Here is a 110232-nt window from a genome sequence, read left to right as displayed (position 1 = left end):
ACGCCCTGGCCGGAGCTGATGGAAACAGCCCTGGTCTGCCTCTCTCCCCTCCAGCGCCAGCAGGCACTCGCCGAGGCCGTAAAGCGCACGGGCGTCCCTGCTCGTGAGGCACTTCTGGGGCTCGCGCAGGAGGTGGCGGGCCGCATCGACGACCCCGGTCTGCTCCTGGCCGTTGGCGGGCATCGCGGGCGTGTGCTGGACGCCCTGCACGCCATCACCCGGAGGATGTTGTCGAAGGGGGACGTCCAATCCCTCCATACACGGTTGGAGCCCGTGCTCTCACAGGTGGATGACGCCACGCGCCTGGAATGGGCCCTCGCGAGCGGGGAGCCCTCTCATCTCGCCTGGTTCGCGGCGGAGATTGGCGCACAAGCGGTACGCGCGCTGGAAACCGGCCTGGACGCGCTGGTGCGCAAGTGCAGCGGCCCCCCCAATGGAGCGCGCCTGTTGCTCCTCTATGCAGAAAAGCTGCAACGCGTGGAGCCACTCACCCAGGAGCTTCGCCAAAGGCCCGTCCTGGCACGAGCGCTCGTCGTTCTCGCACTCCAGGAGGAAGGACCTCGAATCGAGCACCTCACGCGTGTGGCCTCTGAGTCCATTCCCCCGGAGCAACTGCTCGCACCGGAGCTTCGTCAGGCCCTGCTCGACACACGCGACCAGTGGCGTGTCCGGAACCTGATGGGACGACTGGGCCCGCAGTGGCTCCGCGCCCTCTGCGAAGGCTCCCACCCTCCCGCCGAGCTGGCCTCCTGGCTCGACATCCCCATGTTGCGCCAATGGTTGCGCCAGAGCATGCGCAGCCAGCTCCTCTCCTCCACGAGCACCTCTGAGGAACATCACCTCATCCCGAGACTGGCGGCCACCCTGCGCGCCTGGCTGGACTCACCCGAGGCGTACGACCGGGACTGGATTCCCGGACTGCTGGAGTACCTGGTGTGGAACGCCTCGGCCCGGGAGTTGGACCCGGCCTGTGAGAATCTGGCACACGTCCTGCGCCAGCTCCCCCCACGGTGCCTGGACGACCACCTGGCCAGCAAACTCCTGGCCCTCGTGGAGCGCACCCGCCCCTCCTCGGGCTGGCACATCGTCGAGCTCGTCTTCTCCCGCATTCACGCCCGGCTGCTCGAAGACGAGAAGTCCCTGCTTGGCGCATTGGCCTCCCTCCTCACCGGCAAGGACTGGGACAGGGCCAAGCAGTTGCGGCAATGGCTCGTCGATACCTACGTCTCCCTCCACTGGCCTCCCGAGAGCTTCCTGCGCAGCCTGAGGGGCGACCCCCCCCTCTTCTTCAGACTGGCGCATCGGGCCGCACGCACGCCCGCGGGCATGGACTTCCTGCGCCGCCTCCCCTCCGCGCTCGACGCCGCGCCCGAGCTGGCCTCGCGCTGGCGCCGCCCCATCGAGGAAGTACTCGCCAACCCGCACCGCCCGATCGACTTCGAGTGAGCCGTCCTACTCCCGGGGCAGCTCCACGGTGAACGTGGACCCCTCCCCGGGAGCGCTGCGCACCAGGATGTGACCCCCGTGGGATTCAACAATCTCCCGTGAAATCCACAACCCGAGCCCCAGCCCGTTGAACTGCTGGCCATTCACGGCGCGCTCGAAGCGCTCGAAGATGCGGGCCTGGTCCTCGGGAGCGATGCCAATCCCGTTGTCCTTCACCACCAGCCGGGCCCGTCCATCCATCCCCGGCTCCACGCGCACCTCCACGGGCTGGCCGCGCCCGTACTTGGCCGCGTTGGACAGCAGGTTGCCCACCACCTGCTCCAGGCGCACCCGGTCCCAGCGGCCGGGCACGGCGGCATCGGCCTGCAGCTTCACCTCGCTGCCGGTGCGGGCGAGCGCCTCGGACATACGCCCCACCGTGTCGCGCGTGAGCGCCGCCAGGTCCACCTCCTCGCGCTCCAGCTTCAGCCGGCCCGCGGTGATGCGGCCCGCGTCCAGCAGCTCGTCGATGAGGGCGCCCAGCCGCTCGCTGGTGCGCTCGGCCTTCTCCACGCGCTGGGCGAGTCCCGGCGTGGTGGCCACCTCGCGCGCGGTGCGCGCCAGCATTTGAATCTGCAGCCGCAGCGCGCTCAGGGGCGTCTTCAGCTCGTGCCCCGCCACCGAGAGGAAGTCATCGCGCAGGCGCACCGCCTCGGTGGCCGCGCCGTAGAGCCGGGCGTCCTCGATGGCCAGGGCCGCGCGCTCGCCGAGGCTCTGCAGCAGCATCTGGTCCTCCTCGCCATACGGACGGCCGCCGGCCACGTCCCGCACCACGCCGAGGCTGCCGAACACGCGCCCCTTCACCGTGAGCGGCACCACCAGCAGGCTCTGCGGGCCGTAGCGGTCCAGGTAGGGCAGGTACTCGGGCAGTCCACCCGAGGCGCGCGCCTCCTCCACGTCGATGTCCGGCAGCAGCACCGCGCGCCCGTTGGACACGGCGCCACCGTGAAGGCCCTCGCCCAGCTTCTGCCGCCGCGCGTGCACGGTGCCCGCCAGCAGCCAGCGCGCCTCCGGGTCCGGGTGGTGGATGGTGACGGGCTCCAGGAAGGCCCCGTCCTCGGCCATGAGCTGCAGCACGCAGCCATCCCCCAGCACCTCGGACACCTTGCGGGCAATCACATCCAACACCGCGGGCAGGTCCAGGCCGGCTTCCGCCAACAACTTGTCCACCTCCACGAGGCTGCGCAGGCGCGCGGCGTTGCGGCGGGACTCGGCCTCGGCGGAGCGGGCCTTGCGCAACAGCCGTGCGTTGTCGATGGCCATGCCCGTGCGCGCCGCGAGGTCCTCGGCCAGCGAGCGGTCCGCGTCGGTGAAGGGCGAGTGCTCGGGCCCGCGCACGAAGGACATGGCGCCCAGGGTGCGCTGGCGCGCCACCAGCGGAACGATGAGGCACGAGCCGCCCCCGGCGGGCCCCTCTCCGGGACGCGCCTCCGCCCTGCGCGTGAAGGGAGGCACCAGCCCGGTGAAGAGCTGCGAGCGCCCGGTGCGCACCACCTCGGTGATGGCCGAGGGCCGGGACCGCTCCGGAGAGTAGCTCTCAATCTTGTCATGCATCAACGAGCGCTCCGGGCGCACGTGCTGCACGGTGAGCCGCCGCAGGGCGCCGTGGTCGTCGAGGAAGTCCACCGCGCACCAGTCGGAGAAGCCGCCCACGGCGAGCCGTGCCACGCTGGCCACCGTCGACTCCCACTCCAGGGAGCCGGACAGCAGCACGCCCGCGTCGGCGAGCAACTGCAGCCGTTGCCCGGCGGCCTCGGCCTGGAGACGGGCCGCGCGCTCGTTCTCGTAGAGGCGGGCGCGCTCCATGGCCTGGGCGCACTGGCGGGCCAGTCCCAGCATGAGGGTGCGCTGCAGCTCGGTGAAGCGGCGCGCCTGGGCGAAGCCGAAGGCCAGCAGCCCCAGGTTGCGCTGCTCCACGAGCAGCGGCAGGAAGGCGAAGGCCTGGCAGGGCTGGTGCGCCATGTACACCGAGAAGACGGGGTAGCGGGCCCGCGCCTCCTCCGGGGACTCCAGCCACACCGGCACGCCCCGCGCCGCCGCGTCGTAGCCGGGCATCCCGGACATCTCCCGGGGCAGCGTGCGCACCAGGGCGAGCTCCTTCTCCGCCGTGCCCACCGCGGCCACCAGCTCCACCGAGCACCCATCCGCCGAGGCCTGGTGCACCGTGCCGCCCAGCGCGCCCACGGCGGGCACGCCCAGCTCCAGCACGGCCCGGCCCACGTCCTCGCGGGTGAGGGCGCGGCCGAAGGCCTCCGTCACCGCCTGGAAGCTGGTGAGGCGCAGCAGCTCGGCCTGCTCGGCCTCGGCGCGGGCCTGCAGCGCGGAGGTGCGCGCGGACTCCACCCACCGCCCGCGCTCGATGGCCAGCCCCGCCAGCTGCGCGTAGAGGGTGAAGCGCCGCATCTCCTCCGGGGAGAAGCCCCGCGGCTCCGGCGAGGGCCCCAGCAGCACGCCCACGCCGCCGCCGCCCGCGGCCCGCACCGGCAGGGCCAGCAGCGACGCCGCGCCCAGCCCGTCCATCACCCCGGCGAGCCCCGGCGCCAGTCCCCGCTCCGTCTGGTGGAACAACCAGGGCACGGGCTCCGGAGGCGGCGTGTCCAGCAGGCGGCGTCCGCACGCGGCCAGCGCCTCGGGGCACACGCCGGGGGTGGCCTGCGTCAGCAGCCGTCCGTCCACGTCCTGCCAGACGATGGCGGCCCGCTCCAGCCCCACTGAGGACGCGGCGCAGCGCACCACCTCCTGCAGCACGGCCAGGGCCGACGGCGCCGAGGCGAGCTGCTCCAGCGCGCGTGACATGCGCTCCACCGCCGCGACGAAATTGCTTCCGGGCACCTGCATGCCCCACCCCCCACAGGCCCGGGCGACCCCCGCACCGGGCGTGAGGTAGGAGTTTTCCACGGGTACCAGACCGCTGCCCACCACCCCCCCGCCCCGAGCGTCCGATTCAGGATAGTCAGAACTTCCAGTTTTACCCGGATGTCCGACGGCTCACGGGGCGCGCCGTCACTCGAAGACGCGGAGGACGGCGAAGAGGATCTCCAGGACGATGAGCAGGACGATGGTGAGCTCCAGGGTGAGGGAGCGGTCCGTGTCCACCTCGCCCTTGAGCAGGCTGTACGTCTGGGCCAGCAGTTGCTGCTTGCGCGTCACCGAGGCCTGCCACGCCGGAATACGCATGCGCTTGACGGAGGCCTCGTACACCTTGGCCAGGTAGAAATCGCCGATGATTTTCAGGCTGTTCTCCACGCGCTCGATGAACTCGTTGAGGTCCACCAGGGTGGCGAGCGTCTCGCGGGCCAGGGCGCGGTAGGGGCTGCGCAACAGGCCGAGGAAGCCATGGCGCCTGGCCTGCACCTCGTCGTGGATGCGGCCGATGTGCGCGTCCAGCAGGTAGTCGTAGTAGCGGAACTCGAGCAGCTGGGCGTTGGCCACTTCCAGCAGGTCCGGGATGTCGCTGGAGCCGGAGGGCTCGTAGACGAAGGCGCTGTTCCAGTCGATGACGGCCAGGTCCTCCACGGTGTAGCTGAAGCGCGACTGGGTGACGGCCTCGCGCTCGCGCGAGGACAGGGGCTTGTCGTTCACCTCGCCGAGCAGCACCCGGGCCAGGTCCGCGCGCGCCATCAGCTCCTCGGCGGAGGGGTTGCCCTGAATCCGCTCGACGAAGAGGACGGTGTAGCTCTCGTTCTGGTCCCACAGGTGCGGCCCCTGCACGGCGGGGGAGATCATCCTGCGCACGGACTCGATGAGCTCCACGGCGAGCTCCTCGAGGGCCACGCTGTCATAGAGCTCGTCGGCGAGCGAGATGAGGGGCTCGAGCGTGGTGTCCGGGGCGACGGGGACGCGCAGGATGATGGAGGCGGCGCCATGGTCGAAGAGGCGCGCCGTGACGTCCACGGTGACGGGCCCCTGGCGCAGGGCGAGCGCGCGCCGGCCCAGCTCGAAGGCCAGGGGCGGGTTGGGCAGCTGGAGGTACTGGCTGTTCTCCCGGCCGAGCTTCAGGCGGCGGGCATCCGAGGAGATGACCCGGCGGGCCTGCTCGAGGTTGATCTCCTCGGCGATATCAAAGGTGCGGTAGCAGAGGACGTGGGCCTTCTCGAAGACGAGGGGAGCGGAGGCGGCCATGGGGGGCCGTACCTTAGCCGCTCATTCGGCCCAGAGGAGGCGCAACGGAAGCTCCAGGGCGTTGAAAGGTTCGGCACGGACGGTGCTGAGGCCCGAGTGCAGGGCGGTGAGCGCGTAGCGGCGGCCGTCGAGTTGGAGCACCTCCAGGGTGCGCACCTCGGGATCCACCAGCCACACGTGGCGGATGCCCTCGCGGGCGTAGAGGGGCAGCAGGTGGGCGCGCTCCTCGGGGTGGGAGAGCACCTCGCAGACCCAGTCCGGGGCGAGCGCGATGCCGGAGGTGCCGCGGGCCATGCGCGGCAGGCGCTCGCGCCGCCAGCCGATGAGGTCCGGCGAGAGGACGCTCTGGCCGAGGTGGATTTCGAGCCCGGAGAGCAGCAGCCAGCCGCCGGAGGTGCCGCGGCCGGCGCCGTAGGTGGCGATGAGCTCGGCGCCGAGCTGCGAGGCGGCATACGCATGCAGCGCGGCCGAGCGGGAGCTGACGGGGCGCGTGGCCAGCGACAGCCCCTTGCGGCGCAGGGGAAGGGGCTCGGCCTGGGACAGGAAGGCGGTGCTCAACATGGCGGTCATGAGGAATGTCATGTTGCAGAGAGGTCTGACATCCGCCGGGCGTCGTACCGCTCTTTCCGATTTTTCCCTAATCCCCAGTTTCTTGGTTATTGAGAGCGTCGGAGAAGTCGAGCTGGGAGAGGAGGCTGTCGGTGAGGCGCTGGGCGCAGTCGGGGGCGGGGCTGGGGTGGAGGGCGCACTGGCGGCGGGCGAGGGCCTCGGGGGCGGAGGCGGCGCGCTCGAGGCGCTCGAGGTAGGGCTTCCAGTCGTCGCGGGCGAGCTGGCGCACGGGGAGGTCGGACTCCTCGACGTGGGCGGGGGCGCGGGCGGCGGCGGCCTGGGCCTTGGAGCGGTAGGACTGGAGCGTCTCGCGGGCCTTGCGAGCGGACTCGGAGAAGCCCTGGAGGGCCTGTTGAATGGCAGTCCAGTCCTTGCGCGCCCACGCATCGGCGTAGAAGCCACGCCAGGCGAACTGCCGCTGCTGACACTGGCTCTCGGTGAAGCCGTAGCCGGTGCCCATGGAGCGCTCACCGGAGGCGAGGTCCACCCAGTTGGCCTCCTCGACGGCGGCACAGGCATCGGCCATCCAGCGGTTGTAGTCGGCCTGCAAGGACATCCATTCCTTGAAGGCGGGAGGCTTGGACTTCTTGAGGGGGACGATGACCTTGTCGAGTGCCTTGTTCATGGCCTTCTTGAGGCACTCGGCGCGCTGCTGCTCCATGAACTTCATCTCGACGTTGGAGTCAGGCGTCTGCTTTGGAGGAGGACAGGCCTTGCGGGCCCAGGCGTCGACGGGACTGGGATTGGCCGCGAGAACGAGAGCGAGGGTCGGTGCGAGGAGCATGGGGCTGCTCTACCACGGCCAGGAGGGGGCCCGATGCACCCGCCTCCCGCGGTGGACACTCAGTCCTCTGGTGTATGCGGCGGGAAGACGACCGGCTTGCCCGGGCCGGGCGCATCATCGGGAAGATTGCCGATATGCCCCGGGGTGGGAATGGGCCGGTCTCCGGCCTGCCGCGTGGAATGGCCCTCGTCGTCCTCTGGAAGCGCGGGCTCGTGCTTCGGCCTGTCGTGCTCGCCCATGGTGTCTCCTCCTTTTCCTGCTCAAGCTAGGAATGGGAGCCGCCCGGGGCAGCCACGCGAGACGCCCTACCTGGGCGCCGGGGGAGCGAGCACGGTGCGCACGTCCCAGAGCTCCGGGAAGAAGCGCAGATCCAACGCCTTGCGCAGGAATCCCACGCCCGAGGAGCCGCCGGTGCCCTGCTTGAAACCGATGACTCGCATCACCGTCATCATGTGCCGGTAACGCCAGAGCTGGAAACGCTCCTCCACGTCCACCAGCTTCTCGCACATCTCGTACGCATCCCAGTGCTTCTCGGGGCTCTCGTAGATGTGGCGGAACACCTCCATCACCGCCGCGCTCTTCTCATACGGCTCGCGCCAGTCGCGCTCCACCCGGTCCGCCGGCACCGCGTGGCCCTGGCGCGACAGGTGACGCAGGAACTCGTCATACACGCTGGGCGAGTGCAGGATGCGCTCGAGCTGCGCGTGCACCCCCGGCATGTGCTTGAAGGGCCCCAGCGAGTGCTCGTCCTTGTGGCCGAGCAGGAACTCCAGCGCCCGGTACTGGTGGCTCTGGAAGCCCGAGGCCTGTCCCAGCGCGCCGCGGAACTCGAGGTACTCATTGGGCGTGAGCGTCTCCAGCACGCTCCACTGCTCGAAGAGCATCCGCTGGATGTGGCCCACCCGGGAGAAGATCTTGAACGAGGGCTCCAGGTTGTCGGCCTGGATGTAATGGATGACGGCCGTCAGCTCATGGACGAGCAGCTTCATCCACAGCTCGCTCGTCTGATGCTGGATGATGAAGAGCAGCTCATCATGGTGCGGCGGCTGCGAGCGGGGCACCTGCGCGGACAACAGACGGTCCAGCTGCAGGTAATCGCCGTACGTGGTCCGTCCGGCCAGGTCGGTGAAGATTCCGGGTTCCAGCTCGCGCTTGTTCATGATGCCCAACAATGGCGGGCCCGCCACGGGCCCGCAAGAACCGGACCCTCTCCAAGGAGCAGGGAGAGGGTCCGATTCGACTCCGGCTCGGCCGGGGTACGGCTCAGCCCGCGTTCTTGGCCTCGGCGAGCGCCTTGGCGGCGGCGCGGCCACGCGGCAGCTTGATGTCCTCGACGCTGTTGGGCTCGGCGTAGTCCACCCAGTTGTTCGGGCGGCGGTTGGTCTTCTCCAGCATGCGCAGCTTCTGGTAGTGCGCGGCGCAGTAGCCCTTGGTGCGGCTGGGCTTGCCGCAGCCCTTGATGGCGCACTCGCGGGCACCACCCTCGGCGGCCGGCTTGCGGCCGCGCTTCTTGCCACCGGACGCCGCCGGAGCGGGAACCGACGCCGCGCGAGCCGGACGGCCCGGACCCCGGCGGGCCGGAGCCGCGCCACCGCGGCTACCACCGCTCACGCCAAACAGGGGGCCCACCGCGCCCGCCAGCGGCGCCAGCTGCTCCGCCACCGTGCGGAGACGGTCGAGATCCGCCGTGCCCGCCTCCAGACGCGACACCAGGTCACGCAGCGGCTTGATCTGCGCCTCGATCTCGTTGCGAACCATCTCCCGGAATGCCTTGTCGACCGACATGCTCGTGTTTCCTCTCTGGATGAACCGTCTCGGGGGGCGAGCCGGTCATCTGGGGGTTGTGTTCAAGGGCCTGTTCTATTCAACAGCTGCCCAGACATGACGCCACCAATACACGAGTTGTCGCTTAAAAATAAATAAAGATTGCGTCTGACGTGAAGATTGTCGCCAGCAACCAGACACACCTGAACTTCCGTTCACGCCTGAAACAGACAGACATCGGCGTGATCCGCCGGGAATACGGACCGGGCGCGGCGCATCTCCAGCCACAATTCCTCGCGTGTGGCCGCTATCTCCCGGACGAGGTCCGCTTGTTCTCGCGCATCGAGAGCCGCGGCGAGCCGGGGAAAGAGTTGGAGCTCCAGGGAGCGGACGTGGGCCACCGCCGCGTCCTCGAGGGCCATCAACCGCACCTGCCACTCGAGGCTGTCCTGGGGAAACCACTCCAGCTCGGCCATCAGCTCGTGCATGGCCAGGAGGACCTCGGCCTCCTGGAGGGCCCGCGCCTGGCCTTCCACCCGCACCACCAGGGGCTGCAGGTGACGCTCCGTGAGGCGCACGTGCAGCCAGAGCGCCTCGAGCAGCTCCTCCACCCGCTCCGGCGCTGGCGGCCCCTCCGCCCCCGGTGCCAGCGCCTCGAAGCACGCCAGCAACTCCCTCTGCTTCCCTGACAGCATCTCGAAAGGGCCCATGGCCCCACAACCATCGCCACCCCACCCGGGGCGGACAACCACCGGGCCATTTGTCCAATGTCCGAACCAATGCGTGGCAGGCAGGCGGGCGAAGGCCCTCTGTCATCCGGGCCGGGCATCTCCATCTTCCCTCCCCGTGGAAGCCACCCTGAACCCCGTGCGCCGAGCGGTCTTCCGTTTCGCCGAGACCGGCGCGGCGCTCTCCGCCCTCTACCACCGCGCCCGCCTGCTCGGCGCCGAGCACCTGCCTGCCCGGGGCCCCGTCCTGCTCGTGGGCAATCACGGGCTGTGGGGTTATGAAACGCCTGCCTTCTTTCATTTGATACATCGCGCTACAGGCCGCTACCCATTGGGCCTGGCCGAGCGAGGCTTCTTCAAAATCCCCCTGGTGAGAACCGTTCTGCCCTGGTTGGGAGGCGTCGAGGGCACCCGGGAGAATGCCCTCGCCTCCCTGGGACAGGGACACCTCGTCGTCTGTTATCCGGGCGGCGCGTGGGAGACGTTCAAGAAGCCTCGTCACCATTACACGCTGCGGTGGGAAGGCACGCTCGGCTTCGTCCGGCTGGCCGCCCAGGCGGGGGTGCCCATCGTCCCCTTCGCCGGCTTCGGCGTGGATGGCACCTTCCTCTGCCCCGAGGACGAGCGCTGGTGTGTCCCGCTCGCACCCGGTGAAAAATACCGGGTGCCCCTGGGCATGGGCCTGGGTCCCCTTCCTCTGCCCGTGAAGATGACCTTCGCCGTGGGCCCGTCCCTGGAGCCCCCTCCGGCGGATGCACCCGAGTCCCGGTTGAAACACTTCCGTGACCGGATCGCCACCCGGGTGCACCACCTCCTCATCCGAGCCTGCCATGCGTGAAGCCACCCTTCCCGCCCTGCCCCGGCTCGTCCCCGAGCCCGAGGAGATTCAGCAGGGTTATGAGCTGGCCCTCGAGCAGCGCCTGGTGCGCGGCCATCCGGTGCGGCTCTTCACCTTCCCCGGGGGCAGCCTCGACGAGTCGCGCACCGTGCTGTGCCTGCCCGGACTGGGAGCCTCGGGCCGCTCGTTCGCGCCCATGCGGCCCCTGGCGGCCGAGCGGCGGCTCCTCCTGTGGACGCCCACGCCGCAGACGCCGCTGACGCATACGCCGCTGCAGTGGAACCTCGCCGCCCTGAATCACCCGGACGCGCGGCTCCCCGAGCGCTTCGCCCTGGTGGGCTCGTCCTTCGGCAGCCTCATCTCCATCGCCTATGCGCTGGCCCACCCCGAGCGCCTCAAGGCGCTGGTGCTGGTGTCACCGGTGGCCAGCGTGCAACGCGTGCGGCGCTGGGCGCTCGCCCTGTCCACGCTGGTGCGCATGCCCAAACCCTTCGCCTACCTCTTCGCCCCCACCGTGGCGCGGGTGCTCGGCGGCCGTCACCTGCCCCCCGAGGGCCGGTCCGAAATCGTCCGCGAGGCGCGCCGCCTCTCGCCCCTGGAGCTGCTGCGGCGCCTGGAGGACATCCTCGCCGCGGACTACCTGGAGGACCTCGAGCACCTGCGCGTGCCCACCCTCATCCTCCACGGCGCCAGGGATTTGCTGGTGCCCCTCTCCTACGCCCGCGACGTGGCCGCGCGCATCCCCGGCTCGCGCCTGGAGGTCATCCGCGAGGCCAGCCACCTGCCGTACATGAGCCACACCGACGCCTTCAACGCCTTCGTCGGCGACTTCCTCGCCCCACACGGCTCGTAGGACTCCGGACAGGACTCCGAACAGGACACCCTGGACCAGGCCACCCGGCTCTCCCGCGCCGCACGGATGTTCCTCTCGCGCCGCGAGGGATTGAAGGACGTCGCCACCGAAGTCCCCGCCCTGCGCCGCATCGCCCACCGCTTCATCGCCGGAGACACCCTGGAAGAGGCCGTCTCCGCCGTGAAGGAGCGTCTGGTTCGTGATGAAGAACCTGGTGAAGGGTTAGCGCTCCACCCGCTGCCGTCCGGTGAGCCGCAGCGCGGCATCCTGCGCCGTGTGCACCAGCGCCCAGAAGGCGGACACGCCCGCCTGCGCATAGAGCATCCACGCCGGCACGCCGGCCCTGGCCAACTTGTGGATGAGCTCCAGCGCGTCTCCCAGCTCCTCGTTGGCCACGCGGGCACTCGCCCACCGGCCCCACAGCCCGAGGAAGCCCTCCACCCGCCGCACCACCGGGTTCACCGGCGCCGCGGGCTCCACCCACACGAGGCCGTCCTCCTGCCCGGGCTCCTGGGGCTCGAGCGAGGGCTCGTGGGCCTTCCGGGAGAGCTCGGCGGCCAGGACGGGACGGTGCGAGTCCGTGAGCCCATCCTCCACGTCCCCTTCCATCCCAAAGGCGCTCAGCAGGGGGAACGCCTGCCGGGGATCATACGGGTATTGGACGTTCATGACGCTCATTCAGAATGCCTCCGCCGTCTGCAGCAGGCTCAGCAGGGCCGAGCGCTGCTCCCTCGCCACCTTCCGCCCCTCCCCCGTCAACTCGTAATACCGCCTCGGACGTCCGCCTCTTTCGGGCATGGGGTCTCCCTCGAAGCTGCGCAACAACCCCTCCCGCTCCAGCGCCTTGAGCGCCGGGTACACGGACCCTTCGTTCAGGTGGATCTTCCCGTTCGTCCTCTCCCGGACCCGCTCGATGATCTCCAGCCCGAAGCCCTTCCCGCCGATCAGCGACATCAGGATGGCGGTCCGGGCGGAAATCGGAGTGTCCATGGAGCTGGAGACTAACCGGGAATTCCTGGCCTGCAACCTGAAGGTTTGAGGTTGCCCCCTCGTGACGGAAACCGGTCAGACGGGCAGGGACGCGAAGGCCGAGTCCTGGGCGAGCCCCCGCCGGGCCCGCTTGCGGCGCACCGGCGTCCAACGGGCCGGGAGGAGCTTCTCGGTGAGCACCGAGCGGCGCGAGAGCGACAGCCCGTCCTCGCAGCCCTCGTCCAGCCGCGAGCCCTCCACCTGGAAGTAGCACAGCGTGAGCTCCATCATCTCACCCCCGTCCTGCTTCCAGGACTCCATGGCTGGCACGGTATCCTCAATCCCTGAGGATTGCAACATTCCACTCCTGCTGTCCTTCATGAGGCTCCCCCCCTTTCTGGCGTGGCCCCCGACACGGGGGGTCCGACAGACGGACGCATTCAACACGCCCCCTCTGTCACAGAGACGGAGACCCACCGATTGCCTGGCGAAGACGCGGCCAGGGACGCTCGAAGAGCGGACAACCTGACCCGATGGGATGTTCCCGGCGCGGGGCTTGCCGCCCCCCGCGGATGACGATACGTGTGGACGCCTGCCATGCGCCGCGCCCTGTCCACCCTGCTCGCGCTCGCCCTCGCCCTGCTGCTGGGCGCGACGGCCGCGCGCGCGGCGGAGGACACGTCCTGCGACGACTGCCGCGAGAGCACCACTCCGTGCCCCGCCTCGTGCCTGGCTTGTCCCTGTGGCCGCATGGTGTCCCCCCTGCCCGTGGAAGCTCCCTCGCTCCCACCGGCCTGGCTGCAAGACGTGCCGGATGGATGGACGGAACCCCTTCCTCCGCCCCTCCGGTTGCACGCGCGTGACGTATTCCAGCCTCCCCGTGCCTGAAATTCAACTTCCCCTTTGTTCTTTTATTTCTGGGTTCGGGTTTCCGGGGGTTTAGCGCCTCGGAGTCCGTCCGTCCCATTCCTTTCCGCCCGGGCCCCAAGCCCTCGCGGAGGAGCAGACCATGCGTTTCTTGAAGACCCTGTGCGTCCTGGGTGGCCTCGCGGCCGCCGGATGCGCCACCACCTCCACGCCCCACGGCAACCTCAGCTCGCTGAGCGTCGCCTCCTCCCAGGACGCCGCCTTCTGCGAGCACCGCGTCCCCCAGGAGAACTGCACCCGCTGCCACCCCGAGCTCGCCCCGCGCTTCCAGGCCGCCAAGGACTGGTGCGGCGAGCACGGCGTCCCCGAGTCCCAGTGCTTCACCTGCCACCCGGACCTGTCCTTCGAGCCGCTGCCCGTGCTCGCCCCCGGCGCGGACCTGGTGAAGCTGTCCCACGAGGGCGAGGACGTGCCCGAGCTCGCCCCCCACGCCGTGCCCGGCAAGGTCACCGTCTTCGACTTCTATGCCGACTGGTGCCCCCCCTGCCGCAAGGTGGATGCCCACATGTTCCCCCTGCTCAACACGCGCGGGGACATCGCCTACCGCAAGCTCAATGTCGTCTCGTGGGACTCGCCCGTCGCGAAGCGCCACCTCGCGCAGGTGGAGAACCTTCCGTACCTCCTCGTGTATGGGAAGGACGGGAAGCTCGTGCGCGCCGTGAAGGGGTTCGACCCCGCCGCGCTGGATGCCGCCCTGGCCGAGGCGGGTGCGCGATGAGATGGGTGCCCGTCGCCGTGGGCCTGCTGGGGCTCGCCATTCCCAACCGCGCCGCCGCCTGCGCGGGTTGAAGCAATCCCAACCTCCCGGTCGGGAGGGATTCCCTGTCCACCCTTCGCGCCGGAGAAACCGGCGTCTCCCTGTCCACGCTCGCCACGTCCGTCCATGTGGTGCATCCCTCCGAGTGCCCGGACATCGGCCCCATCTGCCAGGTGCGGGACGAGCCTCCGCAGCTCCATGACCAGCACTTCACCATCGCCGAGCTGCGCGCCACGCTGGAGCACGGCATCACCGATGCCCTCGGCGTGGAGGTGCAGCTGCCCCTGCGCCTGAGCGCCACCACCGTGCGCTTCACCACGCTCGAGGGCACGCCCCTGACGCTCGACTACGAGAACATCCACCACCGCGATGAGACGCTGTTCGGTCTCGGAGATCCGTGGGTGCTGGGGCGCCATGCGTGGCGGCTCGGGGACGTGGGCCTGGCCGCGCGGCTCGGGGTGACGGTTCCGCTGGGAAATACGGTGGAGAATCCGTTCGCCCTGGGTGCCCGGGGGCTGCCGCATCAGCATGTGCAGTTCGGTACGGGCACCGTGCAGCCGTTGCTCGGCCTGGAGGCCTCGCGCTCCTGGGGGAACTGGGGCGCTCGCGTCTATGGCCAGGCACAGCTGTCCCTCGCGGAGAACCGGTTCGGATATCAGAGCGGCAGCCGCTTCGCCGCCGGGGTCTCCGCCGAGGGGCCTGTCATCGGTGCGCTGCGCTTCTCGGTCAGCGCCGATGTCGTCAACGAGCAGCCCGAACGCTGGGATGGGCTCGTCCAACAGGATGGCAACCTCGGCCGCACCGATGTCCTCGCTGGCGCGGGACTGGCGTATCCCGTGGGCGCCGTGCGGCTCGGGTTGAACCTCCGGGTGCCCGTGTACCAGCACATCATCGGACACCATGGACAGCTCACGTATCCGGGCATCCTCCAGGTGACCGCGGGCTCCACCTTCGGCGGGAATTGAGCACGGTGGTGCAGACCCTCACCCTTTCCCTCTCCCAGAGGGAGAGGGTGGGGGGCACGGTGTCTCCCGGGGTTCTGTGTGGCTGGCTTTTCAGCCTTGATGGGCTTCGTGGCCCAGGTCCTTCGCCGCCGACTCCACCGGGTCCGGACGCTTGTCCCTCATCGTCACGAACTCCTCCGCCGCCGTCGGGTGGATTCCCACCGTCGAGTCCAACTGCTTCTTCGTCACCCCACACTTCAACGCCACCGCCATCCCCTGGATGATCTCCGGCGCGTCCGCTCCCACCATGTGGAAGCCCAACACCCGCCCACCCTCGCGCTCGACGATGACCTTCATCATCGTCCGCTCGTCCCGCCCGCTCAGCGTGTGCTTCATCGGCCGGAAGTTGGACACGTATACGTCCACCTTGCCGTAACGCTCCCGCGCCTCGAGCTCCGTACACCCCACCGTCCCCACCGGCGGCTGGCTGAACACCGCCGACGCCACCCCCGTGTGGTCCATCTTCGTCGGGTTGTCGTGGAAGACAGTCTCCGCCAACGCCCGGCCCTCGGCGATCGCCACCGGCGTGAGGTTGATGCGGTCCGTCACGTCCCCCACCGCGTAGATGCTCTCCACGCTCGTGCGCGACCACTCGTCCACCTCCACCGCCCCCCGCTCGTCCAGCCGCACTCCCACCTCGCCCAACCCCAGCCCCTTCGTGTTCGGCACCCGCCCCGTCGCGTACAACACCGCGTCCACCTCGAGCGTGTCCCCCATCCGCGTCAGCAGGCTCAACGTCCCGTCCGCCCGCTTCTCGATGTCCCGGATGAACGTCTCGGGCCGGATGTCGATGCCCTTCTTGCGCATCTCCTGCGTGAGCATCGCCCGGATGTCGTCGTCGAAGCCGCGCAGCACCGTGTCGCCCCGGATGAGCATCATCACCTTCGCCCCCAGTGCGTTGAAGATGCCCGCGAACTCCACCCCGATGTAGCCCCCTCCCACGATCGCCAGCCGCTTCGGCAGCTCCGTCAGTCCCAGCGCGCCGTCCGAGGAGAGGGCGTGCTCGATGCCCGGCACCTCGGGAAGGAAGGGATGCGAGCCCGTCGCCACCAGGATGCGCTCCGCCGTGTAGCGCTGGCCATCCACCTCCACCGTGTGCCCGTCCACCACCCGGCCCCGGCCCTCGATGAGTTGGACTCCCGAGTCCTTCAACAGCCGCCGGTAGACGCCGTCGAGCCGCTCCAATTCCTTGTCCTTCGCCGCCTGGAGCTTCTTCCAGTCGAAACCGGGCTCCGAGACCGACCAGCCATAGCCGGCCGCGTCCTCGAACTCCGCGTGGAAGTGGGCACCGTAGACGAGCAGCTTCTTGGGCACGCAGCCCCGGTGCACACACGTGCCACCGATGCGGTTGTCCTCGCAGATGGCCACGCGCGCGCCATACGAGCCCGCCCTGCGGCTCGCCGCCACCCCGCCCGAGCCCGCGCCAATCGTGAACAAGTCGAAGTCGTACTGGGGCATCGCGTGTCCTCCGTGTATGCCCCCTCTCCTCCTGGGAGAGGGTTGGGGTGAGGGATAACCCGAGATGCGCCCGCGTGAATCGGCTCGCCCATTTTACCTTCAGCTTTCCGGCGAAAAACCAACGTTCCGCAAGATTCGAACTGAGCAGGATGATTCCTTCCTCTGGGGTGCTTGACAGCAACCCACGAGTTACATAACTTGATATAAGGTCAAGGCTTGACCCGGACAGGAGAGCAACCTACCGTTCTCCTCATGAAGGAGCCGTTCAACCGCAACGAAGCCAGGAAGCGCATCCAGGAGATCTGTGCCACGGGGGTCATCGAGTCCTCCCGGCACGCCAAGGAAGAGCTGGCCAAGGACGACCTGGACATGTTCGACGTCAGGAACGTGCTGCGTGCCGGAAAGATCCTGGAGGAGGCGGAGTTGGAGAACGGCACGTGGCGGTACAGAGTCCACACCGAGCGGATGGCCGTGGTGGTTGCCTTCGTGTCCGAGTCCAAGCTGAAGATCGTCACGGCTTGGAGAAAGAAGAAATGAGGTGTGAGCGCTGCGGTGCCCAGATGAAGAGTGGCCGGGAAAACTACCTCTACGACGAGTGTGGCCTGGACACCGTGACACTCATGAACGTGGAGGTCCGCCGCTGCCGCGAGTGCGGTGAGTACGAAGTCGATATTCCGCGCCTCGATGAGTTGCACCGGCTCATCGCCCAGGAGGTGGCGTCCAAGAAGACCCGCCTCACCCCGAAAGAAGTCAGGGCCCTACGCAAATATCTGGGCTTCTCCGGTGCCGACTTCGCCGAGGTCCTGGATGTCACGCCCGAGACCGTCTCGCGGTGGGAGACCGGCAAGAAGCAGATGAGCCCCGTCGCGGAGCGGGCACTCCGGCTGATGGTCTTCGTTCGCGCTCCCATCGCCGAGTATCCGCTCGAGATGCTGGCGGAGATTGCCCAGGGAGAAGCCGTTCCCCTGCGCATGAAGCTCCGCGATTCGCGGGCCCACTGGAAGGCCGAAGAAGCCGCGGCAGCGTAGAGCAGCAGGGCACTGACCGAGGCCCGCTTGTCCACCATCCGGTGCATGCCCACCTCCAGCGTACGGGCGGTGCACCGCCGGGGGTCGGTAGATGGAAGTGCTCTCGAGGCAGGCAGCCAGGCTGGCAGTGGATGGGCATGAGCACGGGCAGCACACCTGGAAGCGAGGGCTCGGCGCGGGCGTGCTTGGCACCCTGGCCCTCACTGTTTCCGAGCCCCTCCGCGACTCGCGGCTCGGGCATCCGCCTCCCTACTCGGTGAGCCACATCGCCAGACGAGCCGCTCGCGCGTGGCTCGGCGTCCGGCTGCGTCCCCGTGAAGCCCAACGGTGGGGACTCGCCATGCGCTGGCTCTACGGGCCCACGCTCGGGGTGCTCGGTGTCTGGCTCCGGCCCCTGGCCCCCGTGCCCCTCCATGGCCTCCTGCTCGGCGGCGGCGTGTGGCTCTTCGAGCGGCTCTCCTTTCCGCTCCTGCGCGTCACTCCGCCCCCGCGCACCTGGTCTCCCGCCGAGCGCCGGTGGCTCGCCCTTCAAGCCCTGCTCTTCGGCCTCGTCACCGCGTCCGCGCTCCCGCACAGGCAGGCGGACGTGCTCGCGCGTGCACGCCCGCCTTCCGAGGGATGGCTCCCCGTTGCACCCGGCGCCCCCCTCTCCCCAACTTGAACCCGTCAACGTTTCAAGTGTCCGGAGGAGCGGCGAATGTGGGCTCGCTGGTTGAACGTCATCCTGGGCTTCTGGCTGGTGTCCGCGCCTTTCGTACTCGATTACCGGCTCCAGGAAGCCCAGCTGAATGACCTGTGCGTGGGGCTGGGTGTCATGCTGCTGGCCCTCGCGGCCATCGCCATTCCCAGGCTGCGCTACGCCAACACCCTGCTCGGCGTGTGGCTCATCGTCTCGCCCTTCCTGCTGGGCTTCGGCGGCTACCGCGCCGCCACCCTCAACGACGTCATCGTGGGCCTGCTCGTCACCGCCCTGTCGCTCGTCTGGGACCACCGCGACTGGACGCCTCATCGCAGGCCCGTCACCCCCTGACGCATCGTCCATTGCCAGACGGCCGCACGACACGCTCCCCCGGCACGGCCCGGCACGGGTGTACTGCATGGACTCCCCGCCACCGGAGGAGCACCCCATGCACCCCTTCCTGAAGCCCTGCCTCATCGCGGCGAGCACCCTCGCCCTCACCGCGTGTGTCACGCTCGGCCAGCAGAAGACGGCCGCGCCCCCGCTCACCTGCGCCCCCGGCACCGTGGAGCTCATGAAGAAGCTGCGCCTGGAGCCCGGCCAGCAGGGCGCCCTGCAGCTCGAGGCCTCCCAGCCCGGAGGCCCCAACGACTACGGCGTCTACCGCCAGGGCCAGGTGACGAGCCGCCTGGAGAGCGCCGTGGGAGACCTGCCCGCGGGCACGCTCGTCTCGGGCACGCTGTGGATGGACACCGGCAAGGTCCAGGTGCGCTACACCCAGGCGAGCCTGCCCGATGGAGAGAGCCACCCCGTGTGCCTCGTGCTCGGCGCCTCGGCGCCCGGCGGCGTCTACGCCGAGGCCGGCACCACCCCCACCGCCATCACCCTGCCCAAGAGCCTCCCCTTCACCGTCGTCTCCCAGTTCGAGTGAGCGGAGCCGGGTGTTTTCCGGGGGGCATCCCTACCTTGGAAGGCAATGCCCCTGCGCATCGAAGACTACGCCCTCATCGGTGACACCCAGAGCGCCGCCCTCGTCGGGAAGGATGGCTCCATCGACTGGCTGTGCCTGCCACGCTTCGACGCCGATGCCTGCTTCGCCGCCCTCCTGGGCTCCGAGCAGCATGGGCGCTGGCTGCTCGCCCCCTCGGGAGGCATCCGCCGCGTCCAACGCCGCTACCGCCCCGGCACCCTCATCCTCGAGACGGACTTCGAGACGGACACCGGCACCCTGCGCGTCGTCGACTGCATGCCCCCGCGCGGCCGCGAGCCGGACCTGGTGCGCGAGGTGCTGTGCCTGAAGGGCCACGTCTCCGTCCACATGGTGCTCGCCATCCGCTTCGGCTACGGCAGCCGCACGCCCTGGGTCCACTCCCTCGACGGCCGCTTCTGCGCCATGGCCGGGCCCGATGCCCTCATCCTCTGCTCCGACGTGCCCCCGCGCCTGGAGGGCTCCACCCTCCGCGCCGGCTTCTCCCTCTCCGCCGGCCAGTGCGCCCGCTTCCTCCTCACCTGGTACCCCTCGCACGAGCCCGTCCCCACCTGCATCGACCCGGCCACCGCCGTGGAGAACACGGAGGCGTGGTGGCGCGAGTGGTCCTCGCACTGCACCCATGACGGCCCCTGGCGCGAGCAGGTGCTGCGCTCGCTCATCGTCCTCAAGGCCCTCACCTACTCGCCCACGGGCGGCATCGTCGCCGCGCCCACCACCTCGCTGCCCGAGGCCCTCGGCGGCGTGCGCAACTGGGACTACCGCTACTGCTGGCTGCGCGATGCCACCTTCACGCTGCTCGCCCTGCTGGACGCCGGCTACCGCGAGGAGGCCAGCGCCTGGCGCGACTGGCTCCTGCGCGCCGTGGCCGGCGAGCCCGATGAGCTTCAAATCATGTATGGCGTCGCCGGCGAGCGCCGCCTCATGGAGCAGGAGCTGCCCTGGCTCTCCGGCTACCAGGGCGCGAGCCCCGTGCGCCTGGGCAACGCGGCCGTGTGCCAGTTCCAGCTCGACGTCTTCGGCGAGGTGCTCGACTGCCTGCACATGGCCCGGCGCTCGGGGGTGCCCGCGCGCGAGGAGTCGTGGAACCTCAAGCGCCACCTGCTCGACTTCCTCGAGTCCAACTGGGAGCGCCCCGACGAGGGCATCTGGGAGGTGCGCGGCCCGCCCCAGCACTTCACCTACTCGAAGGTGATGGCGTGGGTGGCGGTGGACCGGGCCATCAAGACCGTCGAGCAGTACGGCCTGCCCGGGCCGGTGGAGCGCTGGAGGGCCCTGCGCGCGCGCATCCACGCCCAGGTGTGCGAGCGCGGCTATGACGCGGGGCGGGGCAGCTTCGTCCAGGCCTATGGCAGCCGGGAGTTGGACGCGGCGCTGCTGCTCATTCCGCAGCTCGGCTTCCTGCCGCCGTCGGACCCGCGCGTGGTGGGCACGGTGGACACCATCCAGCGCGAGCTGAGCGAGGGCGGGCTGGTGCGCCGCTATGACACGCGCCGCTCGGAGGACGGACTGCCGCCGGGCGAGGGGACATTCCTGGCGTGCTCCTTCTGGCTGGCGGACGCGCTCACGCTGCTGTGCCGGCTGGACGAGGCGCAAGCCCTCTTCGAGCGGCTGCTGTCGCTGTGCAACGACGTGGGGCTGCTCGCCGAGGAGTACGACCCGCGCACGAAGCGGCAGCTGGGCAACTTCCCCCAGGCCTTCAGCCACGTGGCCCTCATCAACACCGCGCAGAACCTCACCTCCCCGAGCTGCCCCATCACCGAGCGCCCGCGGGCATAGGGCTGGGAAGAGGTCTGCCTGGCAGGAGTATAGGAGCGCACTCGGGAGCCTGCTTCAGGTGGTGCCCCGGTGAGGGTCGGCGCTACATTGGGACCATGGCGCGTATGACCGTCTCCGATCTCCTGCACTTGAGCGTGGCCGAGCGCATCCAGCTGGCCGAAGACCTGTGGGACAGTGTCGCCGCGCACCCCGAGCAGGTGACGACCTCCGAGGAACAACTGGCGGAGCTCGAGCAGCGGCTGGCCGAGTTGGATGCGAACACCGAGGCAGGTGAGTCCTGGGATGTGGTCAAGGCACGCATTCTCGACTCCCTGTGAAACGCTCGCTGGAGATCCGGAAGCCCGCCCAGGCCGACATCACGGACGCGGCCCGATGGTGTGAACCGCACGGCCAGGCGCTCACGGGTATAGCCCTTGCCCCTCGTGCGGCGGGCCGAGCCCTGACAGGACTCCGGGGAGTGCCCATCCTCCGCGTGAACCGGCTTCACCCACGCTTCACCCACAAGGAGTCACACCATGGCCCCCTCCATTCCCGAGAAGATGAAGGCCGCGGCGCTGGATCGCTTCGGCGGCCCGGAGGTGCTCGGCATCAAGACGGTGCCCGTGCCCGACTGCGGAGACGATGAAATCCTCATCCGCGTCGAGGCGGCGGGGGTGGGCATCTGGGATCCCCTGGAGCGGGAAGGGGAGATGGTGGGGATGATGCAAGGCAAGCCCCACTTCCCCTACGTGCCCGGCACCGACGGCGCGGGCGAGGTGGTGGCCGTGGGGAAGAACGTGCGGCGCTTCCAGGTGGGGGAGCGCGTCTACGCCGCCGCCTTCCTGAGCCCCAAGGGAGGCTTCTACGCGGAATTCGCCGTGGCGAAGGAGAAGCACGCGGCGCGGATTCCCCGGGGAATGAAGGTGGAGCAGGCGGCGGCACTGGCGGCGGATGGCATCACCGCCCTGCAAGGGCTCGAGGACACCTTGCGGCTCCAGACGGGACAACGCCTGCTCGTCTTCGGCGCCAGCGGGGGAGTGGGACACATCGCGCTGCAGCTCGCCCGGCGGCTGGGAGCGCGGGTGCTGGCGGTGGCCTCGGGCGAGGACGGCGTGGAGCTGGCCCGCCGGCTCGGCGCGGAGGCGGTCGTCGAGGGGCACCACGGGGACGTGGAGAAGGCCTGCCGCGACTTCGCCCCGGACGGGCTCGACGCGGCGCTGGTGCTGGCGTGCAATGACAAATGCCTGAGCGCGCTGAAACACGTGCGCCAGGGCGGCCGCATCGCCCACCCGAACGGCGTGGAGCCACCGCCGCGGGGCTCCGGGGGCGTCGAGGTCATCGCCTATGACGGCATCCCGGGTCAGAAGGCGCTCGAGCGGCTCAACGAGCTCATCGAAGCGGGGCCGTTCCACCTGGAGATCGGCCACGTGTACGCGATGGAGGAGGCCGCCCGGGCCCAGAAGGAGGTGCTCCAGCACCACCTGGGCAAACTGACCCTGCGGATCCACTGAGCTGGGAACAGACGGCCCTGGCGCTATGGCATCTTCGCCCGGCCAGGGCCGGGCTTTTTCCGTGCGGCTCGGCCCCGCGCCTGTTCGCGCTGCCGCCGCTTGCGCTCCGCTTCGCTCTTGCGCGTATGGGCGGCGATCTCCCGGTCGATCATCCGCTCCAGCTTCCGCAGGAGCGCCTGGGGAAGAAACTCCGGGTACGTCCTGGGAAACCCCAGGTAGCCCTCATCGCTTCCCTCCCACCGGAGTGCCTCCTCCCCCCCGTTCACCAGGTCTCCAGCGGCTCGGAGGGCGAGTTGCAGCGCCTGCATCGAGTCGATCCCCCAGAGTTCGAACAGCTCCTTCTCGCCTGAGTGGACCCACTCCACGGTGCACTTGTAGTTACCGGTCTGAGAATCCCTGGCGGGTGCACGGACGCGAATGGAGGCACGCTGGCCAGAGCCATCCGCGCTCTCGAACCGGCGCTCCGCCATGATGGGCCCAGAAGGCCGGGTCCCCCGCATCAGTCGAGTCACCGTGGGCATGGCGTCAACCTCTCAGCTCCCGAAGTAGTTGGAACAAAAGCCCCGACACTGTTGCTCGCTCTCATTGGCCTTCGAGAAGCAAACGGCACGTATCGCGGGTTTCTCGATGTCATTGCAGAAGCTGATGAAGACCACGCCACCTGCGGCACAAGAATCGAGGCACCGGCTCAGATTCACCGGCCGTTTCGGCTTCTCCTCCTTCTTTCCTGGTGGCTTGCGAGGCCCTCTTTTCCCTGGGCCTGAGGCGAGGAGTGAAACCAGGGGCCATGCGGACTCTGCTGGCAGTTCGAATCCTGGCAGAGTGCAGGCCGTAATGAGCACGAGAGTGCGTGTCCAGGTCATGGCGCGTCCTTGATGGCCCAAGCTAACCCGAGAGAGTGGGTCCATGCCGAAGAACTCGCGTTACCCCATACCGGCACGCCTCCACCGGGTGGAGCAGGAGCTCGAGCGCAGCCGCTTCATCACCACGGTGGCCCCCGCGCCCACGGTGGAGGAGGCCAAGGCGTTCATCGCCCGCGTCCGCGAGGAGTTCCCCGACGCCAACCACAACTGCTGGGCGTACGTGGTAGGCCCGCCCGGCTCCACGGGCATGGCGGGGATGAGCGATGACGGCGAGCCGCACGGGACCGCGGGCCGGCCGATGCTGACGGCACTGCTCCACGGCAACGTGGGAGACGTGGCCGTCGTCGTCACCCGCTCTTCGGCGGAACGCTCCTGGGCAAGGGCGGGCTGGTGCGGGCCTATACCGGCTGCGTCCAGCAGGGGCTCGAGCACCTGCCCACCACCGAGCGCGTGAGCAAGGCCCGCCTCTTCGTCGAAATCGAGTACGCGAGCGTCGACGGCTTCCGCCGGATGCTCCCGGCCCACGAGGCGGAAGCCGTCTCCGAGGAGTACGCCGCCACCGTGGGCTACCAGCTCCTGCTCCCCGTCACCCGCGTGCAGTCCTTCCAGACCGCACTGCTCGACCTGACCAACGGGCAGGCCCTGATGGAAGTGCTCGACCCCGGGGAGTGACTGGGGAGGGGAGCACCGATGAGCGTCCGCTGGAAGAATTACCTGTGGCAGGAGCCCCTTCCGGCAACCCCGCGGGACATCGCACGGCTCGAGCAGCGCTGGGGCGTCGTGCTGCCAGAGGCCTACAAGCAGGTCATCGCGACCCACCAGGGCAGGGTTCCCATCCCGTCCACCTTCCAGGTGGGCCGAGGCAGCGATTCGATGGGCCCACTGCTCACACCCGGCACCGTCCCCCGGTGGGGCAGCACGTACTGCGCCCTCAGCATCCACGAGCAGCTCGAGCCCCTCCTGCCCGAGGGGGTGTACCCCTTCGCCACCACGCCCGGGGGGGGAGTACCTCTGCTTCGATTACCGGGACGCACCGGGCGAGCCGGGAATCGTCCTCATGACGGTGGAGGCCGACCTCCTCCCGATTGCAGCCCACTTCACGCTCTTCCTGCGGAGCCTCTACAGCAGCGAGGCTTGAGCCGCGGCCTCACTTCTTCAACGAATCACGCACATCCGGCGGCAACTCGTCGACGTCCCCATAGATGAACAACCGGCCCTTCGGCCGGGAAGGGTCAATCTCGCCGTAACGCGCGACCACCTTCGCGTTGGCGACATTGTCCTGGATGATGGCCACGCCTCGGGGAGATGACGGATCCTTCACCTGCCCACCGCTGTCGTCGACCTCGGCACAGAAGGGCATCCGGCTCCCCCCGGGAACCTCGGCCTCGTAATACCACACGGTGACCATCTCTCCCGCCGTCCAGACCTGCCCGAACAGCCGGGTCCTCTCGGGAAGCTGCTCATGGGACGAGTCCAGGTAGCCGACGACAGGACCCTCCTCCAGCCGCGTCACGCCGCGCTCGCCCCACCGCTCATCCACGAGCACCGTGAGGGAGTCCTTGGGATGGATTCCCAGCCGGGCCATGGCGTCGAGGGCCTCCCGTGGGCAGTCCTGGGGCTCGGGGGTTCCATCGGGCCGCAAGCGGACACCGGAGCAGGCGGTGAAGAGAACCGCCAGGGCGCCCAGTGCGGGCAGGTGGAGACTTCTCCTCGGGGACATGTCCATGGACCTCTGTTGGGGAATGAAATGCGAGCGCGGAGCTCAGAGCTGCGCCCCATAGTAGCAAAGCTGCCATCTGGGATCACCCGGCCCCTGGAGTTGGACTTCATAGCGTGCCTTGCTCGCGGAAGGCGGTGTCCGGGTGACGAGCACGACACGCCCACTTCCGCCGGGTGGGATGACGGATGGACGGGCACGGACGATGACGGGGAGCGACTCCCGGGTCCTGTCGTTGAGAATCGCTCCCTGCCCCAGAGTCCAGCTCTCCGTGCGGTGGCGGTTCATCACGAAGAAGACGTAGGCCGAGCGACCGGCGAGACGCACGAACCAGGCGAGTGCCCGCACATCCGCGTTCTTCACCTCGAGGGCTTTGTCCTTCACCAGATGGGAGGAAGCTTCGTCGTCGAGCAGCAGCACCGCGATGGCGACATCGACATTGAACTCGTCGTCGCGATAACGCGCGAGCTCGTCCTGGGACGAAGCGTACTGGAGCTTCAGCGCCTCATGCTCGGCGCTCACCTTCTCCAGAGCAACCCGCAGCGCCCCGGGTGAGAACGGGTGGAGGAAGACGTCCACCTGCACATCCGCCAGGGCGGGAGGGCTGGGGACGAGCACGAGGGTCAGGCCCGTGCCGTCCATCCGCCGGACCTGGAGGTGCATACGAGGCCAGAGCCATGCGCTGGCCGAGGGGTGGAGCAGCAACAGCCGGCCGGAGACGTCCAGCGACTCGAAGGGAGAGGGGCCTTTCTCCCGGAGCCGCGTCCCCGCCGGGTCGAGCTCGGACTCGAAGCGCACCACGATGGGGACGCCAGCGGAGATCCGCAGCTCGGCCATGTGACCCGGAGGAAGCTCGGAGAGGACGATGGGGCGCCACGGCGAGGGCTCCGCCAGCGTGACACGCGGCAGCAGGAGGGCCAGAAGCACGACAGCAGCGTTGGACAGGGCGAGAGCGCGGGGATGCATGCCCGGTGCGTTCTATTCCATGCACCACTTCGAAGGTAGCCCCATGGACCCGACTCACGAAATAGCCCCCCCCCTGAGCCCATGGGGTCAGGTCGAGGCGAGACAGGCCTCTTCGTAACCCCATCGCTCCTGGGCCTCACCTTCGTCCAGGGCCGTCCTCAACACCGCCAGGGAGACGGTCGGGGGAACGTCCACGGAGATCAGCCCCGGGATGTGGCTCTGCTCGATGGAGCAACCCATCTCCTGGAGCAGCGCCCTGACGGAAGGAATGTCCTTCTCGTCGTAGATGATGAGGCGAAGGGTGCTATGGCCCGAGGGGCGCACGACCTCCCGGAAACGAAGCTCCCGCTGCTCGGGTGCAGCGGAAACGATGTCGCCATGGGCAATGCCCCTGGCGAAGAAGGGGACATTGTCGATCTGGAACAGCCCCTCTCCGACGGGGAGAGCCCACAAGCCCTCGTAGTCCAAGGGAGGGTAGTCGTCTTCATCCTTCTCCAGCTTGAAGACGATCTTGACCCGCCCATCCGCGCTGGATGAGGTCACGGCGTTTCCTCCTTCTGTGGCTCCTTGCTCCCCTTCTTGAGGTTGCAGTTCCGACAGAGAACCTGGGCATTGTCCACGTCGCCAGCGCCGCCCTTGACCTTGGGCGTCTTGTGGTCGACCTGGGTCTCATTCCGCGGCGGGGTCACTCCCTTCTCGTGTTTCTTGCCCGCTACTGTCTCGACCTCACAATTCTCACAGTGGTTCGAGCCCCCGTGCGCCTCGGCATTCTTCTGCTTGACGGTCTGCTTCTGCTTCTTGGTGAAAGCCTTCCCCGCTCTGCTACTGCCTGCGAGCACCCCCTCCCCACTGACAAGACCCGAGGGTTCGGTGGAATGGTCCGCATCCACGGAGAGTGCGGTGACCGCAATGCCCGATTCCATGGGAGATGGAATCACGAACGCAGCGAGAAGAAGGCAGAGCGGGAACATGGTTGTGGACCTTGTGTGTGAAGTGGGGAGAAAGCCCGGATTTCAGAGGTCCGCCCCAACGTAGCAGAGCTGTCATGGAGAACCAGCTCGCACAAGCAAGTGCTCGACCCCGGAGAGTGACGGCGTCAGGTCGTGCCATCACTGGCGGTTGAGGAAGGCCAGCGGCCCACGGATGATGCGGGCATGACTGGATGGATCATCTCGGGACTCGTGGCCTTCGGGCTCGGTTGGCTCTTGAGGCAGAGAGATCGACAGGGCCCGACTCGCGGAGAGATCGACAACAGGAAGCTGACCCCCTTGCAGGTCTTGTACAGCTGCCTGTTGGCCTATCCCTTCTGTCTCCTCGCCGTTCTCCTCCACCGCGCACTGTCCTGAGCACCCATCAGACCCGGCTCAGGGCTGACCGGCGGTGCCGCGCTGGAGTTCCTCCAGGATGGCCGGGAGCTGCGCGTGGTCGTTGTAGGGAATGACCCGGATGTTGTACTCGCGCTCGTAGCGGTCGCGGTCGGTGTCGCTCGGGTCCTTCAGGAGCGCGTAGTGGCGGCGGGCCGCGGACTTGAATGCCTCCGCGTTCCACTTCAGCACGAGGTCCAGGTCGAGCGGGTCGTTCATCCCGTAGCCGATGAACAGGAACGTGTATCCCTGGAGCAGATGGCCCAGGACCGCCCGGTAGGACGGATTGGAGCGGACATCCCTGTACTCGCTCTCGGTCATCACCACGGTGTCGAAACGCTCCGCCGTCCCATGGACCTTGAGCAGGACATGGCGTCCGGACTCCAGGTCATTGAGCGCCAGGTCCGATTCCTTCCACGTATACGGCTGCCTGTGCCGCGCCTCCTGGAGCCGTTCGAGGAGCGGGTCGTAGTTCGTGGTCAGGATCGCGCGGACCCCCAGCCGGGCCACGGCCTGATGCGCCGCCCCGGGTGCCGCGTCCGCGGGGCGGAAGATGTCGTTGAGCGCCTTCTGGTAGTCGCGGTCGAGGGCAGCGCGCAGGGAGCCCAGGTCCGCGAGCATGAGCTCGAGACGCATGCGTCCCGTGAACAGACCGCGCCGGGTCTGGATGACCTGCGCGTCGAGCGAGTCCAGACGCGCACAGACATCGAGCAACCGGTGGGGGAGTTGCGCCCACGTGGGGAAGTTGCCCTTGACGTCGCGGCCGAGCGAGAGGCCGGAGCCGATGAAGAAGGCGAGCGATTGAGAGCGGTAGGCCTCGAGAACGGGCTTCGGGAAGGGGACACTCATGGTGGATCCAGACGCTGGCGTGTTCATGAGGGTCGGGATCCCCCTGGCAACAGCCGACTCCATTTCGAGAATCCAGACGTTCCCAAGAACGTCGCCCGCACAAACGACATCGGACGTGGCCGCGACAGAGAGGAAGGCACCCGCACCGAAGAGCGTGGAGAGGCACCGACCCGAGTCGATGTCCCACACCTTCAAGGTCTTGTCGTAGGACGCCGACACCACCCGCCGTCCGTCTGGCGTGACTGCGCAGCCGCTCACCCACCCTTCGTGCCCCCTCAGGGTTGCCAGCTCTCGCCATGTCTCCACGTGCCAGATCTTCAGCGTCCCATCCTCGGACGCCGACACCACGCGCCGCCCATCCGGCGTCACCGCGCAGCCCATCACCCAGCCCCCATGCCCCCTCAAGATAGCGACTTCCCGTCCCGTCTCCACGTCCCAGATCTTCAGCGTCTTGTCATTGGACGCCGACACCACATGCCGCCCACCCGGCGTTACCGCACAACTCCGAACCCCACCCTGATGGCCCTTCAGGGTCGCCAGCTTCCGACCTGTTTCCACCTCCCAGATCCGCAGCGTCCGATTGGCGGATGCGGCGACAACACGCCCACGAGAAATCCCCGCGCAGCCCATCTGCCAATCCCCATCGCCCTCGAGGGTGAGCAGTTCGCGACCTGTTTCCACCTCCCAGATCTTCAACGTCCCATCATCGGACGCGGACACCACACGCCGCCCATCCGGCATCATCGCGCAGCAACTCACCACCCCGCGGTGACCTTCCAGGGTGCGCACCTCTTGCCCCGTTGTGAGGTCCCACACCTTCAGCGTCTTGTCCTCGGACGCGGACACCACGTGCCGCCCGTCCGGCGTCATCGCGCAGCCATTCACCCATCCCGAATGACCCCTGGGAGTGGATGGCTCCCGTCCTGCCTCCACGTCCCAGATCTTCAGCGTCCCATCCTCGGATGCGGACACCACGCGCCGCCCCTCCGGCGTCACCGTGCAGGCCCCGACGCAACCCCCGTGACCTTTCAGGGCGAAAAGCTCTCGGCGTGTCTCCACATCCCAGATTTTCAGCGTCCCATCCTCGGACGCCGACACCACACGTGGCCCGTCTGGCAACACCGCGCAGCACCTCACCCACCCCTCATGGCCCGTCAACGTCGCCAGTTCCCGGCGCGTCTCCACGTCCCAGATTTTCAGCGTTCCGTCGTTGGACGCCGACACCACGCACCGCCCGTCCGGCAGCACTGCGCACCCACGCACCCCGCCCGTGTGCCCTTCCAGGGAGAGCAACTCCTTCCCCGTGACCCAATCCCACACCTTCAACGTCTTATCGTAGGAGGCCGAGACCACACGTCGTCCATCCGGCATCACCGCGCAGCCCATCACCCCACCGACATGGCCTCTCAGGGTTGCCAGTTCCTTCCCTGTATCCACCTCCCAGACTTTCAGTGACTCGTCATCGGATGCCGACACCATGTGCCGCCCATCCGGCATCACCACGCAGCCGTTGACCGCGGCCTCGTGGCCCCTCGAGGTGACCAGCTCCTGCCCGGTCTCCACGTCCCACACCTTCAGCGTCTTGTCCTCGGACGCGGACACCACGCGCCGCCCATCCGGCGTCACCACGCACCCCATCACCCACCCCTCGTGGCCCCTCAGGGTTGCCAGTTCCTGTCCCGTCTCCACGTCCCACACCTTCAGCGTCTTGTCGTCCGATGCCGACACCACGCGCCGCCCATCCGGCGTCACCGCGCACCCTCTCACCCAACCTCGATGTCCCTCCAGGGTGCGTTCACTGCTCCCGGCCCGAACAGGATGCCGCAAACGGAGTGCAGGGAGCCCCTCGGGGAAGTGCAGCGTCTCTTCCAACCTCGCGGCCGTCCACCCGAAGGAGCGCAGCCGATTGTAGACGACCAGGGCCAGTGCCTCCGGAACCTTCCTCAATCCATGGGACTCGGCCTGGATGGCGCGATGGAGCGCCAACGGACACTCCCTCTCCTGGGGAGTCCCCCACTCCGCGCCACTGCGCAGGTCTTCCTCGACCGCGAATACACCCGCGAGCCGGCACTTCGCCTCGAGGTAGCCCAGATCCGTGTAGAGACTGCGTGCCCTCGCCCCCGCCCCGGCCTTCAGCCAGTGCGTCACACCATGGCGCAAGGCATAGCTCCAACGGAAGTCCCGGTCCGCGGTCTCCACCGGCCAACGGCACAACTGCTCCGCCACACGCCGGTGCTCCTCCCGCTCCCGCTCGTCGCCGAGTTTCGACAGGATGAAGTTCCGGAAGGATTCATGGAAGGGCCGCCAGACCTTCTCGCGCCCCGAATGTCCCGGCTCCTCGAGGAGGAACGAGCGTGCCGCGCGCAGGAATCGCTCACCGTCCTCCAACTCCTTCCAGGAGGCCACTGCCGCCACGACCGACAAGGGCAGCGCCTCGCGGGCCACGGCCACCACCCCCAACCCCTCGAGAGCAACCTTGCGAAGCTCACCGGGCAACCTCTGAATTCGCGCCCAGCTTTCCTCGAGCAGCGCTTCCAATCCTCGTGGCAGCAGCTCGGCCCGCCGTTTCTCCACGGGTTGATCCAGCAACCACTCCGCCAGCTTCACGGCGTAGAGCACGTTGCCTTCGGCCCGCTGCACGACCTCGCTGACGAAGGCCGGCTTCACCGGCGGCACGAAGCGGGATGCCGCGTGCGCCCAGAACTGGCGCACCACGTTCTTGTTCGAGCCCGCCCATCGCTCGCCATCCAGGTCGAGGGTGCGAACTCCCTCCAATCCCTCCAGCCAGCTCAGGTATGGGTACGTGGGCCGCGAAGCACACAGCACCTTCACGCCAGGCGGCAACACGTGCGGCAGGAAACGCGGCAGCGGGTTGGAGCCGTCTGACTCGCCCTCGACCTCGTCGAGGCCATCCACCACCAGGACCAACCGCTCATAGCGTGGCTTCAGTATCTTGTCCGAAACCCGCTGCAACAACTCCAGCAGGCGCGACTCGGGCCGTGCGTCTGGCTCAGCCCACTCGGGGTAGAGCCGCTCCACCTGTGCGGCCAGGTTGCGCTTGACCACCTCGGGCCGGTCCCAGTCCTCCACGCCGCGCCGCAGGAAATGGTGCGGCGGCACCGGCCGCCCCGCGCCCTCGCGCCGCTTCAACCACTCGGTCAGCAGCGCGCTCTTGCCCATCCCCGGCCCGCCCTTGACCAGCACCCACCCGCGCGAGGGACCGCCCAGCAGGAGCGCCTCCAGCTCGGTCATCACGTCCTCTCGCCCGAGCAACTCCTCGTGGCGCCCCCGCTCCGACTGGAAGTCGATGATGTCGCTTGCCATGCCCGACCGGCATGCTACCAGAGCGCCCCCCTCAGCTTCGTGAGATCCCCTCGATGATGCCCCGCCGCATCCGGGCAGGTGCCTGCGTGCTCCTGCCCCTCATCCTCCTGGCGTGCAGTACTCCGCGCCCTGTCCCCTCCGAGCGTGTCGTACCTACCCAGGACCGGCTCCTGATCATTCGAGATGCCTCGGATGAGGCGCAGGCAGTGACCTGGCAGGAAGCATCGGAGCTCGACCGGGCCCTGCTCGCTCAAGCGCTCGTCCGGGCAAGGGAGTCAGGCCCGATAGCACTCACCGCGCGTCGCGCCAGGGACTGCGACAAAGAGCAGATCGAGTGCTTCCGACGATGCTGGAAGAGGAAGCCTCCCGATCTCATCGAGCGTGGGGGCCCAGGCCATTATTCGTACTGCCAGAACACGTGCCGTGAAGCGTATGAGGACTGCCTCAAGCTGAAAGAGCTTCACGCATTGGAGTTCACGGCCATGGATGAAGCCATTGACTGGCTGAAGCGCCATCGCCAGGAGCTACTGGTAGGAACCATCGTCACCGCGGCTGGAGTTACATTCATCGTCGTCTCCGCCGGTGCGGGCGTCCTGGTCCTCGCCCCGCTGGTGCTGATGACTCAATCGGGAAGTGTGCTGGAAGGCATCGTCTGTAGGGAATGAATATGAGTTCCAAGCTGGAAGACCTCCTGAGCTCCCTCGAAGCGCTAGCAAGGCAGCACTCCAGCGAGCCGGAAGCCGTAACCACCATCGAAACCTCGGCCAAGGCGCTCCTTTTCCTTCAACACGTTGGCCGGCTGAAGGACTTCTGGGAGTACGCCCGGGTCTTCAACACCGAGGAGGCCTGGCCGAAGCCTCTGCGCTCCTTTGGCACCCGGGATGAGGCTCTCGCCTGGCTGCGGGCTCAGGCGACTGTGCCCTACGAGGCGGTCATTGAGGTGGCAGGCGCTCGCCATAACGTCACACGCATGCGCGACGGGGAGTGGATCCTCATCCGATTCCCCACCATCGAGGAACTGGAGGCGATGGACGAGGAGTCCGAGGAGTAGGCATCCCTCCGAAGCATCAGGGCCCGGGCGCGGGCGTGGACCCGGGCGCCCAGAGCCGCCCCAGGTCCAGGGGTTCGGCGTCGAATGGCTCGGCGTGGATCACGTCCTCTCCTCCGTACCGGGCCAGCCGCCAGCCTCGCGCCCCTCGCCGGTAGACCTCCAGCGTGTGCGCCCGCGGGTCCACCAGCCACGCGTGGTTCACGCCCTCTTGATGGTAGAGCCACAGCTTTCGTCCCCGATCCAACGCAGCAGTGGATGGGGAGAGCACCTCGCAGACCCAATCGGGCGCCAGGTGGAAGAAGGGCGCATCCCTCTCGAGCAGCCCGGGTACTCGTTCGTAGCGCCAGCCCGCGAGGTCCGGCACCAACACCTGCCGGCCGAAGTGCAACTCCGGCTCGTCGAGAATCCACCAACCGCCCGGCTCCCTCTGCCCGACGCCGAAGCCTCCCAGCATCACACCGAGCCGCGAGGCCACCCACGTGTGCCACTTCGCCGGCCGTGGAAGCGCCCACAGCTCGTCGTCGATGATCTCCCCCACCCAGCCCGGTGGTAACGCCTCGATGTCCTCGTAGGTGGCTGGACGCTTTCCCCTGCCCATCCGCATTCCTCCCGCAGGCCTTCCCGCCTGACTGCTCGCATTCTACAGGAAGGTCTGACGGGAGAGGTAGGGTCCCGTGTCCCCTCAGCGTGCCGCGCGGGCCAGTCCCGCCACGCCCAGCATCACGCCGCCCACCAGCGCGGCGAGGCCCGCCGTCGCCGAGAAGCGGATCCACTTCGGCGTCGGTGGCACCGGGCCATGGGGCCCCACGCCCGCCTCCACCGGATGGAAGAGATTGCCCTCGGGCCGATGGATGGGCTCGTCCCTCATCTGCATCCGCGCGCCGAACCGACCCATGATCGCCTTGCCCACCCAGGGGGCGAGCTGGTTGAGCCACAACAGCAACCGCCCTCCGAGGAACACCGGCACCACCGTCCTCCCCGGCCGCCGCGCGCACTGCACCACCGCTCGCGCCGCCACGTCCGGGTCATACGTCGGCGGCACCGGCTTGGGCGCCAGGCCGAACATCGTCGGCGCGTGCGCGAACATGTTCGTCGCCACCGAGGGCACCAGCACGTTGGACACCTGAATCCCCGTGCCCATCAACTCCATCTCCAGACACTTCGCCCACCCCAGGGTCGCGTGCTTGCTCGCGCTGTACGCAGACAGCAGCGGCGCCGAGCCCTTCGACAACATCGACTGCACGTTGAGGATGTGGCCGCTGCCCTGTGCCTTGAAGTGCGGCAGCACCGCCCGCGCGAAGCGCATGAAGCCGAACACGTTGATGTCGAACGTCCGCGTGAGGTGCTCCCACGGCAGCTCGTCGAAGAAGCCGTACGACTGCACCCCCGCGTCGTTCACCAGGATGTCCACCCGGCCGTAGTGCGTCAGGCACTCGCGCACCACCTGCTCCACGTCCGCCTGCACCGTCACGTCCCCAGGCACGGAGATGCACTCCACGCCCTTCGCCTCCAATTCATGGCGCAGCTGCTCCAGTGCCTCCGCCCGGCGCGCGGTGATGCACAGCTTCCCCCCCGCCTCGCCCAGGCGCACCGCCGCCTGCCAGCCCACTCCACTCGAGGCCCCCGTCACGATGGCGACCTTGCCCTTCAGACCCTGGCAAGCCATGTCCTCTCCCCTGTCTTCCGGGCCCCGCGCGGGGCCTCGCTCGAGCCGCACACTCCCACCCGGGAGGATGGGAATTCCCGCCGCCTCCGCGCACCCTGTCCCCTCGTCCCTCGCCTGCCCGCCCGGGTGCCGTGGTGCCGGACAACCTCGGACGTCCACTGGTGAACGCAATCCGGTGGCATCCCGCCCCTGTCCCCATCAGGCCGGGTGAAGCTTCACAACCCATGAGCACCCTGCTCGATGCCGTCGTGGTGGGCGCCGGTCCCAACGGGCTCGCCGCCGCCATCTCCCTGGCGCGCGCGGGCCGCTCGGTGCGTGTCTTCGAGGCCGGCCCCACTCCCGGCGGGGGTGCCCGCTCGGCCGAGCTCACCCTGCCCGGCTTCGTCCACGACGTCTGCTCCGCCATCCACCCGCTCGCCGCCGCCTCGCCCTTCTTCCGCCAGTTGCCCCTCGGCGCCCATGGCCTCGAGTGGATCCACCCCGACGCGCCCCTCGCCCACCCGCTCGAGCAGGGCACCGCCGCCGTCCTCGAGCGCTCCCTCGAGGCCACCGCCCAGGGGCTCGGCCCCGACGCCGAGCGCTATGTGAAGTGGATGCGCCCCATGGTGCGCGCCTTCGACGACGTCATGGCCCAGCTCGGCGACCCGCTGCGCCTCCCCCGCCGTCCCTTCCGCCTCGCCCGCTTCGGCCTGCGCGCCCTGCGTCCCGCGCACTCGCTCGCTTCCCACGCCTTCCGCGGGCCCCTCGCGCGCGCCCTCTTCGCCGGCTCCGCCGCGCACTCCTTCTCCGCCCTGGAGAAGCCCTTCACCTCCGCCTTCGGGATTCTGTTGCTCGCCTCCGGCCACGCCGTGGGCTGGCCCTTTCCTCGCGGTGGCACGCAGAAGCTCGTGGACGCGCTCGTCAGCTACCTGCGCGCGCTCGGCGGCGAGGTGGAGACGGGCCACCGCGTGCTCAACGTGGACGAGCTGCCCCGCTCGCGCGCCGTGCTGCTCGACGTGACGCCCCGGCAGCTCGTGCAGCTCGCCGGCCACCGGTTGCCGCCGTCCTACGTGGAGAAGCTCCAGCGCTTCCGCTACGGGCCCGGTGTCTTCAAGGTGGACTGGGCCCTCTCCGGCCCCATTCCGTGGCGCGCTCCCGCGTGTGCCCGCGCCGGCACCGTGCACCTCGGCGGCACCCTGGAGGAGATCTCCGCCAGCGAGGCCGCCGTCTCTCGCGGGGAGATTCCCGAGCGCCCCTACGTGCTGCTCGCCCAGCACACGCTCTTCGATGCCAGCCGCGCGCCCGCGGGCCAGCACACCGGCTGGGCGTACTGCCACGTGCCCCACGGCTCCACCGAGGACATGACGGAGCGGATTGAAGCCCAGGTGGAGCGCGCCGCTCCCGGCTTCCGCACGCGCATCCTCGCCCGGCACACGCGCTCGCCCGCGCAGTACGAGGCCTACAACCCCAACTTCATCGGCGGAGACATCTCCGGCGGCGCCATGGAGGGCGCGCAGCTCTTCGCCCGCCCCGTGGCCCGGCTCGTCCCCTACGCCACGCCGGATCCGCGTCTGTATTTGTGCTCGGCCTCCACGCCTCCGGGGCCCGGGGTGCACGGGCTGTGCGGCTTCCTCGCCGCCCGCGCGCTGCTCGCCAGCCAGGTGTGGCGCAAGGGCTGAGAGCCAACCGAATTGAAGAACGCCAGAACCAACCTCAAGCCGTAAACCACCTCCGGCGCATTGCATGAATCACGAGGTTGGTTCCCCGCCCCGTCTCGGCCAGAAAGCCGCGTGACCGGAAAATTGACGGTCCTGCACACCTTGGTACATCGCACCGGGCACCATCAGGCAACGAGCCTGTAGCACCAGAAGCGACGAGACAAAAAATCTTGTGATTTCGGGCACTTGGAAGAAAGCCGAGCACGAGCCCCACTAGATTGACAATGTCGACTTGAAATCCGGGACCCAGATCGTTAGATCTGACTTTGTCGGAAGGGCGCGGTGGACCTATATCCTTCAGGAGGGAGCCATGCCGGACCGGGACATCTTCACTACCCTGTCACCGCCCCTGCGCGGAGCAGCACAAAGCCTCGTGCGTGCAGCATGCGGCAAGGAGCCTGAACTCCTCCCCATTGCTGAAGGGGTCAACCACCTTCTTGATGGAGGTGTTGCATCCCTTCACATGACGCTGAGGTGTCTTGCATCCCAAGCTGATGACGAGCGACAAGCGTGGTTCGAGGGATTCACCCACATCCACCGGTCCGCTTTGAACCGCGTGCACGAGCAATACGGCAAGGACTGGAAGGACGAACTCCTCTGCCAGGAAGCCATCCGTGCCTGTGGATTGGGGATCCGTGACGAGCAGTACGTCCTCCGCTGCTTCGTCATGAGCGCCATCAACTCCGCGATCATTGAAGCCAAGGGAGGAGTGGCTGACCGGCTCAACAAGAGAGGTATCCAGCTCGATGTTCAGGAGCTTGAGAGTCACCTAGCGCAACTGGTCGATACCACTGCGGCCTTGATTGCGCGGAATCCAAATTTCAAGCGACTGGGCCTCGCCTCGAAGTTCCGGAGCGAAGTGGACCTGTACGGCGAAAACCTCCTGTGAGACCCAACATGAGCACCTTCCGATATACGGTAGGAAGCTTCGGCGAAGTCCTCATGCATCCATCGGAAGGGAAGCCTCTCCGGTTGGGAAGGATACGGCTGGAGCATGAGCCACTCACTTGGTTGGGACAACTCCGCCCCGTAGCGCGCGACCTTCTCCATGTGGCAACCGCCGTCCACCATATCGATCGGCTCGCTCCACGTAACGCTCATGGAGATCAAGCGCCGCATCACCACAGCCGGCATCGGCGAATCGAGCTGGAGGTGGGCGTTGCAGAACCAGGGCATTTGAACGGGGTACGTTCCGCCTTGGAGAAGTTCCTCCATTGGTTAACTGATGACCAGTGGGCTCTGACGTTTACTCGCTCCAAAGTATGGGCTCCGCAGCAAATCGACTGGAGCATTGAGCGTCTGGTCGGAGCAGAAGAGGTCGCGCTGTTCAGCGGTGGATTGGACTCTGTCGCAGGCGCCTATACTCGCATCCAGGAACGAGGCCGCCCACTTTACCTGCTATCTTCCCTCGGCACCTCTGTGCGAGAGCATTTCCTGAAGAAGGCTCTTTGGGTTCTGCAGCTACGGAATTTGCAGCATCGGTGGATCGGCTTCCGTCACCAAATGCGCGCCGAGCAAGGCCCGCTGAAGCTTGAAACTCCCAACCGAACCAAGCAGGCCAACCATGATCTCTTCCGAGCAACTTGGTGAGCGAATCGCCCAGGCGCGCAAGCGACTGAACCAGACGCAAGAGCACTTGGCCAAGCGCATCGGCGTCGCACGCACGACGTTGGTGGCCATGGAGAAAGGGGAGAGACGTCCAACCAATGCAGAACTGCTCAGGCTCGCGCAGGAACTCTCCACTTCCCTGAACGAACTGCTCCGTGAACACACGGTCGTTGCAGACGCATCCCCCAGGTTCCGGATGGCCCCGCGGCAAGCACGGGGCGACGTGGTGGAAGAAGCCGTCGAGCGCCTCAAAGCGCTTGGACGGAAGTACGTTGAGTTGGAGCAGGTACTCTCCGTCACCCGAGCTCCGGCACCCCTTGAGGCCATCACCGCATATCGCGCCTCCAATTCACCCGTTGGGTTGGAGCCTCGTCTTGCGGCACAGGATGCTGCTGCATTCCTGCGCAGGCACCTTGATCTCGGCGATGGACCCGTGCTCGCACTTGAGTCCCTCTTGGAATTGGAAGCAGGTTTGCGCATCTTCCAGCTTCCGCTCCCCTCCGAAGTCGCCGCCATCTTCCTTTGGAGTGACACGCTGGGCGCTTGCGTCGCACTCAACCGACTTCAACCCCGGGAGCGCAGGCGGTGGTCCCTCGTCCATGAATTGGGGCATTTCCTACGCGACCGCGAAGCCGGGGATGTGCTGCCCGCGAAGTTCGAGGGTCGGCTCGATCCTTCCGAAATATTCAGTGAGACCCTGGCCGCAGAGTTCCTCATGCCCGCCACGGGAGTGCGGCGCCGCTTCGCCGAGCACTTGAGGGACAAGGGAGCCCACTTCTCCGCCGCAGACCTCATCGCCATGGCCCGATTCTACGCCGTGTCCTTTCAGGCCATGACGCTCCGTTTGGAGGAACTGCAACTTCTGTCGGCAGGCACGTACCGAAAATTGGTTCAGCGAAATTTCCGCCCGCAGGCCGCTCAGAAACAAATGGGATTGAAGCCTGTCCGGGAGAACGTCGAGCGATGGCTTCCCCAACGTTACGAAAGGCTGGCCCTGGAGGCCTACGCCCAGGAGATGCTCTCCGAGGGAGAACTCGCGAACTACCTGCATTGCGATCGGATCACGGCGCGCGAGTTGTACCTCGCGCGCCAAGTGGAGGCCACCGAGGGCGGTGAACTCGTTCTGGACCTCGGCGAAGACGTCCTCAACACCCGGGACGCGGGGTAGGTGATGTCGACGAAACAAGTCGTCATTGATGCGTGCTCGGCCATCAACATGCTGGCAACGGGGCGAGCCATCGATTTCCTCCGCGCGATGGGTTGGACGCTGCTCGTCCTCCCCGAGGTAAGGCAGGAGGCTCAGCGTCTCCGCGGTCCGCTGGACGAGGAGGGGCAGCCAACTTGGGTGCCCGCCGATTGGAGCCCACTAGAGCAGGCGGGGCTCTGCACCTTGCATCCCTCGGAGCTCATGGGGGATGCGTTCGTTGATGCCTTTGTCGACGCGGCAGCCCACCTCACCGATGTTGATGCACGCGCCGTAGCCATGGCCGGAACACTCGGGCTCCCGCTGCTTTCAGATGACGGGAAGGTACGTAGGATCTTCCAAATGCTGTACCCGTCCCTTGAGCTCCACGCCACGCTGGGAGTGATACGCGTGGCATCAGGCCAACTCGGACTGGACTCGGGATCGGTGAAGGACGTGCTACGTGCCCTCCGATGGAAGGCAAGGTTCGCTCCCCCCAAGAGTGACACCGATCGAGAGTGGTACCTGTCATATTCGACTGACTGACTCGGGACCTCCCGCCTCCACGCCTCCGGAGCCCGGGGTGCACGGGCTGTGCGGCTTCCTCGACGCCCGCGTGCTGCTCGTCCGCGAATTGTGACGCAAGGGCTGAGCGACTTCTCCCTCAGGTGGATTGGCGCGTGGAGCCATCAACATTCCGGGTTGGACGGTGCAGGTGTACGGCGTACGGCTGGAGGGGTGGGGCGGCACCGTGAGCTCGACCAGGGCCGGGCCGTTCTGGCCAGCCGGCCCATCGGTCTGGGAGATTTCTCGGGGAATTACCATGGCCCGCCCTTGGCCCCGTGGCGTGCAACCACTTGAAATCAGGTCTCATTTGCTTTAAGACTCTTCCCCGTTTACCGGGATTTTTCACTTTTTTGGGATGCGGGAGGATTCAGGGCCTCTTCCAGATAAGGACCCATGACTCCAGAATCCTCCCATCGCTCCGCGTCCCTCCCGGTGAATGACACGGCCCGCCGCGGCCCGAAGGTCGCGATCGCGCTTGGTGCCGTGGCCCTGCTGGCGGCGGTGGCGCTGCTCTCGCGTGGCTCCTCCGCGGTGGGCGGCGAGCCCGAGGCTCCCCAGGCCGCGGCCCCCCAGCCCTCGTCCACCGGCCCCGCCCACACGAAGTCCGGGCACACCGGCCCGGGCGGGCCCGTGCAGGCCGAGTCCAAGCCCAAGCAGTTCAACAGCACCGTGTGCTGGGAGGACCTGGAGCGCTTCAACGAGTCGGTGACGCTGGAGACGTTCCGCGAGTGGGCCGGGCCGCTGCTCGCGGTGAAGGATCCGCTCGTCCTCGAGTACCTCAAGGGCCGCCTGGCCGAGCTCATCGGCGAGGACGCGGGCCGGGCCGGTGAAGTGCTCGACTGGGCGCGCGAGGCCTCGCCCGCGGAGTTCAAGCTGTTCATGGGCGGCCTGCGCGGCTCCAAGGCCCTGCCGAAAATGGCCTCGCGGCTCACCGAGCTCGGGCTCGACGAGAAGCTGGACATGGGGCGGCGCGCGGGCTTCCTGGACGAGCTGCAGCGCATGCCCCGGTTGGAGCCCGCGGCGCTCGACAAGCTGTCCGCCTTCGCGCAGGACGCCGCCTCGGGCGAGGCCGGTTGGGTCACCACGCGCGCCATCGGCCGGGTGATGCAGGAGGACTTCAAGAAGTCCGGCAACTTCAAGCCCTACCTCGACAAGCTCCTCACCATCGGCACCCGGTCGGCGGACGAGCAGGTGCGCTACCTCGCGCTCGAGATGGGGATGAGCGCCGATGCGCCACTCGACACGCCTGCCATGGAGCGGCTCGGCAAGCTGCTGGCCACCGAGGGCAGCGAGGACGTCCGCATGATGGCCGCGCACGAGCTGTCCATGTCCGAGGACAAGGCCCAGGCGCTGGAGCTCTACGGCAAGAACTTCGAAATCGAGAAGGATGTCTGCGTGCGCTGGGCCCTGTTCCGCTTCGCCGCGCGCACCGCGGGCAAGGACGCGCTCCCGGTCATGGCGAACATGGCCATGACGGACCCGCGCTTCCAGGGCCTCTACCAGGAGTTCGAGAAGCTCTACGCCAGCGGCATCGTCGACTTCGGGCGCATCTGGTTCTCCCTGTCCACGGACAATCCCTTCGGCTGTCTGGACCGCCACGAGGAATGAGCTCCGGAGCCCACCCATGACACGCGCCTTCCTTCGCATGAACGTGCTCCCCACCCTGACGCTCACCGTGTGCCTGCTCGCGCCGGCCCTGGCCTTTTCGCAGCAGTCCGCCCCGCGCGACGCCCCCGCCCTCCAGGCCACGACGTGCTCGGTCGAGGGGCTGATGGACTCCATCCGCCGCGGGATGAATTCCAGGTCCGAGGCCTACAAGCTCTACCTGCGCACGCTGCTGCGCGAGTCCGCCGTCAACCTGCCGCGCGCCGAGCTCCAGGCCGCCTTCGAGCGCGAGTACGACCCCGTGATGGTGGAGCACCTGGCGGCGGCCCTGGTGGCGCGCACCGAGCGCGGCCTGGAGGACGATGCCTTCCACGTGGTGGCGAAGCGGGCGCTGGAGGACCGGGACCCCGGCCTGCGCGCCGCCACGGTCCGCGCCATGCGCCGCACCGGCGCGCTGGGGCGCAGCGGGGAGATGTTCGAGCGCCTGGTGAGAGATCCCTCGCCCGAGGTGCGCATGGAAGCGGCGGCCAACCTCGTCGAGGACACCCATCACGTCTACGGCGGGCACCATGGCCCGGCGGCGGATACCGCGGTGTCGGCGGCCGCGGCCTCGGACGACCCGAAGGTGACGGCGAAGGTGCTCGGCCAACTCATGACGGGGGAGATCAGCTCCGGCTCGGCGCGCAAGCTCGAGCGGCTGCTGGGCAGCGACTCCGCCGAGGTCCGCGCCGCGGCGTCCACCGCGCTCGGCGGCGTGCCCGCGGCGGAGATGGCCAACGCCCGTCAGGCGCTGATCGGCATGTACCGCGACGAGAAGGACCCCACCGTCCGCAAGGCCATCCTCCAGAGCATCGCCCGGCTCGGCTTCTCCGGCGCGGTGCCCGAGCTCCAGCGGTTGCGCGCTGTCGACCCGGGCATGGCGCCGGAGATCGACAGCTGGATTCGAGTCCTCAACATGAACCACCAGGATTGGAGCCTGATCCTGAGGGAGAAGCAGCGGCAGCAACAGGCTCGGTAGCGCCCCCCCCCACTGGGGCCGGTCCACCGGTCCAGAGGAACAATGATGCGTAAGACGATGAAGACGACGCTGGCGGTCCTGGCTTCCCTGGCGTTCATCCCCGCGGCCGCGACCGCCGACGTCCGGGTCGGCGCGCCCTTCCCGGGCACGGTGACGGCCACCACGTACTACTCGAGCGGCTCGTTCCACGGCGCGGTGGACCTCTCCAGCGCCAACGCCTGCGGCTACTGGGGCGTGGAGACGGGCGCGTACGGCACCTACCACTGGAACGTCACCATCAACACCACCGGCACCGTGTGCTACGGCAACGGCAGCGGCAACCAGAACGAGGTGAAGCACACCTTCGCCAACGACAAGGTCCTCCGCCAGTGGCACTTCCTCAAGACCGGCGCCTCGTACGACCGCGACTGCGACCGCTGCCAGATTGGCGACGAGGGCGGCACGGGCAACGTCACCGGCCCCCACACCCACATGCAGGTGGACCGCTACGGCAGCAACCTCACCGGCTGGTACGACGGCACCACCACCAGGGGTGAGTTCCTCAGCCGCGGCGAGACCGTCGGAAACATCGCCACGTAACCAGTAGTAACCAGGCCTGACCGGGCCTCGTGATCTCTGGGAGGCCGGGCCCGTCCGGGGCCTCCCAGCCCGTCTCATCCCCCCACTGCTTCACCACCATGACCCGGGCGGCAGGCACGGCCCGGGAGGACCTCGCCCATGACTCGAACCCTGAAGCCGCTGCTGGCGCTCGCCACACTGGCCACGCTCGCCCCCGCCACCGCCCTCGCCGTGCGCAACGTGGGCGCCCCCCTGGCCGGCACCGTGGCCGCCACCACGTACACCTCGAGCGGCGCGTACCACGGCGCCGTGGACATCGACGGCGGCACGTGCGGCACCACCCCCATCACCACGGGTGTCGCCGGCTCGCTGGCGTGGAACGTGGTCATCAACACCCCGGAGACGCTCTGCTACACGGCGCTGACGGGCCCGCAGAACGTGGCGAAGCACCTGTTCGCCGATGGCTTCACCTTCCGGCTGATGGACTTCAACCGGACGGGCCAGACGTATGACCGCACGTGCGACCGCTGCAACATCGGCGCGGCCGGCGACGCGGGCATTCCCGCCAACTCCCTGCACCTGCAGCGCGACAAGTCCGGCACCAAGGACACCTCCTGGTACGCGGGCTACGCCACCGGGGGCGAGGCCCTCTCCCTGGGCGAGCTGATTGGCGTGCTGGACTGAGCCCCCTCGAAGCCAGACCTCCCGGCTCCGCCTCTTCCCAAGTGCTGTCCCCCACGCGAGCCGGTGAAACGGCTCGAAAGGAAACACGATGCGTAACACGATGAAGATGACCCTGGCCGCGGCCCTGGCCTCCCTGGCGCTCGTCCCCGCGGCCGTGACGGCCCACACCGTCAAGTCGCCCTTCCCCGGCACCATCACCGCCACCACCTACTACCCGAGCGGCGGCTACCACGGCGCCATCGACGTCTCCAGCGGCCGCTGCAACTACTGGGGCGCCGAGACGGCCGTGGTGGGCTCCGTCTTCTGGAACGTCACCATCAACACCACCGGCATCGTCTGCGATGGCAACGGCTACGAGAACGCCAACATGGCCATCCACACCTGGGCGGACGGCTGGAAGTTCCACCAGAAGCACTTCATCAAGACGAGCGACTCGTACGACCGCACGTGCGACCGCTGCCAGGTGGGCAACGAGGGCGGCACCGGCCAGGCCACCGGCCCCCACGCCCACCTCATGCAGGAGAAGAACGGCACCAAGGACACCTCCTGGTACTCCGGCTACACCGTCCAGGGCGAGGCCGTGGACCGCAGCGAGACCCTCGGCGTCCTCGACTGAGCCGCCTCCGTCACCCACCGGGGCCCCGCGTGAGGACATGCTCCCCACGGGGGGCCTCCGTTTTTCCTGGCATTCGCTCCCTGTCCTGGAAGGCCGGGCAGCCGAAAATTCCCAAGAAATGGATGATTTAATCATTTTGTGAGATGGCGGTGAGGTCCAGGGTCTCTCTAGAGATGGAACCCCTCGATTCGGGCCCACCGCCATGACTCCCACTTCTCCGCCGCCCTCCTCCTCTTCCGCACCAGGCACCTCTAGCCGGCGCAAGCCATTGCTCGTGGCCGGAGCCGGCCTCGTAGCCCTGCTGGCCGGTGTGGCGCTGATTGGCCGCGGTGGGGAGGCGAAGGAAGGCCCGGCCGAGACGGCCCCCCCTGGCGCTCAGGCGTCCGCGAAGCAGGCCCCCGCCCAGAAGACGGGCGCCGCCGCCCAGGCCGCCGCCCCGCTGGCCCCGGGTGAGGAGGCCAAGGCCCCGCGTTTCCAGGAGACCCTCTGCTGGAAGGATCTGGAGCGCTTCAACCAGGGCGTGAACATCCACAACTTCCGCCAGTGGGCCGAGCCCCTGCTGAACTCGCGGGATGGGCTCGTCCGGGACTTCCTGAAGGAGCGCCTCACGGAGCTCATCGGCAAGGACCCGGCCCACGCGCTCGAGGTGCTGAGCTGGTCGCTCGATGCCCAGGGCAGGTCCTTCGGCGTGTACCTGACGGCGGTGCGGGACAGCGAGGCCGTCCACCAGCCGCAGGTGGCCGCGAAGCTGCTGGACATGGGCCTGGACAACGCCCTCCCCGCCGAGCGGCGCGCGGGCATCCTCTCCGCGCTGGACACGCAGAAGCGGCTGGCTCCGGCGGCGCTCGACAAGCTCACCACCTTCGCCAACGATCCCGTGTCCGGCGAGGCGGGCTGGGCCGCGGCCCGCACCATCGCGCGCGTCATGAAGCGCGAGTTCAAGCAGAACGCCAACATCACCCCCTACATGGACAAGCTGCTCACCATCGGCGCCCAGTCGCCCGACGAGCAGATCCGCTACCTGGGGCAGATGATGCCCATGCACGCCGCGCCCCTGCTCAGCGCGGAGGAGACGGAGCGCTTCGCCAAGATTCTCGTCGGCGAGGGCAGCGAGGAGGGCCGGGACGCGGCGGCCCACAACCTCTCCCTGTCCCTGGACAAGGGGAAGGTGTTGGACCTGTTCGCGAAGACCTTCGAGACCGAGCAGTCCCTGTGCGTGAAGTGGGCCCTGTTCCGCTTCTCCGCGCGCACCGCCGGCAAGCGCGCCCTGCCCGTCATGGCGAACATGGCCGTGCAGGATCCGCGCTTCCAGCCCATCTACCAGGACTTCGAGCGCCTCTACGCGAGCGGCACCCTGGACTTCGTGCGGCTCTTCAACGGCCTGCCCAACCAGGATCCCTTCAGCTGTCTCGACCGCCACGAGTGAGCCCGGGAACGACCATGACACGCACCCCTTCCTTCCCTTCCCGCCCCCTCCTGCTCGCGCTCACGCTGTGCGCGCTGCTGCCCGGCACGGCCGCCGCCCAGGTGGTGGCCCCGGGCCCCGCGCTCCAGGGCGAGCGCTGCTCCGTGGAGGGCCTGATGGACTCCATCCGCCAGGGGCTCAAGTCGAACTCGGAGGCGTACAAGAAGTACATGCGGACGCTGCTGCGCGAGTCCGCCGTCACCCTGCCGGACGGTGAGCTCCGGGCCGCCTTCGAGCGGGAGACGGACCCCGTCATGTCCGAGCACCTCGCGGCCGCCCTGGTGGCGCGCACCGAGCGCGGCGCGGACCCCGAGGCCATCAAGGCGGTGGCGAAGCGGGCCATCGAGGAGCGCGACCCGGCCCTGCGCGCCGCCGCCGTGCGCTCCATGCGCCGCACCAGCGCCCTGGAGAGCACGGACGGCGCGTACGAGAAGCTGGTGCGCGACGCCTCGCCCGAGGTGCGCCGGGAAGCCGCGACGAACATCGTCGAGGACATCCAGCAGGTCTACGCCGGCTTCCACGGCCCGGCCTCGGACGCCGCGGTGTCGGCCGCGGCCGCCTCCACCGACCCGCAGGTGACGGCGAAGATCCTCGGCAACATGGACACGCAGAAGATCAGCGCCGGCTCGGCCGGCAAGATTCAATCGCTGCTGCGCAGCGAGGATGCCGAGGTGCGCAAGGCGGCGGCCCTCGCGCTGGGCGGCGTGCCCGCGGAGCAGATGGCCAGCGCCCGGCAGTCCGTGCTCGCCCTGTACCGCGACGAGCGGGATGCCGGCGTGCGCAAGGCGCTCCTGCAGAGCATCGCCCAGTTGGGCTTCATTGGAGCGATTCCCGAGTTGCAGCGGCTGCGGAGCAGCGACCCCAGCCTGGCGCCGGAAATCGACGCGTGGATTCGAGTTCTCAGTCTGGACCTTCAGGAGTGGAACCTGATCCTGAGGGAGAAGCAGCGGCTGCAGCAGGTTCCGTAGACGTCCACCCCCCCCACGAGGGCCGTGCACCGGCTCGAGAGGAAAAAACGATGCGTAACACGATGAAGATGACCCTGGCGGCCCTGGCTTCCCTGGCGCTGGTTCCCGCGGCCGTGACCGCGCACACCGTGAAGGCGCCGTACCCCGCCACGGTGACCACCACCACGTACTATTCGAGCGGCGCGTTCCACGGCGCGGTCGACGTGTCCAGCGGCACCTGCGACTACTGGGGCGTGGAGACGGGCGTGGTGGGCTCGGTGTACTGGAACGTGTCCATCCGCACCACCACCCACTACTGCAACACGGGCAACGGCAGCGGCAACCAGAACGAGGCGCTGCACACGTGGGCGGACGGCTGGCAGTTCCGCATCTGGCACTTCAACAAGACGGCCGCCTCGGTGGACAAGACGTGCGACCGCTGCCAGGTCGGCGACGAGGGCTCCACGGGTAACTCCACGGGCGCCCACACGCACATGCAGCAGACCAAGAGCGGCACGTACGACACCTCCTGGTACTCCGGCTACACCTCCAAGGGCGAGGCCGTGGACCGCACCGAGACGCTCGGCGTCCTCGACTGATTCGAGCGGGCGTCGTCGAGCCCGGCTCATGGCCAGGGAGCGGAGCCGTCCGGTTCCGCTCTCCGGCCCCGTCGCATGAAAGGAATTCCCATGCACCACACGATGAAGAAGACCCTGGCGGCACTGGCTTCCCTGGCGCTCGTTCCCACGGCCGCGCTCGCGCTCGATGTGGTGGCGCCCCACCCCGGTACGGTGCTGACGACCACGTACTATTCGAGCGGCGCGTTCCACGGCGCGGTGGACATCAGCGGCAACTGCAACGTGGACCCGATCGACCTGCCGCTCATCGGCACCCGGAGCTGGAACTTCACCATCCGGACCACGGGCGTCGTCTGCAGCGGCAGCGGCAGCGGCAACCACAACGCCGTGTCCACCACCCTCTCGGATGGCCGGGTCCTCCGGCTCTGGCACTTCATCAAGACCGCCGCCTCCTACGACAAGACGTGCGACCGGTGCGAGCTGGGCGTCGTCGGCGGGACGGGCGCCGTCAGCACGGCCCAGACCCACATCGAGGTGGACAAGAACGGCACCAACCTCACCTCGTGGTACTCGGGTTACACCGTCAAGGGCGAGTTCCTCGACCGCGGCGAGCTGATTGGCGTCCTCTAGGAATCGAGCCCGGTTGGTTGCCCGGGGGACGAGGGGAGATCGTCCCGCGGTACAGCACCGTGCCCCCCTCGCCTCCCGCTGCCTGAAGCCCCACCTTGCTTTCGGAGTCACGTCTTCTCCGGAGGCATGTCTTGGGACTCTTCGACCTGTTCTCTCGCTGGCCGCTCCTCCGTCAGCTCCGGAACAAGGACTCCACCGCGCTCGGTGAGACGGCGATGTCCGGGCGCAGCCAGACGCTCGAGCCGCGCACCGTCCAGGCGGACACGGTCGTCCGCTCGGTCTGCCCCTACTGCGCCGTGGGCTGTGGCCAGAAGGTCTACGTCCAGGACGGCCGGATTCTCGACATCGAGGGCGACGAGGACTCGCCCATCTCCCGCGGCCGGCTGTGCCCCAAGGGCGCCGCCACCTTCCAGCTCGTCACCGGCAGCCACCGCGTGACGGACGTCCTCTACCGGCGTCCCCGCTCCATGCAGTGGGAGCGCATCCCCCTGCACAAGGCGCTCGACATGATCGCCGAGCGCGTGAAGCAGGCGCGGGATTCCACCTGGGAGTCGCACAACGACAAGGGCGAAACCGTCAACCGCACCATGGGCATCGCGCACCTGGGCGGCGCCACGCTCGACAACGAGGAGAACTACCTCATCAAGAAGCTCTTCACCGCCGGGCTCGGCATCGTCCAGGTGGAGAACCAGGCCCGAATATGACACTCGTCCACGGTGCCCGGTCTGGGCATCTCGTTCGGCCGGGGCGGTGCCACCACGTTCCAGCAGGACCTGGCGAACGCGGACTGCATCCTCATCATGGGCAGCAACATGGCCGAGTGTCACCCGGTGGGCTTCCAGTGGGTGATGGAGGCCCGTGAGCGCGGCGCCACGCTCCTCCACGTGGACCCGCGCTTCACGCGCACCAGCGCCATGGCGGATGTGCACGTGCCCATCCGCACGGGCTCGGACATCGCGTTCCTCGGCGGCCTCATCCACTACATCCTGGAGAACGAGCGCTACTTCCACGACTACGTGGTCCACTACACCAACGCGCCCGCCATCCTGCGCGAGGACTTCCAGGACACCGAGGAGCTCGACGGCCTCTTCAGCGGCTATGACCCGGAGACGGGCAAGTACGGGCCGCACACCTGGCAGTACGAGAACATGGATGGTGTGGTGCCCGCCGCGGGCCACAAGGAGATCTTCAGCGAGCCGGGCGCCGGTGGCCACGGCAAGGTGCGCGGCAAGCACATCACCGAGGTGCCCCGGGACAAGACGCTCCAGCACCCGCGCTGTGTCTTCCAGGTGCTCAAGCGCCACTACGCGCGCTACACGCCGGACGTCGTCTCGCGCATCTGCGGCGTGCCCAGGGAGCTGTTCCTGAAGGTGGCCCAGACGCTCTGCGACAACTCGGGGCGCGAGCGCACCAGCGCCTTCTGCTACACGGTGGGCTGGACGCAGCACTCGGTGGGCGTGCAGTACATCCGCGCCGCGTCCATCATCCAGCTGCTGCTCGGCAACATCGGCCGGCCCGGCGGCGGCATCATGGCCCTGCGCGGCCACGCCTCCATCCAGGGCTCCAGCGACATTCCCACCCTCTACAACCTGCTGCCCGGCTACATCCCCATGCCGCACGCGCCAGATGCGCAGCGGTTGGCTCAGTACCTGCACAACAACGAGTCCGCCAGCGGCTGGTGGAGCGAGTTCCCCAAGTACGTCGTCTCGCTCCTCAAGGCGTACTACGGCGGCGCCGCGACGAAGAAGAACGAGTGGGGCTTCCACTGGATACCGAAGCTCACCGGCGACCACTCGCACATGACCACGGTGGCCAACATGGCCGATGGCCAGGTGAAGGGCTACTTCGTCATGGGCGAGAACCCCGCGGTGGGCTCGATGAACGGGGCCCTCCAGCGCAAGGGTTTGCAGAAGCTCGAGTGGCTGGTGGTCTCGGACCTGACCCTCACCGAGACGGCCGAGTTCTGGCGCACCGCCCCCGAGGTGGTCCGCGGCGACGTGCGCCCCCAGGACATTCCAACCGAGGTCTTCTTCATCCCGGCCGCCGCGCACACGGAGAAGGACGGCACCTTCACCAACACGCAGCGCCTGCTGCAATGGCACCACAAGGCCGTGGAGGCGCCCGGCGAGGCGCGCAGTGATCTGTCCTTCCTCTTCGAGCTCGGGCGGAGGCTGAAGAAGCTCTACGCGGACTCGAAGGAGGAGAAGGACCGTCCCATCCAGGCCCTGACGTGGGACTACCCGACGAAGGGCCCGCGCGAGGAGCCCGACGCCGAGGCCGTGCTGAAGGAGATCAACGGCTGCACGGTGGCGGATGGCGAGCGGGTGTCCGGCTTCACGGAGCTGAAGGACGACGGCTCCACCGCGTGTGGCTGCTGGCTGTACTCGGGGTGCTTCGCGGACGGGGTGAACCAGACGGCGCGCCGCAAGCCGGGCCGCGAGCAGACGTGGGTGGCCTCCGAGTGGGGCTGGGCGTGGCCGGCCAACCGGCGGCTCCTCTACAACCGCGCCTCGGCGGACCTCGAGGGCCGCCCCTGGAGCGAGCGCAAGAAGTACGTCTGGTGGGACGCGCGGCAGGGCAAGTGGACGGGCGAGGACGTGCCGGACTTCATCGCGGACCGTCCGCCCTCGTACCGGGCGGACAAGGGCGACCGGGGATTGGACGTCATCTCCGGGGATGATCCATTCATCATGCAGGCGGACGGGAAGGGCTGGCTGTTCGCGCCGAGCGGGATGATGGACGGCCCGTTGCCCACGCACTACGAGCCGCTGGAGTCACCGGTCCCCAACTTCCTCTACGGGCAGCAGTGCAACCCGGCGCGGCACGAGTGGCGGCGCAAGGACAATCCCATGCACCGGGCGTGGGGGGATCCACGCTACCCGTACGTGGTCACCACGTACCGGCTCACCGAGCACCACACGGCGGGAGGCATGTCGCGCTGGCTGTCGTGGCTGAGCGAGCTGCAGCCGGAGATGTTCGTCGAGGTGTCTCCGGAGCTGGCCGAGGAGGCCGAGCTGGAGAACGGAGGCTGGTGCACGGTGTCCACGGCACGCGGGGAAATCGAATGCCGGGTGCTGGTGACGGAGCGGCTGCGGCCGTTGCAGCTCGACGGGAAGCGGGTGCACCAGGTGGGGCTGCCGTACCACTGGGGCTACACGGGACGCGTGCAGGGTGACAGCACCAATGACCTGATTGGCTTCACGGCGGACCCGAACGTCTCCATCCAGGAGTCCAAGGCCTTCACGTGCAACATCCTGCCGGGGAGGAGGAGCCAGGACCGGCGCGCGGCGTTCGGCTGGGAGCCGTGGCCGCTGCCCCCGGGCGTGGTGGAAGTGCCGAGGGACCTGGAGGGCGTCGGCCCGCCGGAGCAACCGCCGCAGGACAAGGAGTAGCGCCCCATGGGACAGAAGGGCTTCTTCACCGACACCACGCTGTGCATCGGCTGCAAGGCGTGTGAGGTGGCCTGCAAACAGTGGAATCAGCTGCCGGATGACGGCTTCCAGCTCACCGGCATGTCGTACGACAACACGGGGCACCTGGGCTCGGCGACGTGGAGACACGTGGCCTTCGTCGAGCGGCCGGTGCCGCTGCCCACGCAGACGGTGGGGCTGTTGGACTTCTCGTGGTTGATGGCCTCGGACGTGTGCAAGCACTGCCAGCGGGCCGGGTGCCTGGAGGCGTGTCCCACGGGCGCCATCATCCGCACCGGGTTCGACACGGTGTACGTGCAGCCGGACGTGTGCAACGGCTGTGGCTACTGCGTGGCGGCGTGTCCGTTCGGCGTGGTGGACCGGCGCGAGGACGACGGGCGCGCGTGGAAGTGCACGCTCTGCTACGACCGGCTGGGCGAGGACATGACGCCCGCGTGTGCCAAGGCGTGCCCCACGGCGTCCATCCAGTTCGGCGACGTGGACGAGCTGCGCGAGCGGGCGCAGCGCCGGGTGGAGCAGTTGCATGAGAAGGGGTGGGAGCAGGCGTACCTGTATGGCGCGGACGCGGAGAACCAGCCGGGCACGGGGGGGCTGAATGCCTTCTTCCTGCTGGTGGACAAGCCCGAGGTCTACAACCTGCCACCGGATCCAGTGGTGCCGACGATGAAGGGCCGGGAGGCGTGGGTGTCGGCGGGGTGGGGAGCGTTGGGGATGGCGGTGATGGCGCTCGGGGCGGTGTTGCTGGGACGGGAGGTGGTGCGTGGGTGACATCCGGCCCGAGGACCTGGAGAAGCGGCAGGACGGCCGCAACATCGACACGCGGCTGGGAACGCTGTCCGGCGAGGGCGCGCAGCAGCGGGTGAAGGACACGGACGAGGCCAATCCCTCTCGAGCGCTGTTGCGGACGAGGCCCTCGCAGTCGGGGGTGAACGCGGAGTCGCCGAGTTATTACGGGCAGCCGGCCATCAAGGAGCCGGTGTGGATCTGGAGCATCCCGCTGTACTTCTACGTGGGCGGCGTGGCGGGCGCGGCGAGCCTGCTGGGAGCGGCAGCGGAGGCCTTTGGCGGAGAGGGGCTGAGGAAGCTGGGGCACCGGTGCCGGTGGGTGGGCGCGGCGGGAGACATCGTGAGCTCGGGGCTGCTCATCCATGATTTGGGGCGGCCCGCGCGCTTCCTGAACATGCTGAGGGTGTTCCGGCCGACGTCGCCGATGAGCATGGGCTCGTGGGTGCTGGTGGGCTCGGGGGCGATGAACACCGCGTCCGTGCTGTTCGCGGGCCGGCGCGGGTGGCTGGGACGCGTGGGGGATGGCGCCGCGGTGGCGTCGGGGCTGCTCGGGATGCCGCTGGCGGGGTACACGGCGGTGCTGCTCGCGAATACGGCGGTGCCCCTCTGGCAGGCCACGCGCAAGTCGTTGCCGCTGTTGTTCGTGTCCTCGGCGGTGGCGGGCGCGGGGAGCCTGCTGGAGTTGCTGCCCCACGCGAGCCACGAGGCGAAGGTGCTCCACCTGTTCGGCACGATGGGCAAGGTGGGCGAGCTGATGACGGGCGTCGCGGTGCAGCACGAGGCCTCGGGCCTGGAGGTGCTGGAGCGGCCGCTGAAGCAAGGGGACTCGGGGAGACTGTGGAAGGCGGCCCGGGTGTGCGCCGCGGCGTCGCTCGCGCTGAGCCTGTGGCCGGGGCGGACCCGGTGGATGAAGGTGGCGGGGGCGCTGCTCGGCACGGCGGGAGCGGTTGCCACACGGTTCGCGGTGTTCCACGCGGGCAAGGCGTCGGCGAGGGATCCGCAGGCCACGTTCCAGCCGCAACGCGAGGGAATGGGCGCCGCGGAGGTGACGGGGCACACGCACGCCTCGGATGGGAAGCCGTTGAAGTACCCGCTGCCGGTGCTGCGCGAGGAGCCGAGGAGGCCGGAGCGGCCCGAGGCGGCAAGCGGGGCATGGGAGCCGGAGCTTCCCGTGACTTGAGGGCTACGAGACCTCGATCTCGAGGCCGTCATACTCGCCGGAGTGGTCCTGGGCGAGGCGCTCCAGCGCTTCGCGTGCGGAGTCGAGCTCCCGCGCCGCATCGCGCACGTGGTGCTCGACGAGTACCAGCCAGTTATTCCCATCGGCGCTCTTGCGACTCGTCACCACGTAGCCTTGCGTGAAGAGTTGAGCAGCCACCACTTTTCCGACCTTGGCCGTGGCGAAGTAGAGGTAGTGCCGGACATGGCGCGGCTTGTCCGCAGCGGGGACTCGCGGCTCTGGAGGGACGCCGATGTCCTGCTCGGGCCGCCATTCTTGCGTGAGGTAATACACCAGGGCCTCATGATTCCAGATGGAGGCGATGGGCAGACGGCGTTGCACCTCGCTGAGCTCACGGACGAGCGTTTCCCTCCTTCCCTCACAGATGAGCCAGGCCAGGACCCTGCCCTCGCGATTGCTCGCGCATTCTCGACGGTACACGGAGGGAAACACCTCTCCCCGAGGTACCGGGTGCTCCGCGGCGATCTCCACGAGACCCTGAGAGACCGCCGCACCCGCCGGGTAGAAAGTGAAGTAGGCCTCCGGAGGGTCGACCAGCGCCATGAAGTCCGCGGGCCGACTGGCGAAGAAACCAGGCAGGACGCGAATGGCATCTCCGTACTCGCGGTGCCTGCCCGTGTAATGGACATACGCCAGCCCCCGAGGCGTTCGAACCTCGAGAACGTCTCCGGGCCGGACCCGCTTGCGCCTGGTGGTCATCTCACTTCCCCGTGTAGCCGATGGTTTCGAGAAGCTCCAGCCCCCGGCGCAGTGTCGAGTCCACCGCCGTGTGGTGTCTGTTGAAAACCCTCGGCTCGCCCGTGTCCGTGCGCAGGGCACTTGTCGCCGGGTTCACGGCCCACCTCGTCTCCGTCACCCTGGGATTCCCGCTCCCCGGCTGAGCCGCTACGCTCGCGCGCCATGAGCACTCGCGCGACGAGCATCTGGGGCTGGGGGTACGCGGACAAGTTCCCCGACATCGGGACACGCCGCTCCCTCGCCGGACACGTCTCCCCCCTCCTCGGCGGCCCCTCCCTGGAGCCCCACGAGCCCGCCACCTCCCTGCGTCTCCCGCCCTCCCGTGTCGCTCCCCCCGAATCGCTCGCGGACCTGTGCTCGGTGGACGAGGCGGACCGCGCCGCGCACACCTATGGCAAGGGTTATGGGGACCTCGTGCGCGGCTTCCACGGGGACTTCTCCTCCGCGCCCGACTTCGTCGCCCGCCCCCGCTCCGAGGAGGACGTGCGCGCCGTCATGGACTGGTGTGGAGACCACCACGTGGCCCTCATCCCCTTCGGCGGAGGCACCAGCGTCGTGCGCGGTGTCGAGGCCGCCATCGGGAATGGCTTCCGTGGCGCCGTGTCCCTGGACCTGCGCCGCCTGGACCGGGTCGTCGAGGTGGACCCCATCTCGCGCTCGGCCCGCATCCAGGCCGGCGCCACCGGGCCCGTGCTCAAGTCCCAGCTCGCCTCGCACGGCTTCACCCTGCGCCACTTCCCCCAGTCCTTCGAGTTCTCCACGCTCGGCGGGTGGATCGCCACGCGCGCCGGTGGCCACTTCGCCACGCTCTACACGCACATCGACGACCTGGTGCAGTCCACCCGCATGCTCACCCCGCGCGGCCTCTACGAGACGCGCCGTCTTCCCGCCTCGGGCGCCGGTCCCGCTCCGGACAGGCTCGTGCTCGGCTCCGAGGGCACGCTCGGCGTCATCACCGAGGCCTGGGTGCGGCTCCAGTCCCGCCCCCGCTTCCGCGCCAGCGCCAGCGTCCACTTCCCCGGGTTCGATGTCGCCGTGCGCGCCGTCCGCGAGCTCTCCCAGTCCGGACTCCATCCCTCCAATTGCAGGCTCCTCGACGCGCAGGAGTCCTTCCTCAACGGTGTCGCCGAAGATGGCTCCAGCGTGCTCGTGCTGGCGTTCGAGTCCGCCGACCATCCGCTGCACGCCTGGATGGAGCGCGCGCTCGCCATCACCGTCGAGCACGGGGGTGAATGCCGCGAGGGTGCCCGCTACCGCTCCGATGAGGCGGGGGCACAGCCGCGCGCCAGTGGCGCCGCCGAGAGCTGGCGCTCGGCCTTCATCGAGGCTCCGTACCTGCAGAACGTCATGGTGAGCCTCGGCGTCATCGCGGACACGTTCGAGACGGCGTGTACGTGGGACCGGTTCGACTCGCTCCACGGTGCCATCCTCGAGGCCGTGCGCGAGGCCCTCGGGCGCATCTGCGGCGGCGGGACCGTGAGCTGCCGTTTCACCCACGTCTATCCGGATGGGCCCGCGCCCTATTACACGTTCCTCGCCCCCGCGAAGCGTGGGGGCGAGCTGGCGCAGTGGATGGCGCTCAAGCAGGCCGCCAGTGAGGCCATTTCCACGCACGGCGGCACCATCACCCATCACCACGCCGTGGGCCGGCTCCACCGCCCCTGGTACGACCGCGAGCGCCCCGAGCCGTTCGCTCTCGCCTTGAAGGCCGTGAAGGGCGCGTTGGATCCCCAGGGCATTCTCAACCCGGGTGTCCTCGTGGGGCCGTGATCGACGAGGCGCCCGCTACTCTTCGTAGGTGACCTGGACGGACTCCCCCCGGATGAAGGCCTCGAGCTCCTTCCGGCTGGAGACCATGAAGGCGGAGAAGGTGGCCTCCGTGCCGTCTTCGATCGTCTCGCTGTCCCCAGTACGGCTCGTGAGAGACGGGGCACAGGTCAGGAGCTTTCGGATGCCGCCATATACCTGTTTCGCCGGTCTGCCGTTCCAGGTCAGGGTGCCATCGTCATCCCCTTCCTCCAGCCTGCCGAAGTACTCCGCCTTGCGCCGCGCCTCGGCGCTGTCGGGCGCATCAATCAGGTAGACGTTCTCCCAGATGTAGAAGTCGTCCTGCGGCTCATCCTTGAGCTGGAAGTACATGACGACGCTGGCCGCGTACCATGCCATCGGGCCCTTCTCCTTCTCCGTCAGAAGTCGTTGGCGTTGGGACGACACCCCAACGCTTTCTGCGCCCGCTTTATCTTCCGCACCTCTGCCGTGTCACCACGTGCAGCGGCATCTTTCTGCAGGTCCCGAAGCCAGGCGCAAGGATCCGTTCCCTTGGGTAGATCCCTGGCCTGAAGCACGTACTCATTGTCGATGTTCTGCTTTCCGCCCTTCGCGCAAAGGACCTCGTACTTCTCGCAGAAATCCTCCAGCGACATGCTCTCGGAAAGAGCAACAGCCTCAATGGCTCCAGCCAGCCCCCCCGTAAGCTCGATGAGGGTCTTCCCACATGCGTAGGTGTCACCCACGACAGCGCATCCGGGATAGCAGCTCATGGTCTCCGACGGGCATGCATGGAGACCGTGCGGCCGTGGAGGGTGACTCGGGAGAAGCCCATTACTTCCACCATGGTCCGGGAGAACGAGCACCCCCAGGGATACCTCGCGTGCAGATGCCGCCGCGCAGCCCTCCTGAAGCCAAAGCACGCAGCAGAAAAGCATCAGCAACGGACGTATCCACATCGGGCGCCCTCCTTCGCTACAGCCCCGCCATGATTCCGCCGTCCACCGTCATCATGCAGCATCCCGTGCTTCCCCATGTCCACCTGCACGTAGAGCGCCTCCAGCCCCTCCTCCTTCAGCACCCGCCGCCGCCTCGCCCCGCTCCCGGCCCCGGCCCACCAGCGCCACCTTCGCCCCCGCCCTCCCCAGCTCCCTCGCCGCCGCCAGTCCGATCCCCGAGCTGCCCCCCGTCACCAACGCCACCTTGCCCTCGAGTCCCTTCATCGCGTTCCCCTTCTTCCTTCGGTGAGTGTCCGCCACCTCAACCTCCCATTCTCCCGTCCCTTCCCTCCCCCCCTCCACTGTCGGCTAGCGAGCACAATCCTGCACCCTGAATGAATCATTACAGCCGGGCTCGCTGCGCCTACACGGGCGGGTGGGGAACAATGGCATCCACGTTTCCAACCCAGGTGGAGAGGGATGTCCCGGGGGGGAGTTTTCGTGGGACCATCCCTTTCCGCCTTCAGCGCCGTCCGTCCCATGTCCAGCGAAGCAGGCCCCGACAACTCCGCCGATCTGCGCACGACCCTCGAGCCCTCGGTGCAACGCCGGGAGGCGGGAGCGGACTCGCTGCTGGGGACGAGCATCGGCAGCTTCCGGCTCACCCGGAAGCTGGGCCACGGGGGCATGGGCGCGGTGTACCTCGGCGAGCACGTGGACATCGGCAGCCGCGTGGCCATCAAGGTGCTGCACGGACGGCTGGCCAGCTCGCCCCAGGTGCTGCGCCGCTTCCACATGGAGGCCCGCGCCGTCAACCTCATCGGCCACGAGAACATCGTCAACATCATCGACATCAACCCCGCGCCGCCCCGGCCCTACCTCGTCATGGAGTACCTCGAGGGTGAGCCACTCTCCGCGCTGCTCTCCCGCGGGCCCGTGCCCGCCGAGGTCGCCGTGGCCCTGCTCGCCCAGGTGTGTGACGCCCTGCAGGCCACGCACGCGCGAGGCATCGTCCACCGCGACCTCAAGCCCGAGAACCTCTTCCTGCTGCAGCGCGGCCACGGCCCCGCCTTCGTGAAGGTGCTCGACTTCGGCATCGCCAAGCTGCTCGACAGCGAGGAGCGCGGCACCGACACGCAGGAGGGCGCCATCATCGGCTCGGCCGACTACATGGCGCCGGAGCAGTCGCGCGGCGAGGCCCTGGATGGCCGGGCCGACCTCTACGCCCTCGGGGTCATCGCCTACCAGCTCGTCACCGGGCGGCTGCCCTTCGTCGAGCGCTCCCTCACCGCGCTGCTGCTCGCCCACCAGACGAAGCAGCCCATCGCCCCCACCTCGTTGTACCCCGACGTGCCGCCCGCGCTCTCCAGCGTCATCCTGCGCGCGCTCGCCAAGGAGCCCGGGGACCGTTTCCAGAGCGCCTCGGCGATGCGCGGCGCGCTCCAGGTGGCGCTCGACATGGTGCGCTCGCCGGCCGGCCCCGCCCGCACGCCCCCGCCCGTGGGCCCCTTCGCCGTGCGCCCCGCCCTGGCCCTGCCCGTGCTGGTGACGGCGCGGCCCGGCGCCGCGGCCGAGCAGCTCACGTGCACGGACCTGACGCGCGGAGGCATGTTCCTGTGCACGGACCAGGCCCTGCCGCCGCTGCTCTCCCGCGTGGTGGCGGCGCTGGAGCACCCGGATGGGGAGCTCACGTGCGAGTGCGAGGTGGTGCGGCACGTGCAACCCGAGGAGGCACAGGCCTGGGGCATGGCCGCCGGCTTCGGCGTGCAGTTCGTGGAGCCGTCCGTGTCATTCAAGGCGGCGGTGGCGCACCTGATGTTGGGGCAGCCGCTCAACACGCTGCGCCCGCCGATGGACCCGGCCGCCGAGGCCGAGGTGGAGCAGGTGCTCGCCCCGTATCGCGAGCGCGGGACGGAGGACCTCTATGTCTTCCTCGCGCTGCCGCCGGACTCGGGGTGCGAGGAGCTGCGGGTGCGTGCGCGCCGGGCGTGCAGTGCGCTGGAGCGGTTGCGCGAGCGGCCCATCTCTCCCGCGCTGCGCGCCAAGGTGGAGCTGGTGCTGGACCGGGTGCGCAAGGCGTCCGAGACGCTCGGCCAGCCGCAGCGCCGGGCCGCCTACGACGCCGAGCGGGGCAACTTCCAGGGCGTGGCACGCTGTCTGGCCGCGGGGCTCACCGCCACGCAGTTGGAGGAGCTGCGCCGGGACTTCCTCACCCGGCGGCCGCATGCGCAGGGGCCGTTGCGGGTGCACCTCGCCACGGCCCAGGCCCACCAGCAGGCCGGGCTGCTCTCCCACGCGCGCGAGGCCTATGAGCGGGCGCTCATCCTGGACCCGCTGTCGCTCGAGTTGCACAAGCAGTACCTCGCCGTGTGCCGGGCACTGGGCACCTCCGGACGTCCGGGCCCCGGCTCCGGTGGCAAGGTGAACATCGCCTGACGCTCGCCCGGCCGTGCTTCAACCGTTGGCCGAAGCAGGAGGCGTGGGGTTCTGGACGGCGAACTCGGCCACGGTGTCCAGGTACCGCTGGATGGCCTTCAGGTGGTCTCCCCCGCATTCAGCGAGGTACCGCTTATGCCAGCCCTCCGTGGAGAGCTCCCGTTTGAAGAGCCAGCCATTGAATGCCTCGTACCAGGGGTCCTCCATGCCCTGGTACCGGCAGCAGGCCCGATAGCCGGTCTCGAAAGCGGCCACGGCCTGGGTCGTCTCCATTCCCCCGAAGAAGACCCACAAGGGCCTGCCGCGCGCATGCTCGGACCGGACGCGCAGCAGGACGTCGATGAGGGAGACGAAACGCCCGCGCCACTCCTCGGGAAGCGGCACGACCTTGACGACGGTTTCCGGGCCACGGGTCATGGTTCGTCCAGGCTGTTCAGTACCGCGGAGGAGATCTTCATTCCCTCTTCCGTCACGAGGCGGCGAATGTACTCGTCCTCCGGCAGCCCCTGTGGCCCGGTGAAGGCATCGTAGATCTTGTTCTGCAGACGTACAGCGACGTGCAGGCCCAAGTCCGAGAGCTGAACCGTGCTGCGTGGCTCACCCGCGCGCATCTCGAAGGCGAGATATCTCGAACCATGTGGCGTGAACCGGATGAACTCGGGCTTGCCGCCGAGTTGTTGGAACGCCGTGAAGATGCGCCGGGCCACTTCGAGGCAGGGTCCTGGCCTGCGGTTCTCGGCGGTGAAGGCGAGCTCGAGGAGTTGAAGCCACCGCGGAAGGGTCTGCCGGCCCGTCTCCAACTGGTAGAGCGCGATGGCCTTCTGGATGTCTCCCCTGGCGAGCATCGCCAGCATCTGCGCCCGGACCGTGTCCGTCATCTGGAGCACGGCCTGGGAAATCCGCAGAGGCTGCGTGGACGCCTGGGCCACGACGAGCTGCCGCACCCGTGTTGCCGGATGCGACGTCACCGGCGCGGAGGCGGTGGCCGTGGCGGCCCACAGCACGAGCAGTCCAAACAGGCGAGCACGCATGAGTCCCTCGACGATGGCCCTCTATGTAGGACAAGTCAGCCGCGGTGGCGAGGTGCCCATCACGTAACGCTCGCGTCCTCTCAGCGCGTGGGAAGCCTCACGGCGCGCGCCCGTCCGTGCTAATTCCCCGCTGACTCCACCTATGTCCTCGACATCCGGCTCCGAGCCGCAGCCCTCCGCCGTGTCCCCGCAGGTGCAGCGTGTGGCGCTGTACGCCGTGGCCTCCGGCCTCACCCCCCTCATCCCCGTCCCCTTCCTCGACGAGTACGCCCTGCGCCGCGTCCGCGAGGGCATGGTCCGCACCATCCTCCGCGAGCGCTCCTTCTCCCCTCCGGAGCGCACCATCACCGTGCTCGCCGGCCTCCACCCCCGCGAGGGCAGCCGCCTCCAGCAGCTCGCCAGCAAGATGGCCCTCTTCTCCCTGCGCCTCACCTGGCGCAAGGCCTACAGGCGCATGGCCACCGCCCTCTGGGTGAAGGACTGCGTGGACATGGCCTCCGTCTCCCTCCACCACGGCTACCTCCTCCAGCACGCCCTCGAGCGGGGAGACCTCGACGCGGCCACCCTCGCCACCGAGGACGTCCCCCGCCGCGTCCACGCCGCCATCGACGCCGCCTGCAAGGAGTTGGACGCCCGCCCCGTCAACCAGGCCCTGCGCCGTCTCTTCGCCGGCAGCCGCCTCCTCCTCTCCGAGCTCTCCAAGGCCCTCGAGACGTGGAACGGCGCTCCCCGCACGCCCCTCGAGGGCGAGGAGCAGGAAGTCGCCTCCCTCGCCGAGCGGCTCGCCGCCGCCATGTGGGAAGAGCGCGGCTACTTCCAGTCCCTCGAGTCCCTCTACGCCAGGCACCTCCAGGCCCGCTGACCGCTCCCCCTCCGTGACGGACCCCCCACCCGCCCGTCACGGACCCCGTCGCTTGCCAGACAAAGCATTGCGAAACATCGCGGTGCATTGACTTGAACGTGGAATTCCGGAAACTACCGGATAGGTTCCGGGCGTCTCCCTCCGGAAGGAATTCCATGCTCCCCCCGTCCGCGAAGCGCCGCGGTGCGCGCGCCCTCGCCTTGCTGCCCCTGCTCGCCGCCTGCGGTGGGGGCCTCGAGTCCGAGCCCACCGCCGCGCCCGAGACGGGCACGCGGCAGTCCCCCGTCATCCTCGGCGCCAACCGCTATGGCGTGGTGACGGGCGGCATCTACAACGCGGGCCCCCAGCCCCTGAGTGACGCCGCCTCGCGCGCGAAGTTCTTCTGCGAGATGAAGCAGCTCAACGCGAAATGGCTGCGCATCGAGGCCGCCTGGCCGAACGTCTCCACCACCACGTACCAGCAGCTCGTCGCCGACGCGCACGCCAACGGCCTCAAGGTCATCGTGCTGTACACGCACCCGCAGTTCTGCGGGGACCCCAACAGCGGCGCCTCGCGGGACGCGTACATCAACGACTACCTCACCCACAAGGTGAGCGGGTGGACCTTCAACGTCTTCAACACCACCGTGAATGGCTGGTCCACCAAGGCCGACGCCATCGAGGTGATGAACGAGCCCAACATCGCCGAGCCGTGCCCCGATGGCAGGACGCCCTTCCGCGTGGAGCCCAACACCTTCGCCTGGACGGTGCGCCGCGTGAAGGAGTGGAAGCAGGCCAACGGCCGCTCCGAGCTCATCATCTCCGGCGGCATCCTCAACACGTACACCACCGAGTCCTTCTGGACGGGGCTGTTCAGCTCGGGCGCGCTCACCGCCTACAAGGGCAACCCGCCCTGGGACTCTTTCGGCATCCACCCCTACAACCCGTACAGCTACGACTGGAACTGCCTCAACAACGGAGGCGGCTCGGCGTGCTTCGGCACCTCCACCTCCGGGTACAAGTACACGCTGCGCACCGGCCTGCAGACGGTGCAGAGCAAGCTCAACTCCGCCACCGGCGTCACCAACACCCGCCTCTTCGTGACGGAGTTCGGCTTCCAGGAGCGCGGCTCCGTCACCGGGCCCGACAACGCCGTGCGCACCGAGGCCGAGGTCGCCGAGGCCATGCGCATCTCCGCCGAGGCCTTCGGCGACTCGGGCGTGGTGGACTCCGCGCTCTGGTACGCGTACCGCAACCACTCGGACGGCTCGGGCGACTTCGGCCTCCGCAATGACTGGAATGGCTCCACGCACTACCCCTCCAAGTGGGAGCCGTGGCACGAGTTCCAGAAGCTGTCCAAGGGCCTCACCACCCGCACCGGTGACAGCCCCGACGCCTGCTGGCTGTAGCAGTCCGTGGTACCGGGGCGGAGGCGGTGCCGCTCGTGTCACCGCCTCCGCCCTACTGCCCCTCCTGCGTCATGTAGAAGAGGCCCAGGCACATCTCGTCCCCCGTGCCCTCGCCCCAGTTGGCCTCCGCCGCTCCCGGCGCGCTGTTGTTCCAGTGGCACTCCAGCCGCAGCGTGTCCCCCGGCTGAATCACCCGCGACCGCGTCAGCGTGTAGCTCGCCTGCCAGTGGAAGTCCCAGCGCGGAATGTCGAGCAGGCACTCGCGGCCCGCCGTCTGGCGTTGAATCTCCAGCCGCGTGCTCGTCCCCAGCGTGTGCATGTGCAGCGCCACGGAGTGCACCGTGAGCGGCTCGTTCTTCCGGAAGAGGCCTCCCGTGAGCTGATCCGCGATGCTCGTCGGATCGAACGCCCAGTCGTGCACCACGTCCGCCTGGCCCGCGGGGATGTTCATCGTCTTGCGGGTGATCCACTCGGGGTTCGCCCAGGGCTGCACGAAGGCCACCTTGTCCACGCGGGAGTCCACCTTGAAGGACACCGAGGTCCTGTCCGGCCCTCCCGCGGGCTCGGCGTGGAGCCCGTGGCCCGTGTTGTAGTGCACCTGGAGGATGACCTTGGAGCCGCCCTGCACGAGCAGGCCCGTGCCCGCCGGGTAGTCCATGCCCGGGCTCCCCGGCGCCCACGAGCCGAGCCACGCGACCTGGCCCCCGTTCAGCCCCGGCCCTCCGAAGCAGGTGTAGCCCGGCCCCTCCTCCTGGTCGTCGAGCGCCTGCGCCTGCGCCACCTGCGAGGGCAGCGCGAGGAACGCGATGACGTGGTGGACGATGCCCATGTTGCCCGGGTTCGCGCGGAAGCCCGTCACGTAGCGCGTGTCCGCGTACGGCCAGTCGAGGATGAAGCAGCGGTAGTCATCCGGTGACTGCCTCGGCGTGTACTCGGTGGGCATCTGAAGCGTGGCATCCACGCGGGACAGTCCTCCCGGTGGGGGAGCGGGCGTGCCGGGCGCATCGGCCGGGTTGCCCTCGGGACCGCCCGCGTCCACCCAGCGCGTGATGAGCGCGAGCTGCTCGTCGCTCAGCGAGCGGTCCTCCACGTACCGCGCGCACTCGTTCGACGGCGGCCACGGCGGCATGTGGCGCGACTGCACCGAGGCCTTGATGGCCTCGCGCTGCGCGTGGGCGTCCGCGTACGTCTGGAACGCCATGGGCCCGATGCCTCCCTCCACATGGCACCCGCCGCACTTCTGCTGCACCAGTGGCCCCACGTCCTTGTGCCACGTGATGGCCTCGGGCTGGGGTTTCGGCTCGTCGTCACAGGACGTGAGGACGGCCAACATCAGGAGCGCGCTCGCTCCGAACCTTCGACGCATGGTGGGTCTCCTCCTCAAGGGGCGCGGATTGTCTCCAGACGCCTTCGCCTCGGGGCCTCCATGCTTCGTCAGTCATCACAAGTGGACAGGCACTGCTCGGGAAGTGTGCATCAGTGCAACAGATTGCCGGCGCCGCCCTCGTTGGCGTCCCCGCGGCCCTCGATGCGCACCACCGCTTCCTTGAAGCTCTCCACGTACCGGCGCAGCTTCGCCCCCAGCTGCACCGACGGGCTGTCGTAGCGCGCCAGGCACAGCGTCACCGCCCGCCCCCGCACAGGGTCTTCCCCCGGCACCAGCGTCGTCTCCCGCGCCTCGCCGAACACCAGCCAGTCCAGCTTCCACAGCGCGTCCAACAGCTGCGCGAAGTGCTCCTCCATCTCCTCGCGCAACGCGTCCGGCAGCCCGTGCACGTCGCTGTACTCCGAGCAGTCCCTCAGGAAGCGCTCCACCACCGCGCTCTCCTCCGCACGCTCCGGCACCTCGTGCGAGAAGGAGCACGCCATCGCCCCCTCCAACAGCCGCGCCAGCTCCTCCCCTCGCGTCACCAGCGCGAGCCTCGGCCCGTCCTCCTGGTGCGCCACCCCATCCTCCAGCCGGAGGAACGTCTCCCCCGCCAGCGTGTCGAGTCTCATCCTCATCGCCACGTTCCCCTCCCGGAACCCGAGCCCCTCCAGCGTACCGGCCCTCGGCCCCGCGTGGCAGCGCTTTCCTCTCCCCTCGTGGATCACCCCCATCGACACGTGTGAGGAAACTTCTTCCTGGCACCTACGAAAATAGGAGCAGGTTTTCCCCTTCGACCCCCCGAGCCCCCCCGCCATGGTCGCCATCGCCCGCTCCTCCGCCGCGCTCGCCCCCCGCGCCACCACCGCGCTCGCCGCCCCCCCCACGCTCCGCCTCAACGCGAGCGGCCCCGCGGTGACCTCCCTCCAGAACAAGCTCCAGGCCGCGGGCTTCAACCCCGGCGCCGCCGATGGCTCCTTCGGCCCCAAGACGCTCGCCGCCGTGAAGGCCTTCCAGAAGGCCAAGGGCCTCGAGGCCGATGGTGTCGTGGGCCCCAAGACGTGGAGCGCCCTCGACAAGGCCACCGCCCCCAAGCCCTCCACCCCCGCCTCCTCCGGCGGCTCCGGCCCCACCCTGCGCGAGGGCGCCCGCGGTGAGCCCGTCCGCGCCCTGCAGAACCGCCTCAACCAGCTCGGCTTCAACGCCGGCACCGCCGATGGCTCCTTCGGCCCCAGGACCGAGGCCGCCGTGAAGGCCTTCCAGAAGGCCAAGGGCCTCACCGCCGATGGCGTCGTCGGCCCCAAGACGTGGGACAAGCTCGGCATCAAGGTGTCCGGCCCCGTCACCACCCCGGGCACCGGTGGCGGCCGCGCCGTGAAGGGCTACGTCAACGGCGTGCCCCGCGACATCACCGTGTCCCCCATCGCCGGTGGCAAGGAGATGCGCTCGGACGCCGCCGCCGCCTTCAACCGCATGCACGCCGCCGCCCAGGCCGCCGGCATCAACCTCCACGTCAACAGCGCCTTCCGCTCCATGGAGGAGCAGCGCGTCCTCTACCAGAAGTACCTCAACGGCACCGGCAACCTCGCCGCCAGGCCCGGCTACTCCAACCACCAGGGCGGCATCGCCCTCGACATCAACGTGGGCGGCACCGGCACCTCCACCTATAAGTGGCTGGCCAACAACGCGAGCCGCTTCGGCTTCGCCCGCACCGTCCCCTCCGAGCCCTGGCACTGGGAGTACCGGCCATGATGCCGGCGGGCACCCTCTGAACCGCCCCCCCCCACGGACCCCCGCCCCTCTCCCCGAGGCGCGGGGGTTTTCGTTTTTCTGTCCGAAAACACGTCATTTCCTGTCCTCATTCAGGACAGTGGAGGGAGTCTACGTATAACCCCTGAAGACTCCTGGATTCTTGGCTTCCGGGAGCCCCCTCGGGCGCGGGGAGCGCGTGGTTGACTGGAGCATCAATGCTCCACTCCTCCTACATAACGCAATGCGTCGTCCCCGCATCGATGACGCAACGGGTCTGGCGCGAGGATTGCTGGGGGAGGTGAGCCACACCCCCACTGCCCTGACCGGGCCCCCGGCAGGGACACCCCAAGGAGTCCCCATGAAGAAGCTGCACACCCTCGTGATGGCGCTGTGCGCGCTCGGGCTGACCACCCAGGCGCACGCCGGTGCCGCGAAGACGACCTACCCCGTGGTGTTCGCCCACGGCATGGCCGGCTTCGATGACATCCTCGGCTACGACTACTGGGGCGACGACTACGGCATGTTCGTCGGCGACACCTGCGGCCTCTTCGAGGTGCCCTGCAACGAGGACCTCGCCAGCGGCCAGAAGAGCTTCGTGGGCCAGGTGCAGCCCTTCCAGAACTCCGAGGTGCGTGGCCTGGACCTGGCCAACGACATCGAGGGGTACATGGCCAGCTCGGGCGCCACGCGGGTGAACCTCATCGGCCACTCGCAGGGCGGCATGGACGCGCGCAAGGCGGCCAAGGTGCTCTACACCCGCAAGGGCTACACCGTGGTGAGCGTGCTCGTCAGCGTGTCCTCGCCCCACCGCGGCTCGCCCGTGGCCAAGTACATCCTCGACCTGAAGCCCGGCGTCACCAGCGTCGTCTCCGCCCTGGCCGAGTTCTTCGGCAACGTCGTCTACCAGCCGGGCAATGACGCCTTCGCCGGCGCCAAGCAGCTCGTCTACAACGACTACAGCTCCACCGACGGCCTCACCACCGGCGCCAAGACCTTCAACGTCAACAACCCCATCGACGCGCGCTACGCCTCGCGCTACGTGTCGCTCATCACCGCGCAGAACGGCGTCAACGTGAACCCCGCGCTCTGGCTGCTCAACGAGTTCATCTTCGATATCGACGGCGACGGCTACTGCCTGGAGGACTGCGACAACGACGGCGCCGCCGGCAAGGGCGACGGCATCGCCAACGAGTCGGATGACGACGGCGTGGTGGGCATCAACTCGCAGCAGATGGGCTACCGGCTGAAGTACACCGAGTACGCGCTGGGCTTCGACTACGTGGGCACCGACGCCAACGTGCCGTACATGGGCAACATCAACACGCCCAGCGCCTCCTCGCAGATGACCTCCACCTCGAGCGTCATCACCCAGGACCACCTGGACGTCATCGGCGTGGGCCCCGACACCTTCGATGAGCCCGAGTTCTACGCCGCCATCATCGACTACATCGCCTACTTCGACTGAGCCGTCCCCGCTGTCCCGCTGTCCCCCCCGGAGGGCCCCCCCATCGCGCGCGAGGGCCTTCCGGGGGTAGCCTTCTCCCGCTTCCGCCCCCCCCACTCCGAGATGAAGCCGCCCATGAACCGTCGGAAGGCTCCGCTGTTGCTGGCATTCGTGTTGCTCCTCGCCGGCTCCGCCCTGCTCGTCTTCAAGGGGCGTCCCGGCTCCGGCCCGTCCTCCGAGCCGGCCACGGCGCGCGCCCCCGCCCCGGTGGCCCCGGGCGCCCAGGTCCGCGTGGACCAGACGCCGGGCCCCCTCTCGGAGGAGCAGCAGCGCGAGGACGGCCTGGAGCGGCCGGAGAAGGACATCGTCTCCTACCTGCGCTCGCGCTACGGCGCCCGCATCCGCGACCCGCACACGCAGATGCGCATGCTCGAGCAGCTCATGCGCCACTTCCAGAAGCTCAACCCCACCGGCTGGGAGGCGGACCTGCTCGCCGTCCTCAAGCAGGCCTTCCCCGAGCTGTATGACGAGCTCGTCCAGCGGCTGCGCCAGCGCCTGGACTACGAGTCGTGGGTGAAGGAGCACCACGCCGAGCTCAAGGACAAGCCGGAGGCCGAGCGCCGCGCCGCCATCTGGGAGGAGCGCAACCGGCTGTTCGGCAAGGACGTGGCGGAGAAGATCTGGGCCGCCGAGCTGCGCAACACCGCCGTGGCGGATGCGCTCAAGAGCATCGACGCGCTGCCCGGCGCGAGCGTGAGCGACCGGATGGCGCAGTACAAGCAGAGCCTGGAGAAGACGTACGGAGAGAAATCGCAGGCCTACGTGCAGGCCCACCAGCAGGAGCTGATGAACCACTTCCTGGACCTGGGCTCGGTGCAGAAGGACCTGGCGGCGATGCAGCCGGAGCAGCGCGCGAAGAACCTGCGCACCATCCGCCAGGAGATGGGCCTGGACGAGCAGGCGCTGCAGCGCTGGGAGGAGCTGGACCGGGCGCGCGATGCGCGCTGGGAGCTGGGAAGCCAGTACATGTCCGAGCGCGAGGCGCTGGCCCAGCAGTACTCGGGGCCGGAGCTGGAGGCGCGGCTGACGGAGCTGCGCGCGCGCTACTTCGCCGACGAGGCGCAGACGGTGGCCGAGGAGGAGCAGAGCGGCTTCTTCCGCTTCACCCGCCCCCGGCAGTGGGGCCGCAACTAGCGCGCGGTGTAGCCGCCGTCCACCACGAGCTCCGCGCCGGTGACGTAGCGCGAGGCGTCCGAGGCCAGGTAGAGGATGGCCTCGGCGATGTCCTCGGGCTCGCCCATGCGGCCCAGCGGCGCGGCGCCCTCGAGCCGCTTCCAGGCGTCCTCCTCGCTGCCCACCTGCTGGACGAAGCCGTCCCACCAGTCCGCGTTCTGCCAGATGGGCGTGCGCACCCCGCCCGGGAACACCGAGTTGACGCGGATGCCATCCGGCGCGCACTCCATGGCCACCGCCTTGCTCAACATGCGCACCCCGCCCTTGCTCGCCGAGTAGGCCGCAGTCCCGGGACTGCCCACGAGTCCCGACACCGAGGCCACGTTGACGATGGAGCCCCCGCGCTTGCCCAGCCGCATGGTGCGCACCGCGTACTTGGTGCCCAGGAAGACGGCGTCCAGGTTCACCGCCATCTGCTCGCGCCACTCGGCCATGCTCATCTCCGCCACCGAGCGCGAGATGGCGATGCCCGCGTTGTTCACCAGCACGTCCAGCCGGCCATACACGTCCAGCGTGCGCGCCATCACCTTCTGCCAGGTGACTTCGTCCGTGACGTCATGCACCGCGAAGAAGGCCAGCCCTCCGGCCGCGCGAATGTCCTGCGCCACCTGCTCGCCCGCCGGCGAGATGTCCGTCACCACCACCCTCGCGCCCTCCCGCCCGAACATCAGCGCCGTGGCACGCCCGATTCCCGAAGCCGCCCCCGTCACGAGGGCCACCTTGTCCTTCAATCGACTCATAGCGGCCGCACCACCTCGTCCTCTCCACCCGGAGGGACACCTGGGTGGGAACGCACGTTACTCGACTTGCTGGCCTTTCCGACTGTGTAATTTTCGAGAAGGACTGGAGTTTTTCCCACTTCGGGTGAAAACCCCGCTTCTCGGAAGCGGCCCGCAGGCTCGGGCTGCCCAAGTCCTCCGTGAGCCGGGGCGTGGCGAGCCTCGAGGACTCGGTGGGCACGCGGTTGCTCCACCGCACCACCCGCCACGTGTCGTTGAGCACCGCCGGCTCCGCGCTGTACGAGCGCGCCGCGCCCCTGCTCGCCTCCCTGAAGGAAGCCGTCGGCACCCTGCCCGAGCGCGAGGAGGCCCCGTCCGGCGAGCTGCGCCTCACCGCGCCCCATGACATGGGCGCCACCTTCCTGCCCGAGGTCGTCGCCCGCTTCACCGCGCGCTACCCCTCCGTGCGCGTCGACTGCCGCCTCACCAACCGCAACGTGGACCTGGTCGCCGAGGGGTTCGATCTCGCGCTGCGCGCCTCGGGCGCGAAGCTGGCGGATTCCTCGTTGATGGTGCGGCGGCTCGGGGTGCTCGACGTGCAGCTCTTCGCCTCGCCCACGTACCTCGCCCGGCGCGGAACGCCTCGCACGCCCGAGGACCTGGCGCAGCATGATCTCGTCGTGTTCCGAGGGCTCAAGTACCTGCGCGAGCTGGGCCTGCCGGAGAAGCAGGCGCGCGTGCTCGGCGATGACATGCTCTTCCTGCGCGAGGCGGCGAAGGCCGGCGCGGGTATCGCCGTCCTCCCCACGTTCCTCGCCCAGGCGGATGTGACGTCCGGGCAGCTCGTCCGCGTGCTGCCCCGCTATGCGCAGCCGTCCACGTCGCTCGTCATGCTGTACCCGCGCACCCAGCACGTCCCCCGGAAGGTCTCCGCCTTCCGTGACTTCCTGCTCGAGTTCCTCAAGGGACGGCCTCTGTCCGCCGCGTCCTCCGGCGGATGAGTCAGCTGTAGAGCACCGAGCGCATCGACAGCGAGCCGAGATCGAAGCCGCTCACCGGGAAGCGCACCGTGCCGCCGTCACCCGCGGCCCCCGCCGCGTACAGCAGCGGGAGGTAGTGGTCGATGCTCGGGTGCGACATCCGGCCCGCCTCCGTCTCGATGACGCGCGCCAGGAAGGCTCCGTCGCGCTGCTCCAGGGCTCGGGCCACCTCCTGGTCGAAGCGCTCGGCCCACGCCGGGGTGGTGGTGTCTCCCGAGCGCAGGCTCGTGAAGGCGTGGCGCAGGTTGTGCGTCACGTTGCCGCTCCCCATCACCAGCACACCCTCGTCCCGCAGTCCCGCGAGCGCACGGCCGAGTGCGAAGTGCTCGGAGGGGGCCAGCCGCGCGTCGATGCTCAGTTGCACCACCGGAACGTCCGCCTCGGGCCGCAGGTGGTGGAGAACCGTCCAGGTGCCGTGGTCCAGGCCCCAGTCGTCCTGCACGGAGGCTCGCGAGGGCCCGAGCAGTTGCACCACGCGCTTCGCGAGCTCCTGGCTGCCGGGCGCCGGGTACTGCATCTCGTAGAGGGCTCGGGGGAAGCCGCCGAAGTCGTGGAGGGTGGGCGGACGCTCGTTCCCCGTGAGGAAGGTGCCGGGCAGGAACCAGTGCGCGGAGATGGCGAGGATCGCCTTGGGCTTCGGCAGCTGCCGGGCGAGCGAGCGGAAGCCCTGCGTCCAGGTGTTCTCCTCGATGGCGTTCATCGGCGAGCCGTGCCCGATGAAGAGCACCGGCAGGCGGGGCTCGGGGGTAGCGGTGGTCATGGCGGAGGTTCCCTCCTGGGACGGACGCGCCGTACGGGCTGAATCGCGGCAGCCCACCAGCGGCAGAGACGAGGCCACGCCGAACACAGCGGCCTTGAGCAGGGTTCGCCGGTCCGGTCGGGATGAAGACATGGGGAAAGCATGCGCCGCGCGGCCCTGTTCCACTAGAGGGTCTTCGGGCAAATCACTGTTCCCCCGGTGGAACAGTGCGGGGATTCAACCCGGGATCCGGGCACCCTCACCCCGTCCCTCTCCCGGGGGGCGAGGGGAGATTGGGCGGGGTGTTGGCAGGGGGACCTGGGGGACTGGGGGGACGTGAGACACCGTGACGGGCGAGGTCCTCGGGCGTGTTCACGCTCACCACCGCTCGGAGCTCCGCGTCCACGGCTCTCAGAGCCTCCTCGGGGAGATGCTTCGTCCGGCAGCGGGAGAGCAGGGCTCGCAAGGAGGGCTCTTCCTTCTTCAGCGCCTCGCCCCACTCGTCCGACAGGGTCCGCCGGTACAGGGCCAGCAATGGCTCCACCCGGCCTCCCACTGTGAAACATACGGCGTCCACCTCGGGCGATCGTGCGTCCAGCAGCACCCGCACCGCCGCCTCCGACACGAAGGGCATGTCGCACGCCACCGCCAGCACCCACTCCGTCCTCGCCCCCACCAGCGCCGCGTGCACCCCTCCCGGTGCGCCTCGCCCCCGCACCACGTCCCCCACCGTCCGCAGGTGGAAGCGCTCGTAGGGTCCTGGCTCGTTCGTCCCCAGCAGCACGTCCCCACACAGCCGCCCCAGCTCCAACACCCGCTCCAGCACCGTCCGGCCCTCAAGCTCCAGCAGGCCCTTGGCCACTCCGCCCAACCGCTCGCCCTTGCCGCCCGCGATCACCGCCAGCGTCACGTCCGCATATTCCGGCCCGCTTCGTTCCCTATCGCTCACGCCAGGCCTCCTCGCGCCCCGTGCTCCGTCCGCTGGTGAAGGCTACCTTCACTCCAGCCCCCGCCCGCCCCTCCCTTGCGCTAAAGCTCTCCGGACGACGTCTCCTCGCATGTCCCTCTCCCCCCTCGCCACCGCCCGGACGGCCGCCCTCGACGCGATTCAGCCCGCGTCCCCTACTCGCGTCCCCCTCCTCGACGCCCTCGGCCGATTCCTCGCCCAGGAGGTCGTCGCCTCGCGCTCCCTCCCCGGCTGCCCCGTGTCCGCCATGGATGGCTATGCCGTCCGCGCCGAGGACACCTCCGGCTCCAACCGCGACCACCCCGCCCGGCTGCGCGTCGTCGACACCGTCTACGCCGGCCACCTGCCCTCGCGCTCCCTCCAGCCCGGCGAGGCCTCGCGCATCTTCACCGGCGCTCCCCTCCCCGAGGGCTCCAACGCCATCGTCCGCCAGGAGGCCACCGTCATCCCCTCCGAGGGGCTCGTCGATGTCTGCGTCGGCGTCCCGCCCGGCAAGGACATCCGCCCCACCGGAGAGGACCTCCTCGCCGGTACGCCCCTGCTCCACGCCGGTCAGCGCGTCGACGCCTCCATGCTCGGTGTGCTCGCCTCCCTGGGTGACTCCCACGTCCTCGTGCGGCCCCTGCCCCGCGTCGCCGTGCTCGCCACCGGGGATGAGCTCGTGCCTCCCGGCGCTCCCGCCCTTCCCCACCAGGTGTACGAGAGCAACCTCATCCTCGTCGCCGCCCTGGCCCGCGAGGCCGGTGCCCTCGTCGTCGCCCAGGAGCGCGCCCGCGATGACGATGCGGTGTTGCGCTCGGCCCTGCGGCGGCTCTCCCAGGACGCCGACGTGCTCGTCACCACCGGCGGCGCCTCCGTGGGCGACAAGGACCGCGTGAAGAGTCTCCTCGCCGGCCTCGGTGCCTCGTTCCTCGTGGATGGCGTGGCCCTCAAGCCCGGCAAGCCCGTGGCCGTCGCACGGCTCGGCTCCACCACCGTCGTCGTGCTCCCCGGCAACCCCGGCGCCGCCACCGTCGCTTTCGATCAGTTCGCCCGCCCTCTCCTCCTGCGCTTCCAGGGCGTCTCCGAGGAGCGGCAGCGTGTGCGCGTCCGGCTCGATGACTCGCGCCACAAGCAGGCCGGTTTCACCTACCTCATCAGCGGCACCCTGGAGACGCGCGAGGACGGGCAGGTGTGGGCCCGCATCCGCTCGCAGGGCGCCGGGCAGCACCTGCAGAACATCGGCGCCGAGGGGTATGCCGTTCTTCCTCCAGGCCGCGCCGACTTCGCCGTGGGGGACAAGGTGGACTTCGAGCGCTTCGACCGGCCCCGCTTCCTCCCCGGGGTGCCCTGATGCGTCCACCCGCGCTCTCCGTGGTGGGCTGGTCCGGCTCGGGGAAGACGACGCTCCTCACCCGGCTCGTGCCCGAGCTGCACCAGCGCGGCCTGCGTGTCGGCGTGGTGAAGCACTCGTCCGATGTGCATCCGCTCCACCGCGCGGGCAGTGACACCGCGCGCTACGCCGAGTCCGGTGCCGCCTTCGTCGCCTTCGCCAACCCGGCCGGCGTGCAGCTCTCCCTCCCCGAGCCTCCCGAGCACGTGCTGGCCCTGCTCGAGCGCTTCGCTGGCACCGTGGACCTGGTGCTCGTCGAGGGATGGAAGTACGGGCCGCTGCCCAAGCTGGAGGTCTGGCGCGAGGGCTTGGGGCCCCTGCTCGCGGCGGAGCGGCGGGATGTGCTCGCCGTGGTGGGCGAGGCCCCGGTGCCCGAGGGAATGACACGCTTCGGCTCGGAGGACGTGCAAGGGATTGCCTCCTTCCTCCAGCAGTGCCTGCGCGATGGAGTGCTCTCGCGATGAGCGAAGACAGACACCCGGCCCCCCTGCCTCCCGGCGTCACCCGGCGGCCCGTGCGGCGCTACACCGCGGACGGCCGGCTCGCGCCCGAGGAGCAGGACACCGTGGCCCTCGAGGAGCCGCTCGACATCCGCATCAGCGGCGACACGGTGGCCGTCACCATGCGCACCCCGGGCGCGGACCGGTTCCTCGTCACCGGCTTCCTCTTCGCCGAGGGTCTCATCCACTCGGCCGAGGACCTCGGTGGCCTCGCCCACTGCGGCAGGCCCGGTGAGGAGGGCTACGGCAACATCGTCGAGGTGACGCCCGCTCCCGGGCTCGTCATCGACCTGGAGCGCATGGGTGCCACGAAGCGCGGCACGCTCACCACCGCGGCCTGTGGCGTGTGCGGCCGACGCAGCGTGGAGGACTTGATGGCCACGTGCAGCCCCGTGCCCCCGGGCCCCGAGCTTCCCGCCTCCGTGCTCGCCCACGCCACCGAGCACCTGCGCTCCGTTCAGCCCAACTTCGCCCGCACCGGTGGAGTCCATGCCGCCGCCGCGCTCGATGAACGGGGCTCGGTGCTCGCCGCCTTCGAGGACGTGGGCCGCCACAACGCCGTGGACAAGGTGGTGGGCGCGCTGGTGCTCGAGCACGGGTTGCGCTCGGCGCGCGCCTCGCAACCGGCCGCCCTGCGCCCCACCGTGCTCGTGGTCAGCGGACGCGTCAGCTTCGAGATCATCCAGAAGGCCGCCATGGCACGGTGCCCCTTCGTGGCCAGTGTCTCCGCGGCGAGCTCGCTCGCCATCGACCTGGCCGGACGCGCGGGCATCACGCTCGCCACCTTCGTGCGCAACGGGCGATTCAACGTGTACTCCCACCCCGAGCGTCTCCGCGAGGGCTGAGCCCCGCGCCCCGCGTCGGAGTGGGGAACGCTACTGGGTCAGGTCGTCCAGCACGTCGCGGAGCGAGGTGGCGTTCAGGGCGCGATCGAACCAGCGGTCGAGGATTGCACCGTCCGTGCAGGAGCGGATGCGCTGCCGGGCCGCCTCGTCGGTGGGAACGCCTCGCGCGGTGAGGATCCGGAGCACCGCCTCGGCGCGTTCCTGGAGCCGCCCCTGCGCCAGACCCTGCGCCATGCCCTTCTCCAGACCCTTCTTGACTCCCCGCTCCAATATGTCTTCGGCCCAGGTTCCCATCAGTTCCTCCGCGCGCTGCTCATCCAACACCGAATGTAACACCCGCCTCGCCGCCGCGTGGACGGCCGCATCCTTCTCCACCCACAGCAAATAACGGATGACCACCACCAGATGCTCCGTCCCCCCGGGACCCGCCCGTACCTGCGCGAAGAGCACCGTCCAGTCCGGTAGACGGTGAGCCAGCTCCCCCGTACGTCCGTAGCGCAACACCAACCACGCCAGCCGCGCCAGCGGTGGGCCCGGACGCGCTTTCAGCGCTTCTTCCCGCTCGGCCGTCAGGTCATCGAGCAGGTACTCGAATCGCGGCACCAGCGCTCGCCACCGCTCCCGCTCCTCCTCTTCTTCCGGCAAATCGAAGAGGTCCTCCACCCGGCGCGGTGCCGTCCAGGCTCCGTCCGGCCCGTGGTACATGACGAGCGGAACGATGACCGGCAACCGGGTGCTCTCCGGGTGCGCCTGCCTCCAGCGCTCCACCTGCCGCACCACGTAGCGCAGCATGCGCAGCGCCATCCACGAATCTACTGACGACTGGTGCTCCAGCAACACGTACAGCAACAACGAGCGGCCCGAGTGCAAACGCGCCGTGAAGAGCAGATCGCTCTCCGTCTCCCGCAGCTCCGGGTCCACCACGCTCCCGGACTCCTGACGCAGGCTCGACCAGTCCACTTCCGAGACGACGTGCGCGGGTAACACGGCGCGCAGCTCGGCCGCGGCCCGCTCGGGGTGGCCGAAGGTGTAGCGGGCGAAGAGATCATGCGGTCCAGGCATCGTGCCCGATGCCCTACGCATGGAACGGGCCAGCGGCTCCGCACAGGGAGCGATCCGGCCCCGCGCGTCCACCTCGCTGCCAACCATCCCGGCTGCGAGACAGCGAGGCCCGGCGGGGGGTCGACTCGGAACAAGGGAAGACCCTCACCCTGACCCTCTCCCAGAGGGAGAGGGGACAGCGCTCAGCCTCGCGCGAAGGCGTCGCTGACGATCTTCCGCGCCTCCTCCACGATGGAGTCCAGGTGCTTCGCGTCCCGGAAGCTCTCCGCGTAGATCTTGTACACGTCCTCGGTGCCCGAGGGCCGCGCGGCGAACCAGCCGTTCTCCGTCACCACCTTGAGCCCGCCGATGTCCGCGTTGTTGCCGGGCGCCTTCGTGAGCCGCTGGAGAATCGGCTCGCCCGCCAGCGTGGTGGCGCGCACCGCGTCCGGCGACAGCTTCTTGAGCGCCGACTTCTGCGCCGCCGTGGCCGGCTGGTCGATGCGCGTATAGAGCGGCGCGCCGAACTTCCGCGTCAGCTCCTGGTAGTGCACGCCCGGATCCTTGCCCGTGCGCGCCAGAATCTCCGCGGCCAGCAGGTCCAGGATGATGCCGTCCTTGTCCGTGGACCAGACGGTGCCGTCACGGCGCAGGAACGAGGCCCCCGCGCTCTCCTCGCCGCCGAAGCCGAGCGAGCCGTCCAGCAGCCCGTCCACGAACCACTTGAAGCCCACGGGGACCTCGACCACGCGCAGGCCCAGGTCCTTGCCCACGCGGTCGATCATGCTGCTGCTCACCAGCGTCTTGCCCACACCCGTGCCGGGCTTCCAGCCGGGACGGTTCCGGTAGAGGTAGCTGATGGCCACGGACAGGTAGTGGTTGGGATTCATCAACCCCACGCTGCGGGTGACGATGCCGTGCCGGTCCGAGTCCGTGTCGTTGCCGAAGGCGATGTCGTAGCGGTCCTTGAGCTCGACCAGGCCGGCCATGGCGTAGGGCGACGAGCAGTCCATGCGAATCTTGCCGTCGTGGTCCACGCGCATGAAGCGGAAGGTCGGGTCCACCGTCTTGTTCACCACCTGGATGGACAGGCCATAGCGGGCGGCGATGGGCTCCCAGTACGCGAGGTTCGAGCCACCCAGCGGATCCGCGCCGATGGACAGCTTCGCCCCCCGCACCACCTCCAGGTCCACCACGTTGCCGAGGTCCTCGACGTACGGGGTGATGAAGTCATACGTCTTCACGGAGGAGGCCGTGCGCGCGCGCTCGTAGGGGATGCGCTGCACGCCGGTGTTGCCCGCGGCGAGCAGCTCATTGGCGCGCTTCTCCACCCACCCGGTGATGCCGGTGTCGGCGGGGCCACCGTTGGGCGGGTTGTACTTGATGCCCCCGTCCTCGGGCGGGTTGTGCGAGGGCGTGATGACGATGCCATCGGCCAGCCCCTGCGTGCGCCCGCGGTTGTAGGTGAGGATGGCGTGCGAGATGACCGGCGTGGGCGTGGCCTCGCCGGTGAAGCGCACCTGCACCCCGTGGGCGGCGAGCACCTCGAGCGCCGAGCGCTGCGCCGGCTCGGACAGCGCATGCGTGTCCATGCCGAGGAAGAGCGGACCGCCGATGCCTTCCTTCTCGCGGTACTCGCAGACGGCCTGCGTCACCGCGAGGATGTGCGGCTCGTTGAAGGCACGGCGCGCGGCCGAGCCGCGATGACCGGAGGTGCCGAAGGCCACGCGCTGCTCGGCCACGTTCACGTCCGGGCGCTCCGAGTAGTACTGGGAGCGCAGCGTCTCGGGGTTGATGAGGAGGGAGTCGGGAGGGAGCTTGCCAGCGAGAGGATGGGCCACGCGGCGAATCTAGCGCCACGTGGCCCCCGTCCCGTCCACTTGTTTGTTCCGATGTTGCCTCGTTCACGCCGCTCGGGCGGCGCGCGCGGTGCGTCACGGGGTCGGAACCGGAGCGCCCGCGGGCGGCGGGGCGGGCTCGTTCACCCGCTCGCTGTCGCTCGGGAAGCTGTCCCCCTCGAAGCGCTGATCGTCCTCGAGGCCCGAGCCGCCCGTCCCCGGGTTCTCCGGGTTCATCGTGCCCGAGCCGCCGTAGTCCTCGGGCACCGTGGCGCCCGTATCCGGAACGGGCTCGCCGAAGTCATCGGCGCCCACGTCACCGGCGCCTCCCGTTCCTCCGGGCGGCGTCGTGGTGGTACCTCCCGGGTCCGTGGCCGGCGGCGGGGGGGTCTCCTCCGTCGTGGTGGGATCCTCGGGCGGCCTCTCCGCCGCCTTGTCCGACTTGCACGCCGTGCCCAACGCCATGGCGCCCGCGATGAGGCCCGCCAGGATGAACTTGCTCCGGGTCATGGTTGTGTCTCCCCTTCGAGAAAGCCGTCGTTGGCCGGGAACGTGGGGAGCCCTCGGCCTTCACGCAGGGAGCGCCTCCCCGCACGGCCGCTCATCGGGGCGGCGCGTCAAATCCCTTGCGGCCCACCGGCTGTCGCTTCGATGAACCCGGCGGCCTCCCTCGGGATGGTTGGCGCCCCAACACTGCACCACCGTTCCGAGGCGCCCGGGCCGAAACCGCGCCTTTCCCGGGAAGCCTCCTATACTGGCCGCCGGGAGGGAGTTCTCCATCACATGAGCAGCCGCAAACGCGTCCTCGGGATGATTCTCGCGGGGGGCCAGGGCACACGCCTGGCGCCCCTGACGTCCAAGCGTTCCAAGCCGGCCGTCCCGTTCGGCTCCAAGTTCCGCATCATCGACTTCGCCCTCAGCAACTTCCTCAACTCGGGCGTCTACGCCATCTACGTGCTGACGCAGTTCAAGGCCCAGTCGCTCACCGAGCACATCCAGCGCGGGTGGCGCTTCGGCTCGGGCCTGCTGGCCGACTACTTCATCACGCTGGCGCCCGCGCAGATGTACCTCTACGAGGAGCTGGGCAACGTGTGGTACCGCGGCACGGCGGACGCCATCTACCAGAACATGCACCTGGTGGAGAACCACCGCGCCGACGACGTGGCCATCTTCTCCGGCGACCACATCTACAAGATGAACGTGGCGCACATGCTGGAGCAGCACGAGGCCCACCGCGCCGACATCACCATCGCCGCCTACCCCACGCCGCTGGCGGATACCACGCGCTTCGGCGTCATGCAGGTGGACGAGCGCGGCCGCGTCACCGAGTTCCAGGAGAAGCCCCAGGAGCCCAAGGCCATGCCGGGCAAGCCCACCCTGGCCCTGTGCAGCATGGGCAACTACATCTTCAGCCGCCGCGTGCTCAGCGAGCTGCTGGAGGTGGACGCGCGCACCGAGGGCTCGCAGCACGACTTCGGCAAGGACGTGCTGCCGCGCGCGCTGCGCGATGGCTACCACATCCACGCGTATGACTTTCACTCCAACCCCATCCCCGGGCAGACGCGCGCCAACACGTACTGGCGGGACGTGGGGACGCTCGAGGCCTACCACGAGGCCTCCATGGACCTGGTGTCGGTGGACCCGGAGTTCGACGTCTTCAACCCGGAGTGGCCGCTGCGCAGCGCCGTGGAGTACAGCCCGCCAGCCAAGTTCGTCCACGAGGCGGGCGAGCGCGTGGGCCGGGCGCTCAACTCCATGGTGGCCGGGGGGTGCATCATCTCGGGCGGCACGGTGCGCGAGAGCATCCTGTCCCGCCGGGTGCGCGTGAACTCGTACTCGCAGGTGGAGCGCTCCGTCCTCTTCGACGAGGTGGACATCGGCCGGCACGCCAAGGTGCGCAACGCCATCATCGACAAGGACGTGCGCGTGCCGCCCAACGCACGCATCGGCTACGACCTGGAGCAGGACAAGGCGCGCGGCTTCACCGTCACGGACAACGGCATCGTCGTGGTGCCCAAGGGCTACAAGTTCGACTGAGGCGAGCCAGGGCGACGCACGCGCCCGGGCATGTCCACCTCAGCGGACGGCCCAGGCGCGCGACACCTCAGCTTCCGCCGAGGGTGGCGCACACGTCGGCGAGCTTTCGGAGCGAGGGGTGCAGAGAGGCCAGCCCGCTCTCCCCCAGAGTCCGCGCGTAGGCTGCGCAGTCCGCCGCGCGGATCAGCCCCCCCTCCACGTAGAAGCGGAGGTGTCCTTCCGGGCCATGGGCCTCATCCCCCGTACCACAGAAGAGAACCAGCGCATCTCGCACGGCCTCCCACTCGGCTTTCACCATGAGTTGCATGAGGAGATGCAGTCCCAGCGGTACGCAGTCCAACCCGATGTTCAGGCCAGCGCAGACCGAGCACACCTGGCTGTAGGCACGAACGAGCATTGTCCGTAACTTGGCGGGAAGCTGCGTGACATCGGCTTGGAGGAGCTCTCCCACGAGCCTCCGTGCGAAGGGGATGAGCTCACCCCGTGAATCATGGCCGATGGCGTCCGAGCTCGGGAGTACGCTCCCCAGGAGCTCTGCGGCGAGCGTGCGCGCCATCACGGCGTCCTTCTCCCGGACCTTCTCGTAGAGAGGCCAGAGCAATCCCACGGGACTTCCGCGGTGAGGAGAGCCCGCCGCCTCCTGCACCAGGGCCCGGGCTATCTCCAGCAGTTGGTTGACGGGGGTCTGTGTGTCCCCAATTAACACGCGCAAGGCCTCGCTCTGCAGATAGCCTTCCTGCGTCCGCAATTCGAAACGCTCGAGCGGTCTCCCTGGGGAACTCACGGCGGCGGCGGGGGTGCTCCCGCCGGGCAACAGCCGGGTCTCCTCCGCGGGCGTCCCAGCTTCCGCCTCCACGGCGAACACCAACGGCCGACCACTTCTCGTGCCGGCAACCAGCCGCGCATGCGTCTCCCCGAAGGACAAGCAGGTCAATCCGAGCAGAGTACTCTCTGGGATGAAACCGGCCACCTCGACTCGAGTCCGAAGATCCCAGATGCGAATGGCGTGACGATGCGCGCCAGAGGCCACCCAGCCCCCACTGCGAGAAAAGGCCAGACACTGGATGCTCAGGTCCAAGGCATCTTCAACCCCTTGCACCTCATCCGCATTCGGCACAAGGGTCGCATAGGGAATTCCCGTGGTGAGCTCCCACACACGAACCTTGCCATCACCTCCTCCCGAAGCCAGGAAACGCCCACCGGGAGACACCGCCAGCGCCGAGATGGCGCCCATGTGCGCCTCGGGTTGGCACCACACTTCTCGCCCCGTCAAGGCATCGCAGGCCGTGAGAGTGCCCTCCCGCCCCACGATGAAGAGACGGCACTCTGGACTGAAGATGAAGCGGTCACAGCTCGTGCTGTCGTCGCCATGCTCGGCACGCACCTCGCCCGAGGCAACATCCATGACCTGGACGTGATTGCCCGCCTTCCCCACGAACACCCGCTCGCCCTCTGGCGAGAACGCCACGGCCTTGATGTACATCTGGGCGGGATGCGCCCACCGGAGTTCCCCCGTGTTCAAATCCCAGAGGTGAACACCTCCCCAGGAGCCATGACCCACCGCCGCCCAACGTTCATCACGGGAAACCGCAAGACATTGGATGTCATGATTCTTCCCCTTGACGTCCTGCAGCACCGCGCCTGTTCCGAGCGAGTAGAGCCGCAACCGGTGGTCATTCCCCCCCAGCAGCAATCGCTCACCGCTCAAGCAGCTGATCGCATTGATTGCCGCGGGCTTCTGCATGAGCCCGGTGAAGTCCAGGGACAGAGGTTTCAAGGGACGCACTCGCATGTATTGCGCATGATGGCACACACACGGAGCCACCTCAAATACAGCGTCTCCACCCCTATTCATTCCCTCCGTGGATCAATGCCGCACCGCGATCCTCGCGCTCAGAGGAGCACCACACCAGACACGGAGCCTGGCGATAGCCTTTCTGCATCCCGAGTGCGGAGAGCACGACCATCATGGGCCCCAACGCAGCTCCGGGATCTCCCATGAACTCGACTGGATGCTCGATGGAGAATTGCTCCTCGAAATACCTGGCGTGCCGCAGATAGGCCACTCCCCATTCCTTGGCCCAGAAGCTCTCACCATTCATCCCCGTATAGACACAGCGAACCCTGGGCACCGATGGTGGCAAGGCCTCGAACAGGAGCTGGAACGCTCGCGCCAGCCCTTCTCCGCGGTAGGGTTTCTCACTGTAGCGATGACCCTCTTCGTGCCCCGTCCCAACACCCATGACGCGAGCATGAATGGACCGTTGCCCGGGCCAGCCCCGCTGTGTCAGCCCCAGCAGCAGGAATGCAGCCCCTTCCCCGGGTATCAGCCCATCCGAGAGCCCATGTCCACGAAGCCGCTCCTCCGCATCCAAGGCGGTAAGCAGGGACAGGTCCAAGAAGGAGTCCACCCCGCCGACGAGCACATGGCGTACGCGGCCACTCGAGAGCAGACGGAGGGCCTCCTGCAGCGCGAAGAAACCTCCCGCCCGCCCATGCGGGAAAAGCTGGCTCTGCTTCTTGTCGAGGGGCACCCCGGAGAAGTCCATGAGGTGCGTCAGGAAGTCAGTCGCTCCAGGAGCAGGCGCTCCGGGAGTGGGCTCGGGCAGTGCGAGCAGGAGGGGAGGCGGGACGGGGCAGTCGCGGGCGGCCTCTCTCAGGGCGCCTACCGCCAGGCGCAACATGCGTTGGTAACGCATGGTCACCGTCCGGGTAGCCCGGCGTACCGCATCCGGCAACTCCGGGAGGTGCACCTCGTCCAGGAACCCCGCCAGCAGCGGTTTGAGTGTCCGGCTGTAGATGGCGGTCTCTCGCAACCGCGTGATTCCAGCACGGACCGCGGCGGCGGAACTTCCCGCCGTCAACCCCACGGGGCTCACCAGTCCGGCCGTCAGGATCTCCGCTGGCTGCCAGGCTGCCATCTACTCCCTCCCTCTTCCTTTTCGTTGGCGTTCCGCCGGTCCCGAGCCTTGTTCGTCCACGCGCAGCGACTACAGCGCGCACCGCGACGGCTCCAGGAAGGACATGTCCTGGAAGCCGCTCGCGCGCAGGTGCTCCACGAGCCGCTCATGGAAGAGGAGTGCGCTATTGGCCTCCGCCAGGCGGAAGAGCAGGGCACCGTAGGTGCGTGACTCGTCGAGGATCAACCCGTCGAACTCCACATCCAGCAGGGCGCCACCCGGATTGAGCCTCGCCTTCGAGCTGCTCATATCCGCAGCGGCAATCAGTCCCAGAACGTTGATGGCCTTGTAGTCCAGGATGCGTCTACCGCTGTCGGGATCCCAGATGACCGCATCATAGCCATCCAGGTTGTCAGCCCCACCGCGCCTCATGGCATCGAGCAGATCGTCCCGGAACAGGGGAATGCCCCTCAAGAAATAAGGAGGGAGTCTCGGGCCATGATCCGAGAAGGCGGGATTCAATCGGGACAGGGTGAACTCCAAGGGCCTGGGGACCGGCTGCGTATGCCTGGCGCCCATCGTCCATCGCAAGGTGCGATCGAACGGGAAGGTCTCGATCCATCGACACGGGTATTGCGGTCCCGAAAGCAGGTAGTACATGAGCGGCCACAGGCTCCTAGAGCGATTGCTTCTCCATCATCAGAAGCAGGGCGAACCGGGACGTGTAGACGTTGAGCCTCCAGGACTTTTCTGGCGTTCCCGTCAGCAGTCCACGCATGCGGCCCGAGATGGAGTTGAGCCGGCCAACGAGCGCGTAGAGCGGATAATCTTTCTCCGGGTCGCGCTCACCCGCTTTCTTCTTCTGTTCCGGGCACCAGATGGATTTCATCGCATCGAGCTTGTCGTAGACCTGATCCAGCGCCGCCAGGACAAAGTTGCTGTACTCCTGATGCGCATCGTGAAATTGTGCTTGGTATGCCTCCATGGCAGCGAAAGCATACTCTCGCTTGAAGAACAGGGGTTTGGTGGACCATGGGCGAACGGCGTAGTTGCCCGGAAGCCAGACGCCATTGGCGGACGAGTTGATGTTGTACCCGATGTTGCCTCTCACCCTTCCGTCCTTCCAGAGGTACTTGGAGGACTTGAAGAGCTTGCTGTTCGCCAGGGACGCATTGCCAGGAATCAGGTGGTGGGCGGCGGCGATGACGTCCTTGCTTTCGGTGCCCACCTCGATTTGCCTGGGAGGGGACGCGCCCAAGGCCTTTCCAAGCGTGCCTGCGTCGTTCTTGAAGGCGGCGTTGAATTCGCCGTCCAGATCCAGGTCTTCGTCATAGTCGTTGGGGAACTCGTTCTCCTCGACCCTGGGCTCCTCCTTGGCGCTGCAGAAGTAGCAATAGTCGTCATGCTCGATGCTGGCGACCTCATCAACGGTGATGGGCTCTCCCATTTCCGGCATTGGTTGTCTCCCGAGTGGATCCGGCCAGAGCCGGCAGTCAGCCCATGATGTTCTTCTTGTTGTGGAACAAGGGGTCCCCCAACCGGCACACGTTCTTCCCCTCGAACTTCACGTCGAAGGAGTAGAGCATGAACTCCGCCGGCCCCTGGGTGGAGCCGCTCACCACGCCCCCGCCCGCCGTCCCCGCCTCGTCTCCCGAGGACGTCTTGTATTGAGCGCCCTTCACCATGGGCATCTTGCCGTTGACCGTCACCTTCTTCGGACCCTTGGAGGCATCCGAGGACTTCGCGATGTTCGGGTAGGGAATGGGCACCGGCCCACCAGGACTCGGGGTCTTGCACACATCCGGGAACATGACGCTCTGCCCGCCGCTGTCCTCGCTGGCGATTCCTCGCCCATTGGCAAATACCTTCGTGCCCACAAGTGCCCCCTTCGTTGTGCCGCGAGCTCCCCGCTCAACCATTCACGCCCTGCATCGACTTTACCGCGAAACACGCCTCCTCCACCTTCAGCGCACGCTTGTCGCAACCCACCGCCCCTCGCCACGAGAGACACACCCGCCCCCTGCCAGGCTCCAGCAGTACAGTCTCCAGCGACATTTCCGCCCGCTCTGTCTTTCCGGAGATCCTCACCGTCACATCCAACTCGCACCGAGGCAGGATGAAACGCTGCACCCCCTCTGGGGATACATTGAGCAGTTCCACTGACTCGCCCCCCTTCAAGCCCGCTCGTGCTCGTAGAGCTGGCGGCGCGACACAGAAGAACTCCGGACGGAAGTCCCGCGGCAGGTAGGGCGCACGCCGTTTCTGCCACTCCTCGTCATACGTCCCAGCACAGCTCTTGCGTGGCTCCCAGGCAGGAGCCACCGGCCCTACCCCCATCGGCGCGGGCGCATCGGAAATGGAGCCGAGCAGGTGGTGTGGATCCTCCAGGTTGGGAAGCGCGCGTCCCGCCATCTCCGAGCCGCTCCGCTTCCCCCGGAAGCCCTGCCCCACCGGGTTGCGCGCCTCCGCCAGCACACGCCCATCCCCCACCTCGTGCGACCCACCGAAGGCCCGCTCCCAGACCAACGGCATCCTCACGAAGGGTTCCGGCTTCGAGATGTCTGGCGACGCCCATCCGCTCTTCCACTTCCGGTCACCAAAGACCTGGAGCACCTGCTGGAGCGGACCGACACGCACCGAGACGAGGCATGACTCCACCGCGCGCCCTTTCGGCGCATGGGCCTCGCCCTCCAGCAGCACGTCCGTCCCGGGCTTCAACAGATGAGCCTCACTGGAAGCGCTCAAGCTCGAACTCCCAGGTGCTCCCCGGTATTCATCCCCCATGACCAGGGGGCACTGCTTGTCCGCGAGGAAGAGGGCTCCGCCGCGCACCTCGAAGGAGGCCTTGAGCGCGACATACAGCGTGTCCACCCCCTGCTCATCGGGGAACAGGAACATGCCAGGAACAAAGGGGGTCTTGTTGCGAACCTGGAGCACGAAAACTCCTTGGACCTACCCGGTGAGAAGCCGGGCAAAGGAAGCACCCGGGAGACGAATCCCCATGGAGGCCGCCCGCTTCAGTTCGACTCGTTGCCGGCGCGTCAAAGCTCGCGACTCGACACGGCAGGCACGTCTGCTGCGAATCTCCAGTTCCCGTGCCCACACATGCCGACGCCGCATGGGCCCTCGCTCCAGTGCGGTCAGGAGCAGCTCGCCCTGAAAGGGTTGACCCAGCCAGTAGCGAGTCCCCCGGACAAAGCGCCCACGAGCCCCCCGCCACCAGGCAGCCACGGCCTCGGCGTCCGGCCTTGGTAGATCGTCCTCTGGACGAGGAGTCAGGTCGGCGTCGAGGTTCTCCATCTCGAGGGGAATGGGCTCTTCGAGTGGTGGCTCGGGGGGGAGGGCATGGGGACCGTCCATGCTCAGACCCGTGATGGAGCTGAAGGCCTCACCGGCCAGCCGTGAGACCTGCGCATCCTCCATCCACTCCAGGCACGCCTCTGCCGCAGTCACACGCCCGCTGAACCCCAACGCCCACAAGGCGCCGGCACGGCGTTCCGGTATGCGCAGCAGGTCCACGAGCAGTGCCACATCCTCCTCGTCAGCGCCCATCGCCCAGAGGACAAGGGACTCACGGCCCTGTTGCTTCACGGCCTGCCTGCACACCGCCCACGCCTCCTGGGAACCCACCGCCAATCCCCATTCGATGGCCGCGTCTCGGATGACGGGATTCACGGAGGCGAGCGCCGAGGACAACAGTGCTCGCGCATTCGTCCGTGGCAGCGTGCGCAATCCCCGCATCGCCGCCATGCGCATCCGGGGGTCCTCGTGAGGGAGGAAGTCAGCCAGCACCTCATCTGGGAGCTCTTCACGGAAGACAAGTGCGTCCAGCACGAGCGCTTGGAGTTCCGTATCCGTCCCCTCGAGCAACGGTAGCAGGGCTGTGCCCACCCCCTCCCAGTCACACACCTCCAACACCCTCCGCATGGCGGAGTGCTGCGCGGGAACCGTATCGCACACCCACGCACGCACCTCTTCTGCGGGCGGATGCGACTGGAGAAACGCCAGGAACGCCGCGGACACTCGCGCCAGTTCCTCTGACTCCAACGCTGGCCGCAGCAACGCCTCGACCACGGGCGGCCCGCCTTCACTCAGCCCATCCACATGAGCCAGCAGCCGCTCCTCCACCTCTGCCGTGTCGGCCAGATCGTAGTCAGGCGCCGCCAGTGCGTGCTCCCACCGCGTCCAGAACCATTCCGCCTCATCCAGGTGCGTCTCGCACACATCCAGCAGGAACGTCGTGGTCATATGACTCGGACTGACTTCTCCTCGACTCGGACTGACCTGGAATCGTATCCCGAGAGCATACCACCACGAGGCGCCGATGAACCTGGTGGCGACGAGCCTGGAGTTCGACATCTTCAACCCACGCTTGGCGTAGACTGCGGGGCGAGGCCTCATCGCATGCTCCGCTCCTCCTCGTGGCTGACCTGGCTCGTGCTTCTGCTCGGAGGGTGCGCGGCGCCCTCCGCGTCCGTGGGAAGCGCCGCCGTCGCCCGTGGCACGGGAGTCTCCAGGCACCGCGCCCGGAGCTGACGCGGGCCCGGATCGCGGAAGTGCTCTGCCAGTACCAGCTGCTCCCGGAGCCCGTGCTCTCGCGCCTCCCGGAGTCCTACCGCCCCTCCGAGCTCATCCGGCAGGAGGACCTCGACTTCCTCCGGCGCCATCCCTCGTACCTGCCGGAGATGGACCTCGACCGGCCCGGCCTCCAAGCCGCGCTGTCCCGCTTCGTCGAGTGCTCGGTGGAGCGCGAGGTGGATGACGGCAACGGGCAGGCCGCCGGCTCCGTCCGGTACACCCGCCCCCGCTGGGAAGCCGCGTCGCTGAGGACGTCGCCCATCCTCAACCCCTCGTCGCCCACGCGGCGCCTCATCGCGCTGAATCAGTGGATCCACCGCCACCCCGAGACCACCACCACCTGGCAGACGGTGCTGTTCGAGCGTACGCCCACGGGCTGGCGCGCCGACTTCCAGCGTCCCGAGCAGGAGGCGCTCCACCCCCGCCAGATCCGGAGCTGCTCCGACCCGAGCCGTCCGGTGGCCCGGCTCTTCGGACCGGGGATGAGCATGCCCCGGCTGCTCTCGGGAAGCTGGCCCACGTACACCCGGGACGCGTACGAGGCGCGCGTGCAGGGACTGCTCATCGCCCAGTGCCGCATCACCACGGAGGGAGAGACGAAGGACTGCTGCATCAGCAAGCCCCTGCCGCACCTGGAGTGGGCCGTCCTCCGCCAACTGTCCGGCCTGCACTTCGAGCCCGCGACGGACGGGGGCGAGCCCATCGAGGTGGAGTACGTCTTCCGCCTGCGCTTCAGCCTCCCCCGCTGATGGACCGTGTCCAACCCGCCACGGTGTGAGTGGACGCGGGTGGGCTAGTCTCCCTTTCACGTGCCACGCGGATGCGTGAAGGGAGGATGTGCCCATGAAGGATGACGGACTGCGTCTCGCGTTCGAGCCGGATGACGACGGCACCGGGAAGCTTCATGCCAGTGTCCGCTCCCAGGGCTTCAGCGGGCAGGGCAGCGCCTGGTTCGGCACGGAGCAGCTCGAGCGGTTCGCCTCGGCGCTCGCGGCGTTTCCTCTGGCCGAGGAGGCCCGGACGGGCCTCGCCGGTGGATACTGGAGGAACGACCGGTTGGAGCAAATCCACCTGGCGATCTCCGCCTATCAGGTGGACGCTGCCGGCCACATCGGCGTCCGCGTTCGTGTCGCGACGACCGTCAGCCCCTCCGAGCGCCCGCAGTCCCAGCACATGACCGAGGTCGAGCTCCAGACGACCTATCATGAGCTGGAGTGCTTCAGCCGGGAGCTCCGGGAGCACCTCGCGGGAGAACGGGAGGACGCCTTCCTGCGAGCGGACGCGTGGACCTGAGCCTCTTTTCCCGCACTGCATGTCTCGGGGACGCCGCTATCATCCCGCCGCATGAACGTGCGTGTCACTCCTCCCGAAAGACAGACGACCCTGCGGCTGAACGACGGCCGCACCCTCGCCTGGTCCGAGTGGGGACCCGTCAACGGCCTCCCCGTCCTGTTCTGCACCGGCGCCGCCATGAGCGGCTCGCTCGGCTTCGGCGCGGATGCGCTCGCGGAGCTCGGCCTGCGGCTCCTCTCCATCGATCGGCCCGGCCTCGGCGCGTCCACTCCGCACCCGGAGAAGACCTTCGCCTCCTGGGCCGAGGACGTGCGCCAGCTGCTCACCGCGCTCGAGCCGCGGGACGTCACCGCCGTGGGATTCTCCCAGGGCGCACCGTTCGCGCTGGCGCTCGCGGGCCGAGGGCTCGTGAAGGCCGTGGCCCTCGTGTCCGGGCAGGATGACCTCGCCTGGCCGTCCCTCGCGCCGCGCCTGCACCCGGATGTGGCCTCGATGGTCCGCGCCGCCCGCCAGGACCCCGCCGGCTTCGAGCAGTCCTTCTCCCGCATGGCCACGTGGGACGGCCTGTGGCAGCTCATCCTCGGCATGAGCGGCGAGCGCGATCGGGCGCTCTACCTGAGTGACTCGTTCGGCCCGGCGTACCAGCGGGCCCTGCGCGAGGGCTTCTCCCAGGGCGCTCAGGGGTACGCGAGGGATCTCGTCAACGCGCTGAACCCGTGGCTGGTGGAGCCCGAGCACATCACCGTCCCGGTGGACCTCTGGTACGGCGGCGCGGACACCAGCACCGTCCACTCGCCCGACTTCGGCGCCACGCTGGCCACTCGCTTCCCCTACGCCACCCGTTTCCTGGAGCCCCAGGAGGGTGGCTCGATTCTCTGGACGCGCGCCCGGGACATCCTCGTGAGACTCCGGGGCCACGTCACCGCATCGGGGGCGTCACTCCGCTGACGCGGTCGGATGCGTCACCCCCTGGGCTCACCGAAACACCGGTGAGCCCACCGATGGCTCCTCGCAACACCCTGTGGGGGCTTGCTTCAGGGGGCCTCGGCCTGGAACGTCATGCCCGCGGCGCGCAGCCGCTCGACGAGCTTCATCCCCATGCACGAGGCCGGGGTCAGCAGCCCTCCGCGCTCCGGCAGCGCGTCCTCGGCGAGGCACAGCGCGGACTCGCCCAGCATCCACGACGTCGCCCCGTACCCCGGGTCCTGCTTCGCCCCCACGCGCGCTCGCACCCGCTCCCCCGCCGTCCCCACCCCGAGCAGCTCGATCTCGAACAAGCCGCTCTCCCGCTGCTCGCGGCTCGGCCCCTCGCCCGGTGCGGGCAGGAAGCGCTCGGCCAGCTTGCGCACCGGCCCGAACACCACCGCTCCCGACAGCGCCATGCCCACGCTCGTCGCCGCCGCCCGCGCCATTCCCCCCAGGCCCCGCCCCACGTCGATCGCCTCGTCGTAACGGAACTCGCGCCCGTAGGCGTAGCCGAGCAGCGCGTTGCTCCGCCGCACCACCCGCGTGTTCACCGGCGCCATGAAGAACGGCGCCAGCCACCGCCCCGTCTCCGGGTCTCGCCTCGGGCGGAGCCAGTCCCCGTGCCCCTTCCGCTCCGGCGCTCCCTCCGGGCTCAGCGAGAACGGATCCCCCATCACCCGGCGCACCGCGGGGTCACTCATCCGCTCCGCCGCGTAGAGCCCGCTGGCGATGGTTCCCCCACTCGCGCCGCCCTTCATCCGCCGCACCCGGTAGTGGGCCTCGGCCAGCCGCCCGCCCTTCGCGGCGAGCTGCTCGTGGAGCAGCAGCACCCCGAGGTCCGACGGGATGGAGTCGAAGCCGCACGAGGGGACGATGCGCGCCCCCGTCTCCACCGCGCGGGCATGGTGGGCGTCGATCATCTCCCGGACCCAGTGCGTCTCGCCCGTCAGGTCACAGTAGTGGGTGCCCTGCTCCGCGCACGCGCCGAGCAACAGGCTTCCATACCGGGCGTAGGGGCCCGCCGTGGTGCACACCACGCGCGTGCGCCTCGCGAGCGCGTCCATGGCCGCCTTGTCCAGGCTGTCACCCGCCACCAGGGGCAGCTCCTTCGCGGAGGGCTCCAGCGAGGCGAGCTCGTTTCGCACCCGCTCGAGCTTGTCGAGGCTCCGGCCGGCGAGGGCCCAGCGGAGCGAGGGGCGCTTCTTCACGAGGTACTCGGCGACGAGGCGTCCGGTGAACCCCGTGGCTCCGAAGAGCACGAGGTCGAACTCCCGGGCCTGGGTGCGGCGCTGCTCACGGTCTGTCATGCTCGCGGATGCAAGCACCGGAAGCACCCGAGCGGAAGGAAGGAGTACGTCCCATGCACCAGATCATCGACTGGCTGCGCACCGTGCCGCTGTGGCAGGCCGCCCTCGTCTTCCTGGCCAAGAATGCCCTGGTGCTCCTGCTGGCCGTGGCGCTCGGGGAGTGGCTGGTGCGGCGCTACTCCCACCGCCGCGTGGCCCCCGAGGCCCTTCCGCTCCAGCGCGAGGAGTGGGTGCTCGCCACGGTGTGCGTCGTGCTCAACTCGGTGGTGACGTTCGCCGGCCTCCTGCTGTGGCGCGAGGGGTGGATACACTTCCGGCTCGACTGGGGCCCCCGCGTGCTCGTGGACGTGCTGGTGCTCGTGGGGGTGATGGACCTGGGCATGTACCTGCTGCACCGCACCGCGCACCTGCCGCTGCTCTACGGCTGGCTGCACGCGCCCCACCACCGCTACGAGCGCGCCCGGCCCCTCACCCTCTTCGTCCTCAGCCCGCTGGAGGTGCTCGGCTTCGGCGCCCTGTGGCTCGCCGTGTGCGTGGCCTATGAGGCCTCGTGGGCCGGCATGCTGCTCTACCTCGTCTTCAACACGCTCTGGGGCCTGCTCGGACACCTGGGTGTGGAGCCCTTCCCGGATGGCTGGGTGCGCTGGCCCCTCCTGCGTGCCGTGGCCACCACCACCTTCCACGCCCGGCACCACCTGGACCTCGCCCACCACTACGGCTTCTACACCGTCGTGTGGGACCGGCTCTTCGGCACGCTCGCCCCGGACTACGAGGCCTCCTTCGCCCGCTCGCAGGTGGTGCCACCGGCTCACACGAGCGCGTCCAGCTCCTCCAGCAGCCGGTCCACATCCGCCTCGGTGTTATAGAGGTGCGGGGACACGCGGATGCTGTCACCGCGCACGCTCACGAACACCTTGCGCGCCGCCAGCTTCGCCGCCACGTCCGGCCCGTAGCCTCCCCGCCGCTTCAGCCCCACCATGTGCCCCGCCCGCTGTGACTCGGGCGGCACCTCCAGCGTCAGCGCCCTCGCCCCCTTCGCCACCCGCTCCGTCAGCGCGCGCAGCGTCTCCTGCACGTCCGCCACGCCCCACTTGAGCAACTGCCGCAGCGCCGCCATCGCCATCGGCACCAGCACGAAGTTGCTGCGCTCCCCCACATCGAAGCGCCTCGCCCCCGGCTGGAAGTCGTCCCGGTAGTCCACCAGCCGCGCGAAGTCCTCGCTCCCCCCGCGCATCAGCCAGTTGTGCTCGAGGGGCCGGCCCTCGCGGAACCTCGGCGCCACGTACAGGTAGCCCTGGCTGTACGGCCCCATCAGCCACTTGTAGCCCGCCGCCGCCAGGAAGTCCGGCTTCACCTCCGCCACGCTCAATGGCAGCGCGCCCAGTGACTGCGTCGCGTCCACCGCCAGCGCCGCGCCCACCTCGCGCGCCCGCTGCCCCACCCGCACCAGATCCACCACCCCTCCGTCCGTCCAGTGGCAGTGCGGCACCGCCACCAGCGCCGTGCGCTCGTCCAGCTCCTCCAGCAACGCCCGCGTCCAGTCCCCATCCTCCGGCCGGCGCACCGTCACCACCTGCCCTCCCGCGCGCTCCGCCAGCTCGCGCCACGGGTACACGTTGGAGGGGAACTCCTCGGCCAGCACCAGCAGCCGCTGCCCCACCTTCACCGGCACGTTCGCCGCCGCCACCGCCAGCCCGTAGCTCGCCGAGGGCACCAGCGCCACCCCGTCCGCGTCCGCCTCCACCAGCCGCGCGAAGAGCTTGCGCAGCGCCTCCGAGTCCGTGAAGAAGTCCTCCGGCTTCAGCAGCCACGGCTTCGCCTTGCGCATCACCGCTTCCTTCCCCACCTCGCTCACCTCGTGCAGCTGCGGGGACATGTACGCGCAGTTGAGCCACGTGACGTCATCGGGCAGGTCGAAGAGGTGGCGCTGGGCGGGAAGGATCATGGCCGCGCGAGCATAGCCCGCGCGCCCGCCTCCGCGGCGTCCGGCGGCAGCTCCACGGTGAACGTCGAGCCCTTCCCCACCTCGCTCTCCACCAGGATGGAGCCCCCCAGCGCGCTGACAATCTGCTGGGTGATGTGCAGCCCCAGCCCCAGCCCGCCGTAGTGGCGCTCGGACACCGCGCGCTCGAACTTGCCGAAGATGCGGCCCCGGTGCTCCGGCGCGATTCCAATCCCCTCGTCCCGCACCGACAGCCTCGCCACCCCGTGCCCCCACCCCACGTGCACGTGGATCGGCCGGCCCGCGCCGTACTTCAGCGCGTTGGTCAGCAGGTTCGTCACCACCTGCTCCAACCTCGACCGGTCCCACCTCCCCACCACCCGCTCCCCGTCCATCAGCTCCACCCGGCAGCCCGCCCTCACCGCCTCGGACGACAGCTGCTCCAGCACCTCGCGCGCCACCGCCCCCAGGTCCACCTCCTCCAGGTGCAGCGGCAGCCGGCCCCGCGCCAGCTTCGACACGTCCAACAGATCATTCACCAGCCCCGCCAGCTTGCGCACCTGCGACTCGCAGCTGCGCACCGCCCGGAGAATCCGCTCGGGCGGCACCGGCTCACCCCCCTGTGCCTCCACCCCCCGCCTCAGGCCCTGCAGTTGCAGCCGCAGCGGCGTCAGCGGCGTCTTCAGCTCGTGCGAGGCCACCGCGAGGAACTCGTCGCGCAGGCGCACCGCCCGCTGGGACTCCAGGAAGAGCCGCGCGCTCTCCAGCGCCGCCGCCAGCCGGTGGGCCAGCTCCTGCCCCATGGCCAGGTCCTCCGGCCCCTGGCGCCGCCGCGGCATGCACGTGCCCAGCGTGACGAGCCCCAGCCCCCGCTCGTGCGAGCGCAGCGGCACCACCATCACCGAGCACACCTCCCCCGCCTCCATCACCTGCTCCAGCGGCACGAAGCCCGACGACACCTCCCGCCACGTCTCCGCGCGGAAGTCCTGGAAGAGCAGCGGCTCGCCCGAGTGCAACGCCTCCAGCAGCCGGCCCCCGGAGTCGTGCGGCGAGGGCGTGGGCCAGGCCCGCAGCAGCTTCAGCTCCCTCGCGGGGTCCTCATGGGCCGCCGCCGCGCGCCGCAGCCCCCCCTCGGGCGTCACCAGGTCGATGACACACCACGAGGCCACCGACACACTCGCCAGGCACGCCACGTGCTGGAGCGTGGCGTCCGAGACCTCCAGGGACTGGCCCAGCACCCGGCTGGCCGTGGCGAGGAAGCGCACCGCCCCCTCCGCGCGCTTGAGGTCCGACAAATCCAACACGAAGCTGAGGATGCGCTCCTGCTCCTCCACCCGCGCCGAGCCCGTCAGCACCGGTACGCGGCTGCCATCCCGGCGCAGCAGCTCCAACTCGAAGGCGGAGGCCACCCCCGCGCGCCCACAGCTCGCGCAGCCCGCGCTCCCCCACCTCCCGCCCCTCGGGCGGCACCAGCGCCTGCCACCGCAGCCCTCCCCGCTCCAGCACCTCGCGGCCATGCCCCACCAGCGAGAGGAAGGCGTCATTGGCCTCGTGGATGCGCCCCTCCGCGTCCGAGAAGGCCAGCCCCATCATGTCCGACTCCATGATGCGGCGGAACACGGCCTCGCCCTGGCGCAGGGACGTCTCCAGGCGCAGCCGCTCGGTGATGTCCTCCATCAGCGCCACGGCGGCCGTCACCCGGCCCTCGGCGTCGCGCACCGGCCCGGCGCTCACCGACAGGCTGAAGCGCGAGCCGTCCGGGCGCGCCACCTCCATCACCTCGCCGCGCACCACCTCGCCCCGGGTGAGGGCCCGCACCAGCGGCCACTCGTCGGGGGAGTAGGGCCGCCCGTCCGCGTGGAAGCCCGTCCTGGCCGTCGTGTACTCCTCCTTGCTCCAGTTGGCGGGCACGGTCTCCCCGTGGAGCCGCACCGCCTGCGCGTTGCCCATCACCAGCCGGCCCTCCGGCGCCTCGGCGAGGATGACGGCCTGGGGCAACTGCTGCAGCACGGCTTGAAGGCGGTTGCGCTCCAGCTCCATCCGCCGGCGGTGCGCCTCGGCCTCGGCCCGGGCCCGCTCGGCCTGCTCGCGCAGCTCGCGCTCGCGGGCGTAGAGGTGGGCGCGCTCCAGCGCCTGCGCGCACTGCCGCGAGACGAGGCAGGCGAAGTCCCGGTCCTCCGCCGCGAAGCCCCGCTCCCGCTCGAAGCCGAGCGTCAGCACCCCCAGCACCCGCCCCTCCACGTCCAGGGGCAGGCTGGCCCACGCCCGCTGGGGGTTCAACGGCACGCCCTCCATCGACGGGTAGCGCTCGAGCAGCACCTGCGGGGACTCCATCCAGACGGGCTCGCCCGTGCGCGCCGCGTCGGCGATGGGCACCGGCATCTCCAGCGGCACGCAACTCCAGCCATCGAGATCCAACTGGGGTACCCCCACCAACTGGACGAGCCGCAGCACTCCCGGCTCCTCCCACAGGTAGATGGAGCACTCGGCCGCGCCCATGGCCGGCCCCGCCTGCTGGACGATGACGCGGGCCACCTGCTCGGGCGTGAGCGCCTGCGACAGCTTGCTCGTCACCTTCTGGAGCCGCAGCAGCCGCTCCATGGCCCGTCGCGTACTGTGCGGCCGCGTGTCGCTCACCCGTACCCCAGGGGCAGCAGAGTCCACCCGTTCAACAGCGCCCGCGCCTTTTCTTCCTCCTGCCCTGGGGGGTAGGTACTCACCGGGGTACGAGGGAGGGCACGGGCCCCCGGCCGGAGGCACGCCCGCTCCCCGGAGCCCGGGGACTACAGCCGCGACACCGAGGCGTAGCCGCTGAAGAGCTCGCTGGCGAATCTCGCGCGCTCTCCATCCTCGGCCCGGCGGATGTAGTCGTTCAACACGCGCCCGCCCTGCTCGCGTTTCGTCGGGAAGCGCAGGTTCATCCGCGAGCGCTTCACCCCACTGCCGCCGCGGTGCACGAAGACCACGGTGCCGTCGCGCTCCACCGACTCGATGACGCCCACGTGCGTCAGCCCGTCGTTGCGCTCCCCGTCGCGGTTGCGGTCATACGTCTCGCGGAAGAAGACGATGTCGCCGGGCTTGGGCGTGCGCTGGTGCAGGGCCCCCGCGCGTTGCGCGCGCCGGTGGATGGCGCTCACCGCGTTCTCCCCGGGCCGCGTGCCGTGCGAGAGCAGCTCGATGCCCACGGCCTGGTAGGCGGCGCGCACCAGGCCGGAGCAGTCGTCCGGGACGCGGTACGCCGTGAGCGAGGCGCCCACGAGCTTCCCCGCGCGGGTGGCCACACGGCGTCCCTTGGGCAGGGGGGCCGCGGGCCGCTTCTTCTGGGCGGGTGTGGCCTTCACCACCGGCTTCGCCGTGGCCTTCTTCGACTTCGCCGCGGGCGTCACCGGTCCACGCGATGCGGCCACGGCCGGAGCCGAGCCGAGCACCGCGAGCATCAATGGCAGCAGGAGCTTGCGAAGCATCATCCGGGCAGACGAGCGTACCGCCCGGCGCATTCACTCGCGAGCGGCCGCGGCCGTGGCTTCCCGTGCCCGCCTGTTCACCAGACTACGGCTCGCGGGTAGGTGCGTGGGCGTGGGCGTGGGGAATCCGGGTTCCCCAGCACCCTCACCCCGTCCCTATCCAGAGGGGAGAGAGGAAGTGGGGAGGTGTCCCCGCAGGTGGGTCATCTACGTCCGCAGCCGTCCCAGCAGCCAGCTTCCGCCCACCAGGCTCAGCACCGTGCCCAGCGTCTTCGCCGGGCTCCCGAGCAGCCTCGACTCCAGCACGTCCACGCGGTCCGCCATCAACAGCAGCATCACGTGCCGTACCCGGTTCTCCGGTATCGCGTACGCCACCCGCCGCAGCACCCCGCTCAACCCCTTGGGCGGCGCCGCCGTGCCGAACGCCGGTGTCAGCTCATCCAGCTCCGCCCGCTTGAACACGGGGAAGTCCGGCGGCGGCTGGCGCTCCGGCCTGTGCCAATGCGCGCCCCCGCGCGGCTCCGGCTTCAACAGCATGGGCACTCCGGGCCGGTTCTCCGGGTCTCCGTCCACGCCCCAGCCCGGAATGTCCGCGTGCACCTGCTCCGCCGTCGTCATGTCCTGCTCATGCTCAGCAGCCATCCCGTGTCTCCTCACGCATGCCCGTGCGGCAGCAGCACGCACTTGATGCACCCATCCCGCTTCTTCTCGAAGAGCTCGTACGCCCGCGGCAGCTCGGCGAGCGGGAAGCGGTGCGTGATGATGCCCCTGGCGTCGATGCGCCCCGCGCGGATGTGCTCCAGCAGGTGCGGCATGTAGCGCTTCACGTTGCACTGGCCCATGCGCAGCGTCAGTCCCTTGTTCATCGCCGTGCCGATCGCCACCATGTTCCACGGCGGCCCGTACACGCCGATGATGGACACCGTGCCGCCCTTGCGCGCGGATTGAATCGCCCAGTTGATGGCCGTGGGCGAGCCCGCCTCCAGCTTCAGCTTCACGCCCAGGATGCTGTGCATCGCCGAGCCCTCCGCCTCCAGGCCCACCGCGTCGATGCACACGTCCGGCCCGCGGCCGCGCGTCAGCTCCTTCAAGGTGGCGACGATGTTCTCCTCGTCCTTGAAGTTGAGCGTCTCCACCTGCGCGTACTTGCGCGCGAAGTCCAGCCGGTACTCCAGGCTGTCCACGGCGATGACGCGGCCGGCGCCCAGCAGCCATGCCGACTTCATGGCGAACAGGCCCACCGGGCCCGCGCCGAACACCACCACCGTGTCCCCCGGCTGGATGTTGCCCATCTCCGCCCCCTGGTAGCCCGTGGGCAGGATGTCACTGAGGAAGAGCACCTCCTCCTCGTCCATGTCGTCCGGAATCTTCATGGGCCCCACGTCCGCGAAGGGCACGCGCACGTACTGCGCCTGGCCGCCCTCGTAGCCCCCCGTGGTGTGCGAATACCCATACACCCCCGAGGCCATCTCGCTGTTGGGGTTGGTGTTCTCGCAGCAGGCCGTCAGCCCGCGCTGGCAGTAGAAGCAGGTGCCGCACGAGATGTTGAAGGGCACCACCACCCGGTCCCCCGGCTTGAGCGTGCGCACCGAGGTGCCCACCTCCTCCACCACCCCGGCGAACTCGTGGCCGAAGGTGCACCCCACGCGCGTGTCCGTGATGAAGCCGTGCAGCAGGTGCAGGTCCGAGCCGCAGATGGCCGAGCGCGTCACCCGCACGATGGCGTCATTGGGGTGGAGGATGACCGGGTCCGGCTTGTTCCCCACCGAGACGCGGTAGGGCCCCTCGAAGATCATGGCTTGCATTGTCCGCTTCCCTCCCTGTCGCCGTCCCTGCCGTCCGCGGCGATGCACGGACAAGCTACGCACCGTGCTCGCGCGGGGGCCCCGGGGACATGCGGGCCGCGCAGCCCACTCCGTCCCAGCAACGGCCGCCGGAGGGCTCCCCTGCCCGGCCGCCCTCTTGCGCACCGCGGCACCCGCGCACAGGCCATCCCCATCGGTTCAACGCCACGCGCCGGCGTCTGGGAATGGCTGTTCCCGGGGGAGAGTGCAGGCCGTACAATCGGGAGCCGGAGAGCCACCACGTGTTGCCCTACTTCCCCTTCGAGCAGGACAGCTACGCGATGACGCTGGGCGTGCGCGCGCTCCGCCCCGGCGAGACCCTCATCGAGGTCGACGAGGCGCACTACGCCCGGGAGCTCGCCCTCAAACAGGCCCACCTCTCCGCCAACCTCCACGCCCGCTTCCAGGCCCTGCCCGGCACCGAGCCCCACCAGTGGGAGACGGTGACGGAGCTGCTGCCCCTCCTGGCGCGCCAGCACCCCCGGCACTTCGCCCTGGAGGTGGAGGGCGGGCGCTGGCACTGGCGCAACCTCCTGCTCGGCACGGAGACACGCTTCACCCCGGGGGACTCGGGCAGCCTGCCCCTGGCGCCGCTGGACTGGCTGGGCCGGCAGGTGCAGGAGGACCTGTTGCTGATGGACGGCACGCGCGAGGGCCTGCCGATGATGGCCGGGCAGCTGTGCTTCCCCTCCATGTGGAGCCTGGACGAGAAGATGGGGCGCTCGCTGCTCGACATCCACGCGCCGGTGCCGGGCTTCGGTGAGAAGCTGGGCGTGGCCACCACGCGGCTGATGGAGGGCCTCAAACCCGGGCGCACCGTCACCCGCTGCAACTGGGCCATCACCGTCACGGACCGGATGGACCTCGAGCCCTGGAGCTTCCCCGAGTGGCGGCACCTCTTCGAGGGGATTACTCCGGACAACGCCGGGGAGCGGTGCTTCCTGCGGCTGGAGCGGCAGACGCTCTCGTTGATGCCGCGCACGGGCGCCATCCTCTTCACCATCCATACCTACAGTGCCCCCGTGGCCACCGAGGTGGAGGATCCCGCGCGCCGCCGCCGGCTCGCCGGGGTGCTGCGCACCGTGCCCGCCGACACGAGCACCTACAAGCGGCTCACCCCCTTCCTCGCGCCGCTGCTGGCCTGGCTCGACGCCGAGCCCGTGCCCCGCGCGGTCAACTCCTGACAGCGGCCCGCGAACGAGGCTTCCCGTCGCGCCATGGACAAGCGAATACTCCGGCCTCCTGGTCGGAGGAGCTCCATGAGACGGACGACGGGCCTGCTTCCCCTTTGCCTCGCGCTGTGGCTCGCGGCCCCGGCGCTCGCCAGGGACCTGGTGGAGCTGCCGGCGGGCCGGGTCTACTCGGTGAAGGTGGACGCGGACGCGCGGACGCTGTGGATCGCCCTCGCCCCGCCCGCCGGTGGCACCCTGGAGGGATTGGACATCGGCGAGAAGCCCATCGACGTGGGGCTCGGCGACTGGCACGACAACGCGCTGCGCGAGGCCTTCACCGCCACGCTCTCCGAGTCCGCTCCCGGGCAGCACCCCGGCATCTCGCTGACGGTCGAGCTCGCGAAGCTGCCGCAGCCCGGCACCTATGACGTGCAGCTCTCCCTGCGGCAGGGACAGGAGCAGCAGTACCTGAAGCTGCAGGTGCTCGTCCCCGAGGCCCGGCTCCGGGCGCAGGCGACGCCCCTGATGGAGCGGGTCATCGGCCTGTTCAATCGACACCAGGACACCCCGGGCCTCTTCACGCTCTCGGAGACGAGCGGGCGCTCGCGGGTGACGCACCTGTCCATCCAGCCCGTCACGGCGGCCACCTCGGGAGACACCACCCTCACGGGGTCCCTGAGCTTCGACACGGCTCGCGGCACGCCGCCCGTCCCGGTGGTCATCCCGCCGGGAGGCTCCGCGGACATCTCCTATAAGGTGAGCGGGGACTTCCCGGTGGGCACCGCGAAGGGCACCGTGGAATTGCTCTCGCCCCAGCTCCAGACGCCGCTCACCGTCACCTACGAGGTGCGCACCCGGCGGACGGTGCTCTGGGTTCCCCTCCTGCTCGTCCTGGGCCTGTTGACGGGCTACCTGCTGCGCACGTGGCTCAAGTACCAGGTGGAGCTGAACGAGAAGCGCGTGGAGGCGGAGGCGCTCCGGCTGAAGCTCGACGAGGAGCGGCGTCTGCGGCCGGATCCGCTCTACCTCAAGTCGCTGGAGGAGGTGGGCGCGCCGCTCGCGCAGTTGCGGACGCTGGACGTGAAGGGGCTCTCCGAGCAGCTCCCCCAGGTGGAGCAGCAGTTCGAGGCGGCCCGCGCGGAGTTCGACAGACGCCAGGCCGAGACCGAGGCCCGGCTCACCGAGGCGGAACAGCTCCTCTCCATCGCCTGGTCGCTCCCGCCTTCCACCCAGGAGACCCTCGGGAAGGCGCGCGAGGCGCTCGCGGCCAGCCGGAAGTGGCTTGAGTCCCACTCCGTGGCGGCGGCGGACCAGGAGCTCGAGAGCCAGCTCGCGCTGCTCGCCCAGGCGCTCCGGGAGAAGCTGCGGACCTGGCGGGGAGCCGTGGACACCCAGCTCGCCCGCTTCGATGACGCGCCGCTGCCCCTGAGGCAGGAGGACCAGAAGGCGCTCTCCGAGCAGATCGAGCACCTCCACGACGCCTTGAGACAGATTCCCCTGGACGCGGCCCAGCTCGACCTGCGGGCCGTGCTCTCGGGCGCCCACGATGCGCGCACGATGCTGCTCAACACCGAGCCCCAGCTCCGAGCCCAGCTGCTGCGGATCCTCTACGGCGTGCGGGACGTCTTCGACGCGGGGGGCGTTCCCCTGGGTGGGCTGGAGCAGGAGCTCCAGGAGTGGTCCCGGCCGCGGAACGGCACGGTGGAGGAGCAGCTGGCGTGGCTCATCGACCGAAGCCGTCCGTTGGAACGGGTGTTGAAGCAGGTGACGGTGGCACCGCTCGGGAGCACACCGGACGACGCGGCGCGGGAGCTCATCGACCACCGGCGCTATGTGGAGCTCGCGGCCCTGGTGGTCAAACACAGGCAGGAGCAGGAGGCGGTCCATCGAGGCTCGCCGATCCTCGAGTCGTTCTCCGGCGATGATCAGCAGGCACCCCAGCGCTCCGTGGCGATTCCCCTCCCCACGGTCCCCGCCATTCCGCCGGTGACGTTCCCGGAGAGTCCGCAGGGATTGCTCGGGGCGATTCCCGAGGCGCTGAGCCGACTGCTCCAGCGGGTCCGTCAGCCGGCGGCCCCCGTTTCTCCCGTGGTGGGCCATGCACTGGCCTTCAAGGCGCTGCTGCGGGCCAAGGCGGCGCGGACGATCATCGCGGGAATCGGAATCCTCGCGGTGGGCTTCTTCCTGTTCGCCGAGAAGTTCACCGGCACCGCGCAGGACCTGGCCGCGGTGTTCGTCTGGGGCTTCACCATCGACGTCAGCGTGGATGCCCTGGTGGATGTCATGTCCAGGGGAATGAAACAGACGTAGGAAGGAGCGCCACCCCTCGCCGCAGTGGCGCTCTCTCCGTTCTCAATAGCAGACGCCAATCGGGATGTACCGGCACATGCCATCCATCCCGCAGGTGTCCGTGGTGCACGCCTTCCCGTCATTGCACTTGCCGCTGTCCACGGCGTCGGCGGGACACGTGGCGCTCGTGCCTGTGCACTTCTCCACCACATCGCAGTCCCCCCGCGCCGCGCGGCAGACGGAGCCCGCGGGCTGGAGCCTGTCCACCGGGCACGCCGGAGTCACGCCGTCACACGTCTCGGCCGGGTCGCAGGCTCCCGCCGAGGCATGGCACACCGTCCCCGCCGCCACCTTCCGGTCCCCGGGGCACGAAACCCCCTGGCCATCGCACCGCTCCTCCACATCACACGCGCCCCGTGAAGGCCGGCAGACGATGTCGTTGCCGATGCGCTTGTCCGCCGGGCACACGCCCGCGGTGCACACCTCCTCCTGGTCGCACACGCCCGCCGCCGAGCGGCACGTCCTGCCCTGACAGTCCGGGTCCGCGCAGTCCACGAGCCCATCGCAGTCATCATCCTTTCCGTCCCCACACAGGAGCTCGGTGGCGCCGCCCGGGCAGGCACAGCTCGCGCCGCCGCACACCTTCCCATTGGCACCGCAGGACTTCGCCCCACAGTCCGGGTCCGCGCAATCCACGAGGCCATCACAGTCATTGTCCTGCCCGTCGCCGCACCGGCTCTCGGTCTGCTCCGTCTTCGCGCACACGCACGTGCCCGTCGCCGTGTCACACCGGGGCGTCGGGCCCCCGCACTGCGCATCCCCCACACAACTCACACAGGCGCGCCGGGCCGCATCACACGACCCGGAGCAGCTTTCACAGGCCGCGCCTCCCTTGCCGCAGGCCGCGTTCGCCGTGCCCGGCACGCACGTGTTCCCCTGGCAGCAGCCGTCCGCGCAGGACTTCGCATCACAGACGCACTGGTTCCCCACGCACCGCTGCCCCTGCCCACACGTCTCGCACGCGCCCCACGTCCCGTCCGCCCCGCACGTCTGCACTCCCGCGCAGCCCTCCTCGCAGGCGCGCTTCGCCCCCACCGCGCACTTCGCCTCCTCCTCCGGTTCCTCGGCGCACACGCCGGCGATGCACTGCATGCCCCGGGGACACTCCCAGCCCTGCTCGGGTGCGCACCGCAGCTCCCCGGGCTCCACCGGCCCGCAGGCCATCACCCCGCCCAGCAACCCCACGCAGCACAGCAGCCACTGCGCGCCCCGACCGCCCACCCCTGCTCCCACGCCTCGACCCATCACGATGACTCCCCCAACCCTGGCACCACGCCAGCGAATGCTTCGAGGCACCGCTCGAAGCAACCGGCCTGCCAACGCCCTCCTCCGAGGAGAAACACGCCCCTTCCCACCTCGCGGCCCATCCCCCGCGAGAGATGCTCATCCCGCGGGAGCGACAGCCCCCCGTGTCACCGGCTCGCCGCAGCCCGCTCCAACCAGAGCAGGCCCAGCTCGAGCGGTACCGCGTCGAAGGGCTCGGCGCACCTCCTCGCCTGTCCGGAGGGCTCCACCCCCCCGTGACTTCAGAAGTCTACCCATCCATCTGACATTTCAGGTAGGGTAGGGTCACCTGGCGTGATGGGCAACGAGCCAGGACAACCGGCGGCCGGGGCCACGCGCTCCGAGCCGCCCGCATGGGAGACACGAGAATGATCGGCAGAGCGGAATGGGCTGGAGGCGGCAAGGTGGGGCGCATCGGCGGCTGGGCCTGCGCGATGACGGCACTCGCGGGGAGCGCCGTGCTGCTCTGGCCTCGTCCCCCCGAGCCCTCCGCGGCGAAGCACGCGTCCACCGTCGCCGAGACGGCCCTCAGCGAGCCCCTCCTCTTCCTAGACCAGGGGAACGAGACGCCGGTGGTCATCGGCTACCCGCTGCCGGAGGCGCCCTTCCCGGGGCAGCGCAAGCCGCCGTGCGAGCCGCCCTCGGAGGAGCTGCACGGCCACTGCTGGGTGCGGATCGCGCACGCGCTCCCCTGCCCTCGCGGCACGGGCGTGCACGAGGGCGGGTGCTACCTGCCCGTGAGTGACAATCGCCCCGCCCCTCGCCAGCTCCTGCCTTGCGAGGAGCCGAGGGCCCTCACTCGCTGGACATGTTGCTGAGCTCGAGCACCACGGCCGCGGCCAGCGGAACCAGCAGGACCGTGGGGAACAAGAGGGCCGCCACCCCCAGGAACCCCGCGAGCACCGGCACCAGTCCCAGCAAGGCCGTGCCGAGCGCCCTCCAGAAGGAGCCACGTCCCGACAACAGGGCGTGGCCCCCGAAGGCCCCCACCACCGCGCCCAGGGGCGCCACCGCGGCGCCGCACATCCAGGTCACGTTCCCGATGAACCCGGCGGCCCTGCCCAGCGGGTAGCCCAGGGCCTTGTCGAGGGCATGGCCCCCCTCCATCCCGAGCCACGCCCCGAGCCCCAACCCCACCCCGCCCAGCACCGCCGCCACGAGGCAGCGCGCCAGATTGAAATGCCTCGGCCTCATTCCCCGCCGCCCCTCACGCGGGCCCCGTGGCCGAGCTCGAGGCCCACGGCCACGACCACCGGGAGCAGGAGCAGCATCGGGAGCGCGAGGCCCCGGAGCATCAGGGACACCAGGAGTATCGGCGCCAGTCCCACGAGGAGCGCGCCGAGTCCCGCCCAGAGGGAGCCACGTCCCGCGAGCAGGGCGTGGCCTCCGAACGCACCGAACACCGCGCCCAGGGGCGCGGCCAGCACGGTGCACAGCAGGGTCAGGTGCCCGAAGTGCAGGAAGTCACCCGAGCCGCCCATCGGTTCGCCCAGCATCTCGTCCAGGGCACCGACCGCATACAACCCGAGCCACGCTCCGAGCCCCAGCCCCAGTCCGCTCGTCACCATCGCGACGAGGCAGCGCAGGACGCCGAGGAACGCGGAAGGGCGCTCCTCGTGTTCTCCCGGTCCCCTGCTTCCCATGCTCGAATGCCTCCCGCTCAGACGATGGCGGCCAGCGGCTCGGGCCCGGCGTCGAGCACCTCGCGCAGCCGCCGTCCTGCACTCTATCCGGGCGCATCTGTGCGGGGCACCGATGCACACACCCACATGAAAAGCACCGACAAAACCCACCCCCTCCACAACTTTGCGCGCGGGGGATCGACAATCGGTCAGGAGGTATGATCTATCTCCCACCTGTGCGCGTTCGCTGTCTCCGCTCCTGCTCGACGGGCTCTTCAGTGAAGAGACTCTGCACCGTGGCCCATCAACCCACTGGTCGAGAACCTGCTCGCTCGCCTGCCGTAGCGCTGTCAGACCCGACAGTATTATCTGGTGACTGATGGATGGCTCTTTTCCAGCTGAGCGCCTCCCTGAACTCGTCCAGCTCATCTGCCAATGGGCTGCCGAACGTGACGAGGTGTTGACCCCGATTCGCCTCGTCAAGTTCCTGTACCTCGCGGATCTCTACTACGCGCGCAAAACAGGGGGCAGCACGTTGACCGGGTGGCCCTGGAAGTTCGTCCATTTCGGACCTTATTGCGCAGAATCACTGAACGCGATCGACAAAGCCGTAGCCCTAGGTCTCATCGAGAAACAAGCCTACGAATCGAGGCACACCGGCGAGGAGCGATTCGTCTACCGAGGGCGTCGCCCGAAGTCCGAGCTGCCAGCCGAGCGCATCCTCGATTCGTTCTCGATGTCCGTTACCTCCGGGATGAAAGCAGCTGTACGAAAGTGGGCCGATGATACTCCCGGCCTGCTGACGCATGTGTACTTCGAAACCGAGCCGATGCAGCACATCGAGCCAGGAGACACACTGGATTTTCGGAAGGCACAGACTCCACAGAAGGTTGTTCGTGTACCCGCCATGAAGCTCTCCGCGAAACAGATGAAGCAAGCTCGCGAGGCCTTGGCATCGCTCCGTCGCCGAACGCTGGATGAATCTCCAAGAACCCCCGTGGACACTGGGCCTCACGATGAAGCATTCCTCCAAGCAGCGGCTTACGAGGACGTGAGCGAGAACAGCCCGGAGTTCTCTGGGGTCGTCACATTCGGCGACCTGCGACAGCCAGACCTTGAGGACTGAAGTCGTATGAGTCTCACGACGCTCATCAGCCCTTTCTACAAGCCGCTGAATCAGAACTCCTTCCGCCAGATACCGACGTTGGGTCAACTCGCCTGGGTGCCAGTCCCAGTGTATCCGCCGATCCCCCAGATTCTGGACGTCGAGCGCGACAAACCACGAGAGCATGAATCCGCCCGCGCCCAGATTCGAAACGTGACGCGAGACGACTTCAAACGGCGTCAGGGACTTCCCGTCTATCGGCTGCAACTCGCCGATAATGAGGAATTGATGGTGCAAAAAGCCAAGCGAAGGCTTGCCATCATCGTTGCTGCTGTAGGTACCGCTTTTGACGATGTTGACCCGCTCCTTCGCCAAGCAGGCAAGAAGCACCTCCAAGAGCGGAATGTCTTGGTCGCCCCTCTCTACGGAATCCAATCCGACGAGCATCCCAAGGGCTTTCCTGAAGTGATGCGGCATCGGATCGATGCACTGCTCTACAGCCAGTTCTTCTTCTGTCCGGCGAATAGCGCTCCCAGCGTTTACGACGGTGTCGCACGGCTGGACCGTCTTTTTCCCGTCGTTCCGAAAGATCCCGCTGCATACGACCCGCTGCCCCTGGCCCTTGCAGATGAAGCGCTATCTGTTCTCCTAGCGCTGCTCCGGCTTCGGTTTGGCTCGAAAAGCGAGCCCGAAATCAATGAACTCAGAGAACTACTCCAGGACTCCATCCCAGAGGAGTTCCGTCCTACGCGGTAGAAGACCTCCGAAGCAGAGGAACGTGAGCCTCCGGCTCAAACGATGGCGGCCAGCGGCTCGGGCCCGGCGTCGAGCACCTCGCGCAGCCGCTTCACTCCCCGCTCCAGCTGCGCGCGCGTGCGCGGGGCGCCGATGCACACCCGCACCGCCGCCGGCACCGGCCCCGTCCCCGTGGTGAACAGCTCCGCCGACGACACCGACACCCCGTTGCGCCGCGCCTGCGCCACGAACTCCTCGCTGCGCCGGCCCTCGGGCAGGCCCAGCCACAGGTGGTAGAGCGGGGCCAGCGCCGCCCTCGGCAGCTCGCGCCCGAGCAGCCCGCGCACCAGCGCCAGCCGCTCGCACACCTCCTGCCGCTGGCGCACCACCAGCTCGTCCGCCGTGCCGTCCTCCACCCAGCGCGCCAGCACCTCCGCCATCAGCGGCGTCGTCATCAACGAGGCCAGCCCCACCTCCTCGGCCAGCCGCTCGCCCCGCGCCCGCGCCGGTGCCACCAGGTAGCCGATGCGCAGCCCCGGCGTGAGCAGCTTGGACACCCCGGCGATGAAGTAGCTCGCCTCGGGCAGGAAGGTCGCCAGCGGCGGCGGCCGGCTCTCCGGCAACAGCCCGTACGCGTCGTCCTCCAGCACCAGCACCCCGTACTTGCGCGCCACCTCGGCGATTCTCCGCCGCCGCTCCTCCGGCTGCACCGCGCCCGTCGGGTTGTGGCACGTGGGCTGGGTGTAGAGCAGCTTCACGCCCACCCGGCACGCCGCCTCGAAGGCCTCGGGCACCAGCCCCTGCGCGTCCATGGCCACGCCCTGCAACCGCAGCTGGAAGCGCCGCGCCATCACCTTGATGCCCGGGTACGTGAGCGTCTCGGTGGCGAGCGTGTCCCCCGGCCGGGTGAGCGCCGCCAGCGCCACCTCCATGGCATGGTGCCCGCCCGCGCACACCACCACCTGCTCCGGCCTGGCCTGCAGCCCGAAGCGCGAGGCCCACGCCGCTCCTGCGACGCGGTGCGCCGTGGTGCCCGCGGCCGGCTGGTAGCCCAGCAGCTCCGACAGGCGCGGCGTCCGGCCCAGCTCCTCCAGCGAGCGGCGCAGCGCCTGGCTGGCCGGGTCACCCTCGGGCGTCGCCGGGGCGTTGATGCCCAGCTCCACGGGCGAGTCGTCATGCGCCAGGTCCACCGGCGAGGGCATGTGCACGGGCACCTCGCGGTCCCTCACGTACGTGCCGCGGCCCACCTCGCCGCTCACCAGGCCCCGCTTCTCGGCCTCGGCGTACGCGCGCGTCACCGTGCCCACCGTGACGCCCACGCGCTCGGCCAGCTCCCGGTGCGTGGGCAGCCGCGTGCCCGGACCCAGACGCCCCGCGTCAATGTCCTCCGAGAGAGCGTCCGCGATGGCCCGGTACAGCGGACCGTTGCGTCCTCGAAGCTCCGGCATCCAACTTGTCATGGTGACAATCGATACACTTGACGGGACAAGGCTGCCAACGTAACTGATTGTCTCGATTCTACCCTGGATTGTCACGACATTCCGGGGTGGAAGCGCGAACCGAGGAGTCGAAGCATGTTGCCCATCGAGGTCCAGCGCGCCCCCACCCTGAAGCCCAAGCCTCCGTCCGAGGGGCTCGGTTTCGGCAAGTACTTCACCGACCACATGTTCCGGATGGAGTACTCGCCGGAGCGTGGCTGGCACCAGGCGCGGATTCTTCCGCACGGGCCGCTGGGGTTGGATCCGGGCGCGGCGGTGCTGCACTACGCGCAGGCGGTGTTCGACGGCTCGAAGGTGTTCCGCGGCAAGGACGGGCAGCTGCGCGCCTTCCGCATCATGGACCACTGCAAGCGCCTGTACACGAGCGCCGAGCGGCTGGCCATGGCGCCGGTGCCGCCGGAGATGGCCCGCGAGGCGATTGAGGCGCTGGTGAAGGTGGAGGCGGACTGGGTGCCGAGCGCCCCGGGCACGGCGCTGTACGTGCGGCCGACGGTGATCGCCTCGGAGGCGTTCCTCGGGGTGAGGCCGGCGGACAAGTACACCTTCTTCATCATCCTGAGCCCGGTGGGCAGCTACTTCTCGGGCGGCGCCGAGCCGGTGCGCATCTGGGTGGAGCAGCAGGCCACGCGCGCGGCGAAGGGCGGCCTGGGTGGCGCGAAGGCGGCGGCCAACTACGCGGCGGGCCTGCAGGCCTCGATGGAGGCCAAGAAGCGGGGCTACGCGCAGGTGCTGTGGCTGGACGCGGCCGAGCACCGGTACATCGAGGAGGTGGGCACGATGAACCTCTTCGTGCGCATCGGCGACGAGGTGATTACGCCGCCGCTCGAGGGCACGTTCCTGCCGGGAATCACGCGCGAGAGCGCGCTGGCGCTGATGCGGGACTGGGGCATGAAGGTCAGCGAGCGCAAGCTGTCGGTGGACGAGATGCGCGAGGCGCACAAGAAGGGCGAGCTGCGCGAGGTGTTCGGCACGGGCACGGCGGCGGTGATTTCGCCGGTGGGCGCGCTGGGCTTCCGCGAGGGCCAGCTGGTGATTGGTGACGGCAAGGTGGGCGAGGTGTCGCAGCGCCTGTACGACACGCTCACCGCCATCCAGTACGGCACGCATCCGGACCGCCACGGCTGGATGACGGTCATCCAGTAGCCGAGGTTGTGCGCGGACTCCCTCTCCCTCTGGGAGAGGGCGGGGGGTGAGGGTCGTCCCCGCGCACGGTGTCGACGCGGGGCGTGGATCTGCTATGGCGCGCGGCCATGACCACGGATGTGCAGCTGGAGAGGCGCGGGCCGGTGGGACTGGTGACGCTCAACCGCCCCAAGGCGCTCAACGCGCTGGACCTGGGGATGATTCGCGCGCTGCACCCGGCGCTCGAGGCGTGGGCGAAGGACAGCCAGGTGAAGGCGGTGGTGATTCGCGGAGCCGGGGGCCGGGCCTTCTGCGCGGGCGGTGACGTGCGCGCCGTGGCGCTGTCGATGGGCTCGCCCGCTCCCGCGGGACAGGAGCCGCTCGCGCGCGCCTTCTTCCACGAGGAGTACCGGCTCAACCACCTCATCCACCACTACCCCAAGCCGTACATCGCGCTGGTGGACGGCATCAGCATGGGCGGAGGGCTGGGGCTGTCGGTGCACGGCTCGCACCGCGTCGTCACCGAGCGGCTGGTGCTGGCCATGCCGGAGACGGCGATCGGCCTGTTCCCCGACGTGGGCGGTGGCTGGTTCCTCCCGCGCTTCCCGGGCGAGGCGGGCACGTACCTGGGACTCACGGGCACCCGGTGCAACGCCGCGGATGCGATGTGGCTCGGGTACGGGACGCAGCACGTGACGCACGAGCGGCTGGAGGCCGTGGTGGAGGCGCTCGCGGCGGCGGACTGGAGCACGGACGAGGCGCGCGCGGTGGCCACGCGGGTGCTGAATGGCTTCGCCTCCGAGCCGGGGACTTCGCCCCTGAGCGCGCACGCGGAGGCCATCGACCGGTGCTTCGCGAAGGACCGCGTGGAGGACATCCTCGCGGCGCTGGAGGCCGAGGGCACGCCGTGGGCCACGGAGACACGGGCCACGCTGGGGCGCATGTCACCCACGAGCCTGAAGGTGACGCTGCGCCAGCTGCGGCTGTGCCGGGGCAGGCCGTACGACGAGACCGTGACGGTGGAGTACCGGCTGAGCCAGCACGTCACCGCGCTGCCGGACTTCCGCGAGGGCATCCGCGCGGTGCTCGTGGACAAGGACAACACGCCCACGTGGAACCCGCCCACGCTCGCCGGGGTGCGCGAGTCCGACGTGGAGGCGTGCTTCGCGCCGCTTGGCGCGCGGGACCTGGTAGCGCCGTAGCAGGCCGCTGTGTCCTCCAGGGAGAAGGACCTGCTTCAGGGCTTGCTGACGAGCAGGTCTCGTAGGCGCTCTGGGACCATGCCACCGCGGAGTTGCTGGGTCTCGACCGCGGTTCGAATGCCCTCCATCGTCGCGATCGACTCGAGGAACGGAATGGCCTCGGTCCGCATGAACTCCGCAATGAGCGCTTCACGCTCTTCCGGGCTCATGGCCGTGTCCACGAAGTTCAACGCCTGCTCCAGCGCCTTGGCTTTTTCGGTCCGCAAGGAGGTGGCGCGCTGTCTGATGTGGCACTGATACTCCTTGGGTGCCTCATTCTCTCCCAGCAACCTCACCCATACCCCCAGATTGATGTAATGGACGTCGCCATACTGTGACTTCTGGAGGTTGACGACCAGAATGGTGTCCTGACATGGCTTGTGCCAGGTATTGGCGCGCCCCTTGTAATCGGCCTTGCGCAACTCCCGCGCCATCACCGTCCTGTTCAGAGAGGTCGAATCCTTCATGGCTCCCCCGTGTACGACGTGGCAGGATTGCGGTGCTTCCGTGGTGAAGAGGCGCTCGTCCTCAAGTGCGCCAGGAACAAGGCTGGAACCTGAAAACAGCAACAGCGCGGCCGTGAACAGCAAGAACCGGCTCGTCAGCCGCTCTCCTGGTGCCGGATAGTGCATGGAAGTCCCTTCACATGATGGCGAGATGACCGTGACATCTCCCTCTTGTTCCGCCAGAGCCACTTGAGAAACAGCGGCACCGCCAACACGGCCTGGTCTTCCATCAAGAGCACACCGAGCCGAAGCCGGAGAAGTGAGAGGAACCAGCGTCGCTCAACTGCTCGGCTTCGCCCAGAACGAGTGATCGCGATGGCCAGAATACGCACGAAGCCGAGGTCCATGCAGTTGCATTGGCCTTACGGCCAGCGCCAGACGGCGTTCACTGGCAACTCCCGGTTCAGCACGGCGGCCCCTTCCTTGGAGCCTTCATGTTTGGGCACGAGCCCGCGCTGGTCGCCCAGCACGATGCACACGGGGTACTTCCGTCCATCGGGCAGCACGGCCAGGGTGTAGCGGCCCATGACGGCCGGGCGCTTCCAGATCTCTCCCATTCTTCGAGAGGAGACGTC

Annotated in this window: 113 protein-coding genes and 1 pseudogene (1 of these 114 only partly in view); 59 read left to right on the top strand and 55 right to left on the bottom strand. The window is 68.9% G+C overall.

Going from position 1 to position 110232, the window contains the following annotated elements:
* A protein-coding gene (locus AC16DP_RS06325; RefSeq protein ID WP_329731889.1) for a GAP1-N1 domain-containing protein crosses the window boundary here: on the top strand, positions 1-1446 show its 3' portion. It extends 1272 nt beyond the left edge of the window; the window shows 1446 of its 2718 coding nt (coding positions 1273-2718); its start codon lies off the left edge, out of view; it ends in the stop codon at positions 1444-1446.
* 6 nt (positions 1447-1452) lie between these two features.
* Here AC16DP_RS06325 and AC16DP_RS06320 read toward each other — a convergent pair whose 3' ends face one another.
* The 8 genes from AC16DP_RS06320 to AC16DP_RS06285 all read right to left on the bottom strand — a co-directional run bounded on the left by AC16DP_RS06320 (position 1453) and on the right by AC16DP_RS06285 (position 9474).
* Positions 1453-4323: a GAF domain-containing sensor histidine kinase gene (locus tag AC16DP_RS06320; RefSeq protein WP_329731888.1), complete on the bottom strand. Its 2871-nt coding sequence runs from the start codon at positions 4321-4323 to the stop codon at positions 1453-1455.
* Positions 4324-4488: 165 nt separating this feature from the next.
* Complete coding sequence (locus AC16DP_RS06315; protein WP_329731887.1) at positions 4489-5607, bottom strand: hypothetical protein; 1119 nt, start codon at positions 5605-5607, stop codon at positions 4489-4491.
* 21 nt (positions 5608-5628) lie between these two features.
* Positions 5629-6177, bottom strand: coding sequence for a Uma2 family endonuclease (locus AC16DP_RS06310; protein ID WP_329731886.1), 549 nt, complete (start codon positions 6175-6177; stop codon positions 5629-5631).
* 67 nt (positions 6178-6244) lie between these two features.
* Entirely contained in the window at positions 6245-7000 is a 756-nt protein-coding gene (locus tag AC16DP_RS06305; protein WP_329731885.1) for a hypothetical protein, read from the bottom strand.
* Positions 7001-7059: 59 nt separating this feature from the next.
* Positions 7060-7239, bottom strand: coding sequence for a hypothetical protein (locus tag AC16DP_RS06300; protein ID WP_329731884.1), 180 nt, complete (start codon positions 7237-7239; stop codon positions 7060-7062).
* Between the two features lie 66 nt (positions 7240-7305).
* On the bottom strand, positions 7306-8172 hold the full coding sequence (locus AC16DP_RS06295; protein WP_329731921.1) for a tryptophan 2,3-dioxygenase: 867 nt from the start codon (positions 8170-8172) through the stop codon (positions 7306-7308).
* 91 nt (positions 8173-8263) lie between these two features.
* Complete coding sequence (locus AC16DP_RS06290; RefSeq protein WP_329731883.1) at positions 8264-8785, bottom strand: cell wall protein; 522 nt, start codon at positions 8783-8785, stop codon at positions 8264-8266.
* Between the two features lie 194 nt (positions 8786-8979).
* Complete coding sequence (locus tag AC16DP_RS06285; RefSeq protein WP_329731882.1) at positions 8980-9474, bottom strand: hemerythrin domain-containing protein; 495 nt, start codon at positions 9472-9474, stop codon at positions 8980-8982.
* A gap of 157 nt (positions 9475-9631) precedes the next feature.
* Here AC16DP_RS06285 and AC16DP_RS06280 point away from each other — a divergent pair, with 157 nt between their 5' ends.
* Entirely contained in the window at positions 9632-10330 is a 699-nt protein-coding gene (locus AC16DP_RS06280; protein WP_329731881.1) for a lysophospholipid acyltransferase family protein, read from the top strand.
* The gene (locus tag AC16DP_RS06275; protein ID WP_329731880.1) at positions 10323-11183 is read left to right on the top strand and encodes an alpha/beta fold hydrolase; all 861 of its coding nucleotides are present in this window, start codon (positions 10323-10325) and stop codon (positions 11181-11183) included. The genes AC16DP_RS06280 and AC16DP_RS06275 overlap by 8 nt, the downstream gene beginning before the upstream one ends.
* Before the next feature lie 222 nt (positions 11184-11405).
* Here the strand turns inward: AC16DP_RS06275 and AC16DP_RS06270 are convergent, their stop codons facing one another.
* The 3 genes from AC16DP_RS06270 to AC16DP_RS06260 form a co-directional block, all read right to left on the bottom strand.
* Entirely contained in the window at positions 11406-11861 is a 456-nt protein-coding gene (locus tag AC16DP_RS06270) for a hypothetical protein (protein ID WP_329731879.1), read from the bottom strand.
* Complete coding sequence (locus AC16DP_RS06265; protein WP_329731878.1) at positions 11862-12173, bottom strand: PadR family transcriptional regulator; 312 nt, start codon at positions 12171-12173, stop codon at positions 11862-11864. It lies immediately after the preceding gene.
* Positions 12174-12248: 75 nt separating this feature from the next.
* Positions 12249-12473 carry a hypothetical protein gene (locus tag AC16DP_RS06260; RefSeq protein ID WP_329731877.1) on the bottom strand — a complete coding sequence of 75 codons (225 nt, stop codon included), beginning with the start codon at positions 12471-12473 and terminating at the stop codon, positions 12249-12251.
* 276 nt (positions 12474-12749) lie between these two features.
* Here AC16DP_RS06260 and AC16DP_RS06255 point away from each other — a divergent pair, with 276 nt between their 5' ends.
* From AC16DP_RS06255 to AC16DP_RS06245, 3 genes are all read left to right on the top strand, one after another.
* Complete coding sequence (locus AC16DP_RS06255; protein WP_329731876.1) at positions 12750-13040, top strand: hypothetical protein; 291 nt, start codon at positions 12750-12752, stop codon at positions 13038-13040.
* Positions 13041-13161: 121 nt separating this feature from the next.
* Positions 13162-13797, top strand: a complete 636-nt coding sequence (locus tag AC16DP_RS06250) for a thioredoxin family protein (protein WP_329731875.1) — start codon at positions 13162-13164, stop codon at positions 13795-13797.
* 170 nt (positions 13798-13967) lie between these two features.
* Positions 13968-14801: a hypothetical protein gene (locus tag AC16DP_RS06245; protein WP_329731874.1), complete on the top strand. Its 834-nt coding sequence runs from the start codon at positions 13968-13970 to the stop codon at positions 14799-14801.
* 90 nt (positions 14802-14891) lie between these two features.
* On the opposite strand, the gene gor is transcribed toward AC16DP_RS06245, so the two are convergent.
* Positions 14892-16298: a glutathione-disulfide reductase gene (gor, locus tag AC16DP_RS06240; protein WP_329731873.1), complete on the bottom strand. Its 1407-nt coding sequence runs from the start codon at positions 16296-16298 to the stop codon at positions 14892-14894.
* A gap of 252 nt (positions 16299-16550) precedes the next feature.
* Between gor and AC16DP_RS06235 the strand changes: the two genes are divergently transcribed.
* From AC16DP_RS06235 to AC16DP_RS06200, 8 genes are all read left to right on the top strand, one after another.
* Positions 16551-16835 carry a DUF4258 domain-containing protein gene (locus AC16DP_RS06235; RefSeq protein ID WP_329731872.1) on the top strand — a complete coding sequence of 95 codons (285 nt, stop codon included), beginning with the start codon at positions 16551-16553 and terminating at the stop codon, positions 16833-16835.
* The gene (locus tag AC16DP_RS06230) at positions 16832-17326 is read left to right on the top strand and encodes a type II TA system antitoxin MqsA family protein (protein WP_329731871.1); all 495 of its coding nucleotides are present in this window, start codon (positions 16832-16834) and stop codon (positions 17324-17326) included. The genes AC16DP_RS06235 and AC16DP_RS06230 overlap by 4 nt, the downstream gene beginning before the upstream one ends.
* Before the next feature lie 91 nt (positions 17327-17417).
* The gene (locus AC16DP_RS06225; protein WP_329731870.1) at positions 17418-17987 is read left to right on the top strand and encodes a hypothetical protein; all 570 of its coding nucleotides are present in this window, start codon (positions 17418-17420) and stop codon (positions 17985-17987) included.
* 36 nt (positions 17988-18023) lie between these two features.
* Positions 18024-18356 carry an SPW repeat protein gene (locus AC16DP_RS06220; protein WP_329731869.1) on the top strand — a complete coding sequence of 111 codons (333 nt, stop codon included), beginning with the start codon at positions 18024-18026 and terminating at the stop codon, positions 18354-18356.
* 97 nt (positions 18357-18453) lie between these two features.
* Positions 18454-18936 carry a hypothetical protein gene (locus AC16DP_RS06215; RefSeq protein ID WP_329731868.1) on the top strand — a complete coding sequence of 161 codons (483 nt, stop codon included), beginning with the start codon at positions 18454-18456 and terminating at the stop codon, positions 18934-18936.
* Between the two features lie 45 nt (positions 18937-18981).
* Entirely contained in the window at positions 18982-20772 is a 1791-nt protein-coding gene (locus AC16DP_RS06210) for a glycoside hydrolase family 15 protein (protein ID WP_329731867.1), read from the top strand.
* Positions 20773-20876: 104 nt separating this feature from the next.
* Positions 20877-21089: an addiction module protein gene (locus tag AC16DP_RS06205; RefSeq protein ID WP_329731866.1), complete on the top strand. Its 213-nt coding sequence runs from the start codon at positions 20877-20879 to the stop codon at positions 21087-21089.
* 198 nt (positions 21090-21287) lie between these two features.
* Positions 21288-22262, top strand: coding sequence for an NADP-dependent oxidoreductase (locus AC16DP_RS06200; RefSeq protein WP_329731865.1), 975 nt, complete (start codon positions 21288-21290; stop codon positions 22260-22262).
* A gap of 23 nt (positions 22263-22285) precedes the next feature.
* On the opposite strand, the gene AC16DP_RS06195 is transcribed toward AC16DP_RS06200, so the two are convergent.
* Positions 22286-22732: a DUF6968 family protein gene (locus AC16DP_RS06195; protein WP_329731864.1), complete on the bottom strand. Its 447-nt coding sequence runs from the start codon at positions 22730-22732 to the stop codon at positions 22286-22288.
* A 436-nt stretch (positions 22733-23168) separates the two neighbouring features.
* Between AC16DP_RS06195 and AC16DP_RS06190 the strand changes: the two genes are divergently transcribed.
* From AC16DP_RS06190 to AC16DP_RS06180, 3 genes are read left to right on the top strand one after another with little or no spacing between them, the layout of a single operon-like run.
* Positions 23169-23579, top strand: coding sequence for an IMPACT family protein (locus tag AC16DP_RS06190; protein ID WP_329731863.1), 411 nt, complete (start codon positions 23169-23171; stop codon positions 23577-23579).
* Positions 23576-23797: a DUF1949 domain-containing protein gene (locus AC16DP_RS06185; RefSeq protein ID WP_329731862.1), complete on the top strand. Its 222-nt coding sequence runs from the start codon at positions 23576-23578 to the stop codon at positions 23795-23797. Before AC16DP_RS06190 ends, AC16DP_RS06185 begins: the two co-directional genes overlap by 4 nt.
* An 18-nt stretch (positions 23798-23815) precedes the next feature.
* Positions 23816-24331, top strand: coding sequence for an SMI1/KNR4 family protein (locus AC16DP_RS06180; RefSeq protein ID WP_414640778.1), 516 nt, complete (start codon positions 23816-23818; stop codon positions 24329-24331).
* Here the strand turns inward: AC16DP_RS06180 and AC16DP_RS06175 are convergent.
* From AC16DP_RS06175 to AC16DP_RS06155, 5 genes are all read right to left on the bottom strand, one after another.
* Positions 24273-24845 (bottom strand): serine/threonine protein kinase, encoded by a 573-nt coding sequence (locus tag AC16DP_RS06175; protein WP_329731860.1) that lies wholly within the window; start codon positions 24843-24845, stop codon positions 24273-24275. The two genes, AC16DP_RS06180 and AC16DP_RS06175, sit on opposite strands and share 59 nt — an antisense overlap.
* A 42-nt stretch (positions 24846-24887) precedes the next feature.
* On the bottom strand, positions 24888-25808 hold the full coding sequence (locus tag AC16DP_RS06170) for a DUF2381 family protein (RefSeq protein ID WP_329731859.1): 921 nt from the start codon (positions 25806-25808) through the stop codon (positions 24888-24890).
* Positions 25809-25895: 87 nt separating this feature from the next.
* Complete coding sequence (locus tag AC16DP_RS06165) at positions 25896-26351, bottom strand: DUF4265 domain-containing protein (RefSeq protein ID WP_329731858.1); 456 nt, start codon at positions 26349-26351, stop codon at positions 25896-25898.
* Entirely contained in the window at positions 26348-26779 is a 432-nt protein-coding gene (locus AC16DP_RS06160) for an HNH endonuclease (protein ID WP_329731857.1), read from the bottom strand. The genes AC16DP_RS06165 and AC16DP_RS06160 overlap by 4 nt, the downstream gene beginning before the upstream one ends.
* A 393-nt stretch (positions 26780-27172) precedes the next feature.
* Positions 27173-31345, bottom strand: a complete 4173-nt coding sequence (locus AC16DP_RS06155) for an SIR2 family protein (protein WP_329731856.1) — start codon at positions 31343-31345, stop codon at positions 27173-27175.
* A gap of 482 nt (positions 31346-31827) precedes the next feature.
* Between AC16DP_RS06155 and AC16DP_RS06150 the strand changes: the two genes are divergently transcribed.
* Both AC16DP_RS06150 and AC16DP_RS06145 read left to right on the top strand, forming a co-directional pair.
* Positions 31828-32010, top strand: a complete 183-nt coding sequence (locus AC16DP_RS06150; RefSeq protein ID WP_329731855.1) for a hypothetical protein — start codon at positions 31828-31830, stop codon at positions 32008-32010.
* 2 nt (positions 32011-32012) lie between these two features.
* A complete protein-coding gene (locus tag AC16DP_RS06145) occupies positions 32013-32396 on the top strand; it encodes a hypothetical protein (protein ID WP_329731854.1) in 384 nt (127 codons plus the stop codon).
* A 16-nt stretch (positions 32397-32412) separates the two neighbouring features.
* Here the strand turns inward: AC16DP_RS06145 and AC16DP_RS06140 are convergent, their stop codons facing one another.
* Entirely contained in the window at positions 32413-32994 is a 582-nt protein-coding gene (locus AC16DP_RS06140; RefSeq protein ID WP_329731853.1) for a Uma2 family endonuclease, read from the bottom strand.
* A gap of 84 nt (positions 32995-33078) precedes the next feature.
* A complete protein-coding gene (locus AC16DP_RS06135) occupies positions 33079-34062 on the bottom strand; it encodes an SDR family NAD(P)-dependent oxidoreductase (RefSeq protein ID WP_329731852.1) in 984 nt (327 codons plus the stop codon).
* A gap of 224 nt (positions 34063-34286) precedes the next feature.
* Here AC16DP_RS06135 and AC16DP_RS06130 point away from each other — a divergent pair, with 224 nt between their 5' ends.
* The 17 genes from AC16DP_RS06130 (at position 34287) to nrfD (ending at position 52615) form a co-directional block, all read left to right on the top strand.
* Complete coding sequence (locus AC16DP_RS06130; RefSeq protein WP_329731851.1) at positions 34287-35720, top strand: phytoene desaturase family protein; 1434 nt, start codon at positions 34287-34289, stop codon at positions 35718-35720.
* 349 nt (positions 35721-36069) lie between these two features.
* A complete protein-coding gene (locus AC16DP_RS06125; RefSeq protein WP_329731850.1) occupies positions 36070-36648 on the top strand; it encodes a hypothetical protein in 579 nt (192 codons plus the stop codon).
* Between the two features lie 308 nt (positions 36649-36956).
* The gene (locus AC16DP_RS06120) at positions 36957-37349 is read left to right on the top strand and encodes a hypothetical protein (RefSeq protein WP_329731849.1); all 393 of its coding nucleotides are present in this window, start codon (positions 36957-36959) and stop codon (positions 37347-37349) included.
* On the top strand, positions 37324-38535 hold the full coding sequence (locus tag AC16DP_RS06115) for an XRE family transcriptional regulator (protein ID WP_329731848.1): 1212 nt from the start codon (positions 37324-37326) through the stop codon (positions 38533-38535). The genes AC16DP_RS06120 and AC16DP_RS06115 overlap by 26 nt, the downstream gene beginning before the upstream one ends.
* A 3-nt stretch (positions 38536-38538) precedes the next feature.
* Positions 38539-39096 (top strand): hypothetical protein, encoded by a 558-nt coding sequence (locus tag AC16DP_RS06110; RefSeq protein ID WP_329731847.1) that lies wholly within the window; start codon positions 38539-38541, stop codon positions 39094-39096.
* Between the two features lie 414 nt (positions 39097-39510).
* Positions 39511-40725, top strand: a complete 1215-nt coding sequence (locus tag AC16DP_RS06105) for a hypothetical protein (RefSeq protein ID WP_329731846.1) — start codon at positions 39511-39513, stop codon at positions 40723-40725.
* A gap of 16 nt (positions 40726-40741) precedes the next feature.
* On the top strand, positions 40742-41740 hold the full coding sequence (locus AC16DP_RS06100) for a HEAT repeat domain-containing protein (protein WP_329731845.1): 999 nt from the start codon (positions 40742-40744) through the stop codon (positions 41738-41740).
* A 45-nt stretch (positions 41741-41785) separates the two neighbouring features.
* On the top strand, positions 41786-42319 hold the full coding sequence (locus AC16DP_RS06095) for a hypothetical protein (protein WP_329731920.1): 534 nt from the start codon (positions 41786-41788) through the stop codon (positions 42317-42319).
* Between the two features lie 138 nt (positions 42320-42457).
* Positions 42458-42982, top strand: coding sequence for a hypothetical protein (locus AC16DP_RS06090; RefSeq protein ID WP_329731844.1), 525 nt, complete (start codon positions 42458-42460; stop codon positions 42980-42982).
* Positions 42983-43070: 88 nt separating this feature from the next.
* The gene (locus AC16DP_RS06085; protein WP_329731843.1) at positions 43071-43598 is read left to right on the top strand and encodes a hypothetical protein; all 528 of its coding nucleotides are present in this window, start codon (positions 43071-43073) and stop codon (positions 43596-43598) included.
* Between the two features lie 274 nt (positions 43599-43872).
* Entirely contained in the window at positions 43873-45024 is a 1152-nt protein-coding gene (locus AC16DP_RS06080) for a hypothetical protein (RefSeq protein WP_329731842.1), read from the top strand.
* A 14-nt stretch (positions 45025-45038) separates the two neighbouring features.
* On the top strand, positions 45039-46031 hold the full coding sequence (locus tag AC16DP_RS06075; RefSeq protein WP_329731841.1) for a HEAT repeat domain-containing protein: 993 nt from the start codon (positions 45039-45041) through the stop codon (positions 46029-46031).
* Positions 46032-46081: 50 nt separating this feature from the next.
* The gene (locus tag AC16DP_RS06070) at positions 46082-46609 is read left to right on the top strand and encodes a hypothetical protein (RefSeq protein ID WP_329731840.1); all 528 of its coding nucleotides are present in this window, start codon (positions 46082-46084) and stop codon (positions 46607-46609) included.
* Positions 46610-46699: 90 nt separating this feature from the next.
* Complete coding sequence (locus AC16DP_RS06065) at positions 46700-47218, top strand: hypothetical protein (protein WP_329731839.1); 519 nt, start codon at positions 46700-46702, stop codon at positions 47216-47218.
* A gap of 131 nt (positions 47219-47349) precedes the next feature.
* Positions 47350-50610 (top strand): formate dehydrogenase, encoded by a 3261-nt coding sequence (gene fdh / locus AC16DP_RS06060; RefSeq protein WP_414640777.1) that lies wholly within the window; start codon positions 47350-47352, stop codon positions 50608-50610.
* Between the two features lie 6 nt (positions 50611-50616).
* A complete protein-coding gene (locus AC16DP_RS06055) occupies positions 50617-51417 on the top strand; it encodes a 4Fe-4S dicluster domain-containing protein (RefSeq protein ID WP_329731838.1) in 801 nt (266 codons plus the stop codon).
* On the top strand, positions 51410-52615 hold the full coding sequence (nrfD, locus tag AC16DP_RS06050; protein ID WP_329731837.1) for an NrfD/PsrC family molybdoenzyme membrane anchor subunit: 1206 nt from the start codon (positions 51410-51412) through the stop codon (positions 52613-52615). Before AC16DP_RS06055 ends, nrfD begins: the two co-directional genes overlap by 8 nt.
* Before the next feature lie 3 nt (positions 52616-52618).
* On the opposite strand, the gene AC16DP_RS06045 is transcribed toward nrfD, so the two are convergent.
* Positions 52619-53374, bottom strand: coding sequence for a ribonuclease E inhibitor RraB (locus AC16DP_RS06045; protein ID WP_329731836.1), 756 nt, complete (start codon positions 53372-53374; stop codon positions 52619-52621).
* A gap of 1 nt (position 53375) precedes the next feature.
* Complete coding sequence (locus AC16DP_RS06040; protein ID WP_329731835.1) at positions 53376-53510, bottom strand: hypothetical protein; 135 nt, start codon at positions 53508-53510, stop codon at positions 53376-53378.
* Between the two features lie 65 nt (positions 53511-53575).
* Between AC16DP_RS06040 and AC16DP_RS06035 the strand changes: the two genes are divergently transcribed.
* On the top strand, positions 53576-55183 hold the full coding sequence (locus tag AC16DP_RS06035) for an FAD-binding oxidoreductase (protein ID WP_329731834.1): 1608 nt from the start codon (positions 53576-53578) through the stop codon (positions 55181-55183).
* A 15-nt stretch (positions 55184-55198) separates the two neighbouring features.
* Here the strand turns inward: AC16DP_RS06035 and AC16DP_RS06030 are convergent, their stop codons facing one another.
* The 3 genes from AC16DP_RS06030 to AC16DP_RS06020 form a co-directional block, all read right to left on the bottom strand.
* Positions 55199-55579, bottom strand: a complete 381-nt coding sequence (locus AC16DP_RS06030) for a DUF4288 domain-containing protein (RefSeq protein ID WP_329731833.1) — start codon at positions 55577-55579, stop codon at positions 55199-55201.
* A 20-nt stretch (positions 55580-55599) separates the two neighbouring features.
* Positions 55600-55926 carry a hypothetical protein gene (locus AC16DP_RS06025; RefSeq protein WP_329731832.1) on the bottom strand — a complete coding sequence of 109 codons (327 nt, stop codon included), beginning with the start codon at positions 55924-55926 and terminating at the stop codon, positions 55600-55602.
* A gap of 264 nt (positions 55927-56190) precedes the next feature.
* Positions 56191-56403: an SDR family NAD(P)-dependent oxidoreductase gene (locus AC16DP_RS06020; protein WP_329731831.1), complete on the bottom strand. Its 213-nt coding sequence runs from the start codon at positions 56401-56403 to the stop codon at positions 56191-56193.
* Positions 56404-56619: 216 nt separating this feature from the next.
* Here AC16DP_RS06020 and AC16DP_RS06015 point away from each other — a divergent pair, with 216 nt between their 5' ends.
* Positions 56620-58554, top strand: a complete 1935-nt coding sequence (locus tag AC16DP_RS06015; RefSeq protein WP_329731830.1) for a serine/threonine-protein kinase — start codon at positions 56620-56622, stop codon at positions 58552-58554.
* Positions 58555-58572: 18 nt separating this feature from the next.
* On the opposite strand, the gene AC16DP_RS06010 is transcribed toward AC16DP_RS06015, so the two are convergent.
* Both AC16DP_RS06010 and AC16DP_RS06005 read right to left on the bottom strand, forming a co-directional pair.
* Positions 58573-58971, bottom strand: coding sequence for a hypothetical protein (locus AC16DP_RS06010; protein WP_329731829.1), 399 nt, complete (start codon positions 58969-58971; stop codon positions 58573-58575).
* Complete coding sequence (locus tag AC16DP_RS06005; protein ID WP_329731828.1) at positions 58968-59585, bottom strand: hypothetical protein; 618 nt, start codon at positions 59583-59585, stop codon at positions 58968-58970. The genes AC16DP_RS06010 and AC16DP_RS06005 overlap by 4 nt, the downstream gene beginning before the upstream one ends.
* A 142-nt stretch (positions 59586-59727) precedes the next feature.
* On the opposite strand from AC16DP_RS06005, the gene AC16DP_RS06000 reads away from it, so the two are divergent.
* Together AC16DP_RS06000 and AC16DP_RS05995 are read left to right on the top strand one after the other, a co-directional pair.
* Positions 59728-60447, top strand: a complete 720-nt coding sequence (locus AC16DP_RS06000) for a hypothetical protein (RefSeq protein WP_329731827.1) — start codon at positions 59728-59730, stop codon at positions 60445-60447.
* A gap of 155 nt (positions 60448-60602) precedes the next feature.
* Positions 60603-61835: a hypothetical protein gene (locus AC16DP_RS05995; RefSeq protein WP_329731826.1), complete on the top strand. Its 1233-nt coding sequence runs from the start codon at positions 60603-60605 to the stop codon at positions 61833-61835.
* Positions 61836-61887: 52 nt separating this feature from the next.
* Here AC16DP_RS05995 and AC16DP_RS05990 read toward each other — a convergent pair whose 3' ends face one another.
* Together AC16DP_RS05990 and AC16DP_RS05985 are read right to left on the bottom strand one after the other, a co-directional pair.
* The gene (locus tag AC16DP_RS05990; protein ID WP_329731825.1) at positions 61888-63201 is read right to left on the bottom strand and encodes a monooxygenase; all 1314 of its coding nucleotides are present in this window, start codon (positions 63199-63201) and stop codon (positions 61888-61890) included.
* 110 nt (positions 63202-63311) lie between these two features.
* On the bottom strand, positions 63312-63839 hold the full coding sequence (locus tag AC16DP_RS05985; protein ID WP_329731824.1) for a hypothetical protein: 528 nt from the start codon (positions 63837-63839) through the stop codon (positions 63312-63314).
* 178 nt (positions 63840-64017) lie between these two features.
* Between AC16DP_RS05985 and AC16DP_RS05980 the strand changes: the two genes are divergently transcribed.
* The 3 genes from AC16DP_RS05980 (at position 64018) to AC16DP_RS05970 (ending at position 67591) form a co-directional block, all read left to right on the top strand.
* The gene (locus tag AC16DP_RS05980) at positions 64018-64953 is read left to right on the top strand and encodes a peptidoglycan-binding protein (RefSeq protein ID WP_329731823.1); all 936 of its coding nucleotides are present in this window, start codon (positions 64018-64020) and stop codon (positions 64951-64953) included.
* Between the two features lie 358 nt (positions 64954-65311).
* Positions 65312-66418 carry an esterase/lipase family protein gene (locus tag AC16DP_RS05975; protein ID WP_329731822.1) on the top strand — a complete coding sequence of 369 codons (1107 nt, stop codon included), beginning with the start codon at positions 65312-65314 and terminating at the stop codon, positions 66416-66418.
* 114 nt (positions 66419-66532) lie between these two features.
* Entirely contained in the window at positions 66533-67591 is a 1059-nt protein-coding gene (locus tag AC16DP_RS05970; protein WP_329731821.1) for a hypothetical protein, read from the top strand.
* Here the strand turns inward: AC16DP_RS05970 and AC16DP_RS05965 are convergent.
* Positions 67588-68370 (bottom strand): SDR family NAD(P)-dependent oxidoreductase, encoded by a 783-nt coding sequence (locus AC16DP_RS05965; RefSeq protein ID WP_329731820.1) that lies wholly within the window; start codon positions 68368-68370, stop codon positions 67588-67590. The genes AC16DP_RS05970 and AC16DP_RS05965 overlap by 4 nt on opposite strands.
* A 191-nt stretch (positions 68371-68561) precedes the next feature.
* On the opposite strand from AC16DP_RS05965, the gene AC16DP_RS05960 reads away from it, so the two are divergent.
* Positions 68562-69350 carry a LysR family transcriptional regulator gene (locus AC16DP_RS05960; protein ID WP_414640776.1) on the top strand — a complete coding sequence of 263 codons (789 nt, stop codon included), beginning with the start codon at positions 68562-68564 and terminating at the stop codon, positions 69348-69350.
* A gap of 1 nt (position 69351) precedes the next feature.
* Here AC16DP_RS05960 and ygiD read toward each other — a convergent pair whose 3' ends face one another.
* Positions 69352-70149, bottom strand: a complete 798-nt coding sequence (gene ygiD / locus AC16DP_RS05955; protein ID WP_329731819.1) for a 4,5-DOPA-extradiol-dioxygenase — start codon at positions 70147-70149, stop codon at positions 69352-69354.
* 238 nt (positions 70150-70387) lie between these two features.
* A complete protein-coding gene (gene mobA / locus AC16DP_RS05950; protein WP_329731818.1) occupies positions 70388-71077 on the bottom strand; it encodes a molybdenum cofactor guanylyltransferase in 690 nt (229 codons plus the stop codon).
* 109 nt (positions 71078-71186) lie between these two features.
* Between mobA and AC16DP_RS05945 the strand changes: the two genes are divergently transcribed.
* The 3 genes from AC16DP_RS05945 to fdhD are packed head-to-tail and all read left to right on the top strand — an operon-like array spanning position 71187 to position 73812.
* Positions 71187-72428, top strand: coding sequence for a molybdopterin molybdotransferase MoeA (locus AC16DP_RS05945; protein ID WP_329731817.1), 1242 nt, complete (start codon positions 71187-71189; stop codon positions 72426-72428).
* Positions 72428-72931, top strand: coding sequence for a molybdopterin-guanine dinucleotide biosynthesis protein B (mobB, locus tag AC16DP_RS05940; protein WP_329731816.1), 504 nt, complete (start codon positions 72428-72430; stop codon positions 72929-72931). The genes AC16DP_RS05945 and mobB overlap by 1 nt, the downstream gene beginning before the upstream one ends.
* Complete coding sequence (gene fdhD, locus AC16DP_RS05935; protein ID WP_329731815.1) at positions 72928-73812, top strand: formate dehydrogenase accessory sulfurtransferase FdhD; 885 nt, start codon at positions 72928-72930, stop codon at positions 73810-73812. The genes mobB and fdhD overlap by 4 nt, the downstream gene beginning before the upstream one ends.
* Positions 73813-73842: 30 nt before the next feature.
* Here the strand turns inward: fdhD and AC16DP_RS05930 are convergent, their stop codons facing one another.
* The 3 genes from AC16DP_RS05930 to AC16DP_RS05920 all read right to left on the bottom strand — a co-directional run bounded on the left by AC16DP_RS05930 (position 73843) and on the right by AC16DP_RS05920 (position 77201).
* Complete coding sequence (locus tag AC16DP_RS05930) at positions 73843-74895, bottom strand: Rpn family recombination-promoting nuclease/putative transposase (RefSeq protein WP_414640775.1); 1053 nt, start codon at positions 74893-74895, stop codon at positions 73843-73845.
* A gap of 161 nt (positions 74896-75056) precedes the next feature.
* The gene (pgm, locus tag AC16DP_RS05925; RefSeq protein ID WP_329731814.1) at positions 75057-76694 is read right to left on the bottom strand and encodes a phosphoglucomutase (alpha-D-glucose-1,6-bisphosphate-dependent); all 1638 of its coding nucleotides are present in this window, start codon (positions 76692-76694) and stop codon (positions 75057-75059) included.
* 93 nt (positions 76695-76787) lie between these two features.
* Positions 76788-77201: a hypothetical protein gene (locus AC16DP_RS05920; protein ID WP_329731813.1), complete on the bottom strand. Its 414-nt coding sequence runs from the start codon at positions 77199-77201 to the stop codon at positions 76788-76790.
* Between the two features lie 273 nt (positions 77202-77474).
* On the opposite strand from AC16DP_RS05920, the gene glgC reads away from it, so the two are divergent.
* Positions 77475-78728, top strand: a complete 1254-nt coding sequence (gene glgC, locus AC16DP_RS05915) for a glucose-1-phosphate adenylyltransferase (RefSeq protein ID WP_329731812.1) — start codon at positions 77475-77477, stop codon at positions 78726-78728.
* 67 nt (positions 78729-78795) lie between these two features.
* Here the strand turns inward: glgC and AC16DP_RS05910 are convergent, their stop codons facing one another.
* The 7 genes from AC16DP_RS05910 to AC16DP_RS05880 all read right to left on the bottom strand — a co-directional run bounded on the left by AC16DP_RS05910 (position 78796) and on the right by AC16DP_RS05880 (position 86029).
* Entirely contained in the window at positions 78796-80505 is a 1710-nt protein-coding gene (locus tag AC16DP_RS05910) for a WD40 repeat domain-containing protein (protein ID WP_329731811.1), read from the bottom strand.
* A gap of 70 nt (positions 80506-80575) precedes the next feature.
* Complete coding sequence (locus AC16DP_RS05905; RefSeq protein ID WP_483956646.1) at positions 80576-81262, bottom strand: hypothetical protein; 687 nt, start codon at positions 81260-81262, stop codon at positions 80576-80578.
* Between the two features lie 456 nt (positions 81263-81718).
* Positions 81719-82060: a hypothetical protein gene (locus AC16DP_RS05900; protein ID WP_329731809.1), complete on the bottom strand. Its 342-nt coding sequence runs from the start codon at positions 82058-82060 to the stop codon at positions 81719-81721.
* 244 nt (positions 82061-82304) lie between these two features.
* Entirely contained in the window at positions 82305-83084 is a 780-nt protein-coding gene (locus tag AC16DP_RS05895; protein WP_329731808.1) for an AHH domain-containing protein, read from the bottom strand.
* 37 nt (positions 83085-83121) lie between these two features.
* Positions 83122-83439, bottom strand: a complete 318-nt coding sequence (locus tag AC16DP_RS05890; RefSeq protein ID WP_414640774.1) for a DUF4150 domain-containing protein — start codon at positions 83437-83439, stop codon at positions 83122-83124.
* 100 nt (positions 83440-83539) lie between these two features.
* On the bottom strand, positions 83540-84565 hold the full coding sequence (locus AC16DP_RS05885; RefSeq protein ID WP_329731806.1) for a DUF2169 family type VI secretion system accessory protein: 1026 nt from the start codon (positions 84563-84565) through the stop codon (positions 83540-83542).
* A 15-nt stretch (positions 84566-84580) separates the two neighbouring features.
* Positions 84581-86029: a TIGR02270 family protein gene (locus AC16DP_RS05880; protein ID WP_329731805.1), complete on the bottom strand. Its 1449-nt coding sequence runs from the start codon at positions 86027-86029 to the stop codon at positions 84581-84583.
* A gap of 155 nt (positions 86030-86184) precedes the next feature.
* Between AC16DP_RS05880 and AC16DP_RS05875 the strand changes: the two genes are divergently transcribed.
* The 3 genes from AC16DP_RS05875 (at position 86185) to AC16DP_RS05865 (ending at position 88447) form a co-directional block, all read left to right on the top strand.
* Complete coding sequence (locus AC16DP_RS05875; RefSeq protein ID WP_329731804.1) at positions 86185-86955, top strand: energy transducer TonB; 771 nt, start codon at positions 86185-86187, stop codon at positions 86953-86955.
* Positions 86956-87049: 94 nt separating this feature from the next.
* A complete protein-coding gene (locus tag AC16DP_RS05870; RefSeq protein WP_329731803.1) occupies positions 87050-87499 on the top strand; it encodes a hypothetical protein in 450 nt (149 codons plus the stop codon).
* A gap of 51 nt (positions 87500-87550) precedes the next feature.
* Positions 87551-88447 carry an alpha/beta fold hydrolase gene (locus tag AC16DP_RS05865; protein WP_329731802.1) on the top strand — a complete coding sequence of 299 codons (897 nt, stop codon included), beginning with the start codon at positions 87551-87553 and terminating at the stop codon, positions 88445-88447.
* Positions 88448-88533: 86 nt separating this feature from the next.
* On the opposite strand, the gene AC16DP_RS05860 is transcribed toward AC16DP_RS05865, so the two are convergent.
* On the bottom strand, positions 88534-89772 hold the full coding sequence (locus tag AC16DP_RS05860; protein WP_329731801.1) for a saccharopine dehydrogenase family protein: 1239 nt from the start codon (positions 89770-89772) through the stop codon (positions 88534-88536).
* A gap of 53 nt (positions 89773-89825) precedes the next feature.
* On the opposite strand from AC16DP_RS05860, the gene AC16DP_RS05855 reads away from it, so the two are divergent.
* Positions 89826-90638, top strand: a complete 813-nt coding sequence (locus tag AC16DP_RS05855; protein ID WP_329731800.1) for a sterol desaturase family protein — start codon at positions 89826-89828, stop codon at positions 90636-90638.
* On the opposite strand, the gene AC16DP_RS05850 is transcribed toward AC16DP_RS05855, so the two are convergent.
* The 6 genes from AC16DP_RS05850 to AC16DP_RS05825 all read right to left on the bottom strand — a co-directional run bounded on the left by AC16DP_RS05850 (position 90581) and on the right by AC16DP_RS05825 (position 96983).
* A complete protein-coding gene (locus AC16DP_RS05850; protein ID WP_329731799.1) occupies positions 90581-91717 on the bottom strand; it encodes an aminotransferase class V-fold PLP-dependent enzyme in 1137 nt (378 codons plus the stop codon). The two genes, AC16DP_RS05855 and AC16DP_RS05850, sit on opposite strands and share 58 nt — an antisense overlap.
* Positions 91714-92883, bottom strand: a complete 1170-nt coding sequence (locus tag AC16DP_RS05845) for a GAF domain-containing sensor histidine kinase (RefSeq protein ID WP_329731916.1) — start codon at positions 92881-92883, stop codon at positions 91714-91716. Before AC16DP_RS05845 ends, AC16DP_RS05850 begins: the two co-directional genes overlap by 4 nt.
* Positions 92813-94315 (bottom strand): PAS domain S-box protein, encoded by a 1503-nt coding sequence (locus tag AC16DP_RS05840; RefSeq protein WP_329731798.1) that lies wholly within the window; start codon positions 94313-94315, stop codon positions 92813-92815. Before AC16DP_RS05840 ends, AC16DP_RS05845 begins: the two co-directional genes overlap by 71 nt.
* 182 nt (positions 94316-94497) lie before the next feature.
* The gene (locus tag AC16DP_RS05835; RefSeq protein ID WP_329731797.1) at positions 94498-95181 is read right to left on the bottom strand and encodes a CHAP domain-containing protein; all 684 of its coding nucleotides are present in this window, start codon (positions 95179-95181) and stop codon (positions 94498-94500) included.
* A gap of 204 nt (positions 95182-95385) precedes the next feature.
* The gene (locus AC16DP_RS05830) at positions 95386-95820 is read right to left on the bottom strand and encodes a hypothetical protein (protein ID WP_329731796.1); all 435 of its coding nucleotides are present in this window, start codon (positions 95818-95820) and stop codon (positions 95386-95388) included.
* 11 nt (positions 95821-95831) lie between these two features.
* A complete protein-coding gene (locus tag AC16DP_RS05825; RefSeq protein WP_329731795.1) occupies positions 95832-96983 on the bottom strand; it encodes a zinc-dependent alcohol dehydrogenase in 1152 nt (383 codons plus the stop codon).
* Between the two features lie 281 nt (positions 96984-97264).
* Here AC16DP_RS05825 and AC16DP_RS05820 point away from each other — a divergent pair, with 281 nt between their 5' ends.
* On the top strand, positions 97265-98206 hold the full coding sequence (locus tag AC16DP_RS05820; protein ID WP_329731794.1) for a heme-dependent oxidative N-demethylase family protein: 942 nt from the start codon (positions 97265-97267) through the stop codon (positions 98204-98206).
* Positions 98207-98281: 75 nt separating this feature from the next.
* Positions 98282-100504, top strand: coding sequence for a coiled-coil domain-containing protein (locus AC16DP_RS05815; protein WP_329731793.1), 2223 nt, complete (start codon positions 98282-98284; stop codon positions 100502-100504).
* Positions 100505-100546: 42 nt separating this feature from the next.
* Here AC16DP_RS05815 and AC16DP_RS05810 read toward each other — a convergent pair whose 3' ends face one another.
* Entirely contained in the window at positions 100547-101791 is a 1245-nt protein-coding gene (locus AC16DP_RS05810) for a hypothetical protein (RefSeq protein ID WP_329731792.1), read from the bottom strand.
* 404 nt (positions 101792-102195) lie between these two features.
* Between AC16DP_RS05810 and AC16DP_RS05805 the strand changes: the two genes are divergently transcribed.
* Positions 102196-102645: a hypothetical protein gene (locus AC16DP_RS05805; RefSeq protein ID WP_329731791.1), complete on the top strand. Its 450-nt coding sequence runs from the start codon at positions 102196-102198 to the stop codon at positions 102643-102645.
* Here AC16DP_RS05805 and AC16DP_RS05800 read toward each other — a convergent pair.
* Both AC16DP_RS05800 and AC16DP_RS05795 read right to left on the bottom strand, forming a co-directional pair.
* Positions 102623-103021: a hypothetical protein gene (locus tag AC16DP_RS05800; RefSeq protein ID WP_329731790.1), complete on the bottom strand. Its 399-nt coding sequence runs from the start codon at positions 103019-103021 to the stop codon at positions 102623-102625. The two genes, AC16DP_RS05805 and AC16DP_RS05800, sit on opposite strands and share 23 nt — an antisense overlap.
* Positions 103018-103470 (bottom strand): hypothetical protein, encoded by a 453-nt coding sequence (locus tag AC16DP_RS05795; protein WP_329731789.1) that lies wholly within the window; start codon positions 103468-103470, stop codon positions 103018-103020. The genes AC16DP_RS05800 and AC16DP_RS05795 overlap by 4 nt, the downstream gene beginning before the upstream one ends.
* Positions 103471-103828: 358 nt before the next feature.
* Between AC16DP_RS05795 and AC16DP_RS05790 the strand changes: the two genes are divergently transcribed.
* The gene (locus AC16DP_RS05790) at positions 103829-104575 is read left to right on the top strand and encodes a Panacea domain-containing protein (RefSeq protein ID WP_329731788.1); all 747 of its coding nucleotides are present in this window, start codon (positions 103829-103831) and stop codon (positions 104573-104575) included.
* A 6-nt stretch (positions 104576-104581) separates the two neighbouring features.
* The gene (locus AC16DP_RS05785) at positions 104582-105310 is read left to right on the top strand and encodes a hypothetical protein (protein ID WP_329731787.1); all 729 of its coding nucleotides are present in this window, start codon (positions 104582-104584) and stop codon (positions 105308-105310) included.
* Between the two features lie 35 nt (positions 105311-105345).
* Here AC16DP_RS05785 and AC16DP_RS05780 read toward each other — a convergent pair whose 3' ends face one another.
* A complete protein-coding gene (locus AC16DP_RS05780; RefSeq protein ID WP_329731786.1) occupies positions 105346-106737 on the bottom strand; it encodes an aminotransferase-like domain-containing protein in 1392 nt (463 codons plus the stop codon).
* A 126-nt stretch (positions 106738-106863) separates the two neighbouring features.
* On the opposite strand from AC16DP_RS05780, the gene AC16DP_RS05775 reads away from it, so the two are divergent.
* Together AC16DP_RS05775 and AC16DP_RS05770 are read left to right on the top strand one after the other, a co-directional pair.
* Positions 106864-107931 carry a branched-chain amino acid aminotransferase gene (locus AC16DP_RS05775; RefSeq protein ID WP_329731785.1) on the top strand — a complete coding sequence of 356 codons (1068 nt, stop codon included), beginning with the start codon at positions 106864-106866 and terminating at the stop codon, positions 107929-107931.
* Between the two features lie 107 nt (positions 107932-108038).
* Entirely contained in the window at positions 108039-109112 is a 1074-nt protein-coding gene (locus AC16DP_RS05770) for an enoyl-CoA hydratase/isomerase family protein (protein ID WP_329731915.1), read from the top strand.
* Positions 109113-109147: 35 nt separating this feature from the next.
* Here the strand turns inward: AC16DP_RS05770 and AC16DP_RS05765 are convergent, their stop codons facing one another.
* Together AC16DP_RS05765 and AC16DP_RS05760 are read right to left on the bottom strand one after the other, a co-directional pair.
* Positions 109148-109783 carry a DUF4304 domain-containing protein gene (locus AC16DP_RS05765; protein ID WP_329731784.1) on the bottom strand — a complete coding sequence of 212 codons (636 nt, stop codon included), beginning with the start codon at positions 109781-109783 and terminating at the stop codon, positions 109148-109150.
* A 236-nt stretch (positions 109784-110019) separates the two neighbouring features.
* Positions 110020-110232 (bottom strand): annotated as a pseudogene (locus AC16DP_RS05760) (hypothetical protein); the annotation flags it as partial.

It is taken from the genome of Archangium sp. (genome assembly GCF_057119385.1).
Note: the sequence above shows the minus strand (reverse complement) of the source record. Positions and strands in the feature narration are given on the sequence as shown.

Coding starts and splice junctions, on each gene's coding strand:
- AC16DP_RS06275 (WP_329731880.1), top strand. CDS start 10,323: ATGCGTGAAGCCACCCTTCCCGCCCTGCCCCGGCTCGTCCCCGAGCCC.
- AC16DP_RS06305 (WP_329731885.1), bottom strand. CDS start 7,000: ATGCTCCTCGCACCGACCCTCGCTCTCGTTCTCGCGGCCAATCCCAGT.
- AC16DP_RS05930 (WP_414640775.1), bottom strand. CDS start 74,895: ATGCGTAGGGCATCGGGCACGATGCCTGGACCGCATGATCTCTTCGCC.
- AC16DP_RS05865 (WP_329731802.1), top strand. CDS start 87,551: ATGAACGTGCGTGTCACTCCTCCCGAAAGACAGACGACCCTGCGGCTG.
- gor (WP_329731873.1), bottom strand. CDS start 16,298: ATGCCCCAGTACGACTTCGACTTGTTCACGATTGGCGCGGGCTCGGGC.
- AC16DP_RS06300 (WP_329731884.1), bottom strand. CDS start 7,239: ATGGGCGAGCACGACAGGCCGAAGCACGAGCCCGCGCTTCCAGAGGAC.
- AC16DP_RS05945 (WP_329731817.1), top strand. CDS start 71,187: ATGTCCCTCTCCCCCCTCGCCACCGCCCGGACGGCCGCCCTCGACGCG.
- AC16DP_RS05855 (WP_329731800.1), top strand. CDS start 89,826: ATGCACCAGATCATCGACTGGCTGCGCACCGTGCCGCTGTGGCAGGCC.
- AC16DP_RS05920 (WP_329731813.1), bottom strand. CDS start 77,201: ATGACCCGGAGCAAGTTCATCCTGGCGGGCCTCATCGCGGGCGCCATG.
- AC16DP_RS05775 (WP_329731785.1), top strand. CDS start 106,864: ATGTTGCCCATCGAGGTCCAGCGCGCCCCCACCCTGAAGCCCAAGCCT.
- AC16DP_RS06220 (WP_329731869.1), top strand. CDS start 18,024: ATGTGGGCTCGCTGGTTGAACGTCATCCTGGGCTTCTGGCTGGTGTCC.
- AC16DP_RS06265 (WP_329731878.1), bottom strand. CDS start 12,173: ATGGACACTCCGATTTCCGCCCGGACCGCCATCCTGATGTCGCTGATC.
- AC16DP_RS05895 (WP_329731808.1), bottom strand. CDS start 83,084: ATGCCGGAAATGGGAGAGCCCATCACCGTTGATGAGGTCGCCAGCATC.
- AC16DP_RS05980 (WP_329731823.1), top strand. CDS start 64,018: ATGGTCGCCATCGCCCGCTCCTCCGCCGCGCTCGCCCCCCGCGCCACC.
- AC16DP_RS06200 (WP_329731865.1), top strand. CDS start 21,288: ATGGCCCCCTCCATTCCCGAGAAGATGAAGGCCGCGGCGCTGGATCGC.
- AC16DP_RS06190 (WP_329731863.1), top strand. CDS start 23,169: ATGCCGAAGAACTCGCGTTACCCCATACCGGCACGCCTCCACCGGGTG.
- AC16DP_RS06215 (WP_329731868.1), top strand. CDS start 18,454: ATGCACCCCTTCCTGAAGCCCTGCCTCATCGCGGCGAGCACCCTCGCC.
- AC16DP_RS06225 (WP_329731870.1), top strand. CDS start 17,418: ATGGAAGTGCTCTCGAGGCAGGCAGCCAGGCTGGCAGTGGATGGGCAT.
- AC16DP_RS05815 (WP_329731793.1), top strand. CDS start 98,282: ATGAGACGGACGACGGGCCTGCTTCCCCTTTGCCTCGCGCTGTGGCTC.
- AC16DP_RS06115 (WP_329731848.1), top strand. CDS start 37,324: ATGATCTCTTCCGAGCAACTTGGTGAGCGAATCGCCCAGGCGCGCAAG.
- AC16DP_RS05970 (WP_329731821.1), top strand. CDS start 66,533: ATGAACCGTCGGAAGGCTCCGCTGTTGCTGGCATTCGTGTTGCTCCTC.
- glgC (WP_329731812.1), top strand. CDS start 77,475: ATGAGCAGCCGCAAACGCGTCCTCGGGATGATTCTCGCGGGGGGCCAG.
- AC16DP_RS06055 (WP_329731838.1), top strand. CDS start 50,617: ATGGGACAGAAGGGCTTCTTCACCGACACCACGCTGTGCATCGGCTGC.
- AC16DP_RS06135 (WP_329731852.1), bottom strand. CDS start 34,062: ATGGCTTGCCAGGGTCTGAAGGGCAAGGTCGCCATCGTGACGGGGGCC.
- AC16DP_RS06175 (WP_329731860.1), bottom strand. CDS start 24,845: ATGTCCCCGAGGAGAAGTCTCCACCTGCCCGCACTGGGCGCCCTGGCG.
- AC16DP_RS06095 (WP_329731920.1), top strand. CDS start 41,786: ATGCGTAAGACGATGAAGACGACGCTGGCGGTCCTGGCTTCCCTGGCG.
- AC16DP_RS05805 (WP_329731791.1), top strand. CDS start 102,196: ATGATCGGCAGAGCGGAATGGGCTGGAGGCGGCAAGGTGGGGCGCATC.
- AC16DP_RS06090 (WP_329731844.1), top strand. CDS start 42,458: ATGACTCGAACCCTGAAGCCGCTGCTGGCGCTCGCCACACTGGCCACG.
- AC16DP_RS06125 (WP_329731850.1), top strand. CDS start 36,070: ATGCCGGACCGGGACATCTTCACTACCCTGTCACCGCCCCTGCGCGGA.
- AC16DP_RS06170 (WP_329731859.1), bottom strand. CDS start 25,808: ATGCATCCCCGCGCTCTCGCCCTGTCCAACGCTGCTGTCGTGCTTCTG.
- AC16DP_RS06160 (WP_329731857.1), bottom strand. CDS start 26,779: ATGTTCCCGCTCTGCCTTCTTCTCGCTGCGTTCGTGATTCCATCTCCC.
- AC16DP_RS05835 (WP_329731797.1), bottom strand. CDS start 95,181: ATGATGCTTCGCAAGCTCCTGCTGCCATTGATGCTCGCGGTGCTCGGC.
- AC16DP_RS06255 (WP_329731876.1), top strand. CDS start 12,750: ATGCGCCGCGCCCTGTCCACCCTGCTCGCGCTCGCCCTCGCCCTGCTG.
- AC16DP_RS06110 (WP_329731847.1), top strand. CDS start 38,539: ATGTCGACGAAACAAGTCGTCATTGATGCGTGCTCGGCCATCAACATG.
- AC16DP_RS05965 (WP_329731820.1), bottom strand. CDS start 68,370: ATGAGTCGATTGAAGGACAAGGTGGCCCTCGTGACGGGGGCGGCTTCG.
- AC16DP_RS05765 (WP_329731784.1), bottom strand. CDS start 109,783: ATGCACTATCCGGCACCAGGAGAGCGGCTGACGAGCCGGTTCTTGCTG.
- AC16DP_RS05870 (WP_329731803.1), top strand. CDS start 87,050: ATGAAGGATGACGGACTGCGTCTCGCGTTCGAGCCGGATGACGACGGC.
- AC16DP_RS05985 (WP_329731824.1), bottom strand. CDS start 63,839: ATGAGGATGAGACTCGACACGCTGGCGGGGGAGACGTTCCTCCGGCTG.
- AC16DP_RS05975 (WP_329731822.1), top strand. CDS start 65,312: ATGAAGAAGCTGCACACCCTCGTGATGGCGCTGTGCGCGCTCGGGCTG.
- ygiD (WP_329731819.1), bottom strand. CDS start 70,149: ATGACCACCGCTACCCCCGAGCCCCGCCTGCCGGTGCTCTTCATCGGG.
- AC16DP_RS06195 (WP_329731864.1), bottom strand. CDS start 22,732: ATGGCGGAGCGCCGGTTCGAGAGCGCGGATGGCTCTGGCCAGCGTGCC.
- AC16DP_RS06235 (WP_329731872.1), top strand. CDS start 16,551: ATGAAGGAGCCGTTCAACCGCAACGAAGCCAGGAAGCGCATCCAGGAG.
- AC16DP_RS06075 (WP_329731841.1), top strand. CDS start 45,039: ATGACACGCACCCCTTCCTTCCCTTCCCGCCCCCTCCTGCTCGCGCTC.
- AC16DP_RS06035 (WP_329731834.1), top strand. CDS start 53,576: ATGAGCACTCGCGCGACGAGCATCTGGGGCTGGGGGTACGCGGACAAG.
- AC16DP_RS06085 (WP_329731843.1), top strand. CDS start 43,071: ATGCGTAACACGATGAAGATGACCCTGGCCGCGGCCCTGGCCTCCCTG.
- AC16DP_RS05790 (WP_329731788.1), top strand. CDS start 103,829: ATGGATGGCTCTTTTCCAGCTGAGCGCCTCCCTGAACTCGTCCAGCTC.
- AC16DP_RS06180 (WP_414640778.1), top strand. CDS start 23,816: ATGAGCGTCCGCTGGAAGAATTACCTGTGGCAGGAGCCCCTTCCGGCA.
- AC16DP_RS05825 (WP_329731795.1), bottom strand. CDS start 96,983: ATGCAAGCCATGATCTTCGAGGGGCCCTACCGCGTCTCGGTGGGGAAC.
- AC16DP_RS06100 (WP_329731845.1), top strand. CDS start 40,742: ATGACACGCGCCTTCCTTCGCATGAACGTGCTCCCCACCCTGACGCTC.
- AC16DP_RS06065 (WP_329731839.1), top strand. CDS start 46,700: ATGCACCACACGATGAAGAAGACCCTGGCGGCACTGGCTTCCCTGGCG.
- AC16DP_RS06315 (WP_329731887.1), bottom strand. CDS start 5,607: ATGGCCGCCTCCGCTCCCCTCGTCTTCGAGAAGGCCCACGTCCTCTGC.
- AC16DP_RS06155 (WP_329731856.1), bottom strand. CDS start 31,345: ATGGCAAGCGACATCATCGACTTCCAGTCGGAGCGGGGGCGCCACGAG.
- AC16DP_RS05770 (WP_329731915.1), top strand. CDS start 108,039: ATGACCACGGATGTGCAGCTGGAGAGGCGCGGGCCGGTGGGACTGGTG.
- AC16DP_RS06020 (WP_329731831.1), bottom strand. CDS start 56,403: ATGAAGGGACTCGAGGGCAAGGTGGCGTTGGTGACGGGGGGCAGCTCG.
- AC16DP_RS06010 (WP_329731829.1), bottom strand. CDS start 58,971: ATGACCCGTGGCCCGGAAACCGTCGTCAAGGTCGTGCCGCTTCCCGAG.
- AC16DP_RS06205 (WP_329731866.1), top strand. CDS start 20,877: ATGACCGTCTCCGATCTCCTGCACTTGAGCGTGGCCGAGCGCATCCAG.
- AC16DP_RS06145 (WP_329731854.1), top strand. CDS start 32,013: ATGAGTTCCAAGCTGGAAGACCTCCTGAGCTCCCTCGAAGCGCTAGCA.
- AC16DP_RS05995 (WP_329731826.1), top strand. CDS start 60,603: ATGCTCCCCCCGTCCGCGAAGCGCCGCGGTGCGCGCGCCCTCGCCTTG.
- AC16DP_RS06310 (WP_329731886.1), bottom strand. CDS start 6,177: ATGACCGCCATGTTGAGCACCGCCTTCCTGTCCCAGGCCGAGCCCCTT.
- AC16DP_RS05830 (WP_329731796.1), bottom strand. CDS start 95,820: ATGGCTGCTGAGCATGAGCAGGACATGACGACGGCGGAGCAGGTGCAC.
- AC16DP_RS06045 (WP_329731836.1), bottom strand. CDS start 53,374: ATGACCACCAGGCGCAAGCGGGTCCGGCCCGGAGACGTTCTCGAGGTT.
- AC16DP_RS05890 (WP_414640774.1), bottom strand. CDS start 83,439: ATGTTCCCGGATGTGTGCAAGACCCCGAGTCCTGGTGGGCCGGTGCCC.
- AC16DP_RS05990 (WP_329731825.1), bottom strand. CDS start 63,201: ATGCGTCGAAGGTTCGGAGCGAGCGCGCTCCTGATGTTGGCCGTCCTC.
- AC16DP_RS06250 (WP_329731875.1), top strand. CDS start 13,162: ATGCGTTTCTTGAAGACCCTGTGCGTCCTGGGTGGCCTCGCGGCCGCC.
- AC16DP_RS06260 (WP_329731877.1), bottom strand. CDS start 12,473: ATGGAGTCCTGGAAGCAGGACGGGGGTGAGATGATGGAGCTCACGCTG.
- AC16DP_RS06290 (WP_329731883.1), bottom strand. CDS start 8,785: ATGTCGGTCGACAAGGCATTCCGGGAGATGGTTCGCAACGAGATCGAG.
- mobB (WP_329731816.1), top strand. CDS start 72,428: ATGCGTCCACCCGCGCTCTCCGTGGTGGGCTGGTCCGGCTCGGGGAAG.
- AC16DP_RS06070 (WP_329731840.1), top strand. CDS start 46,082: ATGCGTAACACGATGAAGATGACCCTGGCGGCCCTGGCTTCCCTGGCG.
- AC16DP_RS06130 (WP_329731851.1), top strand. CDS start 34,287: ATGAGCACCCTGCTCGATGCCGTCGTGGTGGGCGCCGGTCCCAACGGG.
- AC16DP_RS05795 (WP_329731789.1), bottom strand. CDS start 103,470: ATGGGAAGCAGGGGACCGGGAGAACACGAGGAGCGCCCTTCCGCGTTC.
- AC16DP_RS06285 (WP_329731882.1), bottom strand. CDS start 9,474: ATGGGCCCTTTCGAGATGCTGTCAGGGAAGCAGAGGGAGTTGCTGGCG.
- AC16DP_RS05840 (WP_329731798.1), bottom strand. CDS start 94,315: ATGGAGCGGCTGCTGCGGCTCCAGAAGGTGACGAGCAAGCTGTCGCAG.
- AC16DP_RS06105 (WP_329731846.1), top strand. CDS start 39,511: ATGACTCCAGAATCCTCCCATCGCTCCGCGTCCCTCCCGGTGAATGAC.
- AC16DP_RS06000 (WP_329731827.1), top strand. CDS start 59,728: ATGTCCTCGACATCCGGCTCCGAGCCGCAGCCCTCCGCCGTGTCCCCG.
- AC16DP_RS06005 (WP_329731828.1), bottom strand. CDS start 59,585: ATGCGTGCTCGCCTGTTTGGACTGCTCGTGCTGTGGGCCGCCACGGCC.
- AC16DP_RS06140 (WP_329731853.1), bottom strand. CDS start 32,994: ATGGGCAGGGGAAAGCGTCCAGCCACCTACGAGGACATCGAGGCGTTA.
- AC16DP_RS06230 (WP_329731871.1), top strand. CDS start 16,832: ATGAGGTGTGAGCGCTGCGGTGCCCAGATGAAGAGTGGCCGGGAAAAC.
- AC16DP_RS05800 (WP_329731790.1), bottom strand. CDS start 103,021: ATGAGGCCGAGGCATTTCAATCTGGCGCGCTGCCTCGTGGCGGCGGTG.
- AC16DP_RS05785 (WP_329731787.1), top strand. CDS start 104,582: ATGAGTCTCACGACGCTCATCAGCCCTTTCTACAAGCCGCTGAATCAG.
- AC16DP_RS06270 (WP_329731879.1), bottom strand. CDS start 11,861: ATGAGCGTCATGAACGTCCAATACCCGTATGATCCCCGGCAGGCGTTC.
- AC16DP_RS05780 (WP_329731786.1), bottom strand. CDS start 106,737: ATGCCGGAGCTTCGAGGACGCAACGGTCCGCTGTACCGGGCCATCGCG.
- fdhD (WP_329731815.1), top strand. CDS start 72,928: ATGAGCGAAGACAGACACCCGGCCCCCCTGCCTCCCGGCGTCACCCGG.
- AC16DP_RS06150 (WP_329731855.1), top strand. CDS start 31,828: ATGGATGAAGCCATTGACTGGCTGAAGCGCCATCGCCAGGAGCTACTG.
- AC16DP_RS05860 (WP_329731801.1), bottom strand. CDS start 89,772: ATGACAGACCGTGAGCAGCGCCGCACCCAGGCCCGGGAGTTCGACCTC.
- AC16DP_RS06320 (WP_329731888.1), bottom strand. CDS start 4,323: ATGCAGGTGCCCGGAAGCAATTTCGTCGCGGCGGTGGAGCGCATGTCA.
- AC16DP_RS06210 (WP_329731867.1), top strand. CDS start 18,982: ATGCCCCTGCGCATCGAAGACTACGCCCTCATCGGTGACACCCAGAGC.
- AC16DP_RS05900 (WP_329731809.1), bottom strand. CDS start 82,060: ATGAGGCGCGGTGGGGCTGACAACCTGGATGGCTATGATGCGGTCATC.
- AC16DP_RS05880 (WP_329731805.1), bottom strand. CDS start 86,029: ATGAGGCCTCGCCCCGCAGTCTACGCCAAGCGTGGGTTGAAGATGTCG.
- AC16DP_RS06030 (WP_329731833.1), bottom strand. CDS start 55,579: ATGGCATGGTACGCGGCCAGCGTCGTCATGTACTTCCAGCTCAAGGAT.
- AC16DP_RS05850 (WP_329731799.1), bottom strand. CDS start 91,717: ATGATCCTTCCCGCCCAGCGCCACCTCTTCGACCTGCCCGATGACGTC.